This window comes from Pinisolibacter aquiterrae (genome assembly GCF_019160155.1).
Taxonomy (GTDB): Bacteria; Pseudomonadota; Alphaproteobacteria; order Rhizobiales; family Ancalomicrobiaceae; genus Pinisolibacter; species Pinisolibacter aquiterrae.
Genome location: NZ_JAFNIH010000058.1, coordinates 1 through 112,331, shown reverse-complemented (window position 1 = coordinate 112,331; position 112,331 = coordinate 1). Strand labels below are relative to the sequence as shown.

The window sequence follows — 112,331 nt, the reverse complement described above, 5'->3', positions numbered from 1 at the left end:
TCATGCCGGCCTCGTGCTCCCTCAACACGCCGATGATCTGCTCTTCACTGAAACGGCTGCGCCGCATGGTCCTGCTCCTGGTGAAGGACCAAACTTATCCGTGGCCGGAATGACGGGGAGCACGTCACTCCAATTGCGTCGCGGCTTCTCTTTCGGGATGGGCGGCCCTTTCAGTCGCTGTGCCGGGTTCGTCGTGAGGATCTGCTCGTCGTTGAGATAGCGGAACAACGAACTCAGCGTGTCGATATAGAGCTGCACGCTCTTCGGGCTCAGCAGCTTCACATCGTCTTTAGCCGTGGCGTCGACGACTTTCCGGAGCGGAACACCGGGATAGAGCTTGGCGGCGTTGGAGGGCGCTCGCATGAGAACGGCGAGGCCATCCCGCACGTCGTCACGCGTGATGTTCGCCACCTGCTTGTCCGGGCCGAGAAGATCGACCCAGGCGCCCAATCGGAACCCCCAAGCGGCTCTCGTCTTCTTGGCGACATCGGACTTGCTGGGATCGTCGACGTACCGCTTCACCGCTTCGGTGAGCGTCAGTCGAGGCTTCGGCGGGTGGTGTTTGTCGATGTCGCGGAAGCGCTCTTCGCTTCGTCTTTCGGGACGCCCGACCAGCCGATCATACTCGCGGCCATAGTGCTCGATGTGAGCCGCCTGGACGGCGCCGCAGAGGTCGACGAAGGCCTTCGAGCCCTTCTTCACCCGAACCTTCGCCCATTCGGCGAACTCGGTTGCAACCTGTTGCACGGTCTGTTGATCGTCCCAGTCGCCGATCGCCGCGAGATCCGACGCCGTGATGGCAGCGAGTTCGGCCCGCTCGTGTGGATCGAACGGAACCTGCGACGCCTGTTTCTCCAGACGAAAGAAGAAGGCTCGAGCGAGGTGGTAGAGCTCACTTTCGGAGAGCTCCTCGACGGGCGCCGTGCGCAGGAAGGCCTCGGCTTCGTCGAACCGGCGATCGGCCTCCAGGCGTTCGATGCGCGCGAGCCTCGCCGCCTCCGCGTGTGAAACGGCACCGAGCGACTTGACGATCTCGCCCTTACCGATGGTCTTGCGCAGCTTGTCGGGGACGCGAACGCGAAACTGCCAGACGTTTCCACGCCGAGAAAGTCCGGGCACTCTGGCCATCTGCTCGTCGCCTTGTGTAGCGCCGTTGTGTAGCAGAGCCGCTTCGTAACCCTTTGATTTCCGGGGTTTCCTAGCCATTTCAATAGCATGGTAGGAGGATGGCGGAGAGGGAGGGATTCGAACCCTCGGAACGCTTGCACGTTCAACGGTTTTCGAGACCGCCCCGATCGACCACTCCGGCACCTCTCCGCGAAAGACAGCACTCGGGTCGACGAGCGACCGTCCCTATACACAGGCCGAACAGCCGAGACAAGGCCCTCGGGGAAATTCTCCCCGAGGATCGCGCACCGTCTCGGGCCCGGCGGCGACGGCCGCTCGAGGCGCATGTTGGCGCACGAGGCGTTCTCTGCCAGAGTGCCGCGCCGATCGGGCGCTCCCCGTGCCCTCACAGAGCCTCGCCTTGGAAACCGACCTCTATCTCCCGATCAAGCGCCACCTGGAAAACCTCGGTCTGGAGGTGAAGGGGGAAGTGTGCGGCTGCGATCTCGTCGCGCTCTCCGAGGGCTCGGCGGAGACCGTGGTGATCGGCGAATTGAAGCAGAGTTTCACGCTCGAGCTGGTGCTCCAGGCGGTCGATCGCACCCCCGCCTGCGACGCCGTCTGGCTCGCCGTCGCCGCCTCCAAGCGGGGGCGCGGGCGCGAGTCCGATCCGCGTGTCAAGAAGCTCTGCCGCTTCCTCGGCTTCGGTCTTCTCGTCGTTCTGGCCGGCGGCCGAGTCGAGGTGGTGGTCGAACCCGTGCCCTGGACGCCCCGGCGCGACGGCAAGCGGCGCTCGCGGATCGTCGAGGAGCATCGCCGCCGCCGGGGCGACCCCGTCACCGGCGGCTCGACGCGTCTGCCGCAACTGACCGCCTATCGCCAACAGGCCCTCGCCGTCGCCGCCGCGCTCGGATCGGCGCCGGGCCGGCCGCGCGATCTCAAGGCGCGCGCGCCCGACGCCGCCAAAATCCTTCAGGGCGACGTCTACGGTTGGTTCGAGCGGATCGAGCGCGGCCTCTACGGGCTGACGGAGGCCGGCCGCCGCGCCCTCGTCACCTGGGCCGACGCCCTTCCGCCGGCGGACGAGACGACGCCGGACGGCTGAGCGGCCCTTCGGCCCCGCCGCGCCGTCGCCGCATGGCACGGAGGCCTCAGAGCCGCACTCGGAGGTCGACGGCGGTGCCGGCGGCCTCGCCCGTCGTGCCCTCGCCGAGCTCGGCCAAGGGCAGCAGGCGGGTGAAATCCGCGACGGGCAGCGCCGGGGCGAAGAGATGGCCCTGCGCGTAGCCGCAGCCGGCGCGGGTCAGGATCTCCGCCTGGCTCACCGTCTCCACCCCCTCGCCGATGACGTCGAGGCCGAGCGCGCCGGCCATCGCGACGATGCTGTCGACGATCATCCGGTCGCGGGAATCGCTCTCGAGGGTCTGCACGAAGGATCGATCGATCTTGAGAATATCGACCGGCAGCCGCTTCAGATAGGACAGGCTCGAATAGCCGGTGCCGAAGTCGTCGATGGCGATCCGGAAGCCGAAGTCGCGCAGGCGCACGAGCACGGTGATCGCCGCCTCGGGATCTCTGATGAGCATGTTCTCGGTCACCTCGAGGGTGATCGAGCGCGGATCCACCTCGAAGCGGCGCGCGGCGGAGGTGATGTCGCCGACCAGAGCCTCGTGCGCCAGCTGGCGCGGCGACAGATTGAGACCGATCGGCAGCGATGCGCCGGTCAGCGCGCGCCAGGTCCGCGACTGCCGGAACGCGCGCTCCACGACCTCCCGGCCGACGTCGATGATCTGTCCGGTCTGTTCGGCCACATGGATGAAGTCGCTCGGCATCACCAGCCCGCGTTCGGGGTGGCGCCAGCGGGCCAGGGCCTCGGCACCGTGGAGCCGGCGGTCGGCGAGGGTGACGATCGGCTGGAAGAAGACCTCCAACTCGCCGTGGGCGAGCGCCCGGCGCAGGTCGGTCTCCGCCTCGAGGCGGCGCACGGCGGCGGTGGCGAGACTGTCGTCGAAGACGCAGCAGACGTTCTTGCCGCGCGACTTGGCGTGATACATCGCGACGTCGGCCCGGCGCAGCAGTTCCTCGGCGCTGTCGCGGCCCGGTTCGCCGAGCGCAATGCCGAAGCTGCCGCCGACGGTGACGTCGCGGTCGCCGATCGCCACGGGCTGGCCGACCACCGCGAGAAGCCGCATCGCGACGTGCCGGGCCGTCTCCAGGCTCGCGTCGGTGTCGATCAGCACGGTGAACTCGTCGCCGCCCAGACGCGCGCCGAGATCGCCGCGCCGCAGCACGGTCCGCATCCGCGCGGCGACCGCCTGGAGGATGCGGTCGCCGGCCTCGTGACCGAGGCTGTCGTTGACCACCTTGAAGTCGTCGAGGTCGAAGAAGATCACCGCGATCGAGCGGCCGGGCTCGCCGGCCTCCGCCAACACCCGCTTCAACCGATCCTGGAAGGCGGCGCGATTGGCGAGGCCGGTCAGGGGATCGCGGAAGGCCAGGACCTCGAGCTGCCGTTCGTGGCTCTTGCGCTCGGTGACGTCATGAAAGGTGACGACGACGCCGCCGATCGCCGGCTCGTGGAGGAGATTGGTGAGAACCACGTCGTAGTCGTGGCGGTCGTGATCCCCATGGTAGAGGGCGACGGCGCAGGTCCGGGTCGCGCCCGGCTGGTCCAGGAGGCGGGTGAAGATCTCACGGAATTCGCCGATGTGGCGCGGGCAGATCCGCGACCAGAAGACGCCGTCGGAGTCGCGGATCGCCGTCTCGCCCCAGACCGCCGTCGCGGCCGGGTTGGTGAAGTGGATCGCGCCGTCGGGGCCGAGCACGACGATCAGGTCGTGAACGCTGCGGATCAGCGCGGCCTGACGTTCCTCGCTCGCCTTGAGGGCCGCCTCGGCCCGCTTGCGGTCGTTCAGCTCGGTGCTGACGGCCCGGTAGAGGCGCGCGTTCTCGATCGCCGCCGCCGACTGTCCGGCGAAGAGCATGGCGATCGGCAGGATGTCGGGATCGAACGGGGTCGCCGTGGTGCGCAGCGCCAGGAGCAGGCCGTCGAGGCGCTCGTGCCCGACCGGCAGCGCCAGCAGCGCCCGGCCCGAGGAGCGCGAGCGACCCGTCGCCGCGCCGTCGGGATCGGGGCGGAAGACGGTCGAATGGGCCTCGAAGGCGGAGAGGCGCGTGGTCGCGAGCAGGTGGCGGACGAGGTCGCCGAGCGCCTCGTCGCAGAGCGCCGGGATGCCGCCGTCGGTCCGGTGGAGGATGCGGCCGTCGTCGTCGAGCAGCACCAGCACGGCGCCGTCGGCGCCGACCAGTTCGGGGAACATCGCCACCGCCTTGGCGGCGACGCCGATCTCCTCGAGATCGAAGCCGATCTCGCGCTCGGAATGGACGATGCGCTCGAGCTGCGCCCGCCGCTGGGCCTGTTCGACCGCGAGGCCGATCCGGTAGGCCATCGCCGTCAACAGGCCGACCTCGGCATAGTCGAAGGCCCGACGCAGGCAGCGCGCCAGGATCAGGACGCCACGGGCGCCATGGCTCGCGGCGACCGGCAGATAGATCACCGTCTCGACGTCGAGTTCGGCGAGCTGCGGCTCGACCGAGCCCTCGGCGCGGACGTCCTGCAACAACAGCGGGCCGCCCTCGCGCATGGTGCGGGCGATGTTGCCGTCGGGATCGTCGGAGAACACCGAAATGGCCGCGTCGTCCGGCAGGCCGACCGAGGCCAGGGGCGCGTAGGATCCGGTGCCGGCGGGGTCGAGCAGGATCACGACCTCGGCGGCGAAGAGTTCCGACAGGGTCGAGAGCGCGCGCTCGAGCAGGGCGTCGAGCGTGCCGGAATCGTTCAGAACCGTCAGGAGCCGGGTCAGGCGGGTCGCGTCCCGCACGGCTTCGCGCGCCGCGGTGAGGGCGGAATCCTTGGTCATTCGGAGTCTACGCCGGTCCTCCCCCTCATTGGTGATCGAGTGGGCGCCGCGTCCTTCGAAGGCGCTGGTGTCCATGGGATCCCTACAGGGCGAGGGCGGTCAGAGTGCAGTTGTGCGTGCCGAGAACGCCGACGGTCCGGGCGAATTCGCCACAGCAGTAGATGCCGAAGCTCGGGACGTCGCCGGCGGCCCGCTGCAGGCGAACCGGCTCGTCGCCGATCCGCTCGCCGAGCAACATCGCCCGCGCCGCGCAGCTGAAGGAGATCAGAGCGCCCGGCTCCGAGCGGTGCCGGGCGATGGCGCCGACCTCGTCGGCCACCGCGAGGAGCTTGTCGCCGGTGCTCGCCATCACCTGGACGGCACTGCCGGCCGGGGGAACGCAGCCCTGGATCCGGAGCCATCCCGAGGGCGACTTGGCGCGCGCGACGCGGATGATGAAGGAGCCGTCGCTCTGCATCAGGCCGAGCGGATGGTGCACCGAGGTACCCCAGAAGGTGTCGAGGCCGAGACGGCCGGGCTCGAGGCCGAGCTGTTCCTCATAGACCGTGGCGGCGGGGCGGCCGTCGAGTTCCATGATGTCGACACCCTCGGCGCGGGTCACCAAGAGCGGCACGCCGATCGGCTCCCAGCCGTGGCGGGTGATGACCTCGAAGGGCTCGTCGCCGGCGATCCACAGCGCGACGGCGCCCTGCTCGACCACGTCTCCGTCGTGGAAGACCAGCGTGCGGACGAATTTCAACTCGTCGCCGGCGGCGCCTCCGACGATCGGCACGCGCGGGCCGGTGACCCGATAGACGCCGTGGAACAGTTGCTGGAGATCGCCGGAGAGCGCGTCGGCGAGCAGGATCACCGCCGCGTGCGGACTGCGGCCGGCGGCGTCACGGGCGCGGCGGGCGATCGACTGGCCGACCTCGCCGAGGCGGCCGCGAATGTTCGATTCCGAAGCGATCCCATACCGATAGGGCCCGGTCGACAGGACCATCACGCCGACCCCGGCGCCGAAGCCCATGTAGGTCGCGCCCATGATCTCGCCCGAGCCCGTCGCCCCGACGAGGAGCGCGTCGCCGGTGACGGCGCGGATCCCGGCGAGGAGGCTCGGCAGATCGTAGCGCGGCGTCGTGAAGACGACGACCAGGGCGGGCGCCTCGCCCGCGAGCTGCGCGACGGCGGCGGCGGCGGCCTCGCTGCCGGCCGCGAAAGCCTCCACGGCTCCACTCGACCCGGTCCCGGCGAGCACTTTCATGGCCTCCTCCTACGTAATAATTTCAAATACTTACATATATCTCTCCGAGATCGTCTCATAGCGCTCGAGCGTAAAGATTCCTTCTACGTGTGGCCCTCTTCCGTATGCATCCCGCAACCGAAGTCGATTTTGCGGCTTTCGGATATCGACGAGAGGTTCCCTCGTGCGGTCGCCCCGGTGGCGGCCGAGGGGGCGCCTCGGCCGGATGATCCATTGACCTCCATCGGCGGATGGCATCCGATCGCGCGCGGAGGTGATCCATGCGGATCCGGGATGTCGTCGCGGGATTGTCGGTCGCCGGCCTGCTGCTGCCGGAAGCGGTCGCCTATGCGGGGATCGCCGGCCTGCCGCCGCATCGCGCGCTGGCGGCGGCGGTCATCGGGTGCCTCGCCTATGCGGCGGTGGGGCGGAGCCGTTTCGCGATCGTCTCGCCGACCTCCTCGTCGGCCGCCGTCCTGGCGGCGGTGCTCGCGAGCCTTCCGGGCGACGCGGGCGAGCGGGCGGGGCTCGCGACGGTGGTGATCGCCGTCACCGGCGTGATCTTTCTCCTCGCCTGGGTCGCCCGGCTCGGTCTCCTCACCGGCTTCATCGCTCGCCCGGTCCTGCGCGGGTTCGCGGTCGGGCTGGCGGCGACGATCATCCTTCATCAGGTGCCGGCGATGACCGGCGTGCCGGTCGCGGGCGAGACCTTCCTCGGCTTTCTCGTCGCGCTCGTCGCCGGCGTGCCCGGGTGGGATCCGCTCGGCCTCGGCGTCGGCGCGGTCGCGCTCGTGCTGCTGACGGTCGCGCGACGCTTTCCCACCGTCCCCGGCGCGTTCCTGGTGATCCTGGGCGGGGCGGGCCTCTCGCTGATCCTCGATCTTCCCGAGCGCGGGCTCGCCGCCGTCGGGCCGATCGCCTTCGAGCCGACCTGGCCGGTCCTGCCCGAGCCGTCGTGGCCGACCCTGTCGCGCGTGGTCCAATTGACGCTGCCGCTGGTCCTGATCCTCTTCGCGGAGAGTTGGGGCACGATGCGCTCGCTGGCGCTGCGGCACGGCGACGAGATCGCGCCCGATCGCGAGATGGCGGCGCTCGGGGTCGCCAATCTCGCCTCGGCGCTGGTCCAGGGGCTTCCCGTCGGCGCCGGCTTCTCGGCCGGGTCGGCGGCGGAGAGCGCGGGCGCGGCGAGCCGATGGGTGGGCGTCGTCGCCGCCGTCGGACTGGTCGTGTCGCTGCTCGTCGCGGAGCCGTTGATCGCGCATCTGCCGCAGGCGGTGCTCGCCGCCGTGGTGATCTCGGCGCTCACCCATGCGCTCGACCCGCGTCCGATCCGGCGCTTGTGGCGGATCGACCGCGATCAATGGGTCGCGGTCGGGGCGGCGGCGGGCGTGATCCTCCTCGGCGTGGTCGACGGCATGCTGTTGGCGGTCGCCTTCTCGATCGGCGCCTTGTTGCGGCGGCTGGCGCTGCCGCAGGTGGCGCGGCTCGGGCGGCTGCCGGGCACCCGCGACTTCGTCGACGTCGCCCGCCACCCCGAGGCGATCGCGGTCGAGGCGGTCGGCATCTGGCGTCCCTCGGAGGCGCTCTTCTTCGCCAATGCCGAGCGCACCCTGGCGACGATCGCGCGGGCGGCGCAGACGGCCGGCGTCGGGGCCGTCGTGCTCAGTCTCGAGGAGACGTTCGATCTCGACAGCACCGCGCTCGAGGCCCTGATCGAGACGGCGGCGCGGCTCGACGCGGCCGGGACGCCGCTGCTGCTCGCCCGGGCGCGCGATCCCTTGCGCGATCTCCTGCGCGCCGCCGGCGCCACCGGGCTCGTGGCGCGGGCCTATTACAGTGTCGACGACGCGGTCGGCGCCGCGTCCCTCGTGCCGGGGGGCGCGGCGGATCCGTGAACCGTCGGCCGTAGACCGGGCGGGCTCAGCAGCCGCCGGCCATCTTGCAGGCGAGAACGCCGCCGCCGATCGCCAGCGCCGCGCCGCCGAGGAACTTGGCGGCCTCGTTGAAGCCGTCGTCCTTGCCCTTCGCGGTGCGTCCGGTGTGCTCCTGATCGCTCTGGCGGCGCGTGGTGCGCTTGGCCGAGCGGGTCTCCTCCGACGAGGAGGTGACGACCTTGCTCGGCTGGTAGTCGGCGGCGGTCTCGGAGCGGAGGACCGCCAACTGGCCGGAGGTCAGGTAGCTGGTGTCGGGCAGACCCCGGCTCTTCTGCCAGCCGGCGATGGCGCGGCGGCTCTTCTCGCCGAAGATCCCGCCGCGACCGCCGGTGTCGTAACCGAGCAGGCCGAGACGATCCTGGATCTCCACCCGCGTCTTCTGGCCGAGCGCCAGACCGTCCTCGGTCGACTTGGTGCCGGGGAGGGTCTTCACGTCGTCCGGGATCTCGACGACGGCACGGGCGCCGTTGGAGGGCGCGGGCGCCGCCTCGAGAGCGCGGATGTTGATCGACGCCATGGTGGCGAAGGCGCCGTTCGGATAGGCGGCGAGATAGGCGCGATAATGCTCGACGGTGTTGCGCTTGGCCGCCTCGTCCCAGAGGCGCTGCTCGACACCGGCCGTCATCGCCGCGCCCGCCGCCGGCGGGATCGCCGTCGCGGTCGCCGGAGCGGCGGCGGCCGCGCCGCCGCGCGGGCCGACGAACACTTCCCGGCCGAGCGAGGCGTTGTGCCAGGGCTTCTGGCGGCCGTCGGTGGCGGTCGCGACGTCGCCGCGCACGCGGGTGAGCGCCGTCTGGATCTCCACGCCCGGGCTCGCCAGATGGCGGATCAGGGCGGTCGTATAGGGGCTGTTGGCGGTGCCGTCGCCGTCGAGGGCGACCGCGCCGGGATCGGTCGCGTAGGCGATGAGGACGCCGCCGGTGCCGGCGCCGGAGGTCGAGGTCTGGATCGGCGCCAGACCCGAGGAGACGCCGACCGAGCGGCTCGCCGGCAGACGCGCGGCGAGCGACCGGGCGAGCGGATTGTCGCGGCAGGCGTCGAGAATGATCACGCCGACCGCCGGATCGGCGGGAAGCGCGGTGAGCACGTCGTCGATCGAGACGGCGCGCGTCTTCAGATGGGCCGGCGAGGTCAGTTCCGCGTCGACCGGCACGAGATAGTTCCGGCCTTCGACCTGCATGCCGTGGCCGGCGTAGTAGAAGACCGCGAGATCGGCGCCATAGGCCTTCTCGGTGAAGAGATCGATGTCCTTCGACATCGTCACCTTGTCGGCATCGAGGGCCTCGGTCACGTCGAAGCCGGTGTTGCGCAATACCTCCGCCATCGCCCGCGCGTCGTTGGTCGGGTTGGGCAGCGGATTGGCGTTGCGATAATGGCCGTTGCCGATGACCAGGGCGACGCGCTTGTCGGCCAGGGCCGGCGATCCCGCGAGGATCAGGACGGCCGCCCCCGCGACCATCAGGTCGCGCCAGCGGCGCCACATCGTAGACTTCTGCGTCATCACACTCCCCCTCTCCTCGTCACCGCCCGAGATTGCGGATTTCGACCCGCCGGTTCGCCTCCGACGTCGGATTGGACGGGTCGACCGGATTGCGTTGGCCCTCGCCGCGCGTGGCGATCCGGCTGGGGTCGATCCCGAAGTCGGTCCACAGGCGGTTGCGCACCTCGTCGGCGCGCCGCATCGACAGGCGCAGGTTCGAGTCGGGCTGTCCCAGCGCATCGGTGTGGCCGACGATCTCGATCGGCAGGCCGGCCAGCTGCGGCGCCTTCAGCGCGGCGGCGAGGCCGGTCAGCTGCCGCAGTCCCTCGGCGTCGATCTCCGACGATCCGCTGCGGAAGGTGATGGCGAGATCGATGCGCCGACGCTCGGCCGGTGCCTCGGGGACCGCGCCCGACGGCGCCGTGGCGGTCGCGGCGGCGGCGCTCGGCCGCGACCCGACCCGGGCGCCGCCGGCGGGGCCGGCCTGTTCGTTGACGTCGATCGACCGCGTCCGCGGCACGAAGCTGCGGGTGGCGGTGGGGGAGGCGGCGGGGTCGCCGGCCAGGGCGCGCACGATGTCGGCCGCCGAAAGCTCGGCCGCCGACGCGGCGCCGACCCCCACGAACATCCCCATCACGGCGAGCGCCGAGAGAACTGGTCTCACGTCTACCTCCTCATGAGCGTCGAAAAGAGCAGATACCCGCCGGCGGCCCCGGGGTGGGTGCGGAGCACCTCGCGGAGGCGATCGGCGAAATCGTCGGCCGACATCGACCTGGGCTCGAGCAACGCGCCGGCATCGCCGGGGATGCGCAGCGCGACGAGCATCTCGGGGCCGACCGGCTCCTTGACGTAATAGTCGCCCGCGCCCGGCCGGCCGTCGCCGAAGCGCCGCGTCACCGGCCCGCCCGACCCGGCGATCGCCTCGCCGTAGAGACCGACCACGGTTCCCTCCGCCGAGACGAAGCCGACGTAGAGCGTCTCGCCGCGAAAGACCCCGCGCACCTCGAAGATCAACGACTCGTCGACCTCGAGTTCGGTGCGCCCGTCGAGCATCGTCACCGAGACCTCGCGCGGCAGCGGCGCGATCAGATCGACGATCGCGCATTGATCCTTCGGCCGCGCCGCGGCGCAGGCGGCATTCGTCGCGCCGGCGTTCGTACTCGCCGACGCAATCGCGGCGAGGAGCACCAGCGCCGCGACGATCCCGGAGCCGACGCGGCCGAGAGTCGAAGGCAGCGCCGCCCGCGCCCGTCGCCGGGCCGGCGGGACGGTCGTGCCAATCTCGTCATCTCTTCCCGGGGCGCGGCCGACTGCCATGGTCGAAACTGTTTCGAAACGAGTGATGAAGACAATCTCAGTTTGTATATCCTATATCTATACCATCTCACGCTGCAAGACGATCGATCCATCTACGATCGTCTCGTGCGACGATTGATCGCCATGGTTTCATCTTCGACCACCCGCGACGAGTCGCCGGTGCAGCCGGCGCCGAGCGCCGGCCGGCGTCGGCGCCCTCGCCCCGGCACGTCTCACCGCACCACGAGCAGGCGGAACCCGATGTTGTCGAACCGCTCCGAGGGCCGCAGGCACTGGACGTAGGTGCGGTTGTCCTCGGAACCGACGCGGCCGACGACGAGGACGCCCTCGCCGTTGTTGCAGAGCTCGCGGGTCCATTCACGGTAGGGATCGGAGACGCCGTTCGGCAGTTCCGGGATCCGTTCCTGAACCCCCTTGGCGATGGTGGCGATCACCTGATCCAGGGTCGGCAGGATGTAGGTGCGGCCGTCGCGCTCCTTGAGCCAGGCGATGAACCCTTCCGCGTCGAGCTTGGAGACGTCGACGACCGGATCGGAGGGCTGCGCCGGGTTCTCCAGCCGGGCGCGCAGATGCTCGAAGGTCGGCGGATGTCGATCGCGCACATAGGCCTGATAGTCGCCCGCCGTCACCTGTTGCAGCATCACGCAGAACGGGGTGCCGATGGCGACGAAGGCGTTCGATCGCGGCGTCCGGGTGACCCGTTGCGCGTCCTCGGCGACACGGCCGGCGAGGGACATGGTTCCGGCCGGATAGGTCCCGGCGCGGACCAGACGCGAGCCGTGTTGGCCATGGGGATCGGGACAGGCGAGGATCGACTTGTCGTCGATCTCCTTGCGGATGACGTCGATCAGGCGGCGCGCCTCCACATAACCGGCGCGGGCGCCGACCCAGTCGCGGCCGTCATAGGCCTTGGCGCCGGTCTCGAAGGCGGCTTCCAGCGCGGCATAGGCGTTGCTCGCCTCGCCGCCGGCCTTGACGACCGCGTCGCGGCGTTCCGACTGCTCGGCGCGCAGGGCGTCGACCTCCGTCTTGACGGCGCCGAGCGAGGCGACCGCCGTTCCGAGCCGGGTCAGCGCCGTCTCGTAGGCGGCGCGGGTCTCGTCGGCGGCGAGCGCCGCCTGGTCCATCGGCCGCGCCAGCAGGGCCTCGGCCTCCTCGAGACGAGCATCGTCGAGGCCCGACAACGACTTCGACGTCTCCACCAGCCGGACGAGTTCCGCCTTCGCGGCGGCGACCCGCGCGGCGTTGTCGCGGGCCCGGGCGATCGCCGCCGTGAAGGCGCCCGCCGCCGCCTCGTAGGCCTCGGCGGCGGCGGGATGGCGGTTCGCCGCCAGGGCGGCGTCGCCCGCCTCGAGCGACTTCATGGCGCCGTCGAAGGCGGGAACGGCGACGGCGGGTACCGCCTCCGCCGTCTTGCGGGCCTCGCCGGCGGAACGACGCGCGGCTTCCGCGCGGGCGCGGGCGCGCTCGATCTCGGCGCGAACCTCGCCGTAGAGCTTTCCGGCCTCGGCGAGATCGGCGCGCGCGGCGGCGAAGCGGCGCTCCTCGATCGCCGCCGTCGCCGACTTGGCGCGTTCGTCCGCGGTCTTCGCCGAGGCGAGGTCGAGGATCCAGTCGCCGACCCGATCGAGCAGATCCTTGCGGGTCTGCGCCACGGCGGCGGCGGCTTCGCGCACCCGTTCGGCGTCGACGCGGGCGCGCTCGAGCATCGCCGCGACCTTCGGCGTCGCCGCGGTCAGCCGGCCCGTCACCTCGTCGAGGCGGCCGGCCTCGAAGAGCTGTTCGAGCGCGGTCCGCGCCTTGCGCGCCTCGGCGAGTTCGCCGTCGTCGGCGGGGAGACCACGACCGGCCTCCTCGACCCGCCCGGCGAAGGCGGCGAGCCGCGTCCGCGTCGCCTCGCGCAGATCGGCCAGGGCCTTGGCGGCGGCCTGATAGCGGCCGATCAGATCGCGATGCTCGGCGGTCCGGGCCGAGAGGGGACGTCCGTCCTGCCCATCCTGTCCGGCGAGACCGTCGGCGATCCGTTCCAGTTTCGCGATCTCAATCCGGATCGGGTTCTCCGCCGCCAGGGCCTGCGCCGCCGGCCCCAGCGTCTTGCGCGCGTCGGCCAGTTCGGCGGCGGCGGCGGCGAGATCGCGACGGCTGCCGGGCAGGCGCGTCGCGATCGCCTCGATCGCCCGGCGCTCCTCGTCGAGCGCCGCCTCGGCGGCATCGAGACGGCCCTCGTGCAGCGCCGCGGCGACCGCTTCGCCGGCCTTGGTGACGGTGGCGAAGTCGGGCTCCTTCTCGGCGCCGCCACGGCGCAGTTCGCCGACCCGCGCGGAGAGATCGGCAACGGCGCCGTTCACCCGGGCCGCGAGCGCGGCGAGGCCCTCGGCGATCGAGCGATAGTCGGCGGCGGCGGCGGTCAGAGCGGTCTGGGCGTCACTCCAGCGCCGTTCGTCGAAGGCCGCCTCGGCCGCCTTCGCCCGCTCCTCGACCCGGCGCAGACGCCGCGCGAGCGCATGATCGGGCGCGAGCCGGTCGATCGCGGCGCCGTCGAGCGCGGCGCGCGCCGTCTCGAACTCCTTGCGCGCCGCCGTCGCCGCCTGCATCGCCTCGCCGCCGGTGCCGGCGATCTCCTGCAGACGCGCCAGGGCCTGTTCGGCGAGGGCGATAGCGCGATCGTAGCGCTTCTCGGTCGCGGCCTTTTCGGCGAGCGCGCGCATCTGCGCCGCCTCGTGCAGGCTCGGCGCCCCTCGGGGCACCCGCGCGGCGGCGGCGACCTCGGCTTCCTCACAGGCGGTGGCGAGCGCGCCGTAGCGCCGGATCTGCGCTTCGATCTCCTCGGCCTTGGCGACGGCGAGGCGCTTCAGCTCCTCGAGCGGCGCACCGGCGAGATCGAGCGAACCCGCCTCGATCAACTGGCCGATCCGGGCCGTCCGCCGGCGGAAGTCGTCGACCCAGGGCGCATCGGCGACCGAGGCCTCCTCGACGAGGCGGACGCGTTCGGCGACGTCGCGCCGTTCGCTCGCAACCCCCTCGGCCAAGCCGCGGAGCCGCGTCGACAGGGCCTCGAGCCGGGTGGCGGCCTCGCCGTGACGGCCAGCCGCGTCGGTCCAACGCATCTCGCCCCGGTCGGTCTCGGCGCGCGCGATCACGGCGGCGACGTCGGTGAACTCGCGCCGCGGCTCGCCATCCCGATCGAGGGCCTCGATGCCGGCGCCGATCAGCGCGGCGCGGGCGGTCTCGACCCGCCGGCGCGCCGCGTCCGCCGCCGTCTTTTCCGCGAGCGCGGCGGCCGTCGCCTTGCGCAGACCCGGCAGGACCTCGGAGCCGCGCGCGACGACCGCGTCGATGCGTCCCTCGCCGAGGGCCTTGTGGACGTCTTCCAACAGGGTGGCGGCGGCGACCGTCGCCTCGGCGTTCGCCGGCAACAGGCGCGTGATTTCGGCGGCGAGGTCGCCGGCCTCCTTCTCGACGGCGCTCGCCTCGCGCCGGACCTCGCCGAACCGGGTCGCGGCGAGGTCGACCGCCGCCTTGGAGGCGGCGATCTCGGCGCCGGCGCGGCCGACGTCGACGAAGCTCGCCTTCATCTCCGCGTCGGCCTCGGCGAAGGCCCGTCCGGCGGCGGTGAAGGCGACGCGCGCCGGGTTCCCGTCGTTCAGCCGCTCGATCCCGTCCTCGGCGAGGCCGCGCGACAGACGGACCACCTCCTTCTGCCGCTCGCGAAGCTCGGCGATGCGCGCGGGATCGGGCGACGAGGTCCAGAAGAAGGCGACGAGCCCGACCGTCGCAAGGACGGAGGCGCCACCGGCGATCAGGAGCTTTCGATCGAAGCCCGTCCCCTTCTTTCCGTCCTCGACGATCACCTTGCCCGGCCCCACGACGACCTGTCCCGGGAACGGTCCGTCCTTCACGCGCTCGTCACGCTTCGCGACCGCCGCCTCGAGCGCGGCGACGGCATCGTGGGCATTGCGCGGACGCGACGTCTCGTCGAATTCGAGGCAGCCGCGAAGAAACGCGACGATCTCCGGCGAGACGCGGGTGTCGGCCTTGCCCGGGTCGATGAAGTTCTTGTGATCGTTGTGGGCGATGCTCCAGCGATTGGCGCGCGTCGCCTCCGGCTCGTCGAGGATCGACCCGAACTGCCGCGCATAGAGGGCGCGGCCGAGGATCATCCGGTAGAAGACCATGCCGACGACATAGACGTCGTCGGCCGCCGACCAGAGGCTCTTCTTGTTGGACGAGGGGGCGTTGAACTGCGGATCGAAGCCGAGGTTCACCGGCGCGGCCGGATCGTGGATCTTGTAGAGGCCGCCGAGCCGCAGGAGATCGCCGGTGCCGCTCGGCGAGACGCGGACCTGATCGAGGTCGAGCGAGCCATAGACGAGGCCGGCCTCGTGGATCGGCTCGAGCGCCTTGAACAGGCGCCGGATCAATGCGATCGCCGTGTCCTCGGAGAGATCCTCGGTCTCGAGGAGGCGCGAGAGCGGTTCGCCGTCGCGGGTCTCGACGATGTAGAGCGTGTCGTCGACACCGTCGGGCGGCACGATCTCGATCGTCTGGTGGAGGCCGCTGTCCTTGTTGAGGTTCGCCTTGCGGATGTTCTCGAGGATCCGCTCGACGAGACCGGGTTGGCGGCGGAGCTTCGGCTTGCCTTCGTAGACGAGATAGCGCCCGCTGCCGGTCCCCACGACTTCGTGGATGTGGAAGTTGTCGTCGGAGCGAACGACCGCATCCTCGGGAAACCGCACGCGGAGATCACGCCGGAGATGGGGCGGCGGCGCGCCGATCGGGTTCGGCGCCGGGGCGTCTTCGCTGATGGGATGGTCGGCGCTCATGGCGGATCTCCGGAAACGACGGCTATGGGGTTCGGGCGGCGAGGCGGGCGGCCGCCAATCGATGAACGGGGCAGCGCATGTCGGGGACGAGCGCCCGCACGGTCTGGAACGACCGGCCGGCCTCGGCCTTGTCGCCCCGCTTCTCGGCGCGCATCCCCGCGAGCAGATGACGGCGCAGGGTCGCCTGGAGCCCGGCGACCTCGGCGGGATCGCGCGGGGTGGCGCGCGCCAGTTTCCAATAGGCGCTGACGAAGTCGCCGTCGGCCGGCACCGGGCCGGGAGCCGGCGCGGCGGCGCGATCGAGGCAGGCGGGGAGTTCGGCCAAGGCGGCGGCGATCGTGGTGGGATCGGCGACCGTGAAGTCGATCTGGGCCGGCTCCCTGAAGATCAGAACGGCCGACATGACGGCGACCGAGAGCGCGCTCAGCACGCCGACGACCACGACGATGCCGAGATCGCTGCGCGTCTCGCCGGCCGGCGTCTCGGGGCGCAGACGCGATCGCCGCCGTTCCACCGCCTCGACCTCGGGGTCGACGAAGGTGAGCGCGAGCACGCCGTCGAGATCGATCCGATCGCGGCTGGCGAGCGTGCGGTCGCGCACCACCACGGCGTCGCCGACCGTGACGCGGTTGAGGCCGCGCACCACCAGGACCCAATCCGTGTCGCGCCGCTCGAGCACCACGTGTTCGGGCGCGATGCCACGCGCCTGGACGCGCAGATCCGCGTCTTCCGCCGAGCCGAGAAGAAAACGCGAGCCTCGAATCTTCGACTGCCGTGGCTTTCCGGCGACTTCATAGTCGAGGTAAGGAAGACGTTTCGCGAACAGAGACATGGCCCCCTCCCCTCAGTTGAACGTGAACATCTTGCCGAGACTGCCGGAGAGGATCATCATGAAGGCGCCCATGAACATGATCACCATCGGGATGGTCGACTTCGACTTCAGAGATTCCGCGGCGCGCTCGGCGGCCTCGGAACGGCGCGCGCGCTGACCGTTGGCGAGTTCGCGCAACATCTCGGTGCTGCGGGCGCCCATCTCCTCGGCGGCGACGATCGAGAGCGTCGTGGAGCGGACGAGATGCGAGGGGGCACGGTCGGCGAAGTCGCGCAGAGCGCCGGGCAGACCGCCCTTGCCGGCCTCGGCGGTCAGCACGTCGCCCATCGAGCGACCGACCTCGGTGCCGGGCGCGGAGGCGACGTAGAGCGTCAGCGACTGGCGCAGGGTCGCGCCGGCCTCCTTCACCATCACCAGGAAATCGAGAAAATAGGGGAACTCGCGGTCGAGCCGGCGGCGACGCCCCTCGTGTGCCGACCGCACCGAGAGGACGACATAGGCGATCAGGCCGGCCGGATAGAGCACCGTCAGGAACAGAGCCGTGCCGGCCGGCAGCCACAGAAAGGTCAGGGCCGCCAGCGGCACCGAGACGAGCGGCGCCACGATCCCCAGAGCCGCGATCCGGGCGGCGTCGCGCCGGCCGAAGGGCTGCCCGGCCTCGACGAGGAAACGGTCCAGACGCGCGCACGCATCGCCGGCGTGACGACGGATCGTCGGCGCCAGGGCGAGCGTCGCCGCCTCGACCCCCGGCACCTTGAACAGCGCCATCTCCTCGGAAGCACGCAGCGATTTCGTGAGGGCGTCGAGATCGATCGACATCACCGCCCAGCCCGCCGCCACGACGGTCGCCGCCACCAGAAGAACGATCGCGAACACCGTCATATCTCGACCTTCATCATCTGTCTCATGACGTAAAGCCCGGCAAGATATATCCCTATTCCCGCGAAGAACAGCAGAGTTCCGATCGGATTACTGAATATCTCTCCGAAACTCTCTTTTCTCGTGAAGCTTATGATGACGACGATCGCGAGTATTCCGAAATTCACGACGGAGATCGCGCTGCGCACGGCCTTGGTCGCGGATCTGATCTTCTGATCGAGGCGCCAGATCTCCTTGAAGGCGACGGACATGCGCTGCATCGGCTCGACCAGATTGCCGCCGTGATCGATGAACACGTTCAGGACCGAGAGGATCAGGGCGTAGTGCCGGCTGGCGTATTTCGCCCGCGCCGTCTCGATGGCGGCGGCCATGCCGCCCGCCCCCATCGTCGCGTCGGCCGCCAGTTCCATGATCGCCTCGCGGATCGGCGGCTCGAGATCGGGGCTGATGGTCTCCAACGCCTGGAGAAGCGGGGTGCTGCCGCGCACCGCCGACACCAGACGATCGGCGACGGTCGGCAATTGTTCCTCGAACTTCTCGGCCCGGCGCCGTGCCAGGATCGGCGCGAGCAGGCGCGGCGCGGCGGCGACGGCGGCGACGATCGCGACGAAGGACAGCCAGCCGACCGCCGGGAACCAGAAGAAGAGGAGGATCGGCACGAGGATCACCACCGCGATCACCAGCCAGAACGCCGCGAGCGGCGACAGGCCGAGGAAGGCGCCGATGGCGACGAAACGCCGGGAGGCGCGCAGCCGCGCGGCGAGATCGACGTCCTCGCCGGAGGTCGACATCAGCGCGCCGCCCGCCGCGACGAGGAAGAGAGCGAGCAGCACCGCGCTCGTGATCGCCGCCATGCTCATCGGACCGCTCCCGATTCGAAGACGTCGGCGAGGTCGACCAGGGAACCGGCGGCGGGGCCGCTCGGGATGCGTGGGCGGTTGCGCTCGATCTCCTCGACGAAACTCGGCAGATGGCCGGTGAAGACGTAGCGGCTGCGGCCCGGTTCGCGGGACGGGCGAAAGGCGAAGATCGGCTCGATCAGGATCTCCCCGGTGACGGGATGGATGTCGACCACCTCGACGATCTCGGTGATGCGCTTGTCGCCCTCGACCTTGTTCAACTGCACGATCAGATCGACCGCATCGACGATCTGGCGGCGGATCGCCGAGACCGGCAGGTTCGGCTCGCCCTGCAGCACCATCACCTCGAGGCGCGACAGCATCTCGGCCGGACCGTTGGCGTGGGCGGTGGTCATCGATCCGGCGTGGCCGGTGTTCAGCGCCTGCAGCATGTCGACGGCCTCGCCGCCGCGACACTCGCCGACGATGATGCGGTCGGGGCGCATGCGCAGGGCGTTCTTGACCAGACGGCGGATGTCGACCTCGTTGGCGCCCTCGGCGTTGGCCGGCCGCGACTGGAGCGTGACGACGTGGCGGTTGCGCAGCGACAGTTCGGCGGTGTCCTCGATGGTGATCACGCGCTGGCCCTCGGGGATGAAGGCGGAGAGGGCGTTGAGGAGCGTGGTCTTGCCCGAGCCGGTGCCGCCGGAGACGACGACGGAGCGGCGGGAGACGACGGCGGCCTGGAGGAACCAGGCCATGCCCCGGGTGAGCTTACCCTCCTCGACGAGGCGATCGAGCGTCCAGCGCATGTCCTTGCGATGGCGGCGGATGGTGACGTTGGGGCCGTTCACCGCCAGGGGCGGGATGATGGCGTTGACGCGCGAGCCGTCGCGCAGGCGAAAGTCGACGATCGCCTCGGATTCGGAGATGTTGCGCTTGGCATCGTTGACGACGCGCGTCAGCAGCGTCCTCAGGCGCTCCTCGGAGCTGAACGAATAGCCGTATTGCTCGAGCTTGCCGAAACGCTCGATGAAGATGCGGTCGTGGCCGACGATCATCACCTCGGTGACGATGTCGAGTTCCATGAGATCGGTGACGGGGCCGAATTCGTAGATGAAGTTCCAGACGTTCGCCGCGATGAAGCCGCCCGCCACCGCCTTGCGGTCGCCGAGCGGAATGTTCGGATAGAGCGTCTCGAACGCGATCTCGAAGCCGCGATCGACCCGGTCGGTGTCGCTTTCCACCGAATCGAGATCGAGCCGCAGATCCATGACGGTCGCCAGTTCGCGGGCGCGCTGGTCGAGCTGAGCGTGGCGGGGCGGACCGGAATGGACCCGGACCTGGCCCGGATCGGTCGAGACCGTGGCGATGAGCCGGTAGAGGGCGAGGCGCATCGCCGTCGCCACCGCCGACTTGACGGCGTCCGGCCCGGCGCGATCGAGCCCGGCGCGCACCTTCTGATCGAGAAGCCGGAGGACTCGGGCGCGCTGCTCGGGCGAATTCCGGTCCTCGTGCTTGCCGTGCCCCTCGTTCTGGAGCTCCTTCACCACCGCGTCGTGGATCTCGTCCTGGAGGCCGCGCCAATGGACGTAACTGTCGGCGCGGGCCACGCGCTGCTCGAGGCCGGTGTCGACACGCAGCTGGATGGTCGCGTCGGGAACGGTGATGGCGGCGTTGCCGAGGATCTCGGGCCGGTCGGCGCCCTCGAGATCGTCGATCTTGCGGGTGCCGAGAAAGGTGCTGGTCGTCCCCAGGGCCTCGATGAACCACTGGGTCGGCAGCGCGCCGGGGATCAGACGGAACTGGATCGGCGAGATGTTGCGGCCGCGCAGCGGCACCCGCCCCTTCTCGCCGTCGAAGGTCGCGAAGGCGGAACCGACGTCGTAGACGCGGTGCTCTAATTGGAACGCCTCGGCCGGCAGGCCCGAGGCGTAGGTGATCATGAGCGAAGCGACCTGCATGGCTCGTTCCTCCGCGCCGATCGGTTCGGCGACCCCGCGTTCACCGCCCCTTCGGGCCTTCGACCGGCAATTCGCCGTTGATGCCGTGATCGTCGGGCCGGCGCAGCGCCAGGGTGATCGGCGCGGTCACCCGGCGCAGCGCGGCGACGAGGCGATTGGCGTCGGCGGGCGAGACCTCGACGGTGATGGTGGTGTAGCCACCGGCGGAGGAGAGGCGCTGGTACTCGGCCCCGGAACGGGCGTTGCCGACCGCCAGGACCTTGACGTTCTCCTGGATGGTGCGGGTGATCAGGCTCGGTTCCGCCTCGCGCGCCGGCCCGAGGAAGGTGCCGATCAGATCGACCGTGCTGCCCGGGCGGACGAAATAGCCGACGGTCGTCTGGGCGGTGACCGGCAGGGTGATCGCGCGGGCGCCGGGGGTGAGCCGCGCGGCGAGGTCGCCGGCCTGATCGGGCGCGAAATACTGGAAGAGGAGCAGCGATCCGGCCGGGACGTCCTGGACCGCGCGCTGGCCGATCAGGGCCTTGCGATAGGTCTCGGGGCGGCCGGGGACGGCGAAGTCGGCGAGCGGACCGGCGAAGGTCTCCGGCAGTTCGACCACCTCGAGCATCTTTTCGGTGATCACGGTGCGGTCGCGCTCGAGCGCCTGATCGCCGCGCAGCTTCACGAAGGCCGCCGAGGTCTGGGCCGCCTCGAACTGCCGCATCCAGACGAGGGTCGAGGCGGCGGTGGCCACCGCCAGACCCACGACCAGTGCCCATTTCCAAGCCGTCTTCATCATCTGCCCCGCGTTGGAAGCTTCGGAAAGAGGTGCACGATCTCGAACGCGCCGCCGGCGGCGGCGACGATCTCGATCCACGCGTCGAAGTCGCCGGTCTCCACGCTCACCGCGACGGTGCCGTCGGGATGGGCGGCCGCGTTCGCGGGCCGGCCGGCGAGCGCCAGGGCCTGGAGCCGGCGGTCGACGATCGCGGCCGGGTCGAGGTCGCTGCGCCGGACCGCCAGGACCGCGCCGCTTTCGGGTTCGGTGTAGCTGAACTGCTCGATCTGGCCGTCGAGCAGCGCCAGACCCGGCTCGCGGATCGCCGGATCGCCGGGCCGGGCGAAATTGACGTCGACCCAGGTCGCCAGGAGGTCGGTGCCCGCGCCGGTGGCATGGGTGAGATAGACCCGGGCCGCCGCGGTCGGGGCGATCGTCGCGAGGTCGGCTCGCACCGCGAAGTCCGGCCGCTCGAGCGCCTCGGGCGCGCCGATGACGCCGAGGATCCGCCACCCTTCGCGATCGAGGCGGAACACCGACGGTCGCAGCGCCGACCCCTCGGAGAAGGCGGCCGGGCCGCGCGCGGCGTTCCAGGCGTCGACCTTGGCGCGGAGATCGCGCTCGAGCCGGTCGAGGACGCGGTCGCCGGGTCCGTCGACACGGCGAACCTCGACGCGGCCGGGGCGGCCGGCGGGCGCGGTCTCGGGGCGCGTCGGCCGGGACGCGGCCGCCCGAACCGGGCCGGACGCGACCATCGGCGCCGCCACCGCGCCGCCGGCGACGCCGGTGACGCCGCCGGGGGGAAACAGCACCGGCTCCAGCCGGATCGCCCCGGCGATCACGGCCACGGACAGGACGAGGCGCGGCAGCGTCGACATCACCGGCGGCTCCTCGGAAAGACGTTCGGGAAGAGGTCCATGAAGGCGCCGTGGGCGGAGAGCCGGTCGTGGAGAACCGGGTCGTAACCGCGCGCGATGGCCTCGTCGGCGACGGTGTAGGTGCGCCCCTCCATCGTCGTGGAACGATCGGTCATGGTGTAGGGCGCGAAGCCGAGCGCGGCGTGGAAGCGGACCGTCACCGAGCGGGTGGCGGTCACCTCGTCGGGGGCGCGGGCGCGCGCGACCGTGCCGGTCAGCGACTGCCCGCCGGCCGCGTCCATCGCCCGCCACTCCTCGGCCGCGCCGCTCCAGGGCCGGCGGTCGCAGGTGGGCGGGGCCCATTCGGTCTTGCGCGCCACCGCCTGCTGATCGACCTGCGGCGCGACGCAGAGGCCGTGGCGCGCCTCCATCCAGGCGGCGGTGCGGGTGGTGGCGACGAGCTGGAGCTTCGCCGCGCCGATCATCCCGAAATCCCAGGTCAGGATCGCCATCAACAGAAACAAGGGCGCCGACAGGGCGAACTCGACCGAGGTGACGATCCCGCGCCGATCGCGGTGGAGGCGGTCAATGGGTGTTGACACGGGCCCACTCTCCTTCGTCCGCCGCTTCGAGGATGCGCCGCAGGGGGGTGAAGCGATCGTCGCGGTCGCGCTCTCGCAGCGCGTCGACGATCGCGGCGGTCCGGTCCATCAGGCGCGCCGGCACCAGTTTCGCCTTCCAACGGGCGGTGTAGAGATCGAAGGAGACGGGGTTGTAGACCCGCGCCTGCGCATAGGCGAAGGAGGGGTCGCCGCGGTCGCGGAACGCCTCCGGCGCCATGCGCGGCCGGCGATCGCGCGCCGCCAGGGCCAGCACGTCGAGCTCTTCGGGGTGATCGAGCCCGAGCGCGCCGAGGTCCGGCGACAGGGCCGAGGCGGGCGACCGGCCCTTCAGCCAATAGGTCTCGGGCACGGTGAAGACGAAGGCCGGCAGCGCCGAGGCGAGGCCGCCGAAGCCGCACAGGATGCTCCAGTTGCGATCCATCCGCCGGGTGAAGTCGTTGGTCCTCGCGCTCTGGCTCTCGCGATAGCGCGGCGGCGTGCGGAAGCCGATCCACCAGTTCCAGCCTTCCAGCGTGCTCCGGCCGAAGAACCCCAGGAGATCGCCGATCCCGCTCACCGAATTCACGTGGTCGCGCAGATGCGGCTTCGGGTCGCCGCCGCCGGTATAGGGGCCGCGACCACGCGGGAAGCCGTGGGTCTCGTAATCGGTGCGATGGCGACCGTCGGACCCGCGCTCCATCCCCGTGCACAGCTCGAGATGGGCCGTCACCGTCTCGACACCACCGCGCCTCACCGGCAGATCGCCGCCCTCGCGACCGTCGCCACGGCACTCGCCGCCGCCGTCGCGCGCGCAGGGCGGATAGACGAAGATCGCCTCGGCGCCGTCGGCGCGGGCGACGGCGGCGGCGAGGTCGCCGGCGCGCTTCGGATGGGTGGCGACGAGATGCCGGTTCATGCGGTTGAAGGCGGCGAGGAGCTTCTGCGAGTCGGCGAAGCCGGCGGCCGGCCGATAGACGAGGGCGATGCGCGCGCCCCAGGCCTGAGCGACGATCACTTCGGCGCGGACGATTTCGTGGAGGCCGATGCAGAAGACTACCCACGGGTGCCATCCCCGGCATTTCCGGCTCTCGGAGCGGGAGATGTCGGCATGGGCCAGGAGCGCGCGGATCTCGACGTCGGCGAGGGTCTCGATCAGGGTGAAGGACACCGCGCCGATCGCCGTCAGCTGCGCCGAGGCGAGGTTGTTCATGGCCATGACGTTGAGGTCGCGGGCGGTCTCCTCGGCATGGGCGAGGATCGCCGCGTCGACCGCGTTCTGCGCCCGCGCCTTGTCGTAGACGACCTGTCCGGTGTTCAGCACCGTTCCGGCCGCCCAGGCGAAGAACAGCAGGACGAAGCCGATCAGCGGCGTGAGCGCCGCGGTCTCGTCGCGATCGAGCCGCCGGAGGAAGCGGGCGAAGAGCGTCACAGCAACGACACCTCCGCGGTCGACTCCCGATAGTAGTAGCCGTCGGCGCGGCGGACCCCGAGGGCACGCCCGACCCCGTAGACGACGTAGTGGCGGAAGGTGACCCGGGCGCGCACCGGCGGTTCGGCCCCCGGCGTCATCGCCAACCAGGCGAATTGTGGCACGAAGCCGACGTCGACCCGGACGTTGTCGGCGTCGAAGGCGTAGCGGGCCTGATCGCGCAGGGCGGCGAGGCGCGCGGCGTTGCCGGTGTTGCGGGCGATGGCGGAGAGCGCCGCCTCCGGCACCTCGCAGGCCCCCAGACAGGGAATGCCCCAGGGCGGCGACGCGCTCACCAGCGCCAGCCGCGCCGCCGCCTCGGCGCGGCCGCGATCGTCGGTGCAATCGCCCTCGCCACGGGCGCGCATCATCGAGAGGGCGAGCGATTCCGGCATCGGCGGGCACAGATGGACCCGGGCGCTGCGCGCGGCGGCATAGGCGGCGTAGTGGACGATCACCGTCTCGCGCATCAGCCACGCCGTCTGCAGGATGCCCAGCACGAAGAGGATGATCGGCAGGATCACCAGGGCGAAGTCCGAGGCGACGACGACCCCGCGACGGTCGGCGTGGAGCGCGCCCGGGGACGCCTCGCCGACGGGCCCGCAGGCGCGCCGCCACATGTAGAGGACGAGCGCCACCGGCGCGACGAAGGCGATCGCGACGAGCGGCGCCATCTGCGGCAGAAAGGTCGGCGACGTCGACAGGGCCCTGGCGAAGTCCGCCTCCGAGGTGATCAGACCGAGGACGACGCCGAGGAGGCTCATGCGAAGATCCCCACCGGAAGGCGCAGACCCGCGGGCGCGAAGGCCCAGACGACGCCGAGCCCGGCGGCGACGCCGAAACGTACGCCCGGTTCCGGCGGTCCCTCGGCCGCCGTCTCGCCGTCGGGGCCGGGCAGCAGGCCCAGGATGCGGCCGAGGCCGGGCAGACCCAGGATGCGGCCGAGGCCGCCGGGGAGAGCGAGGACGAAGCCGAAGAGACGCGTCGAGAGATCGACCGCCCGATCGCGCCAGACGATGCCGAGCACCGCCATCACGGCGCCGACCAGGAGCGCGTGCGCCAGAACCGACAGAGCCGTCGGCAGAGCCACCAGGGCACCGAGCGCCGCCATGATCTTGACGTCGCCGCCGCCGGCGCCACCCCGCAGAAAGGCGATCAGAAACAGGATCGAGGCGGCGACCAGACCGAGCGCCGAGGCGAGGAGACCGCTCGCCCCGCCGCCCCAGGCGCCGAGCAGCAGCCCGAGCGCGATCGCCGGATAGGTGAGGCGATTGGGGATCCGTCCGGTCGTGGCGTCGGAGACGGCGGCCGCGAGACCGACGACGATCGCGGCGCCCTGCGCCAATTCGCTCGCTCCCATGGGACGATTTCTCCTCGGCGGGCCGGCCGCGACCGCGTGACGATGCCCGTTTCCCGCGCCGGCGCGTCCGACGCGGCGGGTCAGTCGCCCGGCCGTAGCTGCTCGGCGTTGCGGTGGAGCATGTCGAGGATGTCTTGCGAGAAATGCCCGAGCGCGATGATCACGGGAATGACGACGAAGGCGAGGAGCAGGATCAGCGAGGGCACCTCCATCCCGCGCTCGTCCCGATGCAGCCTGCGAAGGCACGCCCCGAGGTTCGCCATCGTCGTCATGTCGCTCCCACCCTCACTCGCGGCGAGCCCCCTCGCCCCTCGACGACCTCGTTCGATCGAGCGGCGTCCCAGAAAGGACGCCACTCGTAAGTGGCTGCGTCAGTTGCCGCTGCTTCCCGGCCACTTGATTTCATTGCCGGTCGTCGCGGTGTTGTTCACTCCGCCGCTGAGACTGGTGAGGATCTGCTTGCTGAAGCCGCCGACGGCGATGATCACCGGAATGAGGACGAAGGCGGCGAGCATGATCATCTCCGGCACGGTGAGACCACGTTGATCGCGCCGAAGTCGATCGGCCGCAGAACGCACTCTTCTGGAAAATAATCTCATTTTCTCCTCCGAATCATTCTGAAATGACGCTCGATTTCCATCGTCACGAGGACTTCGACTGCGATACCACGTGCCGTTTTCGCTTCTCGACGGAAACACGTCGATGCAATTTTTGATTGTAATTTTCATCCGACCCTCGGACACTCTCTCACGCTAGCATGCCGTTATTTGTACAACAAGCGTCGGTTGCGCTCGAAAAAGACGTGTTCATCGAAATGGCGTCTTTTGCGAGAATATCAAATTTCATCATGTTGTTCAATGTGTTGATTCTTATCTTGGCGCTCGATTCGCCCACCATTCGACGCGTGTCCGCCGAGAATTGCATCTCGAGAGTGTGTCTTTTTCGTCTCACACGCATGTGATCGGGGTGCGTTGCGACCATGACGCGATTAGCGCCTTGATTGTCTTACCGATGCCCGACTATCGTTTCGGCGATCGTTCGACCGGACTGGGGTGGCCGGCATGACACGTATCCGGTATGGATTTTCAGTAGTTCTCTTCACTCTCACCACGTCGGCGAAGTTCTTTTTCCCACGTCCCGGGGGCTGGGCGGTGCTGCCCGTCGTCGCCGGCCTGTCGCTGACGGGCGTGGCGATGAGCGGCGCGCAGGCCCTGCCCGAAGCGCCGAGCGACGAGATCGGCCGCCTCATCGCGCAACAGCGCCGCAGCATCGACACCTCGACGATCCCGCTTCCGCGCGCCCCCGGGACGACGCGGCCGCATCCCGACGCCCCCGCGTCCGAGGCGGCGACGGGCGCACCCGGTCCTCGCGCGCGGGCCGGCAAGACGGGTTCACATGCGCCGATGAAGGCGGCGGAAGACACCGGCGGGCCGCCGCCGGCCGCGCCGCCGTCCCGGTCGCCCAAGACGAGCGCGCAGACGCCGATCGACTTCGGCCGGTGCGAGGCCGATCCGATCCCGGCCCCGAAGGGGGCGGTGCCGGGCGGCTTCTTCGTGCCGGTCAAGCCGGGGACGAGCCTCGGCGTCGGCATCCTCGCCCATGTCGGGCAGACCGAGACCACGCGCATCGTCAAATACCCGAAGAACGGGGTGTTGACCGATGCGGCGGTGATCGCCTGGGCCTACGAACCGCTGCTCTTCGTCGGCGACGACACCTTCGCCCTGATCACCGCGACGGGGGAGAACGGCGAGCCGGTGCTGCGTCCCCGCTGCGGCGCGCTCGATCTCGAGCGATCGGCGATCCAGAACCGGCTGACGGTCGACACAGAGCTGCAACCGAAGATGCAGGTGACGATCACGCAAGGGAAGAACTTCGTCTGGCAGACGCCCGAACGGGCCGGGGGGACGCCGGCGGCGCGCATGCGCCTGAAGGATCTCGTGGTGGCGCGGCGGCGGCCGGTCGAGGCCTGGGCGCTCGACGACGACCCCAAGAAGACCCGCCTGCCGAAGACCCTCGGCGAGCTGGTGCGGCCGCTCGACACGAACGCGGACGGCAAGGAGCCGCCGATCGCGGCGGCTTGGCTGTGCCGGCTCGATCCCGACACGAAATGCGCCGGCGAATCCGTGGTGGTTCAGCTGGAGACGGTGCGGATCCGCATGGCGGCGACGCTCGAGGTTCCCCCCGTCGCCGTGGAGGCGCCGCCGCCGAGCCGGCCGCCCGTGATCGAGGAGGTTCCCCTGCCGCCGAGCCGGGAGGCCCCGGTCGAGCCACCCGCGAAGGACGTCGCCGCGCCGCCGGCTCCTGCTCCCGCGCCGACGGCACCGGCCACCAAGGCCGACGCGGCCGATCACGGCGACCTCGGCGAACGGGACGGCGAGCGCGCGCCGCATCCCGCCGGTGACGAGGCGCTCGGCGCGGAGGCCGCGCGCGGCCCGGAGCGGGCGCCGGTGCTGCCGCCGGTTCCGGTCGAGGTGAAGATCGACGCGCCGGTGCCCGCCGGCACGCGGGTGCGGATCTTCGAGACGCCGGCCGCCTGCGAGGCGGCGTCGACGGCCAAGGGCGGTTTCGGCGAGAGCCGGGCCGTGGCGCAGCAGATCGTCATGGCGCCGACGGCGGCGGCGGTGCTGCTGTGGAACGACCGGCCGATCTCCGAGTGCACCACGCCCCGGCCCTTCTTCCGCGCCGGCGAGGGAACGTCGGCGCAACACCTGGACATCACCTTTCATCCCATGGTGGTCGTCGGCAAGCGGCGGATCCTCCTCTTCTCGCTGTCGCGAGACTTCGACGAGCGCAACCTGTCGATGCCGATCCGCAACGTCCTGCGCGAATGGGTGGGCCGGCTCGCGACGAGCCGCGCGCGACTGCCGATCACCATCGGCGCCATCGACGGCGACCGCAAGCTGCGCTCGGTGTTCCGCGCCGAGGACATCCTCCTGATGGAACGGATGAGCGAGAAGGATCGCGATCTCGCCATTCGCAACACGCTGCGCGCGGAGTTGACCTTCAGTTATCGCTCGATGCAGGCGGTCCCGGACACGCTGCAGATCTACGACGAATACAAGGATGCCGACATCGACACCCTCGTCTACGTGATCAGCGGCGCCAACGACCAGATCGTCCCGCGCTTCACCGGGCCGATCTACACGTGGCTGGCCCGTCAGAAGATCGCCCTGACGATCGTCGCCCTGAGCGGCTGCGCCGGCTGGACCGAGGAATTCGGCGCCTATCCCAACTTCTCCTGCCGGCAGGTGGGCAGTTCCGACCCCGACGCCCGGTTCCTGCGGGAGATTCTCGAGACATTGACCCGCAGGTGACGTCGTCCCCCACTCCGTCCGAGGTTCGTCATGCGTATCGACAACGGGATCTTCTCGGCACTGCTCGTCGCCTTCGGGCTGTTTCTCGCAAGCGCGGCGGCGGCGGAGGAAACGCCGGCGACAGGCTTCGCCGGTGACTGCAGCAAGACCAAGTTCTTCGAGATCTTCGGCTTCACCAGCAAGAACGCCGACGGCCGCACCGTCTTCGTCGCCCGTCACGAGGCGCCCGCCTTCAAGGAGCCGGTCGGAGGGGCGCCGGCGCGCACGGTGCCGTTCTCGACCGGGCTCGCCGTGGTGGAGGTCGACCCGAAGGGCGACAGTCCGAACGGACGCGTCGGGGTGATGTTTCCGCGCGAGGGGGCGGCGCTCTATTGGATGGATCGCGCCGATCTCCTCTGCAACCTCTCGCCGATGCGCGACGGCGCGACCCAGATCGAGCGGAAGGCGCTGATCCGCACCAAGACGGTCCAGCGGCAGAACGAGATCCAGAGCATCACGGCGTTCCGCGAGCCGTCGGCGACCCGCTTCGCCGCCGACGACCGCCATCTGACCCGGCTCGCGACCTATCTGATCTACGGTGAGTCGCCCCAGGCCTATCTCGTCGCCGACAAGTTCACCCTCGCCAGCGAGAGCGACCGGCTGGTCGGCTGGATCAAGAAGGACGAGGCGATCAACTGGAACTGGGCGATCGGCCTGCGGCCGCCGCACGACATCAAGAACCCCGACGGCAGCACCGGCCAGATCTGCGGCCACGAGGAACGCGACTTCAGCGGCGCCTGCATTCCGATCCTGGGCGGCCTCTCCTGGTTCACCAGCGCGCTGCGGCTGCCGGTGCTCGAGGTCACGCCCGACGCCTATCGGGTGGTGGTGTCGACCTCCGGCCTGGGCGGCGCCGAGATCGTCGACGGCAAGATCAAGCTGACCAAGGCGATGCTCGAAAGGCTCAAGGTCGATCCGGCGCAGACGCCCGGGATCAACGAGGAGGGAATCCGCGCCTTCAACAAGGTCGACGTGTTCTTCCTGATCGACGGGACCAAGAGCATGGCCCCCTACATCGACGCCGTGCGCGGCACCGGCACCCAGCCCGGGGTGGTCCAGAACATCCTGACGGCGATCGGCACCCGTTCCAAGGACGTCTCGGTGCGCGCCGGATTCCGCATCTACCGCGACAGCGACGCCAAGGGAAACGACGGCATCGGCGAGGGCGTCGCCCTCTCCGACAGCCGCTGCGACGCCAACACCGAGGAGGCACGGGCCCGCGACCGGCGGCGGTTCGACGAGCGGTTGGCGACGGTCGGCGTCACCACCGACGACCAGGACGACTACGAGGAGAACCTGCTCGGCGGTCTGGAAAAGGCGGCCTACGACATCCGCGGCTGCGCCGATCGCCAGAAGCTGCTCTTCGTGATCGGCGACGCCGGCTACGATCCCTTCGCTCAAGCCGAACGCAAACGCCCCGCCCTCACCCACGATCAGGTCTACGAGGCCCTGTCGGGGATCGACAAGCTCACCGTCTTCTTCATCCGGCCGCCGCACGCCGACACGTCCGCCAGCTCCAACCCGGGTGCCTACGACACCGCCTGGAAGACCTTCCGCACCGACGCGATGGAGATCCTGAGGAAGGTGGCGCAACGCGCCAATGCCGGCGCCGCCGACGCCGTGCGCGTCGACCCGGAGCGCTATTTCATCGACCTCGCCTCGGGCGGGCGGGCGACCCGCGACATGCTCGAGCGCATCACCGCCAGCGTCAAGGAGGTCGCCAATCCCGGCATCATCAACGACGTCCTGATCGATCTGCGCGGCGGCGCCCCGATCGAGAAGATCATCGAGCGGCTGCGCAACGAGAACAACGACGTCCCCGTGCTGTTCTGGAACATGCTGCGGCGCACCGCCTGCGCGGATTCGCCGGAGACCTGCAAACAGGCGATCTACGAGGGCGTGTTCGAGGTCCATGTGAAGCGCAACCAGCCGCACGTGCTGGAGGCGTGGCTGCTCGCCGACCAGCTGGCGCGATGGGCGAGCCTGACCAAGCCGATCGTCGACAGCGCCGACACGTCGCTGCCGGAACAGCGGCGCGCCTTCGGCAATCTGGTGCAACAGTCGCTGCAGTCGACGCTGCGGATGCCGTCGCCGGAGAACCTCAATCAACAGATCGGCGAGTTCGTGCAGCGGGCCGGCCGTCTGCCGGGGCCGATCAAGACGCCGCTGATGAACTACACGTTCAAGCAGCTCGAGGAGGCCGGCAGCATGCCGACCTGCGAGGTGGATCGGTTGCGCAACTGGCTGCGCAACAGTTCCTACATGCTCGAGCGCGTCCTCAACAGCGACCGCCTCAGCAACCGCCGCGAGGAGAAGGCGCCCGGCGAGTGCCCCGGCATGACCGAGGCCGGCGCCAAGATCCCGTGGATCCGCACGCCGATCGACGTACTGGTGCAGTGGCCGGACGACAAGAAATACTCCCTGAGCAAGGACGCCGGGATCGGCGAGCGCGTCTATTGGGTTCCCCATGATTATCTGCCCTGACCCCGATCCGGCCGGCGTCGCGATCGGGGCGGCGACCGCCACGCCGACGATCCGCCTCTCGCTCGACGGGCTCCACATCGGCTGGCAGGGCCGCGCGATCGTCGAGCCGGTCTCGCTCGAGCTCGACTTCACGGCCCTCGGGCGGCGCCTGCCGATCCTCGGGCGCACCGGCCTCGGCAAGAGCACCCTGCTCCTGGCGATCGCCGGCCAGAAACCGCCGATCGGGGGCCGCATCCGCTGGAGCTTTCCCGACGGCGACGTCTGCGACCTCGGGCCCGAGGATTGGCGCCGCGCCGACGAGTTGCGGCGGCGCCGGTTCGGCTTCGCCTTCCAGGAGGCGGCCCTGCTGCCCCACCTCACCGTGCTCGAAAATCTGGTGCTGACGCTCGAACTGTCGACGCGCGCCGACCGGCCGGCGAGCCGGGGGGCGCGCGTCGAGCGGGCGATGGAGAAGCTGCGCGAGGTGCTGATCGACGGCGAACGGGTCGAGGCGATCGGCCGGCGTTTCGCCGAGCAGCTCTCCGGCGGACAGAAGCAGCGCGTCGCCCTGTGTCAGGCGATGGCGACCGACCCGGACGTGCTCTTCGCCGACGAACCGACCGGCAATCTCGACCCCCACACCCGGCGGGAGATCGCCGCGGTGATGGACGGTTGGGTGCGGGCCGCGCCCGGCCGGGTGTTCGTCTGGGTCACCCATCACCACGACCGGGAGGAGTTCGAGGGCGCCGAGGTGGCGCTGCTGCTCGATCGGTTCGAGGGCGAGCGGCCGGACGCGCGACTGATCCCGGTGGAGGATCTGCTGCGGCGAAGCGCGGGCGGCCGAGGGCGGGCGGCGGCCGAGGAGGCGCGACGATGAAGCGGCTCGCGGTCGCCCTTCGGCTGGCATCGATCGAATTCCTGCGCGGCGGCGTGATGTTCTGGCGCCCGGCCCCGGCGGGGCGCGACTTCGGCGCGCTGACGGTGCTCTGCGCCGTGCTGATCGGCCTCACCACCCTGGCGACGAGTTCGGGCAGCGCGCTCCAGAGGAACCTGATCCAGGGCATGCTCGGCCATGTCGAGGGCGCGGGCACGCCGATCTGGCTGCTGGTGCATTCGAGCCGGCTCTTTCTCGGCCCCGAGCAATTGGCGGCGTTTCGCAACGGGGGCGGCTTCACCGCCGCGCACCGGCCGCGCGATCCGAACGGCCCCTTGGCGAAGCTCGACTTCCATCCGGTCGTCGAGGTGGAGCCGCTCGATCCCTACGTGCGGCTTCCCTGCGCGACCGCCGGTCCCGAGAGCCCGTGCGCCGCGGCGATCGTGTGGCGCGAACGGATGGGGCCGGGCGATCCGCCGATGGAGCTGCGCGGTTGGGGCATCGACCGCACCAATCCCTTGTGGTTCGCCTCGGGCGGGCCGGCCTCGGGCCGGACGCTCGTCGCCAATGCCGCGACCTTCCGCAAGCGCTTCGACTATGCCGCCTATCGCGCGGGTCTCGCCGGCGGGGTGCCGGCGCCCCTGCTCGAGGCGCTGCCCGAACGGATCGACGACGTCACCGATCTCCACCGGCTGATCCTCTCGGTGCGTCTGCACGGCAATCTCCGCCGTCTCCAGCTCTTCGACGTGACCTGGGTGGAGAGCCTGCCGGGCCTGCAGAAGGTCTCGCTGCTGGTGCCGCTCGACGTGATCGCGCCGGCGAAACTCGTCTACGAGAACGAGAACCTGACCAATCTCGGGCCGGAGGACGTCGACGACGAGGGGGGGTCCGGCGCGGTGTTGCGGCGGATCACGGTCTATGGCGCGACACGGGCCGAGGTGCGCCGGCGCCTCGAGGCCGGCGGCCGCGACGGGCTCGCCGAGGTCGCCGCCTGCCTCGGCCGGCGCAGCTTCGGCTCGAACGGGCCGTTCCGCTGGAGCGAGCGCGGCACCGACCGGGTGCTGGAGCTCGACGGCGAGGTGACCTGGGCGGTGGCGAGGGCGTGTCTGGCGCGATCCGGGCTCGCCCCCGACGCCGGTTTCGACGCGGTTCGGCCGGGGTTCGACTTCGTCGACGCGCCGCTCGCGGTCGCGGGGCGGACGGCGACGGCGCGCTGCGCGGCGGTTCGCCCCTCGCTGCTCGCGCAGGATACGCGCGGCGCCTGCGCCGACGGCGGCGCGGAGGCGGCCTTCACCTTCTCCGCCTTCCCGGACTTCCGGACCGGGATCGTCTTCGTGCCGGATGGGCTCGATCTCGCCGAGGCGATCGACGCGGTGACCGGCCAGACGCTCGGCGGCGAGCCGGTGGTGATCAGTTCGGAGAGCTATCGCGACGCGCTCGGCCGGATCTCCTATGCCCGCGCGGTCATCGCCCATCTCGGCTCGGCGCTGGCGCTCTTCGGTCTCGTCCTCGTCGGCGTGATCCTTCTCCTGCAGATCGCGCCGACGATCGAGCGGCGGCGGAAGAACTACGGCCTGCTGCTCGCGCGCGGCATGAGCCGGCGGGAGGTCACGGCCGGCATCCTCCTGCAGATGGGCCTCGCGGTGATCCTCGGCGCGGTCGTCGCGGCGGCGTTGACCGAGCTGACCAAGGCCGCCTTCGAAGGATGGTTCGCCGGATCGCAGGCGGCGCGGTTGGCGCAGAGCGAACTCGGCCTGCTCCACCCGCGCCTCATCCCCGACGTGAGCCTGATCGGCCGGCTGGCGCATCTCGGCGGGGCGACCGGGCTGGTGCTGATCGCGGCGATCGTCGCCGCCCTCTGGACGATCCGACGTCTGCCGCTGCGCCGCTCGACCGCTCCGATCGATCTCATGGTGACGCAGGCGCGCGTCGCCGAGGAGGCCTCATGACCGAAATCTCCACCTACACGATGATGTGCGCGTTGATCTCCGTCCCGGCCATCGCGGTCGTACCGGAGATGCGCGAGGCGCTCTTCGCCCTGTTCCGCCTGTCCTCGGCGATGATCGGGACGCCCTGGCCATGACCCGCCCCGAGACCGCGCCGGACGCCGCCCCCGTCCCCGACCCTTCCGCCGACGTCGTGGCCGGCGACGCGCGCACCCGGCTCTTCGCGGGCACGATCCGGCGCCTGTTGTCGCCGGTCGGCGAGTTCCTGAGCGATCCGGCGGTCAGCGAGATCATGATCAACGGGCCGAACGAGATCTGGGTCGAACGCCGGGAGACGATCCGTTTCGACGACGGGACGCGCAAGGATCGCGCCGTGCTGCGACGGGTCGAGGGGCGCGCCTTCGCCTCCGTCGACGATCTCGAGGCGGCGGCGCGGGCGATCGCGCAATTCTCCGGCAAGCACCTGTCGCGCGACGAACTCAGCGTCGAGGCGCGTCTCCACGACAAGTCGCGCGTCCACATCCTGATGCCGCCGGCGGCGCGCAACGGTCTGTGCATCGCCATCCGCCGCTTCGGCAAGGCGTCCCAGTCGATCCCGCAGCTGATCGCCAACGGATCGCTGCAACCCGACGTCGCCCTGTTCCTCCGCGTCTGCCTCGGGCTCAAGAAGAACGTCGTGGTCTCCGGCGGCACCAGCACCGGCAAGACCACGATTCTCAACGCGCTTTCGGAATTCATGGACGGCGACGACCGGGTGATCGTGATCGAGGACGTCAACGAACTCGAGATCAAACCGGCCCACACGCTCTATTTCGAGGCGCAGAAGCCGGACGCCTTCGGCCGTGGCGGCATCACCATCCGCGATCTCTTCAAGGCGTCGCTGCGCATGCGGCCCGACCGGATCGTCGTCGGCGAATGTCGCGGCGGCGAGGCGCTCGACATGATCCAGGCGATGACCTCGGGCCATTCCGGCAGCATGACCACGCTCCATGCCGACACCCCGCTCGACGCGCTCAATCGTCTGGAGACGATGGCGCTGATGAGCGGGCTCGAGCTGCCGCAGCGGGCGCTGCGCGCGCAGATCTGCTCCGCCGTCGACGTGATCGTCCAGCTGCAGCGGATCGGCGGACGGCGCGCCGTGGTCGAGGTGGCGGAGGTCGGCGATCTCGGTGCGAGCGGCCATTACGAGCTGCATTCGATCTTCGAGAGGACCGACGCCGTCTACGACCTCGACGGCGATGCGGCCTTCACGCGGCCGACCGGCGCGCGGGTGCGGTTCCACCGCGACGCCGCCGCCTGGGCGCGGGCGCACGGACTGGAGAGGGTCGCCGGGATCGATCCGTTCGACGGGGGGGAGGGGTGAATGACGACGATGGCGGAACGGTTCGGTCGATACCTGTCGCGATTGCGGACGTTCGTCGCGGCGACCCTGATCGCGGGCGCGGCCGCGCCGGCCCTGGCGGCGGCGGTTCCCGACGGCGAGCGGGAGGTGCTGCGCCTCCAGGAGGAGATCGTTCTCGGCCGAGGCGAGGGGAAGGCGGTGGAGACGGCCGTCTCCCTGACCGCCCACACCCGGCGCGATCGCGGCATCGAGGGGGTGGAGCACCGCGCCCGAGTCTTCTCGCTGGCGTTCCGCTCGTCGAGCCTCGGCTCGATCGAGACCCATCGCGGCGCGACCGGCGAGCCCGACGCGATCGCCCGCATGCTGGCGACGGGCGCGCTCGAGGTGGTGCGCCCGCGCGATTTTCCGATCGCGCTCGAGGACTTCAACCGCATCCTGACCGAACGCAACCCGACGCCGCTCTCGGCACCGTCCGAATGGCGCGACACGATCGCCGCCGCGAACGTCGGTGGGGCGGCGGCGATGACGATCGGGTTCCGGGTGATGCCGTTCGAGGACGGCGGACGGGCGCTCGCCCTGGTCGCCTTCGAGAGCGGCCCGGTCGACCAGACCTTCGGCGCGGCGCGCGTCACGACCCGGCTCGAGGGCATCGCGGTTCTGTCGCAGGACTATCGCACCACGCATCTGATGGCGACGCGCCACTCCGGCACCGTCGACCGGGGCGACGGCCGGGGCGCCGAGCCCTTCACCGTCGCCCGGGTGCTGACGCGGATCGACCCGAAGACCGAGGTCGCCGATCTCGACCCGGACCGGCTGCCGCAGGCGGCGACGTTCCGCGCGCTCGTCGATCTCGCCCCGTTCCGGCCGACGAGCGCGGCGCCGCCGCCACTCGGGCCCCCGGACCGGACCTTCGCGCTGTTGCGGACGTCGACGGCGGCGGTGGAACTCGCCGTCGACGTCCATGCCGAGCGGCGCGCCAACATTCTGCCGATCGTGATGATCGCCGTCGTCATCTCTCGGATCGACACCGTCGATTCGGTCACGGCCAACCTGGTCCGCGTGATCGGCACGGCGACCGGCAACGAGGCGATGGCGCACTATCCCGGGACCATGAATTGGGCGCTGGCACAGGTCGGATCCGCCCTCGGGCATCTCCCGGGCGTATCGGGCGACGCGGCGACGCGGGTGCTGCAGAAGACGTGGGAAGGGGTGACCATCGTCTCGGCCGCCGTCTCGACCGTCGCCGATCCGACGGCGATGGCCGCCACGGTGGCGACCGGCGGGGGGCGGCTCGCGAAGATCGGAAAGGTCGTCGAGACCTTTCTCGAGAAGAACGAAGAGGCCGTCGCCATCGGCATCCAGGTCGTGTCGATGGCCGACGGCTGCATCACGACCGTGCGCGAGGCGCGCGAGGGACAGACCTGGAAAGCCGCCGACACCGGGATCGAGGCCTGTGCCGACGTGATCGGAAATGCCGAATTGTGGGGTAAGATCAAGAAGTTCAAGAACCTCGAGCGGGCCGCCGAGGCCGTCGGCATCCTCTCGGACACGGTTCACTTCTTCCTCGACGGCGAGGACGCGGACGAGGTGACGGATCTGCCGAAGACCGAAACCTCCGGCGCGCCGTCGGCCGGCGGCATGGGCGCGGGCGCGAGCGCCGCGAGCCCGTCGGCCGAGGTGATCGCCGCTCAGGCGACCGCGAGCCGGGCACCGGGGGCGGGCGGCGACGCGAGCACGGGGGCGACGAGCGGAACCACGGGCACGTCGCCCGCGAAGGCCACCGAGCGGCCGCGCATGCCGGTGATCCGCTGGCCGCCGAACTGATCCGCCGGCCGAGGCCGCCCGCGCCTCAATGCCGGCGGCGCTGCGCTCTTCGCCGCTCGGTCGCGACCGGGGGCGAGGTCGTGTCCGTCATGGCGGCGTAATTGCCGATCGGCAGCGGGCGGCCGATCAGGAACCCTTGAATCTCGCCGCAGTCCTCCCGCTCGAGGAAGGCTCTCTGCTCCTCGTTCTCGACGCCCTCGGCGATCACGGGAAGATCGAGACCGCGACACAGGCCGATCACCGCCCGGATGATCGCCGTCGACTGCTCGTTGCGGCCGATGCTGGCGATGAAGCTGCGGTCGATCTTGATCTTGTCGAAGGGGAAGGACTGCAGATAGGACAGCGACGAATAGCCGGTACCGAAATCGTCCATCGCGATCTTGATGCCCATCGCCTTGAGGCGGCGCAGAAGCCCGACCACCCGGGAGAAGTCGCCGATCAGGACGCTCTCGGTGATCTCGAGTTCCAACCGGCCCGGTGAGAGGCCGGTCTCGAGCAGGATGGTCTGGACCAGGAGTGGCAGATCGCCGTGGCGGAACTGGACCGGAGAGAGATTGACCGAGACCTCCAGCGGCCGCTCCCACGAGGCGGCGACGCGGCACGCCTCGCGCAGCACCCATTCCGAGATCTCGACGATGAGGTTGCTCTCCTCGGCGAGCGGAATGAAGACGGCCGGCGGCACCGAGCCCCGGGTGGGGTGGTTCCAGCGCAACAAGGCCTCGAAACCGAAGATCTCGCCGTCGATCCGCGCCTGCGGCTGGAAGTGCAGGGACAACTCGTCGCGCCGCAGCGCCGTCGCGAGGTCGTTCTGCAGGCTGCGCCGATCGCGCAGGCGGCGATCCATCTCCGGTTCGAAGAAACGGACGGTGTCGCGGCCCTCGGCCTTCGAACGGTAGAGCGCAGCGTCGGCATTGGCGAGCAGGGTCTGGTGATCGCGCCCGTCGGTGGGATAGACGGCGATGCCGATGCTCATCCCTGAGCGCAGGCGATGGCCGTCGAGGACGAATTCCTCGGCCATCGTCGCCTTGAGGCGCGCGCCGAGCGTCTCCGAGGCCGCCGGCTGCCTGGTGTCGGGACACAGCAGCATGAACTCGTCGCCGCCGAGGCGGGCGACGAGCGAGCCCTCCGCCGCCGCCTCGAGGCGGCGGGCGACCTCGCGCAGCAGAAGATCGCCGACCGGGTGGCCGTAGAGATCGTTGACGGTCTTGAAGCGATCGAGATCGACGCTGAGGACGGAGAAGGCCGAGGCTGTCTTCTCGCAGTCGGCGAGATGCTCGCCGAGGCGCTGCATGAAGGCCGCCCGGTTGGGCAGGCCGGTCAGGGCGTCGTGATGGGCGAGGAAGGTGATCTTCTCCTCGGCGCGCCGCTTCTCGGTGATGTCCTCGGCGACGCCGAGGAGATATTGCGGCCGTCCGTTCTCGTCGCAGATCGCCATCCGATTGACCGACAGCATCCGCCGTCCGCCATGCGCCGTCTCGATCACCTCGAGGCTGGTGATCTCGCGGCGATCGCCTTCGAGCACCTCCGCCTCCCGGGCGAACGCCAATGCGGCTTCCTCCTCGTCGAACAGATCCGCGGCGGTTCGGCCGAGGACCTCGTCCCGCGACCGGCCGAAGAGCAGCTCGCCGGCGCGATTGAGCAGCACGTAGCGCCGCTCCTCGGGGTCCTTCACGAAGAGTGTCACGGGAATGGTCTCGACGATCGCGTGGAGGAACGCCCGCGTCTCCTCGAGGTCCTCGACCGCCTTCTTGCGCTCGGTCACGTCGATGGCGGCGACGAGGACGGCACAGCGCCCGTCGTGGGTCATGGGTTCGGGGAAGATGTCGACGACGATGAGCGTGCCGTCGGCCTGGCGATGGTGCCACAGGCGCGTCTCGGGCCCGTGGTCGTGACTGATGTCCTGCGTCGTGGCGACGGTCTCGAGCATCGCCTCGACTTCGTCCTCGACCACCAGATCGTGGACCGTCAGGCCGAGGAACCGTTCGCGGCCGTAACCGTAGTGGGAGGCCGCGCGATCGTTGACGGAGACGATCCTCAGGCTCTCCGCGTCGTAGACGAACATCGGGACGGGATTGCTCTCGTAGAGGAGGCGGAAGGAGGCCTCGCGCTGCTTCAGTTCGGTGATGTCGACGCGGATGCCGATACTGCCGCCGTCGCTGGTGCGACATTCCTCGATGCGGAGCCAGCGCCCGTCGCCGAGGGACTGCTCCTCCACGTTCGACGGGGCGGCGTGGCGCTCGAGGCGCTCGCGGAGCCAATCCTCCTCGCGACCGACGATCTCCTCGAAGGCGTGAGTGTCGACGACGTGACGCAGGGCGTCGACGTAGCGCACGCCGACGGCGAGGTGATCGCCGAGTTCGGGATACAATTCGGCATAGCGCCGATTCCAGAAGACGAATCGATCCTGCTCGTCGAAGAGCACCACACCTTCCTCGACCGCGTCGAAGGCGGCGCTCAGCCGGGTCCGCAGCCGGTTCATCTCCTCGGCCATCGCGGCGATCTCGCCCCGCGCCCGCCGACGCTCGGCGTCCGCCTCGTCGTAGGCCGTGCCGATCCGGTCGCCGAGGGCGGCGAGATCGATCGTTCCGTCGGGACGGCGGGCTTCGGCGAGTTGACGGGCAAAGAGCTCATGCATGTCGCGTCCCCACCTCCGCTCGGGAGGCGACGGGACCCGGCCGAGCCGGCCGACCCTTCCGCCACGTCAGACCAATCGCGAACATTCGCCACGACCTCGTCTCGAAACGGTCCGTCATGGACGTCTCGTCTCGAGCATTCTCGTCACGAAAACATTGCCGTCGTCTTAAAACCTCACGCAGCCCTCGACACGATCCGAGCCGAATACTCTCGGTATCCGCATTTCACGCAAAGGGAAGGTGCCGCGTCGACGTCTTCTCGCGAGCATGGCGGCGGGCCGGACGGCGAGGTCTTCGTCACGACTTCTCGCAACTGCGAAGAGACGGCCGTTCGACTTCCCCGCGACGCGACACGAACCGTCGATGCGACGATCGGAGATCGTCGCCGGCGACGGGACGAAAGACGGAAGGATGATGGAAGAAGAAGGGAGGTGGCGCGCCCGAAGAGATTCGAACTCCTGACCCTCAGATTCGTAGTCTGATGCTCTATCCAGCTGAGCTACGGGCGCCTGCCTCGATGCGAAGGGCGTGCCCCCCGCGTCGGAGGCGTTCTCTAAACGGTTCCGCCGATGCTTGCAAGCACTCAGGCGCCGATCATGACGGATTTTTCCCCAGCCCTGATTTCGGCGTCCCGCGACGGCGGCGCGCCGGAGGCGCCGGCGGGCCGACGTCCGCCTCCGGCGCGCAGGAGATCGGCGGTGAGCGGCCTCGCGCCGATCGGAGGGCCGTGTATAAGGGAGAACGCCGATGGGATCGCTCCCATCCGGCGTCTCGTCGTCCACACGCGGATCCTCGCCGGGGCCGGTTTCACGACCGGGGCGCGGGGGAGCCGTCGCGATCGGCGCTCCGCCGTTCGATCACCTCTCTCCCCTCCGCTCCCGCTCGTCGCCACGCCCCACGAGGTCCCGTGTCCGTCCTCCTCGGTCCCGCCTACAAGGTCGCCTCGACCCTCGCCTTCGCCGGAATGCTGGTGGGGGTGAAGATGCTCGCCCAGCGGGTTCCCTCCGGCGAGGTGGTGTTCTTCCGCTCCGCCTTCGCCCTGCTGCCGGTGATCGCCATGGTCGCCTGGCAGGGACAGTTGCGCGAGGGGCTGAAGACGTCGCGGCCCGGCGGCCATCTGATCCGTTCGGTGGTCGGGGTGACGGCGATGGTCCTGTGGTTCTCCGGCGTGCAGCGGGTGTCGCTCGCCGATTCGCTCGCCATCACCTATGCCGCGCCGCTCCTCACCGTGGCCCTCGCGGCGCTTCTCCTCGGCGAGACGGTCCGGGCCCATCGCTGGACGGCGGTCGGAATCGGTTTCGTCGGCGTGCTGATCGTGCTGTCGCCGCATCTCGGCGATCTCGGCCATCTCACCGAGGGCGGGGCGGCGACCGGCGCGCTGATGTGTTTCGCCTCGGCCTTCTTCATGGCCTTCGCCCAGATCCAGGTGCGCAACCTCACCTCGACCGAGAAGACCGGCGCGATCGTCGTCTATTTCTCGATCGGCAGCGCGCTGGTGGCGCTGCTCTCGGCGCCGTGGTGGGTGATCCCCGACGCCCACGACCTCGCCCTCCTGGTCCTCACCGGCATCTTCGGCGGGGTCGGCCAGATCTTCCTGACGCTGAGCTATCGCCACGCCGACGCCTCGGTGGTGGCGCCGCTCGAATATACGTCGATGCTGTGGGCGGTGGTGACCGGCTTCTGGTTCTTCGGGGAATGGCCGAGCACGAGCGTTCTGATCGGCTCCACCGTGATCATCGGCTCCGGCGTCGCCATCGTCTGGCGCGAGCGCGCGCTCGGGCTGCGGCGCCCGCCGGTCTGAGCCGGCACCCTCCGCCGATCACTCGAGCCGCACCTCGACACTCGCCGAAGCGCCGGTCGCGTCGATCACCGACAGGCGGGAGAAGCCGCGTCCGGTCGGCCACCACAGGCTCTGACGGCGACCGTCGGCGCGAGCGACCGGGCGGCCGTCGACCAGCCAGGTGAGCGGGGGAATGCCGCCGTGCGCCTCGAGCGCCACCGGCTCGGGGTCGGCGACGCCCTCGGTCAGGCCGAGGTCGAGCCGGGCACCGTCGGGCGGAAAGGTGATCTCGAGGCGCGGACGGGCGGCGGCGGCGAGCGTCTTCGGCACGTCGCGGCGCAGATGGCGCAAGGGCGGCGGCAGCGACGCGGAGGTCGCGCGCAAGACGCCGTGCGGCGTCGGGATCCCCTCCGGCTCGACGCCGAGGCGCTGCCAGGCCTCGAACAACAGGGGCGCCGCGACCAACCGGCCGATCAGCCCCGACACCGGGCGCCCGTCGGGACGGCCGACCCAGACGCCGACCGCGAAACGGCGGTCGAAGCCCAGCGCCCAGGCGTCGCGATAGCCCCAGGAGGTGCCGGTCTTGAAGGCCAGCCGGCCCTGCAGGGCATTGGGCGGTGGCGGCGCTCCGCGCAGGATGTCGGCGACGTACCATGCCGCGACCGGGTCGGTCAGACGCCGCCGCACGGGCGAGAAGCGGCGATCCTCGAGCCGGCGGACGACGGGAACCGTGGTGCCGCCGCGCGCGAGACCGGCATAGAGCCGGGTCAGATCCTCGAGCCGGATGCCGAGGCCGCCGAGGCCGACGGCGAGGCCGGTCGGCGCGCCCTTGGCGAGGACGAGATCGGCGCCGGCGGTCGCCAGCCGCGAGATCAGCGCCTGCGGGCCGATCGCCTCGAGCAGCTGCACCGCCGGCATGTTGAGCGACTGTTGCAGGGCGTGGCGGGCGGTGACGGTGCCCATGTAGCCCTGATCGAAATTCTCCGGCGCCCAGGCGCCCCAGCGGGCCGGGCGATCCTCCAGCACCGTCTCGGGATGGGCGACGCCGTCCTCGAAGGCGCGGGCGTAGATGAAGGGCTTCAGCGCCGAGCCGGGCGAGCGCACGGCGCGGGTGAGGTCGACCGAGCCGGCGCGCTCGGCCGAGAAATAGTCGGGGCCGCCGACCGAGGCGAGCAGTTCGCCGGTCGCCACGTCGAGGACGACGATCGCCGCCGACTGTTCCCTCGGCCAGGTCTCGGCGCGCTCGCGCAAGAGCCGCTCGAGGCCGGTCTGGAGCGTGCCGTCGACGGTGGTCCGGATCACCCGCGCGTCGGGAAATTGCGCGACGAGGTCCTCGGCGAGGTGGGGCGCGAGCGCGGGGAAGGGCTTGCGCGTGGTCGGGATCGGCTCGCGGCGGGCGTGTTCCGCGTCGGCCGGCTTCACCACCCCGGCGGCGACGGCGCGGGCGAGGACCCGGTCGCGGGCACGGGCGGCGGCGGCGGGGAAGCGGTCGGGACGGCGCGTCTCCGGCGACTGCGGCAGCGCGACGAGCAGCGCCTGTTCGGCGAGGGAGAGGCGCTTCGGCTCCTTGCCGAAATAAGCGAGAGAAGCGGCGCGCAGACCCTCGATGTTGCCGCCGTAGGGGGCGAGCGCCAGATAGAGCTCGAGGATTCCGCGCTTGTCGAGCCGGCGTTCGAGATCGAGGGCGCGCAGGGTCTGGGTGGTCTTGGCGGCGAGATCGCGGGTGTCGCGCGGCTCGAGCAGGCGCGCCACCTGCATCGTCAGCGTCGAGGCGCCCGAGACGATCCGGCCGCGCACGACGGCTTGAGCGGCGGCGCGGGCGACGGCGCGCGGGTCGATGCCGCCGTGCTCGTAGTAGCGGCGGTCCTCGTAGGCCATCAGCAGGGCGAGGAAGCGCGGATCGACCTCGTCGACGCCGACCGGCAGGCGCCAGCGGCCGTCCTCGGTGAGGAACGGGCGCAAGAGCCGGCCCTCGCGGTCGAGGACCACGGTGGAGCGGACCTCGGCGAGGTGGGGATCGAGCGGCGGCAGGCGATCGAGGGCGCCCCTGAGCGCGCCGAGGCTCCAGCCGACGACCGCCAGGGCGGTCGCCGCGCCGAAGAGGACGGCGAGCACGCGCCGCTCGGGCCGCGAACGGCCGCGCGCCTCACCCTCGGCCTCGCGGCGCGGGTCGGCCCCGCGCCTCGCCTCCTCCGTCATCGCGACCTTTCCCTTCGACGACGATCACCCTCGACGACGGGCCCCGAGGGGCACCCCCGAGCGGGGGCCCCTCGCGGACCTCACTTTCTCGGCGCCACGTCGATGGTGCCGAAGGCGGTACGGCCGAAGCGCTCGGGCCGGTACATGTCCTCCACCGTCGCCGGCGGCAGCACGTAGCGGCCCGGCGTGACGACGCGCACCGCATAGGCGACCTCGAAGGTCGCCCGCTGGTCGGGCGAACGATCGAAGGCGGCGACGAAGCGGTCGTCGCGGAACTCGGTCGTCTTCGCCTCGGGGGCCTCCGCCAGCCAGGCGAAGGCTTCCGTGTCGCCACCGGCCACCAGCTTCGGATCGGCGATCTCGAAACCGGCCGGCAGACGGTCGGTGACGACGATGCGCGCGGTCTCGGCCTTGGGCTCGACGATCTTCAGGACCACGACGAGACGGTCGGTCTGGCGGATCTTGGCGAGATCCGCCTTCTTGCCGTCGGGCGTGTAGAAGGTGCGGGTGACGGCATAGCCGCTGTCGGCGGCGCCCTCCTGCACCATCGGGTGACCCGAGGTGGTGACGACGGCGCGGGTCGGAACGGCGGCCTCGCCGGTGGTGGCGGCGGTGAGCTTGAAGCTCTTGGTCGCCAGTTCGTCGGCGCGGAAGGTGCGGAAGAACGGTCCCGTCGCCTTCTGCGTCGTCGATCCGTCGGCGACCGTCACCTCCTGGCCCTTGGCCTGATCGGCGACCGCCGAGGCGGCGAGCACCGACCATGCCTGTTCCTGGGTCGAGGTGCCGGGACGGACGTCGCGCAGACGCTCGATCGCCGCGGCGACCTCGGCCCATTGCGCCGGCGGACGCTTCGCCTCCGCCATCAGCGCGAGGGTGAGGGCGGCGTCGCGCAGGCCCGAGCCGTAGTCGGCGCGCCAGACGCGGGCACCCTCGCCGGCCCCGAGCCGGGCCACCGCCGCCTGGAAGATCGGCTCCGCCCGGCCGGTGTCGCCGAGAAGGGCGAGGCCGGCGGCGAGCTGCGAGCGCGCCGAGGCGGTGGCGAAGAGGTCGAGCTTCTGGTCGGAGAGGTAGCGCAGATCGCTCATCACCGGCCGGCCGTTGCGGGCCAGCACATAGAGCGCATAGGCGAGGTCGGGACCTTCCTTCTCGGTCGGTTCGGTGGTCGAGGAGACGTAATTCCGGAGCCGGTCGAGGGCGAGGTCGAAGGCCTTCTGCGGCACGGCGCGGCCGGCCTCGCGGGCGCGGGTCAGGAAGTCGGTCACATAGGCGTCGAGCCAGACGTCGTCGTCGCTCGACGAGGCACTCCAGAGACCGAAGCCGCCGGTCGAATTCTGCCGCGACAGAAGACGATCGATGGCGCCGTCGACGCGGCCGCGCGCCTCGTCGTCGAGCCCGAGCGCCGTGTCCGTCGCCAGCTTGTCGACGTAGAGGAGCGGCAGGGCGCGGCTGACCAGCTGTTCGGAACAGCCGTAGGGGTAGCGATCGAGCGCCTGGAGGAGACCGGGCACGTCGAGCGCCGACCACGGCGTGATCGCCACCGCGACGCTGCCGGTGCCCGGCAGATAATCGGCGGTCAGGGCCTGCGAGATCTCGACCGATCCGCCGGCGGCGAGCGGCTTCACGCTGCGGCGATAGACCTCGGTGGTCGGCGGCTGGACCGGGAAGGTCATCGTCTGGGTGGCGTCGATGCCGGGGCCGGTGAGGCGGAGCGCGACGGAGGCCGGGCCGAGACCGGCCGCCGTCACCGGCACGGTGAAGGCGGCGCGGCCCTTCTCGGCCAGTTTCACCTTGGTGGAGAGCGCGTCGACCGGAACGATCAGCGAGCCGCGCAGGTCCAGCTCGACCTTGTAGTCGCCGGCCGGACCTTCGACGTTGTCGAGGGCGAAGTGGAGTTGCGAGCGGTCGCCGAGCGCCAGGAAGCGCGGGGCGGTCGGCTGGATCACCACCGCGTCGCGGACCACCACCTCGCGGTCGGCATGGCCGGCCTTGTCGGCGGTCCAGGCCATCGCCATGACGCGGACGGCGCCGTTGAAGGCGGGCACGTCGAATTCCACCACGACCTTGCCATCGGCGTCGGTCTCGACGATGCCGGAGTAGCGCGCGAAGGGGGCCTCGCGCGGCGGGGCGGTGAGATCGCCGGCGCCGCCGTCGCCACCGGCGCGGATCTCGCCGCGGGTGCCCTGCATGCCGTCGATCAGGTAGCCGTAGAGATCGCGCATGTCGACCGGCAGCTGCTTCTGGCCGAAGAACCAGCCGTCGGGGTTCGGGGTCGCGAAGTGGGTCAGGTTGAGGATGCCGACGTCGACGGCGGCGACCACCACATGGGCGGGCTTGCCTTCGGCCCCGGTGACGGTCAGGGGAATGCGCAGCTTGCCGCGCGGGCGGATCATTGCCTCCGTCGCGACCTCGATGCCGAGCACGTGGGCCTCCGGCGCGACCGCGAACCACGCCACGCCGACGGCACGGCCGGGCTGGCGGCGGGCCTTGACGTCCATCGGGCGATGGGCGACGGCGATCACATGGGCGCCGGCGCCCCAGGCGGCATCGACCGGGAAGGTCACGGTGGCGCCGGCCGGATCGGCCTTCACCACCTTCATCGCCTCGACCTTGTCGGTCACCACCGCGACGGTGACGGTGCCGGCGAAGCGCGGCTTCAGATGGGCCGAGAGGGTCTCGCCCGCCCCGTAGGCGGTCTTGTCGAGGGCGACGTCGAGCACGTCGGGACTGTCGGCCTTGTCGGAGGCGGCCCAGCCGACCGAGAAGCCGATCGAGGTGTGGGTGCCGTCGGCCCCGCGCAGTTCGAGGCGGTAGGAGCCCCAATCGACCGGCACGGCGAGGCGGGCCGGATCGCCGGTGCCGAGGTCGATCGAACCGTCGGCGACGCGGCGATGGGTCTTGATGATCTGGCTCGACCAGCGACCCTCGCTGTTGAACCATTGCCAGCGGCGTTCCTCCGCCTGGAGCTCCCACTTCAGGCCCTTCGTCTCGCGGCGGGTGCCGTCGGGGAGCGCCGAAACCAGATCGAACTCGGCCCGGGACCCGGCGGCGAGCGCGCCGGGGGCGAAGCGCGGCTTGACGCCGATCACCGGACCGGCGGGCAGGATCGGGATGGTGACGACGCGCTCGACGGCGCGGCCACCGGCCTCCGCCACGGCCACGTCGATCTTGGCCTGGATCGGCCGGGTGACGGTGGTCGGCGGGATCGGCACGGTGATCGAGGCGAGGCCCTTCTCGTCGGTGGAGCCGAGGTTCTCGAGTTCCTGGGTGACCGTCTCGAAGCTCTCGTCATCGAGGCCGACCGTGTAACCGGAAAGGCCGGGCACGGTCGCGGTCGGGGCGAGTTCGACGGCGACGTCGCCGCGCAGCTCGAGATCGGCGCCGGGGGCCCCGTAGAGATGATCCGCGCGCACCTCGACCCTGGCCGGCTCGCCGGCGGCGAGCGCGGGCTTCGACGGCTTCAGCGCCACGTCGATGCGTTCGGGGACGTAATCGGCGACGAGGAAAGTGGTCTCGCCGATCGGCGGGCGCTTCGGATCGGCGAAGACGCGGATGCGCCAGGTGCCGGTCTGGAGGCCGGTGAGCAGCGGCAGCGACCAGGCGCGGCCGCCGTCGCCCTGGTCGGCGACCGCGACGCGGCGATATTCGACGCCGTCGGGGCGCTGGACGACGAGGGTCAGCGGCAGGTTCGCCACCGCCTTGCCGCGGGTGTCGCGCAGGAGCGTGGTGACGTTCACGGTCTCGCCGGTACGATAGACGCCGCGCTCGGTCGAGACGAAGGCGTCGAGCCCCTTGGGCGGGAGGCGTCCGGCGACGCCGCGATCGGTCAGATCGAAGGGTTCGCGGGCGAGATCGAGGAAGCCGTAGTCGCCCTTGCCGTCCTCGGCCACGACGAGGCCGGGCGCGAGGCCGCCGACACCGCGCGCCAGACCGGCGTCGAAATTCGCGCGGCCGTCGGCGTCGGTGGTGGCGGTCGCGAGCACGTCGTTGTTCTTGGCGACGAGACGGATCGCGAGGCCGGCGACAGGCTCGGCGGTGCCGAGCGAGCGGGCGAGCACGACGAGACCCTCGTCGCCGGAAAAGGCGGTGAGGCCGAGATCGGAGACGACGAACCACTGGGTCGCCCGGTTCTCCCAGGCCTCCGCCTCGTCGCCCTCCGAATCGGTCGCCTTCGGGCCGGGCAGCTTCGCGGTCATCACGTAGACGCCCGGCTCCATCGTGCCGACGGCCTGGGTGACCGGGAAGGCGGTGACGGTGTCCTTGTTGAGCTCGGACTTGACCGCGAGCGAGCCGGTCCACACCAGCCGGCCCTTCTCCTCGGTCAACTTGCGGGTCTGATAGCCGTCGAGCGACCCGAGGAAGGTCTCCTCGCGCACGGTCGCGCCGAGCGAGCGATCGCCGATGCGATGGACCGCGACCTGGACCGAGGGCGTGTTGACGGTGACGACCGGCAGGCCCTCCTGGCCGGTCGAGGGCAGGACGTAGTTGCGGCCGGTGAAGCGGACCTGAGGCGAGCGATCGCGGACGTAGATGTCGTAGTCGATCGCCGTCGGCAGATCCTCGCCGACGGTCGAGGGCAGGCCGGCGCGCAGAACGATGCCGTAGCGCTTGCCGTGCTCGAGGCCGTCGACGCAGAGCTGGCGGGTCTCCACCGAGATCGCCGGCGCGGCGAGGCCGGAGACGGCGACGAAGGGCGTGTAGTCGACCTTGCCGCCGGTCTTCAGATCCTCGGTGAAGGTGAAGCAGGCGCGCGGCGAGGCGGCGTCGTTGTCGACCTTGTACTCGTCGACCTTGAAGCCGAACTCCGGCCGCAGCCGGTCGTAGAGGGCGACCGCCTCGGGCACCTGGGCGATCTTCACCGCCGCGCGGATCACGCCGATGGCGATGCGGGGATCCTCGGAGGAGACGTAGGTCTCGGCGAGGGTGGTCAGCGCGACCGCCTCCTCGCGCGGCGAGGGCGCCAGACGATAGGCCTGATAGGCGGCGGCGTGGGCGTCGCGGCGGGTGTTGAACCGGACCTGCCAATCGGCCGGCTTCAGGGCGGAGAGCGCGACCGCGTAGCGGTTCCAGGCGAGCCAGTCCTTCGGGGTGACGACCACCTGCCGGCCGACGACCGCCTCGAGGGCGACGAAGTTGCGGGCGGCGAAGGCGGCGTCGGCCTCGCGCTTCAATTGCGCGGCGTCGCCGGGACGGACGGGACGGGACTTCAGCGTCGCCTCGAGGCGGATCGCGTCGCTCGCCAGTTCCTCGCGAGTGAAACTCTTCTCCGCCGCGGCCGGCAGGGTCGCGAAGACCAGAACGCTCGCGGTGATCAGTGCACGCAGGACGCCTCGCATGTCGTCTCCTCCCGGCCCGCCTGCGACGCCGCGTCGCGACGGACTTCCCAGCCGTTGAGATCGCCGTCGAGAACACCGAGACGATCCGGACACGCGGCGATGATAACACCGTCGCGCGCCGAGAGGACGTCTGAAACCACGACGGTGGGATTACGATGGTCGCAATCTCACGAGGACCCTCGACGGACCCTCTCGGCTCTGAGAAAATCGGACCGAAGCGAAAGTCGAGCGACGAGGCGCGCCATGACGGGACGACACAGGACGGGGCGGTGGGCTCCTCTCGGCGCGGGGCTCGCGCTGTGCCTCGCCGTGGCGACCCCGGTCTGGGCGCAATCGAGCCTCTCCTCGGTCAAGGGCGGCGGCACCTTCGTTCCCGTCGGCGAGCCGGCCGACATCGACGGCGCCCGCGCCGCCTGGGACGCGCGCGACGAGGCGACGCGGCGGCGGATCCAGACCGGGCTGGTGTGGAGCGGCGACTATACCGGCGCCATCGACGGCACCTTCGGCCGCATGACCTTCGAGGCGATCCGCGCCTTCCAGACCCGCCAGAAATTCGCCGCCGACGGCATCCCGACCGAGGAGGCCGAGGCGGTTCTCGCCAACGTCGCCGAGGAGAAGCAGAAGGCGGTCGGCTTCACCCTGGTCGACGACGAGCGGACCGGCGTCCGGATCGGCCTGCCCGTCAAGCTCCTCGGCAAGGCGGCCAAGACCGACGGCGGCACCCGCTGGGTCTCCAAGGACGGCCGCATCGACTACCGTGTCTATGCCGTGCCGGGCCAGGATCTCGTCGGCCTCTACGAGAAGCTGAAGCAGGAGGGACCGGGCCACAAGGTCGGCTACGCGGTGCTCCGCGCCGACTGGTTCGTGATCGCCGACACGGTCGGCACCAAGCGTGGCTACCAGCGTTTCGAGCGAGTCGGCGACGGGGTGCGCGGCTTCATCGTCTATTCCGACCCGGCGGTCGGTCCGACCTTCGACCGGGTGGTGATCGCCTCCGCCGGCACTTTCGAGGCCGAGCCGGGCAAGGCGCCGAGCGCCGAGACCCTGCCCCCGCAAAAGCCGCTCGCCGATGCGGGCGGGCCCCTCACCGAGCCGCAGAAGAAGCCGGCGCCGGCCGAGACGCCGGTCGCCACGGGACCGATCGCGACCGGGCTCCTGGTCGCGCCCGGCCGGGCGGTGGTCGCCGCCGCCGCCGTCGACGGGTGCCGCTCGATCTCCGTCGCCGGCAAGGCGGCGACGGTCGCCGGGCTCGACGACGGCAAGACCGTGGCGCTCCTCTCCTGGGCCGACACGGTCGCGGTCGCCGCCCTGCGCCTCGCCGAGACGCCGCCGAAACCGGGCGAGGCGATCGCGGTGGTCGCCAAGGCGGACGAGGGGGCGGCGGTCTCCTCCGGCGACGTGGTCGATCTCGGCGGGACCACCGGGGTCCGTGCGGCGCTCCAGCGCGGCGGTTTCTCGGCGCCGGTGATCGATTCCGCCGGCCGGCTGATCGGCCTCGTCGGAAAGGCGCCGGACGAGGCGCGGCGCATCGCCGGGGTGATCCCGGCGGCGACCTATCCGGTGATCCCGGCGGCGACGATCGCCGCCTTCGTCGGCAAGGCCGGCGGCGGCATCGAACCGGCGGGATCGGCGACGTCGCTGACCTCGGCCGGCGCGGTCGCGGTTCTCGGCGACCGGGTGGTCGCCGTCGGTTGCGAGAAGTGACGCGCGGCCGAGCGGCCGCGACGCAGGAGGTCCGATGCCCGAACTGCCCGAAGTGGAAACCGTGCGCCGAGGTCTCGCGCCGGTGATGGAAGGGGCGCGGATCGTTCGGGTCGAGCAGCGGCGGGCGAACCTGCGCACGCCATTCCCCGAAGGGTTCGTCGCCCGGCTCGAGGGCGCCACCGTCACCGCCCTGTCGCGCCGGGCGAAATATCTCCTGGCCGATCTCTCCACCGGCGCGGTGCTGATCGCCCATCTCGGCATGTCCGGCTCGTTCCGGGTGCGCGGCGGGGCGGGCGAGGAGACGCCGGGCGTCTTCCACCACGGCCGCGACAAGGCGGCGACCCACGATCACGTCGTGTTCCATCTCGACGGCCCCCATCTGCCGGGCGGCGCCACCGTCACCTACAACGACCCGCGCCGCTTCGGTTTCATGGATCTGGTCGAGCGGGCCGATCTTCCCGCCCATCCCTCGATCGCCGGCCTCGGGGTCGAGCCGCTCGGCAACGCACTAGACGCGGATCTGCTGGCGCGGCTCTTCTCGGAGCGGTCGACGCCGTTGAAGAGCGCGCTGCTCGACCAGCGACTGATCGCCGGGCTCGGCAACATCTACGTCTGCGAGGCGCTGTGGCGGGCCGGGCTCGACCCGCGCGCGGCGGCGGGCACGACGGTGACGACGGCGGGGGCGCCGAGCGCCGGGCTGGTCCGGCTCGCCGCGGCGATCCGCGCCGTGCTCGAGGAGGCGATCGCGGCGGGCGGCTCGTCCTTGCGCGATCATCGTCAGGCCAACGGCGAACTCGGTTACTTCCAGCACGCCTTCTCGGTCTACGACCGCGAGGGGAGCCCTTGCCCGCGACCGACCTGCGACGGGGTGATCGAGCGCGTGGTGCAGTCGGGCCGCTCGACCTTCTTCTGCCCGCGCTGCCAGCGAAGGGGCGGCCGAGGGCGCTGACGCGCCCACGCGTATTTCCGCAGAGGGGGCGTGCGAAAGAGGGCGTTGCCCGTCGCCGCCCGCTCGGTTAGCCCTTGGAACGACGGGGCGGCCGCGACGCGCCGCCCGATGGGAAAGGACGCCCCATGGCCTACGAGAACATCCTGGTGGAGACGCGCGGCCGCGTCGGCCTGATCACGCTCAATCGTCCGAAGGCGCTCAACGCGCTCAATTCCGCCCTGATGGCGGAGGTGAGCGCGGCGCTCGACGCCTTCGAGGCCGACGCCGGCATCGGCGCGATCGTGATCACCGGCTCGGAGAAGGCCTTCGCCGCCGGCGCCGACATCAAGGAGATGCAGCCGCTCACCTATCCGTCGACCTATCTCGACGACTTCATCACCTCCTGGGATCGAGTGGCGCGGGCGCGCAAGCCGGTGATCGCCGGCGTCGCCGGCTTCGCGCTCGGCGGCGGCTGCGAGCTCGCCATGATGTGCGACATGATCCTGGCGGCGGAAACCGCCAAGTTCGGCCAGCCCGAGATCAAGCTCGGCGTCATGCCCGGCGCCGGCGGCACCCAGCGCCTGACCCGCGCGCTCGGCAAGGCCAAGGCGATGGATCTCTGCCTGACCGGACGGATGATGGACGCGGTCGAGGCGGAGCGCTCGGGCCTCGTCGCCCGGATCCTGCCGGCGGAGGGCTTCGTCGACGCGGTGGTGGCGGTGGCGACGGACGTCGCCGGCATGTCGCTCAACGCGGCGATGATGACCAAGGAGACCGTCAATCGCGCCTTCGAGGGCTCGCTCGCGGAGGGCTTGCGCTTCGAGCGGCGGCTGTTCCAGTCGATGTTCGCGACCGCCGACCAGAAGGAGGGCATGGCCGCCTTCGTCGAAAAGCGCAAGCCGACCTTCCAGAACCGCTGAGACGCGCGAAAAGGGGCGGGCGCCGGGGCCCACGCCCGTTGACGGGCGCGGGAGCTGCGGTTATAAGCTCGCCCCACTCGGTGGCGGCTCGTTTCGCCGCCGCATCGTCACATTCGTATCGGCCCCGTCCGGCCGGTCTCCGTGAGGCTCTCGGGCCGCGGGGCACGGTCGACGGCTCGAGGTCGAGCGCAGTCGAGATCCAGGAGAGGCTCGTCCATGGCCAATACGCCGTCCGCCAAGAAGGCGGCCCGCAAGATCGCGCGCCGCACCGCGGTCAACAAGTCCCGTCGTTCGCGCGTGCGCACCTTCCTGCGCAAGGTCGAGGAGGCGATCGCCTCCGGCGATCCGGCCGTCGCCGCCGCCGCGCTCAAGGCCGCTCAGCCGGAGCTGCAGCGCGCCGCCTCGAAGGGCGTCGTCCATCGCAACACCGCCTCGCGCAAGATCTCCCGGCTGGCCAGCCGCGTGAAGGGTCTCGGCGCCTGATCGGGCCTCGACGCGCATCGTTTCGGGAAAACCCGGGCTCTTCGAGCTCGGGTTTTTTCATGGTCGCGGGCCGTCGCGACGGCCGTGAAATACCCTAGGTAAAATTACTACGACGTCTCTATCCGAGTGATTCCGGCGTTTCACCGCCTGTCATGAAAATTCGTTCATGATCAATGATTTACCTGCAAGTGGTGAAATGTCGCAGGATCGGGCGCGACAACGCCGGGGCGAGATCGCCACATGACGTCACGTCGCAGAAAAATCGTCGAGACGATCCGACCGGGCGGCGCGTCCGGGAACTTCATGGAGTCGGAAGGACTTGCCCGAGCGACTCGGGCAATGGGGTGTGTCGTGCATGCGACGAAGCGCCGTCGCGACGTTTTCGAGCGTTGCGCCGACCCCGGGGGGTGTGTACATATTGGCCATCGGGGACGGCGTCCCCAACTTTCTTCAGACGAGCCGAGGTTGTATTTTCAGAACGTCAGTTGTTCTGTCGCCGACATCAGAAACGGTAAAGAACAAGTGTCGGTGAAAACCACATCTTCGTTTTCAGAGAATGAAAGACGCGGATCCATGGGGTGGATGGTCTCGGCCACCGTGGATCGCACTCAAAGATAGACCAGGGATTAATTGGGGTGGCGCGGATTTCGTTCGCGCCTTGGGGGACTTCGTCATGTCGATCTCGGAAACGGGGGGCTACGCCGGTGACGTGGCGCCCGCGGAGGCCTGGGCGTCGCTCGCCGAGGATCCGCGCGCGGTGCTCATCGATGTCCGAACACGGGCGGAATGGTCCTTCGTGGGCCTGCCGTCCCTCGCCGAGATCGGCAAGAACCCGATCACGCTCGAATGGCAGATCTTCCCGTCGATGACGGTCAACGCCGAGTTCGTCGAGATCCTCGACGGCGCCCTGACCAAGGCCGGCATCCCGCACGACGCCCCCCTCTATTTCCTGTGCCGGTCCGGCGCCCGCAGCCGCAGCGCCGCGATCGCCATGACCGCGGCCGGGTGGAGCCGATGCCTCAACATCGGTCCCGGCTTCGAGGGCCCGCTCGACCCCGGTGGACACCGGGGACGAGTCGCGGGCTGGAAGGCCGACGGCCTGCCCTGGACTCAATCCTGACGACGTGACGTCCGACCCCGGTCGGACCGGATCCCGTGACCTCGAGGGCGACCTCGGGGAGAGACTCGTCGTCGCCGAATTCTCGGCGCGGCGCGGTGAAACCAGACGGCGCAGACGCGATCGGGCGGATCGCTCTCGGCGGATAGGAGAGGCGGAAGACGATGGAGGCACGTGCGATGACCCGTAGCCCGGACGGCCGCGACGAGTGGGAGCGCATCAAGGCGCGCCTGCGTGTCGAATTGGGCGAGGACGTCTTCACCAGTTGGTTCGCACGGGTCGAATTCGAGACCCTGGTCGACGAGACCGTCCATCTTTCGGTGCCCACCCGGTTCCTGAAGAACTGGCTGCAGAGCCGCTATCGCGATCGTCTGCTCGTCCTGTTCCGCGAGAGCTTCGGCACCATCGCCCAGATCGAGTTCTCGGTCCGCTCGGCGATGCGTCCGGTTCCGGGAGCGCGTGAGGCCAACGAGGCGGCGCGGCGCCCGACGCCCGTGCTGGTCGCCTCCAACGCCGAGCCGAGCCGGGCCGGAACCGCACCGCGCGCCGCCGCCACGGCCGGCCGCGACGACGAATTCGCCGGCAGCCCGCTCGATGCCCGCCATTCCTTCGAGACCTTCGTCGAGGGCCGTTCCAACGGTCTGGCGCTCGCCGCCGCGCGCCGGGTCGCCGAGAGCCGCCCGGGCGAGCCGGTCGCCTTCAATCCGCTCTACCTCCACGCCTCGGTCGGGCTCGGCAAGACCCATCTCCTGCAGGCGATCGCCCACGCCGCCAAGGCCGAGGGCCGCAAGGTGCTCTACCTCACGGCCGAGCACTTCATGTACCGTTTCGTCCAGGCGCTGATGGCGCAGTCGGCGATCGCCTTCAAGGAGGCGCTGCGCGGCATCGACCTGCTGCTGATCGACGACATGCAGTTCCTCCAGGGCAAGCAGGTGCAGCAGGAGTTCTGCCATACGCTCAACTCGCTGATCGACGGGGCGCGTCAGGTGGTGGTCGCCGCCGATCGCCCGCCGGCGGATCTCGAGATGCTCGACGAGCGCATGCGCTCGCGTCTGGCCGGCGGCCTGCTGGTCGACATCGGCGCGCCCGACCTCGATCTGCGCCGCCGCATCGTCGCCCACCGGGTCGAGGCGACCCGCAAGACGACGCCGGGCCTGATGCTGTCGGCCGCCGTGATCGAGTGGGTGGCGGAGAACGTGATCTCCTCGGCCCGCGATCTCGATGGGGCGGTCAACCGCCTGGTCGCCCACAACCAGTTGACCGGCCGACCGATCGACCTGGAGATGGCGGAAGCGGCGCTGCGCGATCTCCTGCGCACCCGCGAGCCCAAGAAGGTCAAGATCGAGGACATTCAGCGGGTCGTCTCCAAGCACTTCAACGTGACCAAGGCCGACCTCCTGTCGGCCCGGCGCACCCGCACGGTGGTGCGTCCGCGCCAGATCGCGATGTATCTCGCCAAGGCGCTGACGCCGCGCTCGCTGCCGGAGATCGGCCGCCGCTTCGGCAATCGCGATCACACCACGGTGCTGCACGCCGTGCGCAAGATCGAGGAGATGGCGACCGCCGATCGTGGCTTCGCCGACGAGATCGAGATGCTGAAGCGCATGCTGGACGCCTGAGAGGGCGGCCCCTCGCATCGCCGGACGGGGTCGTGGGTCACCACGGCCCCGTCCGCGTTTCGCGACCTCGGCTCGCAGGCCCCGGTCCATGCATCCGCAGGGTCGCTGATCGACCGTCGTCGCGCTTGCGCCGGACGGAGCGCTGATATAGCCCAAGACCCAGGAAACGACGGTGTCCGCGCGGGGCGCGGGCCGACGCGCGCGGGAGTGAGTTCAGATGGCGGACATGCGTCTCGTCGTGGTCGGCGCGTCCGGCCGCATGGGCCGAGCCCTGATCCGGGCGGTGACCGAGACCGAGGGGACGATCCTCGTCGGCGCGGTGGAACGGGCCGGGTCGCACGACCTCGGCCGCGACGCCGGCGATCTCGCCGGGATCGACAAGCTCGGCGTCTCCCTGACCGACGACGCGCTGACCGCCTTCGCCCATGCCGACGGCGTGCTCGACTTCACCGCCCCGGCCGCCACCGTCCATTACGCCGAACTCGCCGCTCAGGCGCGGATCGTCCACGTGATCGGCACCACCGGCTGCGGTCCGGCCGACGAGGCCAAGCTCGCCGCCGCCGCCCGTCACGCGGTCTTGGTGAAGTCCGGCAACATGAGCCTCGGAGTCAATCTGCTGGCGCAGCTGGTGCGCGAGGCGGCGCGGGCGCTCGGGCCGGAATACGACGTCGAGATCATCGAGATGCACCATCGCATGAAGGTCGACGCGCCCTCGGGCACGGCCCTTCTCCTGGGGCAAGCGGCGGCCGAGGGGCGCCGGGTCGATCTCGCCGCCCATTCGGTGCGCTCGCGCGACGGCCACACCGGCCCGCGCGGTCTCGGCGACATCGGTTTCGCGACGCTGCGCGGCGGCACCGTGGTCGGCGAGCACACGGTGGTCCTCGCCGGTCCCCACGAGCGGCTGGAACTGACCCACCGCGCCGAGGATCGCTCGATCTTCGCGCGCGGCGCCGTCCGCGCCGCCCTGTGGGGGATGAGCCGCAAGCCCGGTCTCTATTCGATGGCCGACGTGCTCGGTCTCGCCTCACGCCCCTGACGTTTCAACTGGGAGTAATGCACGATGGATCGTCTTCTGGTGCTCTGCCGTCACGGCGAGAGCGAGTGGAACAAGCTCAACCTCTTCACCGGCTGGAAGGATCCCGACCTGACCGAGAAGGGCGTGGCGGAGGCGATCCGCGCCGGTGAGAAGCTCAAGGCCAAGGGCCTCGTCTTCGACGCCGCCTATACCTCGGCACTGACCCGCGCCCAGCACACGCTCGACCTGATCCTGACCCAGCTCGGCCAGACCGATCTCCCGATCACCCGCGATCAGGCCCTCAACGAGCGCGACTACGGCGATCTCTCCGGCCTCAACAAGGACGAGGCGCGGGTGAAGTGGGGCGAGGAACAGGTCCACATCTGGCGCCGCTCCTACGACGTTCCCCCGCCCGGCGGCGAGAGCCTGAAGGACACCGCCGCGCGCGTTCTGCCCTATTGGGACGCCCACATCCTGCCCGACCTCAAGGCCGGCAAGCGCATCATCGTCGCCGCCCACGGCAATTCGCTGCGGGCTCTGATCATGAAGCTCGAGAAGCTCACCCCGGAACAGATCCTCAAGCGCGAGCTCGCCACCGGCGCGCCGATCGTCTACCGCCTCGACGCCGAGGGCGAAGTGATCGGCCACGAGGATCTCGCCGGCTGAGGCCGCGAGAGCCGCGATCCCACGGAAGAAGGGCGCGCGATCCGGCCGGATCGCGCGCCCTTCTTCGTGAGGTGAGGTCGACGTCGCTCGGGCCGGAACCCGGTCGCCGGGTCGCGGCGCGGCTCAGCCGACGCGCGCCGACGAACCGCGCGCCACCAGACGGCCGGAGAGCACCACCTTGCGCGGCGCCATGTCCGGCCGATTGAGGCGCTCGAACAGGAGATCCATGGCGGTGCGGCCGATGTCGGCGACCGGCTGCTCGATGACGGTGAGGCCGGAACCGACCAGCTCGGTCCAGGTCTCGTTGTCGAAGCCGGTGAGGGCGAGGTCGCGCGGCGTCTCCAGCCCGGCCGCCCGCATCGCCCGGTAGGCGCCGAGCAACATCAGCCCGTTGGAGACGACGACCGCGTCGGGGCGCTCGCCGCTCGCCAGCCGCTCAGTGAGGGCTTCGGCGGCGGCGCGATCGTGGGGGGCGACGAAGCGAGCGTCGGGCTCGAGCCCACGCATGATCATCGCCGAGCGATAACCGTCGTGGCGCTCGATCGCGGTCGAGGAGGTATTGCCGAACAGGCCGAAGATGCGAGAATGGCCGTGGTCGTGGAGGTGGCCGACCAATTGACCGGCGGCGCCGGCATTGTCGATCACCACCGCGTCATGGACGCCGTTCGGCCCGGTGCGGTCGACCAGGACGACGGGGAAGTCGAAGTTCCTCTCGTCGAGAGAGGCGGCGGTGGTGCGGGTCGGCGCGTAGATCAGGCCGGTGATCCGCTCCTCCTGCATCAGACGCAGATACATCGCCTCGCGATCGGGGTTCTCGTCGGTGTTGCACAACACCACCCGCATCTCCGCGCGATAGGCGGCATCCTCGACCGAGCGGCTGAGCGTCGTGAAGAAGGGATTGCGGATGTCGGAGACGATCAGACCGATGGTGCGCGAGTGCTGCGAACGCAGACGGCGCGCCGACAGATTCGGCCGGTAGCCGGTGGCCCGGATCGCCGCCTCGACCTTCTCGCGCAGGTCGGCGCTGACCGGCCCGTTGCCGAGAACGCGCGACACCGTCGCCGCCGACACGCCGGCCGCCTTGGCCACATCCTTGATGCCCGTAGTCATGTTTGAAAACGATCCCAAAGCCTTGCACCGATTCTCCGCTACATATGGTGCGATGCAAAAAGCATATTGCCAGAATAATTATTGAAATGCAACAGGATGAGGGGTTGACGTATCGTCTGAAAACGTTTTCAATCCGCCTTCAGAAAAACCCGGGAGGAAGGGTTCGGTCATGTCCCACACGCCGTCACTCTTGTCGATCGAACTGGTGCGCGTCGGCGCGACGCCCGCGACCAAGGAGGCCGCCATCCGCGAGGCGGCGCAGATGTTGGTCGCCGCCGGACGCATCGACGTCGGCTACGTCGAGAGCATGATGCGCCGCGAGACGGTCGCGAACACCTTCCTCGGACACGGTGTCGCGATCCCGCACGGGATGATCGAGGATCGCTCGATGATCCGCGACAACGGCCTCGCGGTACTGCAGATCCCCGGCGGCGTCACCTGGAACGAGGGGCAGACCGTCCGCCTCGTCGTCGCCATCGCGGCCCAGTCCGACGCCCATATCGCGCTGCTGCGCCGCCTCACCCGTCTGATCCAGGACGAGGCCGCGCTGGAGCGGCTGGCGACCACGACCGACGCGAACGCCATTCTCGCCGCCCTCTCCGACGACGCGCCCGTCGCGCCGCCGTCGGGCGAGGCGGCGATCGATTTCGCCGAACGCTTCGACTGGGTCGTCGACTATCCCAACGGGCTCCATGCCCGCCCGGCCGCCCATTGGGTCGACACCGCGCGGCGCTCGTCGGCGCGGCTCCGGATCCGGGCCGGCGAGCGCGTCGCCGATCCGAAGAATCTGATCTCGCTGCTGCAATTGGGTCTGGTCGCGGGCGAGTCCGTGGTGGTCTCGGCCGAAGGCGGCGACGCCGCCGACGCGCTCGCCCGCATGAAGGCGGCGATCACCGGCCTGACGATTCAGGAGAAGGCCGACGCCGCCAAGGCGGCGATCAAGGCCGCCGCCCCGCGCGGCTGGACGCCCCCCTCCGCCCTCCCCTCGATCCCCGGCATCGGCGCCTCGCCCGGCCTCGCCGTCGGCCGCGTCCACGTGTTGCGCACGGTCGCGCGCGCGGTTCCCGACGTTCCCGTGCCGCTGGTCGAAGGCGGCGCCGCGCTCGACGCGGCGATCGTCGAGACGAAGCAGCAGCTCCAGGTGCTCGCCGACGACACCGGCCGGCGGCTCGGCGCGGCCGAGGCCAAGATCTTCGAGGCGCAGGCGGAATTCCTCGCCGACACCGATCTCGTCACCCTCGCCTGTCAGCTGATGGTCGAAGGTCACGGCCCGGCCTGGGCCTGGAACGAGGCGGTGGAGCGGTCCGCCCGCAGCCTCTCGGCGATGGGCAATCCGCTGCTCGCCGCCCGCGCCGTCGATCTGCGCGACGCCGGTCACCGGGTCCTGCTGCGTCTGGCGCCCGAACTCGCCGAGGCGGGCCCGAACCTGCCGGAGGGACAGTGCATCCTGGTCGCCGAGGATCTGACGCCCTCCGACACCGCCGGCCTCGACACCTCCCGCGTGATCGGCCTCGCCACCGTGCTCGGCGGTCCGACCTCGCACACCGCCATTCTCGCCCGCACCCTCGGTCTGCCGGCGATGGTGGCCGGCGGCGCGGCCCTGCGCGACCTCGAGGAGGGCGCCGAAGTGGTGCTCGACGGCGAGGCCGGGCGGCTGTGGCTCGCCCCCGACGACGCGGCCAAGGCCTCGGTCTACGCCCGCCGCAGCGAGGATCTCGCCCACCGCGCCCGCGAGGCGGAGGAGCGCGCCTCCCCGGCGGTGACGCTGGACGGGCGCCGCATCGAGATCGGCGCCAATGCCAACACGCCCGATCAGGTGGCGCTGGCGCTCGACCTCGGCGCCGAAGGCGTCGGGCTGATGCGCACCGAATTCCTGTTCCTGGAGCGTTCGGCGAGCCCGAGCGAGGACGAACAGGCCGCGATCTACACCGAGATGGCCGCCGCCCTCGACGGGCGTCCGCTGATCGTGCGTCTGCTCGACATCGGCGGCGACAAGCAGGTGGCGCATCTGAAGCTGCCGCACGAGGAGAACCCGTTCCTCGGCGTGCGCGGCGCGCGCCTCCTCCTGCGCCGACCGGACCTTCTCGAACCCCAGCTCCGGGCGATCTATCGCGCCGCAAAGGCGGGCGGTCGCCTGTCGATCATGGCGCCGATGATCACCTCGCTCTCGGAAGTGCTGGCGCTGCGCGCCGTCTGCGACCGGATCCGCGCCGAGATCGGCGCGCCCGAGGTTCCGATCGGCATCATGGTCGAGGTGCCCGCCGCCGCGGCGATGGCCGACCGTTTCGCCCCGCACGTCGACTTCTTCTCGATCGGCACCAACGACCTCACCCAATACACCCTGGCGATCGACCGGCAGCATCCCGATCTCGCGATCGAGGCGGACGCGCTGCATCCGGCCGTGCTGCGGCTGGTCGCCGAGACGGTCCGGGGCGCGGCCACCTGCGGGCGCTGGGTCGGCGTCTGCGGCGGCATCGCCGGCGATCCCTTCGGCGCCTCGATCCTCGCCGGCCTCGGCGTCGCGGAACTGTCGATGACGCCGCGCGACGTCCCGGCCGTCAAGGCGCGGCTGCGCTCGGCCGGCTTCTCCGACCTCGAGGCGCTGGCGAAACGCGCCCTCGACTGCGACGGCGCCGATCAGGTTCGCGCGCTCGAAGGAGGTCGGTCATGACCGACGTCGTCACCCTCACCCTCAACCCGGCGATCGATCTCACCGTCACCGTCGACCGGCTCACCATCGGCGAGGTGCAGCGCGCCCGCTCGGCGCAGTCGAACGTCGGCGGCAAGGGCATCAACGTCGCCGGCTGCCTCGCCGACTGGGACGTGAAGGTCGCCGCCGGCGGTGTGCTCGGGCGGTTCAACGACGACGCCTTCGTCGGGTTCTTCCACGACAAGGCGATCCTCGACCGCTGCGTCCGCGCGCCCGGCGAGACCCGCACCAACATCAAGATCGCCGATCTCGCGACCGGATCGACCACCGACGTCAACCTGCCCGGCCTCGCCGTCGACGCCGGTCTGGTCGACGCGGTGTGGGCGGCGGCGCTGAAGGATCTCGAACCGGGCACGCCGGTGGTTCTGGCCGGATCGCTGCCCGAAGGGCTGCCGGCCGAGACCTGGGCACGCATGGTCGCCGATCTCGCCGCCGAGGGCGCGCGGGTGGTGCTCGACACGTCGGGGGCGCCGCTTGCCGCCGCGCTCGGACCCGAGGCGACCCGGCTCCCCCATGCGATCAAGCCCAATCGCGCCGAGCTCGAGGCGCTCCTCGGGCGCGACCTGCCGGAGACCCGCGACCTCGTCGTCGCCGCGCGCGAACTGGTCGCACGCGGCGTGGCGTTGGTGGTGGTATCGCTCGGGGCGGAGGGCGCGCTCTTCGTCGACGCCGAGACCGCGCTCGCGGCGCGCCTCGCCCCGAAGGCGGTGCTCTCCACCGTCGGCGCCGGCGACGCGATGGTCGCCGGCATGGTCGCGGCCCTGCTCGAACACGCGAGCCTCGATCGGCTCGCGCGCCTTTCGGTCGCCTTCGCGACCGCCAAACTCGACCGTATCGGACCCCATCTCGGCCCGAAGGCGAACGTGGAAGACCTCGCCGCCCGGGTGGAGACCCGCCGGCTCGACTGACCCCGGACATCGGAAGAACGAGCGGGGGAACCCCGCCAGGAGGAAGGCATGACCAAGCTGATCGCAGTCGTTGCGGCCGATGGCCGTGGCACCCAGAGCCTGCTGGCGGCGGAAGCGCTGCGCAAGGCCGCCGCAGCCGCCGGCGCGAGCCTGACGGTGGAGAGCCGCACGGGCGGCACCAGCTCCGCCCCGCTCGCCGAGGCGGCGATCGCGGAGGCCGACGCCGTCCTGATCGTCGGCGACGGCGATGCCGGCGTCGCTCGTTTCGCCGGCAAAGCCAGCGCCACCGTCTCGCTCGAGGCGGCGCTCGCCGACCCCGCCGGCGCGATCACCGGCCTCCTCGGCAAGCCGGCCGCCGCCCCGGCTCCGGCCGCCCCGAGCGCGGCCAGGCGCATCGTCGCGGTGACCTCCTGCCCGACCGGCATCGCCCACACGTTCATGGCGGCGGAAGGCATCGAGAACGCCGCCAAGGCGCTCGGCCATGCGGTCCGTGTCGAGACACAGGGCTCGGTCGGCGCGCAGAACGCGCTGACGGCGGCGGAGATCGCGGCGGCCGATCTGGTCGTGATCGCCGCCGACACCAACGTCGATCTCTCGCGTTTCGCCGGCAAGGCGGTCTATTCGACCTCCACCAAGGCGGCGATCAACGACGGCAAGGCGCTGATCGCCAAGGCCTTCGCCGAGGCGACCGTGCAGCGCGCGGCGGCGGGCGAGCTGATCGACCGGGTCGCGGCGGAGAAGGCGGCGCGCGCCACCGAACGCACCGGCCCCTACAAACATCTGATGACCGGCGTCTCCTACATGCTGCCCTTCGTGGTGGCGGGCGGCCTCCTGATCGCCATCGCCTTCGCGCTCGGCGGCATCTACGCAGGCAACAAGGAGAACGCGGGTACACTCGCCCACGCACTGATGCAGATCGGCGGCGGCTCCGGTGCCTTTGGGTTGATGGTTCCAGTCCTCGCCGGCTTCATCGCCTATTCGATCGCCGACCGACCCGGCATCGCGCCGGGCATGATCGGCGGCATGCTCGCCGGCACCATCGGCGCGGGCTTCCTCGGCGGCATCGTCGCCGGCTTCCTCGCCGGTTACACCGTCAAGTTCCTCAACGACAACATCCATCTCGGCCGCAATCTCGACGGCCTGAAGCCGGTTCTGATCCTGCCGTTGCTCGGCACTGCCATCGTCGGCCTCTTGATGGTCTACGTCATCGGAACGCCCGTCGCCGCCGCCCTCTCCGCTCTGACCGGCTGGCTCAAGGGCATGCAGACCGCCAACGCCGTGGTTCTCGGCGCGATCATCGGCGCAATGATGGCCTTCGACATGGGTGGCCCGGTCAACAAGGCGGCCTATGCCTTCTCCACCGGCCTGATCGCCTCCGCCGACAACGCGGTCTACGGGCCGATGGCCGCCGCCATGGTCGCCGGCATGACCCCGCCGCTGGCGCTGGCGCTCGCCACCAAGCTCTTCGCCGACCGCTTCACCCACGACGAGCGGGAAGCCGGCAACGCCGCCTTCGTGCTCGGCATCTCCTTCATCACCGAGGGTGCCATTCCCTTCGCGGCCAAGGATCCGTTCCGTGTGATCCCGGCGCTGATGGTCGGTTCGGCGATCGCCGGCATGATCTCGATGGGCGTCGGCGCCGAGCTGAAGGTTCCCCACGGCGGCATCTTCGTCCTGCCGATCCCCAACGCGGTCACCCATCTCGGCGGTTATCTCGTCGCCATGGTCGCCGGCACGATCGTCAGCGCGGTGCTGCTGCGCATCCTGAAGCCGAAGGTGGTGGAAGCCTGATCCCGGGCGGGCCCGCCGTCGACACGGCCCTGTCGACGGCGCCTTGCTCGCACACGACGAACCGCTCCGGGCAACCGGAGCGGTTCGTTCGCGTTTCCCGGCTCGCTTCGCCCCCGCCACCCCTTGCGGGTCGCGCGCCGCCGTCGCATGGAAGAGGCGCGGACGGCGCGGGCCGACGAGGGGACATCGGGGCGAACGAGCGATGCGCTACAGGAACGACATCGATGGGCTGCGCGCCGTCGCGGTGATCCCGATCGTGCTCTATCACGCCGGGGTCTCGCGGATCTCGGGCGGGTTCATCGGCGTCGACGTGTTCTTCGTCATCTCCGGCTACCTGATCACCTCGATCATGATCGCCGACATGGAGGCGGGCCGCTTCTCGATCCTCGACTTCTATCGCCGCCGCACGGTGCGGATCTTCCCGGCGCTCTTCACCATGCTGATCGTGGTCCTCGCCGTCGGCATGGCCACGCTGTTTCCGGGCGATCTGCGCTCGCTCGCCGCGAGCGCCGCCGCCGCCGCCGGCTTCGTCTCCAACATCTGGTTCGAACTCACCACCGGCTATTTCGGGCAGGCGGCCGAGACGAAACCGCTGCTGCACACCTGGTCGCTCGGGGTGGAGGAGCAGTTCTATCTCGTCCATCCGCTGCTGCTCGTCCTGGTGCGCCGGTTCGCGCCCGCCCGGCTGAAGCTGGTGCTCGGCCTGACGGCCCTCGCCTCCTTCGTCCTCGGCCTCGTCCTGGTGCTGCCGCTGCATCTGGCGACCGATGCCTTCTACGCGCTGCCGGGCCGGATCTGGGAACTGGGGCTCGGGGCGCTCGTCGCCGTCGGCGCGGCGCCCCGGGTGACGAGCGGCCGGGCGCGTGACGCGCTGGCGCTCGCGGGTCTCGGCCTGATCGGGCTCGGCTACGCGGTGATCCGGCCGGACAGTCTCTTTCCGGTCCCGTGGGCGCTGTTGCCGGCGCTCGGCACGGCGCTCCTCGTCGCCTATGGCGCCGGCGCGGTGACGGAACGGTTGCTGTCGGCGACGCCGCTGCGGTGGGTCGGCGCGATCTCCTATTCGCTCTATCTCTGGCACTGGCCGATCATCACCTTCTGGCGCCTGCGCCACGACATGGAGCTGACGCCGAGCGACACGGCGATCGTGGTGGCGCTCTCCTTCGCCGCGGCGACGGCCTCGCACGTGCTGATCGAAAAGCCGTTCCTGCGGCGCTTCCGCCAGGGGCGGTCGGGGCCGATCGTGGCGGTCGGCGCGGGTGGGCTCGTGGCCATGCTGGGGCTCGCCTTCGTCGCCCATCAGGGCGCGGCGACGTGGCGGACCTATCCGCCGGAGGTGCGGAAGGTCGCCGCCTACGTCGACTATCCCTCGACCGCCGACCACAGGGCGCAGTTCCTCGACGGGACCTGTTTCGTCAGTCTCGGCGAGGTCTACCAGCGCGACGCCTGCCTGAGGCTCTCGACGACCAAGCCCAACATGCTGGTCTTCGGCGACAGCCACGCGGCGCAATATTGGAAGGCGATCACCGAGCGTTTTCCCACCTGGAACGTGATGCAGGCGACGGGGGCGGCCTGTCGCGGCCTGTGGAACGTCCGCGCCGAGAGCCATTGCCTCGGCTTCATGCCGTGGATCCTCGACGAGTGGCTGGTCGAGAACCGCATCGACGCGATCGTCCTCGCCGGGCGCTGGCTCGGCGGCGAGGACGGCCTCGTGAAGGACACGGTCTCGCGGCTCGTCGCGCGAGGGATCCACGTCACGGTGATCGGGCCGGTGGTGGAATACGACGGCGAGATGCCGGCGATCCTGGCGGACGCGATGATGCGCGGCGATCCGGAGCTGGCCGCGCGCAAGCGGCTGACGGAGCGGCGGGCGCGCGACCGGACGATGGCGCCGATCGTCGCGGCGACCGGGGCGACCTGGGTCTCGGCCTGGGACGCGGAATGCCCCGACGACCACTGCCGCCTCTTCGACGGCGACGACGGGCCGATGCATTTCGACTACGGCCACGTCACGCTCTCGGGCGCGCGGATCCTGATGAAGGCCCTGCCGGAACCGCCGGTTCGGGGGAAGTGACGAGGCGCCTCAGTGTGCCTCGTCCCAGTTCATCGCCGCGCGGGCGTCGACCACGAGCGGAACGCGCAGGCGCACCGCCGGCTCGGCCGCGCCCTCCATCACGCGTTTGACCACCGGGATGGTCGCCTCGACTTGCGCTTCGGGCACCTCGAAGATCAGCTCGTCGTGGACCTGGAGCAACATGCGCGCGGCGAGGCCGGCGTCGGCGAGCGCGTCGTCCATGCGGATCATGGCGCGGCGGATGACGTCGGCGGCGGAGCCTTGGATCGGCGCGTTGATCGCGGCGCGTTCGTTGAAGGCGCGCATGGCGGCGTTCTTGTCGGCGATGCCGGGATAATGCGCCCGGCGACCGAAGAGCGTCGTCACATAGCCCTTGTCGCGCGCCTCGCGCTTGGTGGCCTCCATGTAGTCGCGGATGCCGGGGAAGCGCTCGAAATATTTCTCGATATAGGCCGCCGCCTCGCCCCGGCCGATGCCGAGCTGGTTGGCGAGGCCGAAGGCGGAGATGCCGTAGATGATGCCGAAGTTGATCGCCTTGGCGCGGCGGCGGATCATCGGGTCCATGCCCTGGACCGGCACCCCGAACATCTCCGAGGCGGTCATCGCATGGATGTCGATGCCGTCGGCGAAGGCCTGCCGCAGGGTCGGTACCTCGGCGATATGGGCGAGCACGCGCAGTTCGATCTGGCTGTAGTCGGCCGAGATCAGCCGGTTGCCCGGGGTCGCGACGAAGGCGCGGCGGATCTTGCGACCCTCCTCGGTGCGCACCGGGATGTTCTGGACGTTGGGCTCCGACGACGAGAGACGCCCGGTCGTCGTGGCGGCGAGCGCGAAGGAGGTGTGGACGCGCTTCGTCTCGGGGTTCTCGAAGCCCGGCAGCGCGTCGGTATAGGTCGACTTGAGCTTGGCGATCTGGCGCCAGTCGAGGACCTTCCTCGGAAGTTCGTGGCCCTGGGCGGCGAGGTCTTCCAGCACGTCGGCGCCGGTGGCGAAGGCGCCGGTGGCGGTCTTCTTCGGGGCGGGCAGGCCGAGCTTGCCGAACAGGATCTCGCCCAATTGCTTCGGTGAGCCGACGTTGAAGGGTTCGCCGGCGAGTTCCTCGATCTCGGCCTCGAGCCGGGCCATGCCCTGCGCAAAGTCTCCGGAGAGGCGCGACAGCATCTGCCGATCGATGGCGATGCCGCGCTTCTCCATCTCGGCGATCACCGGCACCAAGGGGCGCTCCAGCGTCTCGTAGACGGTGGTGAGCCCCTCCGCCGCCAGACGCGGCTTCAGGAGGCGCCACAGGCGTAAGGTGACGTCGGCGTCCTCGGCGGCATAGGCGGTCGCCTTGTCGATGGCGACGCGGTCGAAGGTCACCGCCGCCTTGCCGGTGCCGGTCACCTCCTTGTAGGCGATCGGGGTGTGGCCGAGCCACTTCTTCGACAGTTCGTCCATTCCGTGACCACCGCGCCCGGCGTCGAGCGCGTAGGAGATCAGCATCGTATCGTCGAAATTCGCGATGGTCAGTCCGTGACGGGCGACGATGAGCGCGTCGTATTTGAGGTTCTGGCCGATCTTCAGCACGGACGGATCGGCGAGGAGCGGCCCGAGGGCGGCGAGCGCGTCGCGGACGGGGATCTGGCCCTCGGTCAATCCGTCGTCGAAGAGACCGCCGCCGCCGGAACGGTGCGCCAGGGGCACGTAGCAGGCGCGGCCGGGCGCGGTGGCGAGGCTGAAGCCGACGATCTCGGCCTGGAGCGCGTCGAGCGAAGTGGTTTCGGTGTCGAAGGCGACGAGGCCGGCGGCGCGCGCCTCCTCGATCCATTCCTGAAGACGTTCGAGGGTCGAGACGGTCTCGTAGGCGCTGGTGTCGATCGGGGCGCGGGCCTCGGCGGCGCGCGCGGCGGCGAGGGCCGTGGGCGTGCCGACGACTGTGGCCGCGCCGGCCGGATCGCCCGACGCGGGGCGCGGGGCGGCGGTCGCGGCAGTCGGCTTCGCGGCCTCGGTGACGGCGGTCGCGGGAGCGGGATCTCCGCCCACCTCGGGCGCGGGCGTGGACGCCTCTCCCCCGGCGCTCGCGGGCGGCCAATGGGTGACCGGCACGGTCGCCGGATCGATCGCCTCGGCCACCGCGCCGGTCGCCTCGGCGACGCGGCGGGTGAGCGAGCCGAATTCCATCGCCTTGAGGAAGGCGACGAGGCGCGGACCGTCGATCTCGGCGACGGCGAGATCCTCGACCGGGGTCTCGACCGGCACGGCGCGATCGAGCGTGACCAGCTTCAGGGAGATCCGCGCGGCGTCGGCGTGATCGATCAGCGACTGGCGCCGCTTCGGCTGCTTGATCTCGGTGGCGCGGGAGAGAAGCGTCTCGACGTCGCCGAACTCGTTGATCAACTGCGCCGCCGTCTTCACGCCGATGCCGGGGATGCCGGGGACGTTGTCGACGGGATCGCCGGCGAGCGCCTGGACGTCGACCACCTTGGTGGGCACGACGCCGAACTTCTCGAGCACCTCGGCCTCGCCGATGCGCTTGTCCTTCATCGTGTCGAGCATCACGACGCCCGGCTCGATCAGCTGCATCAGATCCTTGTCGGAGGCGACGATGGTGACGTCGGCGCCGGCGGCGCGGGCCTGGGTCACATAGGTGGCGATGAGGTCGTCGGCCTCGTAGCCGATCTGCTCGACGCAGGCGACGTTGAAGGCGCGGGTCGCCTCGCGGATCAGGCCGAACTGGGGCCTCAGATCCTCCGGCGCCTCCGGGCGATGGGCCTTGTAGAGATCATAGATCTCGTTGCGGAAGGTCACGCCGGAGGCGTCGAAGATCACCGCGAGATGGGTCGGCTCGACCCCGGCGCCGGTCTTCTTGGCCTCCTTCAACAGGCGGAACAGCATGTTGCAGAAGCCGGAGACGGCGCCGACCGGCACGCCGTCGGACTTGCGCGTCAGCGGCGGCAAGGCGTGATAGGCGCGGAAGATGTAGGACGATCCGTCGACCAGGAAGAGATGGTCGCCGGCTCGGATCGGACGCGCCTGGGCGCCGTTGGGGAGGCTCGTGTTCATGGGGCGGCATCGTAGCGGCCCCGGGCGGCGGGACAAGCACGGATCGCGCTCCTCCCCGGGGAATGCGCGTCGGGCGGCGCAGGCGATCGTCATCGAGCCATCGGAGCACCCCTCGAACCCCTCCCCTCGGGGGAGGGGCAGGGGTGGGGTGAAGCGATGACGGTCTGAACGCCCACCATCGACGACGAGCAGGACACCGCCCGCCTCGCACTTCGACGGCGGGACGATCGCACGGGGCGCGCGTGGTCATGGACCGGGCTCCACTCCGGATGCGCGATACCGTGTCCGTCGACGGGTTGAACCCCACCCCCGACCCCTCCCCTCAGGGGAGGGGGGACGCGCGGCTCGTTCAGGCGCCGCCGCATCCGGATCTCGCGTGCGGTCGCGATCGCCGTGGCCTCGATACGCGAAACGGCGCCCATGGCGCCGTTTCGGACTCTCAGGGACGGATCGATCTCAGCTCCGCAGCGTCGCGCCGGTCGCCTTGGCCACGGCCGCGACGATCTTGGCGGCGACCGCCTCGAGATCCTTGTCGGTCAGCGTCGCCTGGACCGGCTGCAGCGTCACCGCCACCGCCACCGACTTCCGGCCCTCGCCGACCGAGGCGCCCCGGAACACGTCGAAGACGCTCGCGCCGGTGATCAGCGCCTTGTCGGCACCGCGAACCGCCTTGAGGATCTTCTCCGCCTCGACCTTCTCCTCGACCACGAAGGCAAAGTCGCGGGTGAGCGGCATCAGCTCGGGCAGGACCAGCGCGCCCTTGGACTTGGTGGGCTTGGCCTTGGGCTCGGGGATCGCGTCGAGATAGACCTGGAAGCCGACCAGCGGCGCGGAGACGTCCATCGCCTCGAGCGTCGCCGGGTGGATCTCGCCGAAATGGGCGAGCACGTTCTGCGGCCCCATCTGGAGCGTGCCGGAGCGGCCGGGGTGATACCAGGCGGGCGCGGTGCGCGCGATCTGGAGCCGATCGACGGCGACGCCGAGGGCCTCGAGAACCGCGAGCGCGTCGGCCTTGGCGACGGTCCAGCCGACCGGGCCGGCGGCGCCGAGCCAGTGCCGGCCGGATCCGGCGGACTGGGCGGTGCCGTGGCGCAGACCCACCACTTCCTGGCGCTGATCCTCGGGGCGATCGCCCTTGAAGACCTGACCGACCTCGAACAGGGCGACGTCGGCCATGCCGCGCTTGAGATTGCGACCGACGGCGGCCATCAGTCCGGGCATCAGCGACGGGCGCATGTCGGAGAGGTCGGAGGCGATCGGGTTGGCGAGCGCCAGTTCGGCCGCGCCGCCGCCGAAGTGCTCGGCCTCGCGCTTCGAGACGAAGGACCAGGTGACCGCCTCGAGCATCGTCCGGGTGGCGAGCACGCGGCGCGCCTTGGAGCGGCGGATCTGGAGCGGCGTCAGTACCTTGGCGCCGACGGTGCCGGTCGCCTCGAGCGGTGTGGAGACGACGTTGCCGAGCCCGTGGATGCGCATCACCTCCTCGACGAGGTCCGCCTTCTGGGTGACGTCGGCGCGCCAGGAGGGAACCGCGACGCGGAACACGCCCTCCTCGGGCGCGACCACGAAGAAGCCGAGCTTCTCCAGGATCTCGCGGATCTCGGCGCGGTGGAGGTCGAGGCCGGTCAGGCGCTTCACCTCCGAAAGCGGGAATTCGATCACCGTGTCGGCGATCGGCGCCTCGCCGACGGCGACCACGTGCGAGGGCTCGCCGCCGCACAGATCGAGCACCAGCTGGGTGGCGTAGTCCATGCCGTTCTCGAGGGCGGCGGGATCGACGCCGCGCTCGAAGCGATAGCGCGCGTCCGAGACGATGCCGGTGCGGCGGCCGGTCTCGGCGGTCTTGGCCGGGTCGAACCAGGCGCATTCGATGAAGACGTCGGTGGTCTCCTCCGAGCAGCCGGAGGGCTCACCGCCCATGATGCCGCCGAGGCCGAGCGGGCCGGCGTCGTCGGCGATGACGCACATGCGCTCGTCGAGGGCATAGGTCTTGCCGTCGAGGGCCTCGAGACTCTCGCCGGTCTTGCCGTAACGGGCGTGGATGTTCCCGGTCAGCTTCTTCGCGTCGAAGACGTGGAGCGGACGGCCGCGATCGATCGAGACGTAGTTGGTCATGTCGACCAGGGCCGAGATCGGACGCAGGCCGATCGCCAGGAGGCGGCGCTGCATCCACTCCGGCGACGGGCCGTTCTTCACGCCACGGACGTAGCGGCCGTGGAAGGCCGGGCAGGCGACGAGTTCATCGTCCGCGAAATCGAGCGAGACCGAGATCGGCGAGGCGTAGCGGCCGGGGGTCTTGCGGACGACGTCGGGCTTCATCGTGCCGAGGCCGGCGGCGGCGAGATCGCGGGCGATGCCGCGCACGCCGGTGCAGTCGGCCCGGTTCGGGGTCAGCGAGACGTCGATCACGGGATCGTCGAGGTCGGCGAAGTCGACGTAAGCCGCGCCGACCGGGGCGTCCGTGGCCAGTTCGATGATGCCGTCGTGATCCTCGGAGATCTCGAGCTCGGCGGCCGAGCACATCATGCCGTGGCTCTCGACGCCACGGATCTGGCCGACACCGAGCGTAATGTCCTTGCCGGGAATATAGGTCCCGGCGGGGGCGAACACGGTCTTGAGGCCGGCGCGCGCGTTGGGGGCGCCGCAGACCACCTGGATCGGCGCGGGACCGCCGACGTCGACCATGCAGACCCGCAGCCGATCGGCATTGGGGTGCTGCACGGCGGAGATCACATGGGCGACCACGAAGGGCCGGAGCGCCGCGCCCTTGTTCTCGACGCCGTCGACCTCGAGACCGACGCGGGTCAGCGTCTCGACGATCTCGTCGAGCGAGGCCTCGGTTTCGAGGTGATCCTTGAGCCAGGAGAGGGTGAACTTCATGGGATCGGTCCGGATCTCCGGCCGCAGCGCGAGGCGCGCGGCCACGGTGAAAGCGAGGGTCGAGAAATCAGGCGCTGAGGCCACCGAACAGCGTCGGCAGGTCGAGCGGGCGGAAGCCGTAGTGCTTCAGCCAGCGCACGTCGGCGTCGAAGAAGGCGCGCAGGTCCGGCATGCCGTATTTCAGCATGGCGATGCGGTCGATGCCCATGCCGAAGGCGAAACCCTGATACTCGTCCGGATCGAGGCCGCAGTTCCGAAGCACGTTCGGATGAACCATGCCGCAGCCGAGGATCTCCAGCCAGTCGTCGCCCTCGCCGAACTTGATCTCCGGGCCGGACCGATCGCAGCGGATGTCGACCTCCATCGACGGCTCGGTGAAGGGGAAGAACGACGGGCGGAAGCGCATCTCGACGCTCTCGACCTCGAAGAAGCTCTTGCAGAACTCCTCGAGCACCCATTTCAGCGTGCCGATGGTCGAGGTCTTGTCGATGACGAGACCCTCGACCTGGTGGAACATCGGCGTGTGGGTCTGATCCGAGTCGCAGCGATAGGTGCGGCCGGGCGCGATGATGCGGATCGGCGGCTTCTGGCTCAGCATGGTGCGGACCTGCACCGGCGAGGTGTGGGTGCGGAGCAGCCGGCGGGTGCCGTCGGCCTTGGGCTGGAAGAAGAACGTGTCGTGCATCTCGCGGGCGGGATGGCCCTCGGGGAAGTTCAAGGCGGTGAAGTTGTAGAAATCGCTCTCGACGTCCGGCCCTTCCGCAACGGCGAAGCCCATGTCGGCGAAGATCGCGGTCAGTTCGTCGGTCACTTGAGAGATCGGGTGGACGCGGCCCTCGTTGGCGGGCGACGACCACAAGGGCAGCGTCACGTCGACGGTCTCGGCGGCGAGCCGGGCGGTGAGGGCGGCGGCCTTCAGCACGGCCTTGCGGGCGGTCAGCGCCTCGCCGACGCGGTCCTTGAGGCCGTTGATCTCGGCGCCGCGGGTCTTGCGGTCCTCGGGGCTCATGGCGCCGAGCGACTTCAGCAGTTCGGAGACCGACCCCTTCTTGCCGAGCGCGCCGACGCGGACGGCCTCGAGGGCGGCCTCGTCGGTGGCGGCCGCGATGGCGGCGCTCAGGGAGAGTTCGAGATCGTCGATGTCGCTCATGGGATCCGGCTTCCGAGATGCGTCGAGGGAAAATCGACCGCACTTCTAGCCAGATTTCGCCGGTTGGGAAAGGTGTGCGTCGCCCGCGCGGCGAAGAGGAGCCCCGCGCGATCGCTCGCGCGGGGGCGTTTTCCTCACATGTCGAAGAACACCGTCTCGGCATCGCCCTGGAGGCGGATGTCGAAGCGATAGGTCGGAACGCCGTTCTTGCGGGTACGCTCGGCGACCAGGGTGGCGCGGCGGCCGACCTGTTCGATCGAGCGCAGCACCGGATCCTCGGCGTTGGCGGCGCTCTCGTCGGCGAAATACATCCGCGTGTGCAGATGGATGTTGATGCCGCGCGCGAAGATCAGGATCGAGACGTGGGGCGCCTGGGGGCGACCGTCGCGCCAGGGCAGCGAGCCGGGCTTGACCGTCTCGAAGGACCATTCGCCGGTGGCGAAGTCGGCGGCGGCGCGGCCGAAGCCGGAGAAGCCCTCGGCGTGATGCGAGCCGGTGGAATCGGCCTGCCAGAGCTCGACCAGGGCGTCCTTGACCGGATGGCCGGAGCCGTCCCAGACGACGCCCTCGATGCGGATGCGCTCACCCGGCGTGGTGGCGCCGGCGAGAACGGAGAGGGTCTCCTGGCTGCGGACGGGAAGTCCCGCCACCGCCGGCATGGTTCCGATGTGGACGTAGGGACCCCCGGTCTGGGAGGGGGTTTCCTTCAGATATTCGACGGGCATGATCTCCCCTCCCCTCACAGATTTTCGAAGAAGGTCTGGCGGCGACCGCGCAGCACGATGTCGAAGCGATAGGCGAGCGCGTCGAAGGGCATCTGCTGGGCGAGGTCGAGGCGGGCGATCAGCGCCTCGCGCGCGGCCGGATCGGGAATCGTGTTGACGATCGGGCACTTGGCGATGAGCGGGTCGCCCTCGAAATAGAACTGCGAGATCAGCCGCTGGACGAAGGCCTCGCCGAAGAGCGAGAAGTGGATGTGGGCCGGGCGCCAGTCGGAGCCGTTGTTGCGCCAGGGATAGGGGCCGGGACGGATGGTGCGGAAGAAATAGCGCCCCTCGTCGTCGGTCATGCAGCGGCCCGAGCCGCCGAAATTGGGGTCGAGCGGGGCGAGATAGCCGTCGTTCTTGTGACGATAGCGACCGCCGGCATTGGCCTGCCAGACCTCGATCAGAGTGTTGCGGACCGGACGGCCGCATTCGTCGAGCACACGCCCGTGAACCACGATGCGTTCGCCGATCGCCTCGCCGCCGGTCCCGAAATTGCGGATCAGGTCGTTGTCGAGCGGCGCCAGCATCGAGCGCGGGAACACCGGCCCGGCCTTCTCGCCGGGGCCCTGTTCCAAGGACACCAGCGCGCATTTGGGCGAGCGCAGCACGCTCGTCTTGTAACCGGGCGTGAAGGCCGGCGGATGCCGTCCCCGATCCCGGCGGATGAAGTCACCCGTCTCGGTCATGTCGTTCTCCCTGACGTTTCTTCAGTCTTCGGTTCCGCCTTCGGCGTAGACGGCCTTGGCGATCTTGATGGCGCGGTTGGCGGCGGGGACCCCGGCGTAGACCGCGACATGGAGCAGGGCCTCGGCGACGTCCTCGGCCGTGGCGCCGGTGTTCTTGGTGGCGCGCACGTGCATCGCCACCTCCTCGTCGTGGCCGAGGGCGGCGAGCAGGGCGATGGTGATCATCGAGCGCTCGCGCTTCGTCAGGCCCGGACGCGACCACACCGACCCCCAGGCGCCCTCGGTGATGAAGGTCTGGAACCCCTCGTCGAAAGGCGTCGTGCGGGCGACCGCGCGGTCGACATAGGCCTCGCCGAGCACCGAGCGGCGAGTGGCCATGCCGGTCGTCCAGCGCTCGGTGTGGTTCTCGTCAGACAAGGGCGCTCTCCTCGGTGAAACGCAGGATGTGGGCGCCGAGGACGTCGGGCGCCTCGACGCAGGGGATGTGGCCGACGCCGTCGATCACGGCGAATTCGGCGTTCGGGATGAGGTCGGCGAGGCTCCGCACCAGATCGGGCGGGGTGGCGCCGTCGACCGAACCGACCACGCACAGCGTCGGCACGCGGAAGCCCCGCGCCGCCGCCTCGAGATCGCCGTCGCGCAGGGCGGCGCAGGTGCCGGCGTAGCCGCGCGGGTCCTGGCGCACGACCATGGTCCGCCACGCCGCCGTCTCCGCCGGCTTCTCGGTGCGGAAGGGTTCGGAGAACCACCGCACCATGACCGGGTCGCCGAGCGCCTCGAGACCGTCGCGCTCGATGATGGCGATGCGCTCGGCCCAGAAGGCGGCGCCGCCGATGCGATGGGCGGTGTCGCAGAGGATCAGGCCGGAGACGCGCTCGGGATGGGCCTCGGCAAACGTCATCGCGATCATGCCGCCGACCGAGAGGCCGCAGACGATCGCCTTCTCGATCCCGTAGTGGTCGAGCAGGGCGCGCAGATCCTCGGCCATCACCGCGAGATCGTAGGGCGGCTCGCCGAGGCCGGAGAGGCCGTGGCCGCGCTCGTCGAAGCGCAGGATCGAGAAGCGACGGCCGAGATGGGCGGTGACGCGATCCCAGATGCGGAAGTCGGTTCCGAGCGAATTGACGAAGACCAGCGCCGGACGACCGGCGACCGGGCGCCAGTCGGCATGGAGAACGATCCCGTTCGCTTGCACGAAGTCCATGAGGTGGTTCCTCCCGAGGATGCGGACAGGGCCGGCCCTTCTCGTCGTTCCGATGGTTCCATGTCGTAATCGACATGGGAAATGATATCTTCCGATCGATCCATGTCGATTTCGATATGATCGAGGAGGGCCCATGATCGATGGTCGGATCAAATTGCGCCACATCGCCTGTTTCTTGGAAGTGGCCGCGCGCGGCGGCTTCGGGCGCGCGGCGGAGGCGCTGCATCTGACCCAGCCGGCGGTGTCGCGGGCGATCGGCGAACTCGAGGAGACGCTCGGCGTCACGCTGTTCGAGCGCGGGCGCTCCGGGGCGGTGCTCACGCCGCAGGGCGAGACGTTCCGCGCGCATGCGGGGGCGGCGCGGGCGGCGCTCCGGCGCGGGCTCGATCTGGTGGCGCAGGCGCGGTCGGGGGCCGGCACGGTGGTGGCGGTCGGAGTGCTGCCGACCGTCTCGACCGGGTTGATGCCGCGCGCGGTGGCCGGGGCCAAGGCGGACGGGCTCGCCGCGACGGTCCGGGTGGAGTCCGGGCCGAACGACTGGCTGCTCGGGCGGCTGCGCGAGGGCCGGCTCGATCTGGTGGTCGGGCGGCTCGCCGCCGCCGAGGCGATGCGCGGCCTCGCCTTCGAGCATCTCTACTCCGAGGAGATCGTCGCGGTGGCGCGGCCCGGCCACCCGCTGGCGACGGGGCGGACCATCGGCCTCGCCGAACTCGCCCCCTTCACCCTCATCCTGCCGACGGCCGGATCGATCATCCGCCCGGAGGTCGACCGGCTGTTCCTCGCCGAGGGCGTGGCACGCGACGGCGACGTGATCGAGACGGTCGCGCCTTCGTTCGGCCGCGCCTACACGCGCGGCAGCGACGCGGTCTGGATCATCTCGCGCGGCGTGGTGGCCGAGGATCTCGGCGAGGAGACGCTGGTGCGGCTGCCCCTTTCCGGGCTCTTGCCGGGCGGGCCGGTCGGCCTCACCACGCGCGCGGGGAGCCCGGTCGCCGGGGCGGTCGAGGCGCTGGCGCGGGCGATCCGCCGGGTCGCCGACGGCTGACACCGCCGCACGACGTTCCGACCCGGTCCGACCTTCGCGGGCGGCGAACCCGAAGGGACGTGGCCCGGTCGATCCGGCACGAGACGCGACGGCGTCCCTCGCTCGCGGCCGTTCCTTCCATCGACACGCCCCACGTTTCGCTGGGCGAACAAATCTCGTTCCACCGAACCCATGCCGGGGCCCGGCTTGACAGGCCTCAATTGTTATAGAAAATAACTATTACAAGAACGAACAGTGGGAGGACCGAGATGCCGAAGACCGCATCCGCCGAGGCCGGGCCGGCCGTGCACGCATCGCCGCTCGTCGTGGAGCGGCGCGGCGACGTCCTCGTCGTCGGGCTCGACCGACCGGCCAAGCGCAACGCCATCAACGACGAGACGATCGAGGCGCTCGACGAGGTCTTCTCGACGATTCCCGCCGAGGTGCGGGCGGTGGTGATCCACGGGATCGGCCCGAACTTCTCCGCCGGTCTCGACCTTTCGGAGATCTCCGAGCGCGACGTGACCGAGGGCGTGTTCCATTCGCGCAATTGGCATCGCTGCTTCGAGAAGATCGAATTCGGCCGGGTGCCGGTGGTCGCGGTGCTGAAGGGCGCGGTGATCGGCGGGGGGTTGGAACTCGCCTGCGCCGCCCATGTGCGCGTCGCCGAGGCGAGCGCCTTCTACGCGCTGCCCGAGGGCCAGCGCGGCATCTTCGTCGGCGGCGGCGGCTCGGTCCGCCTGCCCAAACTGATCGGCGTCGCGCGGATGGCCGACATGATGCTGACCGGGCGTACCTATTCGGCCGCCGAGGGAGTTCCGCTCGGCTTCTCGCAATATCTGGTCGACGAGGGCGCGGGCTTCGACAAGGGGCTCGAACTGGCGACCAAGATGTGCGGCAATGCGCCGCTCACCAATTTCGCGGTGATCCAGGCGCTGCCGCGCATCGCCGACGCCGATCCGCGCGTCGGCTATCTCATGGAGAGCCTCGTCTCCGCCGTCGCCCAGGGCGACGCCGAAGCCAAGAACCGCGTCCGCGACTTCCTGCAGAAGCGCGCCGCCAAGGTCACGCGTCCGGACTGAGTTCGGGCGCATCATTCGAGACGAGCCGGGCGAACCGGCCGCCGAGCGTCCCCGTCGCGGGACGAGGAAACGAGGGTCGACCCGCGAAATCGGCGGGCGACCCGGGGAGGGAGATCATGCACGCCACCATTCCGGCGACCGCGCCGCTGCGCCTCTTCGGCAAACTCGATCCGGTGGTCGAGAGCCGCCCCGACGGCGTCATCGTCGTGCGCTCGGCGAAGCCCTTGCCACATTATTCGGCCTCGCTGGTCGACCGGCTCGAGCATTGGGCCAAGGTCACCCCGAACCGGGTGTTCCTGGCGGAGCGGACCAAGACGGGCGCCTGGCGCGAGCTGACCTACGGCGCCGCCTTCGAGCAGATCCTGCACATCGGCGCGGCGCTCCTCGCCCGCGATCTCTCGGAAGAAGAGCCGGTGCTGATCCTCTCCGGCAACGGCATCGATCACGCGCTGATGTCGCTCGCCGGCATGGCCGTCGGGGTTCCGACCTGCCCGATGTCGACCGCCTATTCGACCATCTCGCAGGATCTCGGCAAGCTCACCTATGCGCTCGATCTCTTGACGCCGCGTCTCGTCTTCGCCGCCGACGGCAAGACCTTCGGCCGGGCGCTGAAGAAGGTGAAGGAACGCGGCATCGAGATCTGCGTCTCCGACGACACCGCCGCCGAACTCGGCGCGACGCCGTTCCAGAGCCTGCTCGACCGGCCGATCTCCTCCGCCGTGGTCTCGGCCCGCTCGATCGTCGGCCCCGACACGATCGCCAAGTTCCTGTTGACCTCGGGCTCGACCGGCTATCCCAAGGCCGTCACCAACACCCAGCGGATGATCTGCGCCAATCAGGCCCAGCTCGCCGAGGCGCTCGCCTTCCTCAAGGACGAGCCGCCGGTGCTGGTCGACTGGCTGCCGTGGGCGCACACCTTCGGCTCCAATCACAATTTCGGCATCGCCCTCTACAACGGCGGCACCCTCTACATCGACGAGGGCAAGCCGGTGCCGGCGGGCATCGCCCAGACCATCGCCAATCTGCGCGAGATCGCCCCGACGATCTATTTCAACGTCCCCAAGGGCTTCGAGGCGCTGCTGCCGCATCTCCAGGCCGACGAGGATCTGCGCCGGCAGTTCTTCTCGCGGCTGAAGCTCCTCTTCTACGCGGGCGCCGGCCTCTCCAAGCCGATCTGGGACGCCTATCGCCAGCTCTCGATCGAGACGATCGGCCGGCCGATCGCCTTCACCACCTCGCTCGGCTCGACCGAGACCGCGCCGGGCGCCCTCATCGGCGTGCGCGATGCCGATCGTCCCGGCATCGTCGGCGTGCCGCACAAGGGCGTCGAGCTGAAGCTCGTCCCCAACGCCGGCAAGCTCGAGGCGCGCCTGCGCGGCCCCAACATCACGCCCGGCTACTGGCGCCGGCCCGATCTCACCCAGGGCGTCTTCGACGACGAGGGCTTCTATCTGATGGGCGACGCGCTGCGGCTCGCCGAGCCCAACAATTTCGCCGCCGGCTTCGAGTTCGACGGCCGCGTGGCGGAAGACTTCAAGCTCGCCACCGGCACCTGGGTCAGCGTCGGACCGCTCCGGACCGAGTTCGTCGGCGCCTTCGATCCCCTGATCAAGGACGCCGCCGTCACCGGGCACGACCGCGACGACGTGGGCATGCTGGTGTTCCCGGACGAGGAGGCGACGCGCCGGCTGGCGCCGCATCTTCCCCCCGAGACGCCGTTCGAGGAGGTGGTCTGCGACCAGACGGTCAAGGACGCCTTCCAGGAACGGCTGGCGGCGGTGGCGCGGACCGCGACGGGGTCGTCGGCCCGGGTCGCCCGCATCGCGCTCCTGGCGACGCCGCCGTCGATCGACCTCGGCGAGGCGACCGACAAGGGCTCGCTCAACCAGCGCGCCGTCCTCGCCAATCGGGCCCCCGACATCGAGGCACTCTATGCGCCCGACGCCGGCCCCCACGTCGTCCGCCTCTGAGGAGACTTCCCCATGACGCATGTTCCCGGCGCCGTGGCGCTCACCTTCGACGACGTCTTCCTGGTCGACGGCGCCCGCACCCCCTTCTGCGACTACAACGGCGCGCTCTCGACCGTGTCGCCGACCGATCTCGGCATCAAGGCGGGACGTACGGCGATCGCCCGCGCCGGCGTCGATCCGAAGACGATCGGCACGGTGGTCGCCGGCAACATGGCGCAAGCCAGTTTCGACGCCTATTTCCTGCCGCGCCACGTCGGCCTCTATTGCGGCGTGCCGGTCGAGGTGCCCGCCCATCTGGTGCAGCGGATCTGCGGTACCGGCGTCGAGGTGATCTCTCAGGCGGCGGATGCGATCGCGCTCGGCCGGGCGGAGGTGGCGCTGGCGGTCGGGGCGGAATCGATGAGCCGCAACCCGGTCGCGGCCTATACCCATCGCTCCGGCTTCCGCCTGGGCCAGATCGAGTTCAAGGACTTCCTTTGGGAGAGCCTGCTCGACACGTCCTGCTCGACCACCATGGGCGGCACGGCGGAGAACCTGGCGAAGAAGTACGGCATCAGCCGCGAGGAGGTCGACGCCTTCGCCGCGCGGTCGTTCGAGCGCGCGCTCGCCGCCCGCGCCGACGGGTTCTTCGACGAGGAGATCGTGGCCGTCTCGGACGAGACCTTCGAGCTCGAGGGCTACAATACCCGCGCGATCAAGCTGCCGAAGAAGGGCGACGTGGTGCGCGAGGACAGCCATGTGCGCCCCTCGCCGATCGAGGCGCTCGCCAAGATCCGCCCGGCCTTCGGCGGGGTGCAGACGGGCGGCAACTCGTCCGCCGTGGTCGACGGCGCCGCCGCCGTGGTGCTCGCTTCCCGAGCCTGGGTGACGGCGAACGCCAAGACCCCGCTCGCCCGGATCGTCGCCTGCGCCTCGGTCGGCGTGCCGCCGGAGTTCATGGGCATCGGCCCGGTGCCGGCGATCCGCGCGGTCTGCGAGAAGGCCGGCATCGCCGTCGCCGACGTCGACCGGATCGAGATCAACGAGGCCTTCGGCGCCCAGATCATGGCGTGCGCCCGCGAGCTCGGCCTCGACGAGGAAAAGCTCGACGTCAACGGCGGCGCCATCGCCATCGGCCATCCGCTCGGGGCTACGGGCGTGCGGCTCACGCTCACCGTCTCGCGCGAATTGAAGCGGCGGGGCCTCAGGTACGGCATCGCCTCGGCCTGCATCGGCGGCGGTCAGGGCATCGCCATGCTGGTCGAAAACCCGCAAGCCGTCCGAGGAGGCGTCGCATGAAGATCGAAGGCGTGACGGCGATCGTCACCGGGGGTGGTTCGGGGCTCGGCCGGGCGACGGCGGAGGCCTTGGCGGCCAAGGGCGCGAGAGTCGCCGTGGTCGATCGCAACGAAGCGTCCTCCGGCGAAGTGGCGGCGGCGATCGGCGGTCTCGCGGTGGCGCTCGACGTCGCCGACGCGGGCGCGGCGGAAGCCGCCTTCGCCCGGATCGAGAGCGAGATCGGCGCGGCGCGGATCCTGGTCAACTGCGCCGGAATCGGCATCGCCAAGCGGGTTCTCGGCAAGGAGGGGCCGCAGGCGCTCGCCGACTTCGAGACGGTGATCCGGGTCAATCTCCTCGGCTCGTTCAACATGCTGCGGCTCGCGACCGCGGCGATGGCGAAGCTCGAGCCGCTCGACGGCGGCGAGCGCGGGGTGGTGATCAACACCGCCTCGATCGCCGCTTACGAGGGGCAGATCGGGCAGGCCGCCTATTCCGCCTCCAAGGGCGGCATCGTCGCGATGACCCTGCCGATCGCGCGCGAGATGGCGCAGTTCGGCATTCGCGTCAACGCGATCGCGCCGGGCCTCTTCCTGACGCCGCTGCTGCTCGGTCTGCCGGAGGAGGCGCGGATCTCTCTGGGCAAGTCGATCCCCTTCCCGGCCCGGCTCGGGAACCCGTCCGAATTCGCCGGCCTCGCGGTCCACATGACCGAGAACGCCTTCCTCAACGGCGAGGTGGTCCGTCTCGACGGCGCCCTTCGCATGCAGCCGCGCTGAGGCCCCCATGCTCGTCAATCGCCGCACCGTCCGGATCGAATGGGCCGACTGCGATGCCGCCGGCATCGTCTTCTACCCGAACTATTTCGCGATCTTCGACAGTTCCACCCATCACCTCTTCGAGGCCGCCGGGTGGAAGAAGCGCGATCTGATCGCCGAATTCGACATCGTCGGCTATCCGATGGTCGACACCGGGGCGAAATTCCTGGTGCCCTCGACCTTCGGCGACGACATCGTCGTGGAGACGCAGGTCTCCGAATTCAGCCGGTCGAGCTTCAAGATCGCCCACCGCGTCCTCAAGCCCGGCCCGGACGGCGGCGAGATCGTCGCGATCGAGGCGCACGAGGTGCGCGTCTGGGTCGGCCGTCATCCCGACGATCCGAAGAAGATGAAATCGAAGCCGATCCCCGACGAGGTGATCCGGCGACTGTCGGCCGCCTGAGGCGGTGCTTCGAAACCCTCCGACCGTCCGAAGCGACGGTCGGGGCGGCGACCCGCGCGAGAGATGCGGGCGCCACCGAGGAAGCCCACGAGAGGAGAGCAATCCCATGTCGCAATTCACCCGGCGTGCCCTGATGGGCGCGGTCTTCGCCGTCGGCCTGGCGCAAGGGTCGGCCTTCGCCGAGGAACCCACCATCAAGATCGGCGTCTCGATCTCCACCACCGGCCAGGGCGCGGCCCTCGGCATTCCCGAGAAGAACACGCTCGACATCGTCCCGAAGGAGATCGGCGGCGCCAAGCTCGAGGTGATCCAGCTCGACGACGCCGGCGATCCGACCAACGCCACCACCAATGCCCGCCGCCTCGCCACCCAGGACAAGGTCGACATCCTGATCGGCTCGGCGGTGACGCCGGCGACCATGGCGGTCGCCAACGTCGCCTTCGAGGCCGCCGTGCCGCATTTCGCGCTGTCGCCGATGCCGTTCCAGCCCGGCCGCGAGAAGTGGACCTTCGTGATGCCGCAGCCGGTGCCGCTGATGGCCAAGGGTCTCTTCGAGAACATGAAGGCCAAGGGCGTCAAGACCGTCGGCATCATCGGCTTCTCCGACAGCTGGGGCGATCTCTGGGTCAAGGAATTCAAGGCCTCGGCCGAGCCGATGGGCCTCAAGATGGTGGCCGACGAACGCTACGCTCGCGCCGACACCTCCGTCGCCGGTCAGGTGCTGAAGCTGGTGGCGGCGCGTCCCGACGCGGTGCTGGTCGGCGCCTCGGGCACCGCCGCCGCGCTGCCGGTGATCGCGCTGCGCGAGCGCGGCTGGACCGGGCCGATCTACCAGACCCACGGCGCCGTCACCCACGCCTTCATCGGCATCGCCGGCAAGGCGGCCGAGGGCGTGATCTTCACCTCCGGCCCGGTGGTCGCCGCCGCCGCCCAGGACGACCACCAGCTCACCAAGAAGCCGGGCGTCGCCTACACCACCGCCTACGAGGCCAAGTTCGGCGCCGGAACCGTCACCCAGTTCGGCGCGCACATGTACGACACGTTCGAGATCCTGAAGCGGATCGTGCCCGTCGCGTTGAAGTCCGCCAAGCCCGGCACCCAGGAGTTCCGCGAGGCGCTGCGCCTCGCCGCCGAGAGCGAGAAGGAACTGGCCGCGTCTCAGGCGGTCTACAACTGGTCGGCCTCGAACCACTACGGCGTCGACGATCGCGGCCGCATCCTGATCACCGTCAAGAACGGCGATTGGGCGATCGTGAAGTGACCCCCTCCCGCCGCTCCTCGGAGCGGCGGACCCTCCCGAAAGACCACCTCGATCTCCCCGCGTCGGCGCGTCCGGCGCGGGGTTTTTCGTCGCGCCCCACCGCGACGGAATGCGAAAGGCCCGGCGCGAGCGCCGGGCCTCGGAAGCAAGACACGATCACGAGCGGCCATCAGCCGAGACCGGCGAGCGCCCGATAATCGTCGAGATCGCGATTCCCCGACGTGATCTGCGCGAGCAGGCTCTCCGCCTCGACCGCCAGATCCTCGGCGAAGACTCGGGCGAGGCGCGACCAGCGGGACTCGGCGTTCCCGGCCCGCGCCGCGCCACGGGCGAGCAGAGCACCGCCGAGCGTGAGGCCGAAGAGGCGCAGGTGGGTCGAGGCGACGAGGAGGCGCGCGGCCTCGCCGGTCGCGGGCGCGAGGAGATGGGTGTTCGCGATTTCGAGTGCGTCGATCGCGGCGTCGAGACGGACGGCCGACGGGCCGAGAATGGCACGGGCGGTCTCGACGTCGGCGCGGCATTCCGCGATCAGACGGGCGACATCGGCGCCGCCGTCGCGGCCGATCTTGCGGGTGACGAGATCGATCGCCTGGATCGCGTTGGTGCCCTCGTAGATCGGGGCGATGCGGATGTCCCGGAAGAGCTGGGCGGCGCCGGTCTCCTCGACGAAACCCATGCCGCCGTGGATCTGCACGCCGAGCGAGGCGACCTCGCAGCCGACGTCGGTGGAGAAGGCCTTGACGATCGGGGTCAGAAGGCCCGCGCGCAGTTCGGCGGCGGCGCGGATCTCGGCGCTTTCGCCGGTCTCGGCGGTGTCGATCGCCGAGGCGGCGGCGTAGGCGATGGCGCGGGCGGCGGCGGTCAGCGCCCGCATGCGGGAAAGCGTCCGGGCGACGTCCGGGTGGGCGGCGATCGGCGCCGGCGCGGGAAAGCCCTCGGCGCGGCCCTGGCGGCGCTCGAGCGCGTAGGCGACCGCCTTCTGCGTCGCCTTTTCGGCGATCGCCACACCCTGAAGGCCGGTGGCGAGGCGGGCCTTGTTCATCATGGTGAACATGCAGGCGAGGCCCTTGTTCTCCTCGCCGACCAGCCAGCCGATCGCCCCGCCCTGATCGCCATAGACCATGGTGCAGGTGGGCGAACCCTTGATGCCGAGCTTGTGCTCGATCGAGGCGCAGACGACGTCGTTGGGTTCACCGAGCGAGCCGTCGTCGGCGACGAAGAACTTCGGCACCAGGAAGAGCGAGATGCCCTTGACGCCCGCTGGCGCGTCGGGAAGCCGCGCGAGCACCAGATGGATGATGTTCTCGGCCAGATCGTGCTCGCCGAAGGTGATGAAGATCTTCGAGCCGGTGATCCGATAGGTGCCGTCGCCGACGGGCACCGCCCTGGTGCGCAGGAGGCCGACGTCGGAGCCGGCGTGCGGCTCGGTCAGATTCATCGTCCCGGTCCATTCGCCCGAGACGAGTTTTTCGAGGTATTTCGCCTTCAAGGCCTCGGAGGCGTGGGCGTGGATCGCGTCGGCCGCGCCTTGAGAGAGCACCGGCAGGGTCGAGAGCGCCATGCAGGCCGACGTCAGCATCTCCATCGAGGCGGTGCCGACCGCCGTCGGCAGGCCGGAGCCGCCGAAGGCTTCCGGCTGCGAGACGGCGTTCCAGCCGGCCGCCGCCCAATCGGCATAGGCCTCGCGGAAGCCGGGCGGACAGGTGACGATGCCATCGGCCCAGGCGGCGCCGACGGTGTCGGAGGTGCGGTCGAGCGGATCGACGCGTTCCTCACAGAATTTGCCCGCCTCATCGAGGATCGCGACGAGGTCGTCGCGCTCCATCGGCGGGGCGCCGCCGGGGGGGACGGCGATCTCGGTCAGGGTGAAGAGGATATCGTCGATCGGCGGGCGGTAAGACATGGCGGTCCTCCCCGGCTCAGTGGAAGCCGAGATAGCTGCGGATGATGCGGTCGTCGCGGGCGAGCTCGGCGGCGGGGCCGGAGACGATCGCCTCGCCGAGTTCCATGACGTGGGCGTGGTCGGCGGCCGCCAACGCGGCGCGGGCATTCTGCTCGACCAGGAGGATCGAGACGCCGCTCGCGCGCAGGTCGGCGACGATGCGGAAGATGTCGGCGACGATGCGCGGGGCGAGGCCGAGGCTCGGCTCGTCGAGCATCAGGAGCTTCGGCCGGCTCATCAGGGCGCGGCCCATGGCGAGCATCTGGCGTTCGCCGCCGGACATGGTGCCGGCGAGCTGGTCGCGGCGCTCCTTGAGGCGCGGGAAGCGGTCGTAGACCTCCGCCATCGTGTCGCGGGCGACGGCGCGCGGCACGCGGAAGCCGCCGAGCACCAGATTGTCCTCGACCGTCATGGTGGAGAAGAGCTCGCGCCGTTCGGGCACCAGGCAGAGGCCGAGGGCGACACGCTCCTCGACACCGAGGCGGCCGACGTCGTGGCCTGCGAAGCGGATCGCACCCTCGGCCAAGGGCAACGCGCCCATGGTGGCGTTGAGCAGCGTCGACTTGCCGGCGCCGTTGGCGCCGATCACGGTGACGATCTCGCCGCCGCCGACGCTCAGGGAGACGCCGCGCACCGCGCGCACCTTGCCGTAGGCGACGGCGACGGAGGCGATTTCGAGAAGGGGTTCGCTCATGCCGCACCTCCGAGATAGGCTTCCAGCACCGCCGGGTGGGTCTTGATGGTCTCGGGCGGGCCCTCCGCGATCTTGGTGCCGAAGTCGAGCACCACGATGTGGTCGGTGATGCCCATCACGAAGCCCATGTCGTGTTCGACCAGGAGCACGCTCATGCCCTCGGCGCGCAGCCGCTTCAGGAGATCGGCGAGCGCCTCCTTCTCGAAGTGGCGCAGACCCGCCGCCGGCTCGTCGAGGAGCAAGAGCTCGGGATCCATCGCGAGCGCCCGGGCGATCTCGACGACGCGCTGCTGACCCAGCGCCAGCGAGCCGGCCGGTTTGGTCATGTGCTCGGTCAGGCCGACGCGCTCGATCTGGGTGGCGGCCTCCTTGAGGATCCGGCCTTCGTCGCGACGGTCGAGGCGCAGCATCGAGGCGAGGACGCCGGAGCGGCCGCGCAGATGGGCGCCCATGGCGACGTTCTCGAGCACGGTCATCTCGGGTTCGAGCTTGACGTGCTGGAAGGTGCGGGCGACGCCGCGACCGGCGATCACCTGGGGGCTGGTGCCGGAGATCACGGCGCCGTCGAACTTGACGGTGCCCGAGGTCAGCGAGGCGACGCCGGTGATCAGGTTGAAGGTCGTGCTCTTGCCGGCGCCGTTGGGGCCGATCAACGCGACGATCTCGCCGCGACCGACCTTGAAGGACACGTCGTTGACGGCGATCAGGCCGCCGAACTGCTTGCGTGCCGCCTCGAGCACCAGGAGCGGACGGGAGGTGTCGCCGGCGCCGAGCATGCGGCGGGCGAGCGGAGCGGCCTCGGCCGGGGCGGTGCGCGGGCGGCCGGGGACGAAGCGGGCGAGATGGGGCCAGAGGCCCTCGCGCGCGACCTGGAGCAGCGCCACCAGCACGATGCCGAAGACCACGCCCTCGAGCTGCATCGCATTGCCGAAGAGGGCCGGGACGATGCGCTGGAGCGCCTCCTTCATCAGCGTCACGAGGCCGGCGCCGACGATCGCCCCCCAGATCTGACCGGAACCGCCGACCACCGCCATGAACAGATATTCGATGCCGGCATTGAGCCCGAAGGGGGCCGGGGTGACGGTGCGCTGGACATGGGCGTAGAGCCAGCCGGAGAGGCCGGCGAGAAGCGCCGCCCAGACGAAGACGATCAGTTTGGTGCGGGCGGCGTCGATGCCGAAGGCCTCGGCGGCGATCTGGCCCTTGCGCAACGCCCGGATCGCCCGGCCGATGCGGCTGTCGAGGAGATGGGTGGTGAGCACGCCGGCGGCGATCACGGCGATCCAGATCACGTAGTGGACGGCGCGCGGATCGGTCAGGGCGTGGCCGGCGATCTCGAGCGGCGGGATGCCGGAGAGACCGTCGTGACGGCCGAGCAGGTCGAGCTTGCCGAAGAGGTAATAGAGCGAGAGGCCCCAGGCCATGGTGCCGAGCGGCAGGAAATGGCCGGAGAGCCGCACCGTGATGAGCCCCAGCACCACCGCCGCGCCGCCGGAGACGGCGAGCGAGACCGGCAGCGCCGCCCAGGGCGACCAGCCCCAGGCCGTGGTGAGGACCGCCGTGGCATAGGCGCCGAAGCCGCAGAAGGCGGCCTGGCCGAAGGAGGTCATGCCGCCGACGCCGGTGAGCAGCACCAGACCCATGGCGACCAGGGCGGCGAGGCCGACGTTGCCGAGCAGCGTGATCCAGAAGATCGGCACCCCGGGCACCAGCGGCACCAGCACGAGGACGACGACGAGAAGGAGAAAAGCGCGACGCGGATTCATCGGATCAATCCTCTTCCTCGACGTGGGTGTGCTTCAGCGAGCGCCACAGCAGAACCGGGATGATCAGCATGAAGACGATGATCTCCTTCATGTCCGAAGCGAAGAAGGAGGCGAGCGCCTCGACGATGCCGACGCCGAGCGCCGCCAGCGCGGTCAGGGGATAGCTCGCCAGCCCCGCGATGATCGCGGCGACGAAGCCCTTGAGGCCGATCAGGAACCCGGTGTCGTAGTAGATCGTGGTCATCGGCGCGATCAGCACGCCGGAGAGCGCGGCGACCAGGGCGGCGAGCGCGAAGGCGAGCGAGCCGGCGAAGCCGGTGCGGATGCCGACCAGACGGGCGCCGAGCCGGTTGACGGCGGTGGCGCGCAGCGCCTTGCCCCAGAGCGCGCGGTCGAAGAAGAGCCACAGGGCGACGATCGCCACCGTCGCCACCGCATAGACCGCGAGGCTCTGGCCGGTGACCAGCATCGGGCCGATCGTCACCATCAGATCCGACACGGCCGGCGCGCGCAGACCCTCCGCGCCGAAGAACACCAGCCCGAGGCCGACCAGCGCCAGATGGACGCCGACCGCGGTGATCATCAGTGTGAGGATCGATGCGCCGGCGATCGGTTGGAAGGCGACCCGGTAGAGCAGCGGCCCGAGCGGGGTGATGAGCGCGAGCGTCAGGGCGAAATGGGCGCCGGAGCCGAGTTCGCGTCCGGCGACCGCCAGGGTCGCGGCGACGAGCGCGCCGGGGATCGCCAGATCGATCAGCACCGCCTTGGCAAGACGCCGGGCGAGCGCCCTCTCGCGCGCGGCCGCGACCACGTCGAAGACGAAGGCGAGGAGCCCGAAACCGGCCAGGAGCCAGACCGTGCCGGGCACCTTTCCGGCCTCGAGCAAGGCATAGGTGAGGGCCCCGAAGGCCACGAGTTCACCCTGGGGGATGAAGATCACCCGGGTGACGGCGAACACCAGGACCAAGGCGATCCCGAGTAGGGCATAGATCGCCCCGTTCGTGATACCGTCCTGGAGCAGAAAGAGCAGAATCGTGCCGTCCACGGTCGTCGCCCCTCTCGTGGTCTCCTCGCACGGGATCGCGATCGCCCGAGGTGGGCGGCGCGACGAATTCGAAGATTTCAGGGGACGTGACGCCCCTCCCGGCATTTTGGTTTTATTTGATATATGTCATAACAATTATCGGATATAAGAGCAAGCTGCGATCACGGTGGTGGGACCGGGCGATCCGTCCGAGGGGCGAACAATGGATGTGGGTGACGACGTCGAGGATGCGATCGAGACCAGGGCGGAGCCGCGCCGGGGGCGGCGTCCGGCGCGACGGCGGACGATCGACGAAATCGAGGAAGCCGGCGAGAGCGGCGGCGCGCTCGATCTCTCGGGTCTGACCGGCGTCGTCGGCTATACGCTGCGGCGGGCGCAGATGATGGTGTTCGAGGACTTCATCCGCCGTTTCGCGCCCTTCGACCTCAAGCCGGCGCAATATTCCGTGCTCCTGGTGATCGGCGACAATCCCGGCCGCAAACAGTCGGAAATCGCGGCGGCGCTCGGCATTCAGCGTCCCAATTTCGTCGCCATGCTCGACGAGCTCGAGCGGCGGGGGCTCGCCGAGCGCACCCGCTCGACCACCGATCGGCGCAGCCATGCGGTCATGTTGACCGAGGCCGGGCGGCGGCTCCTCGACGCGGCCAAGGCCGAACAGGCCCGCCAAGAAGCCGATCTCGGCGCGATTCTCGGCCCCGGCGGACGCGAGGCGCTGGTCGCGCTGGCGAAGCGCCTGACCGCCGCCGGGTGAGACGTCATCTTTCGACGAACATTGGAAATTCGGTCGTTGTTCGAATAATGAACATGGGACCCGTGACGCGCGGTTCATCGATCGGAGACACTGACGATCCGATCGTCTCAGCATCGAACGAACGGCCGACAAGAACAGGCCGACAGGGAAAGGAACGCAACGACCATGGCTCTCGCGAACATCGTCGTCCATCTCGATACCGGAGCGCGCACGGCGGCGCGTCTGGCGATCGCCGTCCGTCTCGCCGCCCGTGACGGCGCCCGTCTGACCGGGCTCTTCGCCGAAACGTCCAGTGCCCATCGGGTCGGCGTGGTGGCGAGCTGGCCCTCGGCGGAGCATGTCGCGGCGGTCGCCGCGGCGCGCGCCGTCTTCGAGGCCGCGACCCGGGATCTCGGCGAACGCGCCGTCTTCGTCGACGTCAATCGCGGCGGCGAGCAGGAGATTCTCGCCCGCACCACCGATTACGTCCGCACCTTCGATCTGGTGATCCTCGGCCAGACCGAGGAGGGCAGCCGGGTTCCGCCGGATCTCCTCGAGCAGATCATCCAGGAGAGCGGCCGGCCGGTGCTGGTCGTTCCCTATGCCGGCACCTACGAGGACCTCGGCCGGCGTCCGCTGTTCGCCTGGCACCGTTCGCGGGGCGCGGCGCGCGCGATGCACGACGCCCTGCCGCTGGTGGCGGCGGGCGCCGAGGCGCTGGTGGTGGAGGCCGGACGGCCGGGCGAGGCGATCGACGAATTCGCCGATCTCGTGCTCGCCGATCTCGCCACCCACGGCATCGCCGCGCGCTTCCAGTCGGTGGTGGTCGAGGACGTCAAGCTGATGGACACGCTGCTCAATCAGGCGGCCGACCATTCCGCCGACCTGATGGCGATCGGGGCCTTCGACGGGGCCGGTTTCGCCTTCCTCGGACGCGGCTCGGGCACCCGCTACATCCTGCGCCACATGACGCTGCCGGTGCTGTTCTCGCACTGAGCGCGGACGACAGCCGAATCGAAAGGGCCGGATCTCTCGCGAGATCCGGCCCTTCTTCGTTTCTCGGGCGTCGGGGCGGCGGGCGCCCCCGGGAGAGGGACGCCTCAGCCGCGCCGCAGCGCCGCCTGGAACATCGGCCCGCCGAGACGCGGCGGCCAGCCGTAACCGTTGACGAACACGAGATCGATGTCGGAGGCGCGCGCGGCGATGCCTTCGGCCAGGATCGCCTCGCCTTCCCGTCCCATCACGGCGACGAGCCGATCGACGATCTCGCTGGGCGAGAACGGCCGGCGGGCGATGCCCTTCTTCGCCGATTCCTCCTCGACGATCGCGATCACCTGCCGATCGACGGTCTTCTTGCCGTCGGGATAGGCGTACCAGCCGGCGCCGGTCTTGCGGCCGAAGCGGCCCATCTCGCAGAGCCGGTCGGCGATGGCGACGTAGCGCTCGTTCGGATCGCGGGTCGCGGCCTTGCGCTTGCGAAGGCTCCAGGCGATGTCGAGGCCGGAGAGATCGAACACCGCGAAGGGGCCCATGGCGAGGCCGAAGCTCTCCATCGCCGCATCGATCTCGTGGGGGAGCGCCCCGTCCTCCAGCATGAACTCGCATTCGCGGCGGAACACCGCCCAGATGCGATTGCCGACGAAACCCTCGCAGACCCCGGTCACCACCGCGAGCTTCCTCAGCTTCTTCGTCACGGCGAGCGCGGTGGCGAGCGTCTCGGGGCTGGTCGCGGCGCAGTCGACCACCTCGACCAGACGCATGACGTTGGCGGGCGAGAAGAAGTGCAGCCCGACGAAGCGGCCGGGGTTCACGACGACCGTCGCGAGATCGTTCGGATCGAGGTAGCTGGTGTTGGTGGCGAGCACGCAATCGGGGCCGACCACCGCCGAGAGCCGGGCGAAGAGACCGCGCTTCACCTCCGCGTCATCGAAGACCGCCTCGACCACCAGATCGGCGTCGGCGAGGACGCCGAGGTCGGTGGAGAAGCGGATACCGTCGAGCCGCGCCGCCTTGTCGGCCTCGCCGAGGCGTCCCGAGGCGACCGAGCGGGCCCAGGTTCCGTCGATGCGGCCGCGTCCGGCGTCGAGCGCGGCGTCGGTGGTCTCGATCACGGTGACGGCGTATCCGGCCTCGACGAAGGCGACGGCGATGCCGGCGCCCATGGTCCCGGCCCCGACGACACCGACGCGGGAAATCGGCCGCGCCGCGACGCCCTCGGTCTTCGCCACCTTGGCGACCTCGCGCTCGGCGAAGAAGACGTGGCGCAGCGCCGCCGCCTGATCGGAGGCGACGAGGCGCAGGAAGACCTCGCGTTCGGCCGCCTGACCCTCCATGAAGGGCAGATCGGCGGCCTTCAGCGTCATCCGCGCCGCCTCGCCGGGCGAGATCTGACCCCGCGCGCGTCTCTCGACGCCCGCGATCGCGGCCTCGGCGTCGGCGCGGTCGAAGGCGGGGATGGCGACGTCGCGAGTCTTGCGCGGCGGGAGGCCGGCGAGACCGCGGGCATGGCGGGCGGCGGCCGCGACGAGATCGCCGTCGGCGAGGCTGTCGACGAGACCGAGGCCGGCGGCCTCGACCGCGCCGATCGGCTTGCCGGTGGCGTTCATCTCGATCGCCCGGAGCATGCCGACGAGGCGCGGCAGGCGCTGGGTGCCGCCGCCGCCGGGGACGATGCCGAGGTTCACTTCCGGCTGACCGAACTTCGCGTCCTTCGCGGCGACGCGGGCATGGGCGGCGAGCGCGAGTTCGCAGCCGCCCCCGAGCGCCGTGCCGTGGACGGCGGCGACCACGGGCTTCGGACAGTCCTCGATCGCCAGACACACCTCGAACAGGATCGGGCTCGCCGGGGGCTTGCCGAATTCGCGGATGTCGGCGCCGGCGACGAAGGTGCGGCCGTGGCCGAAGATCACCACCGCGTCGACGGCGGGATCGCCGCCGGCGCGCTCGATCGCGGCGAGGAGCCCGGCGCGCACGGCCTGCGAGGCGGCGTTGACGGGGGGGTGGTCGATGCCGATCAGGGCGACCCGATCACGGATCTCCCAGGTGACCACGGGGGAGGCTTCGCTCATGACGGACTCTCGGGACTTTCGGCGTCAGACGCCGAGCCAACGGTGGACGAGGTCCGGTTCGGCGGTCAGATCCGCCGTCGTGCCCTCGAAGACGATCTCGCCCTTGGCGAGGATGAAGTGACGGTCGGCGAGTTCGAACAGATCCTCGAGGTTCTTGTCGACGACGACGATCGCCATCCCGGTCTCGGCGACGACGCGCAGCGTCCGCCAGATCTCGTCGCGGACCTTCGGCGCGAGGCCCTCGGTCGCCTCGTCGAGCATCAGAAGCTCGGGGTTGGTCATCAGCGCGCGGCCGATCGACAGCATCTGCTGTTCGCCACCGGAGAGCTGATCGCCCCAATTGGTGCGCCGTTCGGCGAGGCGGGGGAAGAGGTCGAAGATGCGGTCCAGCGTCCAGTCGCGCTTGCCCGAGGGGCCGGCGCGCTCGGGCAGGATCAGGTTCTCGAGCACGGTCAGATTGGGGAAGATGCCGCGTCCTTCCGGCACCAGAGCGATGCCGGCGCGCGAGATCGCCGCCGGTTTCGCCCCGGCGAGGTCCTTGCCGCGAAAGCGGATCGAGGCGGTCGGGCCGCCGGAGAGGAGGCCGGTCAGCGTTCGGAGCAGCGTCGTCTTGCCCATGCCGTTGCGGCCGAGGAGACCGATGGTCTCGCCGGGACGCACGGTGAAGGCGACGTCGCGCAGGCAGGGCACGCGGCCGTGCGCGGTGGCGAGGCCGGTGGCGGCGAGAAGCGGTTCGACGGAGGCGTCGGCCGCCTGGGTGCGGGGCGCGAGGGCGAGGCTCATGCGGCGTCCTCCAGTCCGGCGAAGCGGCCGAGATAGGCCTCGCGCACGGCGGCGTCGCGGCGGATGTCGTCGGGCGTGCCGTGGGCGAGAAGCCGCCCGCCGACCAGCACCGAGACTGTGTCGGCGCAGGCGAAGACGGCGTCCATGTCGTGTTCGATCAGGAGAATGGTGTGGTCGCGGGCGAGGTCCCTGAGCAGCGCGGTCACCCGCGCCGTCTCCTCCGGGCCGGTGCCGGCGAGGGGTTCGTCGAGGATCAGGAGCTCGGCGCCGGAGGCGATCAGCATGGCGATCTCGAGTTGGCGCTGCTCGCCGTGACTGAGGCTCGTGGCGGGGCGATCGGCGCGATCGACCAGACCCGTCGAGGTGAGCGCCTCGGTGACGGCGCGCGCCTCCTCCGCCGGGCTCGCGCCGGCGAGGCCACGGGCCTGGGCCGCCACCGCGCAGTTCTCGGCGACGGTGAAGGCGGGCAGCACGTTGGTGCGCTGGAACGAGCGGCCGATGCCGCGCCGCGCCTTGGCATGCGCCGAGAGCGCGGTGATGTCGACGCCGTCGAGACGGATGGTGCCGCCCGAGACCGGGAGCGCGCCGGTCAGGAGGTTGGTGAAGGTGGTCTTGCCGGCGCCGTTGGGGCCGATCACCGCATGGATGCGGCCCGGTTCGAAGGCGACGGTGACGCCGTCGACGGCGGTGAGGCCGCCGAAGGTGCGGCGCAGACCCTCGACCTCGAGGCGCGGCGGCGGCGAGGCGCGGCGGGTCTCGACGGCCGCGCCGGTCTCCGCGGCGGGCGCCCACGGCTTCGCCGGGCGCAACGGCAGCCAGCCGGCGAGGCCCTTGGGCGCGCCGAGCACGGCGGCGATCAGAAACAGGCCCATGGCGATCGGCCAATGTTCGGAGACGGTGGCGCCGACCAGATCGGCGCTCTTCAGCATCTCCTCGGCGAGGGCATAGACCAGCGCGCCGACGATCGCACCCCACAGCGAGCCGACACCACCGAGCACCACCATCATGATGGCGAGGCCGCTCTCGCGCCAACCGAGGATCTCCGGCGGCACGAAACCGTCGATCGAGGCGAAGAGCGCGCCGCCGAAGCCGGCGACCATGGCGGCGATCACGAAGCTCGCCCATTTGTAACGGGCGCCGTCGAAGCCGAGCGCGTTCATGCGGGTCTCGTTGGCCTTGATCCCCTGCAGGACGCGACCGAAGCGCGACCGGGCGAGGGTGAGGACCGCGCCGTAGAGGACGACGAGGGCGGCGAGCGAGAACCACAGCAGCGTGTTGCGAGCGGAGAAATCGAGGATCGTCGCGCCGCCGATCTCCAGGATCGGCTTCACGTCGATCGAGGCGCCGTCGGAGCCACCGGCGATGCGCGTGTCGTGGAAGAGGGCGAAGATCATCTGCGACGCCGCCAGCGTCACCATGATGAAATAGAAGGCCCGCGTCCGGACCGCGAAGAGGCCGACCACCGCCGCCACCGCGCCGGAGAGCGCCACCGCCGCGCCGAGGGCGACGAGGAGATTGCCGGCCTCGTAGTCTGGCGGGGTGACGAACCAGACCGCATAGGCACCGAGGCCGAACCACGCGGCATGGCCGAAGGAGACGAGGCCGGTGACGCCGATCAGGAGATCGAGGCCGAGCACGAAGATCGCGGTCGCCAACACGCGGGTCGCGAACTTAACCTCGTAGGGGCCGGCGACGAAGGGCACGACCGCGAAGGCGACGGCGATCAGGCCGAGCAACACCAACACCGGGAGCGAAGGCAGACGGATCATCGGATCACCCTCCCGAAGAGACCACCGGGACGGACGACCAGGACCGACGCCATCAGCGCATAGACGACGACGCCGGCGAGCGAGGGCAGGAACACCTTGCCGAGGGCATCGGCGATGCCGATCGCCAGCGCGCCGAGGAAGGCGCCCTTGATCGAGCCGATGCCGCCGATGACGACCACCACGAAGGAGATGATCAGGATCCGCTCGCCGATGCCGGGATAGACGCTCTCCACCGGCGCGGCGAGCATGCCGGCGAGCGCGGCGAGCGCCGTGCCGGTGGCGAAGACGAGGGCGTAGAGACGCGAGGAATCGAAGCCGAGCAGCTCGGTCATCTCGCGGTTCGATTCGCCCGCCCGGATCAGCCGGCCGACCCTCGTCTTCTGGATGACGAAGAACATGGCCCCGGCGAGCGCGGCGCAGATCGCCGTCAGCGCCAGACGATAGACCGGATAGGCGAGCTGATCGGTCAGCCGGATCGAGCCGGAGAGATAGGAGGGCGCGGGCACGCCGTGCGGGTAGGAGCCCCACAGGATGCGCTGCACCTCGTTGAAGATCAGGATCAGCGCGAAGGTCAGCAGCACCTGCTGGAGGTGATCGCGCTTGTAGAGATGGCGCACGAAGGCGCGTTCGATCAGCCAGCCGAAGACGACGGCCAGGGGCACGCCGAGCAGGCAGGCGAGGAAGACGTCGCCGGTCACTTCCGTGAGCGTCAGGGCGAGATAGGCCCCGAGCATGTAGAACGAACCATGGGCGAGATTGATCACCCCGAGAATGCCGAAGACCAGGGTGAGACCACTGGCGGCCAGGAAGATCAGGAATCCGTATTGGATCCCGTTGAAGATCTGGACGAGGACGAGGTCCATGAGGTGAGGCCTTCTCGAGACGAGCGGGGGACGACGCGCGGGGAGAACCCGCCGCGCGCCGCCGATTTCCCGGGACGAGGGGGACCGATCAGGCCTTGCAGCCCTTGCCGGCGTCGGCGAGACCCTCGGCCGCGACGCCGAGAAGGTGGTTCTTGCCGCCCTTCAACTCACGCAGATAGAAGGTCTGCTTGGGGTTGCGGTTGGCGGAGAACTCGAAGGGGCCGCGGGGGCTCGCGAATTTCGCCTTGGCCATGGCGGCGTGCATGGCGTCCTTCTTGGCGACGTCGCCGCCGACGGCGGTGAGGCCGATGTCGAGGACGTGCATGGCGTCATATCCCTGCACCGCATAGACGTCGGGGGCGACGCCGTAGGCGGCCTCGAAGGCCTTGCGGAAGGCGGCGTCTTCCGGATTGGTCAGGCCCTCGGCGTAGTGGAGCACCGTCTTGACGCCGTCACCGGCGGCGCCGACCGCCGCCTCGACGCCGTCGGTGAGGAAGCCCGGACCCCAGAGCTGGACCGAGCCGGACAGGCCCGCCGCCGAGAAGTCCTTGATGAACTTGGCGGCACCACCGCCGGCGAAGAAGGAATAGACCGCCTGCGGCTTCAGCGAGGCGATCTCGGCCAGCGCCGACTGGAACTCGACGTCGGGGAAGGGCAGCGCGATCTTCTTGACGACCTTGCCGCCGCCGGCCTCGAAGGCCTTCTCGAAACCGGCGACCATCTCGTCGCCCGCGGCGTAGCGCCAGGTGCAGCTGACCGCCTCCTTGATGCCGGCGGCGATCATCGCCTTGCCGGTCGCCTCGCCGATCTGGCCGTTGGAGAAGGAGGTGCGGAAGATGTTGGGGGCGCACAGGCCGCCGGTGATGGCGTCGGCGCCGGCATTGGGGTCGAGCGTGGTGACGCCGGCCTCGCGGGCGATCTTGACCATGGCGGCGGCGACGCCGGAATGGACGGTGCCGACGAGGACGTCGACCTTCTCGCCGTAGACCAGCTTGTTGGTGAGTTCGGCCGCCTTGGGCGGGGCGGATTCGTCGTCGAGGGCGGTGAATTCGACGGCCCGGCCGGCGAGCGCGCCGCCCCTTTCCTTCACGTAGAGTTCGGCGCCGCGGCGGATCGCCTCGCCGAGCGGGGCATAGGTGCCGGAAGCCGGCAGGAGAAGGCCGATCTTCAGGCTGCCGGCGGCCGAGGCCGGACGTACGAAGGGGGCCACGCCGCCCAGAAGACCGCTGAGACCGACGGCGCCGGCCATGGTGAAAAATTCGCGTCTCGACGACGACATGAGGCACTCCTCCCGAGGATGACGTTTCGGCGTGCCTTCTTCTCGAGGTGGGCTCATGGCCCGGGGCACGCCTCTCCCTGCGAGAGGAACTTTATTTCATAAACGTTCCAGGTCAAGCCGATCATGCAATATTGTTCATTTTATCTCGGCTGCGACGATCAGTCCCGGGTGGCCGGCGGGGCGCAGGCGGACCATCGCCGGGCGTGGCCAGTCGACGACGAGGCGGCCGACGCAGTCGTCGAGGCCGGCGAGATCGATCGCATCATAGAACACCGGACGGCGCGAGCGAGCGACGAATTGATGGAAGAGATCGGCGACGTCGTAGTCGTAGACGATGTCGCCCGGGACGATGCCGGGGCGGCGGGCGAAGAAGCGGCGCAGCCCGGTGAAGCGGGCGCGACCGCCGGGTTCGCCGACGAAGCACAGGATCGCCCGGCCCGAGCCGAGCGCGATCCCCTCCTGCATGCGGGCATAGGCGCGTTCGTGGCCGGTGGCGAGGAGATCGGCGGTGACGCGATGATCGTCGGTGACGTCGCGCGGGTCGAGCGTCGTGCGCAGAGCGAACAAAGCTTCGCCCGGCAGCAGCGCGCGGGCGGCGACTAGGCGCGACAGCGGGTGCCCCGCGTGGGCGGCGACGTCGTCGGGCGTCGCGCTCACCCCTTGGTGCCGCGATTGCGCGACTGCCACGGGCACCCGACCGCGCAATAGGACTGGATCATGCCGTAGAGCCGGGCCGCGCTCGCCTCGACCGCGACGCCGGAGGTGTCGAGTTGGGTTCGGGCGCGGGCATAGAGCGGCTCGCGGCTCGACAGGATGGTGATCAACTCCGACATCGCCGCCTTGTCGTTGGCCATCGGCCTGAGATCGCCCTGTTGGCGGACGCGGCTCATGTGCTCGGCCGGCGAGGTCTTCACCCAGATGGTGAAGAAGGAGGCGAGCAGCAACTCGAAGGTGACCGGCTCACCGACGATACCACCGCCGGTGGCGAGCAGCATCGGGCCGGGCTGCTCGATCAGGCGCTGCAGCGTGATCCGCTCCAGGCGGCGATAGCCGTCCTGGCCGTAGAGGGCGAGGATCTCGTTGATCGAAAAGCCGTGTTCGGCCTCGATCTCCTTGTTGAGCTCGACGAAGGGCCAGCCGAGACGTTCCGCCGCGAGGCGCCCGAGGGTCGATTTCCCGGCGCCGCGCAAGCCGATCAGGGCGACCCGGTCGACCGCGATGTGGGCCTCGCCGACGGCGCGCGGCCCCGACGGCAGTTTCTCGCCGGAGAGCAGCGCCTTGACCTCGGCGACGGTGGCGGGCGGGGCGCCGCGCAACAGATCGCGGATCAGGCGCCAGTCGGGCGTCTCGGCGGTCTCGCCGCCGACCAGATCCTCGAGCGGGGCGCCGGTCGCCTCGGCGACCCGGCGCAGCAGCATGATCGAGACGTTGCCCTGACCGCCCTCGAGCTGGGCGATGTAGCGCTCGGAGATGCCGGAGACCTTGGCGAGCACCTTGCGCGACATGCCGCGCAGCGCCCGCATCCGCCGCACCCGCTGGCCCAACTCGACCAGAAAGGCCTCGTCGGCGTCTTCCCGCGCGGTGGCGCGGGAGGCGCGGCCGGACCCCTCCGCGCTCGACGGATCGGTCGCGGCGACGGTCTCGGCGGGCAGGGTATCGGCGCTGTCTTCGGGTTCGGTCATGGCGCGGCTCGGTTTGGAATGGATGAAAAATAGTACAGCGCCCCCTTGACGGCAACCCGGCGGACGCGGCATGAAAATATGAACTATATTTCCACTCACGCGCAGCCGCGAAGGGTGGAGCGAACCGGAGGCAACACCCATGTCCACCACCGACACCCCGGCGCATCGCGCCTTTGTCGCCGAGATCGGCGCCATCGCCGCCGCGATCGGCGACCGTCCGCTCGACGCCGACCTCGCAAAATGGCTCGATGCCACCTATCCCGCCGGCGGCCCGACCTTCCGCGCCATCGCCGAGGCGATCGAGACCGGCGACGCGGAGGGCTGGATCTGCCCGCGCGAGAACGACGGGATCCGTTGGGGCCGGGTGATCAAGGCGGGCGCCGAGGCCGGACGCTTCTCGGTCGACGTCGTCCACATGGAGAGCTGCCGGGGGCCGCACCACGTCCACCCCAAGGGCGAGATCGGGATGGTCATGCCGGTCGTGGCCGAGCCGAATTTCGACGGCTTTCCCGAGGGTTGGTACGTCTACGGACCGGGCAGCGCCCATCATCCGACCGTGAACGACGGCTCGGCCTACGTGCTCTATCTGCTGCCCGACGGCGCGATCGAGTTCACCGGCCGCTGAAGCCCCCGCCCTCTCGTCACGGAACCGATCCCATGTCCGCAACCGCCTATACGAGCGCCGTCTACAACGCCGCCGACGATCTCGTCGATCGCAACATCCGCGAGGGACGCGGCGCCAAGCTCGCCTTCGTCGACCCCGAGCGCTCGCTCACCTATGACGCGCTCGCTTCGGAGACGCGGCGGTTCGCCGATCTCCTCGGCCGGCTCGGCCTCGTCCGCGAGGACCGGGTGGCGATGATCCTCCTCGACACGGTCGATTGGCCGATCGTCTTCCTCGGCGCGATCCGGGCCGGCATCGTGCCGATCCCGCTCAACACGCTGCTCGCCGCCGATCAATACGCCTATATGCTCGCCGACAGCCGGGCGAAGGTGCTGGTCGTCTCCGGCGCGCTGCTGCCGACCGTCGCGCCGATCCTGGCGGAGATCCCGACGCTGAAGCACGTGCTCGTCTCCGGCGGCGAAGCGAAGGCGCCGCATCGTTCGCTCGCGGCCGAGCTCGCCACCGCCTCCGACGTCTTCACCACCGCCGAGACCCATCCGGACGAGACCTGCTTCTGGCTCTATTCGTCGGGGTCGACCGGCGCGCCGAAGGGCACGCGTCACGTCCATTCGTCGCTGATGGCGACGGCGAAGCTCTACGGCCAGGGCGTTCTCGGCATCCGCGAGGACGACGTCGGCTTCTCGGCGGCGAAGCTCTTCTTCGCCTATGGGCTCGGCAATTCGCTGACCTTCCCGCTTTCGGTCGGGGCGACGGCGGTGCTCAACCCGGGACGGCCGACGCCGGCGACGGCCTTCGGCTTCTTCGAGACCTACCAGCCGACCATCTTCTTCGGCGTGCCGACGCTCTATGCGGCGATGCTGCACGATCCGGCGCATGCCGGCTCGACCGGCTCGGGCCGGCTCCGGATCTGCACCTCGGCCGGCGAGGCCCTGCCGGAACACATCGGCGAGACCTGGAAGAAGCGCTTCGGCGTCGACATTCTCGACGGCGTCGGCTCGACGGAGATGCTGCACATCTTCCTCTCCAACGCGCCCGGCGCGATCGTCTACGGCACCTCCGGCGTCGCCGTGCCGGGCTACGACCTCGAGCTGCGCGACGAACTCGGCCGGACCGTCGACGACGGCGAGATCGGCGAACTCTACGTGCGTGGTCCCTCGGCCGCCGACGGCTATTGGAACCAGCGCGCCAAGAGTCGTTCGACCTTCCAGGGCGAATGGACCCGGACCGGCGACAAGTACATTCGCGACGCGAAGGGCCGGCACACCTACTGCGGGCGCGCCGACGACATGTTCAAGGTCTCGGGCATCTGGGTGTCGCCGTTCGAGATCGAGGCGGCGCTCGGGTCCCACGAGGACGTGCTCGAGGCCGCCGTGGTCGCCCATGCCGACGAGGAAGGGCTCCTGAAGCCCAAGGCCTTCGTGGTGCTGAAGGACAGCGCCTCGGGCGAGGATCTCGAGGCGCGGCTCAAGGAGCACGTCAAGAAGACCGTGGGCATGTGGAAATACCCGCGGTGGATCGAGGTGGTGGAGGCTCTGCCCAAGACCGCCACCGGCAAGATCCAGCGCTTCAAGCTGCGCGAGGAAGCGTGATGCCGCTCGAGCGCGAGGGTTTCGTCACCGTCGCGGGGCGACGGCTCGAATACCGCCATCTCGGGCCGCAGCCGAGCGAGGCGCCGACCCTGGTGCTGCTGCACGAGGGGCTGGGTTCGGTCGGGCTGTGGCTCGATTTTCCGGAAAGGCTGCAGGCGGCGACCGGCTGCGGCGTCTTCGTCTACAGCCGCGCCGGCTATGGCGCGTCCGACCCGGTCGAGCTGCCGCGCCCGCTCGACTACATGCAGCGCGAGGCGGAGGAGGTGCTTCCGCCCCTCCTCGACGCCATCGGCTTCGAGCGCGGCGTGCTCGTCGGCCATTCCGACGGCGCCTCGATCGCGGCCCATCATCTCGGCCGGGTGCGCGACGGGCGCGTCGAGGCGGCGGTGCTGATCGCGCCGCATTTTCTGGTCGAGGACATGTGCGTCGCGGCGATCGCGGAAGCGAAGATCGCCTGGGAGACCACCGATCTCCGGGCGAAGCTCGGCCGGTGGCACGCGAACCCGGACGTCGCCTTCCTCGGCTGGAACGGCGCCTGGCTCGACCCCGAGTTCAAATTCTGGGACATCCGCGCCTCGCTCGAGACGATCGCCAAGCCGATGCTGGTGATCCAGGGGGCCGACGATCAGTACGGCACGATGGTCCAGCCCGACACCGCCGTGGCGCTCTCGCCCGCGCCGGTCCTCGTCGAGATCCTGGCCGGCGTGAAGCACTCGCCCCACCGCGAGGGGCGCGACGCCACGGTGGCGGCGATCGGCCGGTTCTTCTCCGCCTTTCCCGACCTTTCGGTCGCCCGCACATGCGAGGCCCACACATGATCCGCCTTCAGAGCTACGTCGCCGATCGCTTCGTCGACGGCACCGCCGCCGGACGTTCCTTCGTCGATCCGACCACCGGAGCGGTGCTGGGCACGATCGATTCCACCGGCGTCGACTGCGCCGACGCGCTCCATCATGCCCGCACCGTCGGCGGACCGGCGCTCGCGGCGATGAGCTTCGCCGCGCGCGGGGCGCTCCTCGGCGCGATCGCCGACGCGCTCCAGGCGCGCCGCGACGACTGGATGGAGATCGCCCGCAAGAATTCCGGCAATACGACCCGCGACGCCTCGGTCGACGTCGACGGCGGCATCGCCACGCTCAAATATTACGCCCGCCTCGCCAAGGGGCTGGGCGACACGCGGATGCTGATCGAACCGGGCGCCGACAGGCTCGCCAAGGGCCCGTTCGAGGCGCGCCACGTCTGGACGACGCGGCCGGGCGCGGCGATCTTCATCAACGCCTTCAACTTCCCCTCCTGGGGTCTCTGGGAGAAGGTCGCCGTGGCGATCGTCGCGGGCATGCCGATCGTCGCCAAGCCGGCCTCGGGCACGGCGTGGCTGGCGGAGGCGATGGTGCGCGCCGTGGTCGCGGCGGGGGTGCTGCCGGCCGGCGTGTTGTCGCTGGTGTGCGGCTCGGCCGAGGGCCTCCTCGACGCGGTCGAGCCGTTCGACTGCATCGCCTTCACCGGATCGGCGGAGACGGGCCGGATGATCCGCGCCCATCCGGCCGTGCTCGCGGCCAATCCGCGCCTCGGCATCGAGGCCGACAGCGTCAACACGGCGCTGCTCGCCCCCTCGGCCACGCCGGAAGCGGCAGCCTTCGAACGGCTCGTCGAACAGGCGCTCGCCGCCGTCTCGGTCAAGGCCGGGCAGCTCTGCACCAACATCCGCCGCATCCTGGTGCCGGCGGGCGTCGAGGACGCCTTCGTCGCGACGCTCGCGACCCGCATCGACGATCTGGTGGTCGGCGATCCGGCGCTCGCGGAAGTCACCGTCGGGCCGCTGGTCGACGAGAAACAGCTGCGCGCCGCCTTCGCCGGTCTCGCCGCGCTGGCGCCGGAGACGCGCACGGTGCGCGGCGGCGGCATTCCCGCCACCGTGGTCGGGGCGGACACCGCGCAGGGCGCGTTCCTGGCGCCGACGCTGCTCGTCGCCGACACCGGGGCGGTGCTCTCCGCCGTCCACGACGTCGAGGTGTTCGGGCCGGTCGTGACCGTGATCCCCTACGCCACGCTCGACGAGGCGGTCGATCTCGCCGCGCGGGGCGAAGGGTCGCTCGCCGCCTCGATCTATGCCGACGGCGCCGAGGAGGCCGCGACGATCGCCGCCCGACTCGCGCCCCTACATGGGCGGGTGCTGGTGGTCGACGCCGAGGTCGGGCGGGGCCACACCGGCCATTCGATCGTGATGCCGCAATGCGTCCACGGCGGCCCCGGCCGGGCCGGCGGCGGCGAGGAACTGGGCGGGCTCAGGGGCCTGCGCTTCTTCATGCAGCGCACCGCGATCCAGGGATCGCCGACCATGCTGGCGGATCTCGCGGCGAAGGCGACCGAGACGTCGCTCTGAAGCGCGGCCCGGGCGCCTTCGGGCGTCCGGGGCTTCGGGAGAGTCGCGCCGGCCATCATGAAAAAAAATGCATGATTTGACCCACGACTCTCTAGACAGCCTCAAAAATGGAAATATAGTGCATTTCACCAAATCAACACCGAGGGCGGAAACATGGCCGACGAGGCACGCAAATTGGCGCGAGGCGCCACCCGAATCGACTTCCTGACCGATCCGTCGCGGTATCGTCATTGGAAGCTCTCGTTCGACGGCCCGGTGGCGACGCTCGCCATGGACGTCGACGAGAACGGCGGCCTCTACGAGGGCTACCAGCTCAAGCTCAATTCCTACGACCTCGGCGTCGACATCGAGCTCGCCGACGCGCTGCAGCGCCTGCGCTTCGAGCATCCGGAAGTGAAGGTGGTGCTGCTGCGTTCCGCGAAGCCCAAGGTCTTCTGCGCCGGCGCCAACATCCGCATGCTCGCCGGCTCCGAGCACGCCCACAAGGTCAACTTCTGCAAGTTCACCAACGAGACCCGCAACGGCATCGAGGACTCCTCCGAGTTCTCCGGCCTCAAGACCATCTGCGTGGCGAGCGGCTCGACTGCCGGCGGCGGCTACGAGATGGCGCTCGCCTCCGACCACATCATGCTGGTCGACGACGGCACCTCGGCGGTGTCGCTGCCGGAGGTGCCGCTGCTCGCGGTTCTGCCCGGCACCGGCGGCCTCACCCGCGTCGTCGACAAGCGCAAGGTGCGCCGCGACCATGCCGACGTGTTCTGCACCATCGAGGAAGGCATCAAGGGCAAGCGCGCCGTCGATTGGCGCCTGGTCGACGAGATCGTGCCGCTCTCCCGGCTCGAGGAGACGGTCGCCGAGCGCGCCGCCGAATTCGCCGCCCGCTCGCCGCGCGGCACCGGCACCGGCATCGCCCTGAAGCCGCTCGACCGCACCTTCCGCGCCGACGGCATCGACTATTCGCTGGTGACCGTCGACGTCGATGCCGCCGCCCGTGTCGCCACCATCACCCTCGAGGGTCCGCAGGACCTGCCGCCGGCCTCGGCCGAGGCGCTCGCCGCGCTCGGCTCCGACAGCTGGATCCTGACGCTCGCCCGCGAGTTCGACGACGCCATCCTCGATCTCCGCAACAACGCCTATGAGATCGGCACCTTCGTCTTCAAGTCGAAGGGTGACGGCGCGAAGGTCGCCGCCTGGGACGCCTTCCTCGAGGCCAACAAGGGCGACTGGCTGGTCAACGAGATCCGTCAGTACTGGAAGCGCGTGCTGAAGCGCGTCGACGTCACCTCGCGCACGCTCGTCACCCTGGTCGAGCCGGGCTCCTGCTTCACCGGGCTCTTGGCCGAACTCGTCCTCGCCGCCGACCGCTCCTACATGCTGATCGGTTCCTTCGAGGGCGACAACCGTCCGGCGCCGACCCTGGCGCTGACCTCGGCCAACTTCGGTCCCTATCCGATGAGCCACGGCCTCACCCGGCTCGAGAACCGCTTCCTCGCCACGCCCGAACACGTCGGCGAACTCGAGGCCGCGGCCGGCACGGCGATGGACGCGGAAGCGGCGGAGAAGGCCGGTCTCGTCACCTTCGCCTGCGACGACATCGACTGGGCCGACGAGGTCCGCGTCTATCTCGAGGAGCGCGCGTCCTATTCGCCGGACGCGTTGACCGGCCTCGAGGCGAACCTGCGCTTCGCCGGGCCCGAGACCATGGAATCGAAGATCTTCGCGCGCCTCACCGCTTGGCAGAACTGGATCTTCCAGCGCCCCAACGCGGTCGGCGAGGAGGGCGCGCTGCGCCGCTACGGCACCGGGCTGCGGCCGACCTACGACATGCGTCGCGTCTGAACCCCGCCGCCCGGGGGCGACCCCGGGCGCGACCACCGAACATCAGAACACATGGAAACGCCGGGGGTCTCATTCCCCCCAGGGAGGACGACATGGCCGATACGATGAACGTCGATTATTCGACGAAGGTCCCCAACAACGTCGATCTCGCGGGCGACCGTCAGGTTCTGCGCGCGCTCGAGAGCTGGCAGCCGAACTACATCGACTGGTGGAAGGACATGGGGCCGGAAGGCTTCCAGAACTCGCTCGTCTATCTGCGCACCGCCGTCTCGGTCGATCCGCAGGGCTGGGCCAAGTTCGACTACGTCAAGATGCCCGACTATCGCTGGGGCGTCCTGCTCGCCCCGAAGGAAGAGGGCCGCAAGGTCAACTTCGGCAAGCACAAGGGCGAGCCGGCGTTCCAGGACGTCCCCGGCGAATATCGCGCCATGCTGCGCCGCCTGATCGTCATCCAAGGCGACACCGAGCCGGCCTCGGTCGAGCAGCAGCGTCATCTCGGCTCGACCGCGCCGTCGCTCTACGACCTCCGGAACCTGTTCCAGGTCAACGTCGAGGAGGGCCGTCACCTCTGGGCGATGGTCTATCTGCTGCACAAGTACTTCGGCCGCGACGGCCGCGAGGAGGCGGACGAGCTGCTGCGTCGCCGTTCCGGCTCCAAGGAGACGCCGCGCATGCTCGGCGCCTTCAACGAGGAGACCCCGGACTGGCTGTCGTTCTTCATGTTCACCTTCTTCACCGATCGTGACGGCAAGATGCAACTCGAGAGCCTCGCTCAGTCCGGCTTCGATCCGCTGTCGCGCACCTGCCGCTTCATGCTGACCGAGGAAGCCCATCACATGTTCGTCGGCGAGACCGGCGTCGGGCGCACCATCGAGCGGACCTGTCAGGCGATGAAGGCGGCCGGGATCACCGACCCCTACGACGTCGCCGCGGTGCGCAAGCTCGGCGTGATCGACCTGCCGCTGATCCAGAAGAAGCTGCACATGCACTATCCGCTGACGCTGGACCTGTTCGGCGCGGAGATTTCGACCAACTCTGCCAACTACTACAACGCCGGCCTCAAGGGTCGCTTCGGCGAGACCAAGATCGACGACGATCACCAGCTCACCAACGACACCTATCCGGTGGCGAAGTTCGTCGACGGCCAGATCGTCATCGAGCACGTGCCGGCGCTGACCGCGCTCAACATGCGCCTGCGCGACGACTATTCCGCCGACTGCGCCAAGGGCGTCGAGCGTTGGAACAAGATCATGCAGAAGGAAGGCATCGACTTCCGGCTCGAGCTGCCGCATCAGGCCTTCAACCGGCAGATCGGCGAGTTCGCGCCGATGCAGGCGACGCCGAAGGGCGTGATCCTGTCGGAAGCCGACTGGGCCGCCAAGAAGGACGAGTACCTGCCCTCGCGCGACGACCTCGCCTATCTCGACAGCCTGATGAAGGCCGAGGTCGAGCCGGGCCGGTACGCCGGCTGGATCAACCCGCCCAAGGTCGGCATCGACAACAAGCCGGGCGACTTCGAATACGTGAAGATCGCCGCCTGAGGAAAGAGGGGTGCGGTGTCCGACCCGGCGCCGCACCCCACCCCTCCGCCCGAGGGGAGAGACGACGCCGTCGTCCGCGATCGACCGTCGACAATAATCGATTGAACTCCCTCCGGAGCCGCCCATGAACGCCCCCACGAGCCCCGCCGTCGTCAAGCAACATCTGATCGATCCGGAGATCTGCATCCGCTGCAACACCTGCGAGGAGATGTGCCCGATCGACGCCATCACCCATGGTGACGACAACTATGTGGTCGATGCCTCGATCTGCAATTTCTGCATGGATTGCATCGCCCCCTGCCCGACCGGCGCGATCGACAACTGGCGCATGGTGACCGAGACCTGGAGCCTCGACGATCAGCATTCCTGGTCGGACCTGCCCCCTCAGCCCGACCTCGGCGGGGCGGCGATGGGCGCGGTCGAGGCGATCGACGACGAGGTCGACGCGATCATCGCCTCGGCGCACGGCGGCGCCGGCGGCAAGTCGGTGGCGCCGAAGTCGGCCTCCAAGCCCTCGATCAATCTCTTCAACCGCTCCAAGCCGGCGGTGGCGACCGTCACCGGCATCTATCGGCTGACGGCGGAGGACGCCTCGACCGACATCCGCCACGTCATTCTCGACTTCGGCGACGTGCCGTTCCCGGTCCTCGAGGGTCAGTCGATCGGCATCGTCCCGCCGGGCGTCGACGCCAAGGGCGAGCCGCATCGCGTCCGCCTCTATTCGGTCGCCTCGCCCCGTCACGGCGAGCGGCCGAACCACAACAATCTGTCGCTGACGGTGAAGCGCGAACCGAACGGCGTCTGCTCCAACTACGTCTGCGATCTGAAGCGCGGCGACAAGGTCACGGTGACCGGACCGTTCGGCGCCACCTTCCTGATGCCCGACGATCCCGCCGCCAACATCGTGATGGTGTGCACCGGCACCGGCTCGGCGCCCTTCCGTGGCATGACCGAATGGCGCCGCCGCACCCAGCCCAACGCGCCGGGCAAGCTGATGCTGTTCTTCGGCGCCCGCCGGCCGGAGGAACTCCCCTATTTCGGCCCCTTGCAGAAGGTGCCGGAGAGCCTCCTCACCAAGTTCTTCGCGTGGTCGCGCGTGCCGAACGAACCCAAGGTCTATGTCCAGGACCTGATGCGGCGCGAGGCGGCGACGATGGTGGAGTTGCTGAAGTCGCCGGCGACCCATCTCTATCTGTGCGGTCTCAAGGACATGGAGCACGGCGTCGACGAGGCGCTCGCCGACGTCTGCCGCGGCGCCGGCATGAGCTGGGAGAGCCTTCGCAAGGAGATGCGCGACCAGGGCCGCTATCACGTCGAGACCTATTGAGAGGCGACGCCGACCCTCCGCGCCGAAGACACCGACGCCCCCTCGCGGGGCGCCGGCTCGATTCTGCCGCACTGCCGCGTGACGGATCGCCGTGTTCATGGCGACATGGCGGCGTTCGTTCCCGACGAGGATCCTCCTTCATGGTTCGCGCCACCCGTCTCGAAATCACCGCCTTCGGCCTCGACGGCCTCCGCCTCGCCACGCGCGAGGTCGGCGAGCCCGGTCCCGGCGAGGTTCGCCTCCGCTTGCAGGCGGCGAGCCTCAACCGGCGCGACCTGCTGCTGGTCGAGGGCATCTACAATCCGAAGCAGACACTGCCGGTCGTTCCCTGTTCCGACGGAGCGGGCATCGTCGAGGCGGTCGGTCCGGGCGTGACCCGGGTCGCGCCCGGCGACCGGGTGGCGCTCCACTTCTTCACCGGCTGGATCTCGGGCGAGCCGAACACCGAGAAGCTCGCGACCGCGCTCGGCGGTCCCGGCGGCGACGGCACGCTCGCCACCCACATGATCGTCTCGGCCGAGGCGGTGGTGAAGCTGCCGGAGGCGATCGACACCGCGACCGCCGCGACGCTGCCCTGCGCGGCGCTGACGGCATGGTCGGCGATCGTCGATCTGGGCCGGGTCAGGCCGGGCGACACGGTGTTGATCCAGGGCACCGGCGGCGTCTCTCTGTTCGCGCTGCAGTTCGCGGTGCGGGCGGGCGCGCGGGTGATCGGGCTCACCTCCTCGCCCGAACGCGCCGAGGTGATGCGCCGGCTCGGCGCGGCGGAGGTGGTGAATTACCGCGAGGTGCCGAAATGGGGTCCGGTCGCGCGCGATCTCGCCGGCGGCCGGCTCGATCTCGTCGTCGAGGTCGGCGGCGCGGAGACGCTCGACCAGTCGGTGCGTTTCGTGCGGCCGGGCGGCACGGTGGCGCTGATCGGCGTGCTCTCCGGCAATTTCGCGACCTTCAATCTGTCGCTCGCCGTGATGCGTCAGGTGCGGATGCAGGGCGTCACCTGCGGCGATCGCGAGGCCTTCGAGGCGATGCTGCGCTCGATCGCCGTCTCCGGCATCGATCCGGTGATCGACAGCCGCTTCGTCCTCACGGATGCCCGCGCCGCCTTCGAGCGGATGAAGGCCAACGGCCATGTCGGCAAGATCCTGATCGACCTCGAGGAAGCGTCATGAGCGAGACCCCGCTGGTTCTGAGCGAGCGGCACGACGGCTGGCGCCTCGTGCGGCTCAATCGCCCCGACAAGCTCAACGCCTTCACCGAGGATCTGCATCGCGCACTCATGGCCGCGCTCCTCGAGGCGGAGGCCGATCCCGAGTGCCGGGCACTGCTCCTCACCGGATCGGGCCGGGCCTTCTCCTCCGGCCAGGATCTCGGCGATCGGATCCGCGCGATCAAGCAAGGTCCGCTCGATCTCGGCGCCTCGCTCGAGACCTTCTACGAGCCGCTCATCGCGCGGATCCGGGCGCTCCCCTTCCCGGTCGTGGTGGCGATCAACGGCATCGCCTCGGGCGCCGGCCTCAACGTGGCGCTCCACGGCGACGTGGTGATCGCCGCCGAGGGCGCGAAACTCACCGAACCCTTCTCCCGGATCGGCCTGATCCCCGATGCGGGAGGGTCGTGGCTTCTGCCGCGTCTCGTCGGCCGGGCGCGCGCCAACGCGTTGGTGTTCCTGGCGGAGACGATCACCGGCGCGGAGGCGGCGGCGATCGGGCTCGTCGCCGAGGCGGTCGCCGACGAGGCGCTCATGGAGCGGGCGGAAGCGATCTGCGCCCGGCTCGCCAAGGGGCCGCGGGCGACGCTCGCCCGGCTCAAACGGCTGATGCAGGCCTCCGAGAGCAACGATCTCTCGGCGCAGCTGAAGCTCGAGCGCGAGATGCAACAAATCTCCGGCCGCGCCGCCGATTATGCCGAAGGCCTCGCCGCCTTCGCCGAAAAGCGGCCGCCGCGCTTCGACTGAGGCGGCGGACCGATCGACGATCGGCACCATCCTTCTCCTTTGGGCGCATACGAAAAAACCCGCAGGAACCATCGTTCCGGATATTGACAGTATACTGATGATCAGTATGGTGTCCTTCAATCGGTTCGATGGCGGGTCCCGCCCCCGTCGTGCCGGCCGAGCCCGAGGCTCGGTCCGAACGAAGAGAGCCGAAGGCTCCGTCCACGACACAGGGAGAGGGCATTCGTGACCATTCGTCGCCACACGATTCTCGCCGCTGCGCTGGCGGCCGGCACCGCGCTCGCCGGCACCGCCGCGCGCGCCGAGGATCCGATCAAGATCGGCTTCCTCTCCACCTTCTCCGGCCCCGGCGGCCAGCTCGGTCAGGAACTGCTCGACGGCTTCACGCTGGCGCTCGACAAGACCGGCAACACGCTCGGCGGCCGCGCCGTGGAGGTGATCCAGGGCGACGATCAGGCCAAGCCCGACGTCGGCCGTCAGGTCGCCGACAAGATGATCGAGCGCGACAAGGTCCAGATCCTCACCGGCGTCAACTTCTCCAACGTGATGCTGGCGGTGGCCAAGCCCGCCCTCGATGCCGGCGCCTTCGTGGTCTCGGTCAATGCCGGCCCGTCGCAATATGCCGGCGCGCAGTGCAATCCCCACTTCTTCGTCGGCTCGTTCCAGAACGACACCTCGCCGGAGGCGATGGGATTGGAGGCCACGAAGCGCGGCATCAAGAAGATGTATCTGATGGCGCCCAACTATCCCGCCGGAAAGGACTTCCTGGCGGGCTTCAAGCGCACCTACAAGGGCGAGGTCGTGGGCGAGGTCTACACCGCCTTCGGCCAGCTCGACTATGCCGCCGAGATCGCTCAGGTGCGCGCCACGGCGCCGGAGGGGGTGTTCTTCTTCTATCCGGGCGGCATGGGCATCAATTTCGTCAAGCAGTACGATCAGGCCGGCCTGAAGAAGACCACGCCGCTCTTCGGCCCGTCCTTCTCGCTCGACCAGACCGTGCTGCCGGCGATGGGCGACGCGGCGGTCGGCGCCTTCGCCGCCACCCATTGGGCCGAAGACGCCGACGACGCGGCCTCCAAGGCGTTCCGCGAGGCGTTCGAGGCGAAGTATCACCGCCTGCCCTCGCCCAATGCGGCCCAGGCCTATGACACCGTCATGATGCTCGACGCGGCGCTGAAGACCGTCTCGGGCAAGATCGAGGACGCGGCCGCCTTCCAGAAGGCCCTGGAGACCGTGAAGTTCGACAGTCTGCGCGGCCATTTCCGCTTCAACACCAATCACTACCCGGTCCAGGACTTCTGGCTCGCCGAAGTGGTCAAGGACGCCCAGGGGCGCCCCTTGATGGCCAAGCGCACGCTGATCGTCGCGGATCACCCCGACAGCTACGTCGCCAAGTGCAAGATGAAGTGAGGCGGAGCCTCTCCTTCTCCCGCAAGAAGAGAAAGGGTCCGAAGGGCGGATGAGGGGCTTCAGCCTTTCGTTCGCGCCTCGGGGCGAGGACGTGCTCCGCCCCGCCCCCCTCTCGTCTGTCCGCTTCGCGGCCGCCTTCTCCCGCGAGGGGCGGAGAAAGAGCGGGCTTCGCCCGCGACGACACCTCGCGCCACCGCATCGCCAGGAGATCCCGACCCCATGACCATCGAGCTCTTTGCGGAGCAGCTTCTCAACGGCGTCCAGTTCGGCGTGACGCTGTTTCTGATGGCGTCGGGGCTGACGCTGGTGTTCGGCATCATGAACTTCATCAATCTGGCGCACGGC

The 112,331-nt window shown here is 70.1% G+C and carries 82 protein-coding genes, 2 tRNA genes and 1 pseudogene; 42 read left to right on the top strand and 43 right to left on the bottom strand.

Annotation, left to right across the window (positions count from 1 at the left end; translation table 11 throughout):
• Positions 1 to 21: 21 nt before the first annotated feature.
• Positions 22 to 1,128 carry a DUF6538 domain-containing protein gene (locus tag J3S89_RS21395; protein ID WP_217931331.1) on the bottom strand — a complete coding sequence of 369 codons (1,107 nt, stop codon included), beginning with the start codon at positions 1,126 to 1,128 and terminating at the stop codon, positions 22 to 24.
• 99 nt (positions 1,129 to 1,227) lie between these two features.
• Positions 1,228 to 1,317: transfer RNA gene (locus tag J3S89_RS21390), tRNA-Ser, on the bottom strand.
• Between the two features lie 211 nt (positions 1,318 to 1,528).
• Between J3S89_RS21390 and J3S89_RS21385 the strand changes: the two genes are divergently transcribed.
• Positions 1,529 to 2,212, top strand: coding sequence for a DUF2161 family putative PD-(D/E)XK-type phosphodiesterase (locus J3S89_RS21385; RefSeq protein ID WP_217931330.1), 684 nt, complete (start codon positions 1,529 to 1,531; stop codon positions 2,210 to 2,212).
• A gap of 46 nt (positions 2,213 to 2,258) precedes the next feature.
• Here the strand turns inward: J3S89_RS21385 and J3S89_RS21380 are convergent, their stop codons facing one another.
• A complete protein-coding gene (locus J3S89_RS21380; protein ID WP_217931328.1) occupies positions 2,259 to 5,027 on the bottom strand; it encodes an EAL domain-containing protein in 2,769 nt (922 codons plus the stop codon).
• An 82-nt stretch (positions 5,028 to 5,109) separates the two neighbouring features.
• Complete coding sequence (locus J3S89_RS21375; RefSeq protein WP_217931326.1) at positions 5,110 to 6,270, bottom strand: FIST signal transduction protein; 1,161 nt, start codon at positions 6,268 to 6,270, stop codon at positions 5,110 to 5,112.
• Between the two features lie 260 nt (positions 6,271 to 6,530).
• Between J3S89_RS21375 and J3S89_RS21370 the strand changes: the two genes are divergently transcribed.
• Complete coding sequence (locus tag J3S89_RS21370) at positions 6,531 to 8,144, top strand: SulP family inorganic anion transporter (protein WP_217931324.1); 1,614 nt, start codon at positions 6,531 to 6,533, stop codon at positions 8,142 to 8,144.
• A 25-nt stretch (positions 8,145 to 8,169) separates the two neighbouring features.
• Here J3S89_RS21370 and J3S89_RS21365 read toward each other — a convergent pair whose 3' ends face one another.
• From J3S89_RS21365 to J3S89_RS21290, 16 genes are all read right to left on the bottom strand, one after another.
• Positions 8,170 to 9,684, bottom strand: a complete 1,515-nt coding sequence (locus tag J3S89_RS21365; RefSeq protein ID WP_217931322.1) for a caspase family protein — start codon at positions 9,682 to 9,684, stop codon at positions 8,170 to 8,172.
• A 19-nt stretch (positions 9,685 to 9,703) separates the two neighbouring features.
• Positions 9,704 to 10,327 carry an OmpA family protein gene (locus J3S89_RS21360; RefSeq protein WP_217931320.1) on the bottom strand — a complete coding sequence of 208 codons (624 nt, stop codon included), beginning with the start codon at positions 10,325 to 10,327 and terminating at the stop codon, positions 9,704 to 9,706.
• A gap of 2 nt (positions 10,328 to 10,329) precedes the next feature.
• Entirely contained in the window at positions 10,330 to 10,980 is a 651-nt protein-coding gene (locus tag J3S89_RS21355; RefSeq protein WP_217931318.1) for a hypothetical protein, read from the bottom strand.
• A gap of 212 nt (positions 10,981 to 11,192) precedes the next feature.
• Complete coding sequence (locus J3S89_RS21350; protein ID WP_217931316.1) at positions 11,193 to 15,803, bottom strand: protein kinase domain-containing protein; 4,611 nt, start codon at positions 15,801 to 15,803, stop codon at positions 11,193 to 11,195.
• Between the two features lie 22 nt (positions 15,804 to 15,825).
• The gene (locus tag J3S89_RS21345) at positions 15,826 to 16,635 is read right to left on the bottom strand and encodes an FHA domain-containing protein (protein ID WP_217931309.1); all 810 of its coding nucleotides are present in this window, start codon (positions 16,633 to 16,635) and stop codon (positions 15,826 to 15,828) included.
• A 12-nt stretch (positions 16,636 to 16,647) separates the two neighbouring features.
• Positions 16,648 to 17,511: a type II secretion system F family protein gene (locus J3S89_RS23440; RefSeq protein WP_217931308.1), complete on the bottom strand. Its 864-nt coding sequence runs from the start codon at positions 17,509 to 17,511 to the stop codon at positions 16,648 to 16,650.
• A 2-nt stretch (positions 17,512 to 17,513) separates the two neighbouring features.
• The gene (locus tag J3S89_RS21335; RefSeq protein WP_217931307.1) at positions 17,514 to 18,368 is read right to left on the bottom strand and encodes a type II secretion system F family protein; all 855 of its coding nucleotides are present in this window, start codon (positions 18,366 to 18,368) and stop codon (positions 17,514 to 17,516) included.
• A gap of 2 nt (positions 18,369 to 18,370) precedes the next feature.
• Positions 18,371 to 20,317, bottom strand: coding sequence for a TadA family conjugal transfer-associated ATPase (locus J3S89_RS21330; RefSeq protein ID WP_217931305.1), 1,947 nt, complete (start codon positions 20,315 to 20,317; stop codon positions 18,371 to 18,373).
• Positions 20,318 to 20,357: 40 nt separating this feature from the next.
• Positions 20,358 to 21,098, bottom strand: coding sequence for a Flp pilus assembly protein CpaB (cpaB, locus tag J3S89_RS21325; RefSeq protein WP_217931303.1), 741 nt, complete (start codon positions 21,096 to 21,098; stop codon positions 20,358 to 20,360).
• The gene (locus J3S89_RS21320) at positions 21,095 to 21,955 is read right to left on the bottom strand and encodes a hypothetical protein (RefSeq protein WP_217931301.1); all 861 of its coding nucleotides are present in this window, start codon (positions 21,953 to 21,955) and stop codon (positions 21,095 to 21,097) included. Before J3S89_RS21320 ends, cpaB begins: the two co-directional genes overlap by 4 nt.
• Positions 21,955 to 22,536, bottom strand: a complete 582-nt coding sequence (locus J3S89_RS21315; RefSeq protein ID WP_217931300.1) for a TadE/TadG family type IV pilus assembly protein — start codon at positions 22,534 to 22,536, stop codon at positions 21,955 to 21,957. Before J3S89_RS21315 ends, J3S89_RS21320 begins: the two co-directional genes overlap by 1 nt.
• The gene (locus tag J3S89_RS21310; RefSeq protein ID WP_217931298.1) at positions 22,520 to 23,965 is read right to left on the bottom strand and encodes a Tad domain-containing protein; all 1,446 of its coding nucleotides are present in this window, start codon (positions 23,963 to 23,965) and stop codon (positions 22,520 to 22,522) included. Before J3S89_RS21310 ends, J3S89_RS21315 begins: the two co-directional genes overlap by 17 nt.
• On the bottom strand, positions 23,962 to 24,768 hold the full coding sequence (locus tag J3S89_RS21305) for a TadE/TadG family type IV pilus assembly protein (RefSeq protein ID WP_217931296.1): 807 nt from the start codon (positions 24,766 to 24,768) through the stop codon (positions 23,962 to 23,964). Before J3S89_RS21305 ends, J3S89_RS21310 begins: the two co-directional genes overlap by 4 nt.
• A complete protein-coding gene (locus J3S89_RS21300) occupies positions 24,765 to 25,364 on the bottom strand; it encodes a prepilin peptidase (protein WP_217931294.1) in 600 nt (199 codons plus the stop codon). The genes J3S89_RS21305 and J3S89_RS21300 overlap by 4 nt, the downstream gene beginning before the upstream one ends.
• An 80-nt stretch (positions 25,365 to 25,444) precedes the next feature.
• Entirely contained in the window at positions 25,445 to 25,636 is a 192-nt protein-coding gene (locus J3S89_RS21295) for a hypothetical protein (RefSeq protein ID WP_217931292.1), read from the bottom strand.
• Between the two features lie 99 nt (positions 25,637 to 25,735).
• A complete protein-coding gene (locus J3S89_RS21290; RefSeq protein ID WP_217931290.1) occupies positions 25,736 to 25,879 on the bottom strand; it encodes a hypothetical protein in 144 nt (47 codons plus the stop codon).
• Positions 25,880 to 26,425: 546 nt separating this feature from the next.
• On the opposite strand from J3S89_RS21290, the gene J3S89_RS21285 reads away from it, so the two are divergent.
• From J3S89_RS21285 to J3S89_RS21255, 7 genes are read left to right on the top strand one after another with little or no spacing between them, the layout of a single operon-like run.
• Positions 26,426 to 28,678: a hypothetical protein gene (locus J3S89_RS21285; protein WP_217931288.1), complete on the top strand. Its 2,253-nt coding sequence runs from the start codon at positions 26,426 to 26,428 to the stop codon at positions 28,676 to 28,678.
• A 30-nt stretch (positions 28,679 to 28,708) separates the two neighbouring features.
• A complete protein-coding gene (locus tag J3S89_RS21280; protein WP_217931286.1) occupies positions 28,709 to 31,201 on the top strand; it encodes a response regulator in 2,493 nt (830 codons plus the stop codon).
• Positions 31,185 to 32,057 (top strand): ATP-binding cassette domain-containing protein, encoded by an 873-nt coding sequence (locus J3S89_RS21275; RefSeq protein WP_217931284.1) that lies wholly within the window; start codon positions 31,185 to 31,187, stop codon positions 32,055 to 32,057. Before J3S89_RS21280 ends, J3S89_RS21275 begins: the two co-directional genes overlap by 17 nt.
• A complete protein-coding gene (locus tag J3S89_RS21270) occupies positions 32,054 to 34,003 on the top strand; it encodes an ABC transporter permease (protein WP_217931282.1) in 1,950 nt (649 codons plus the stop codon). The genes J3S89_RS21275 and J3S89_RS21270 overlap by 4 nt, the downstream gene beginning before the upstream one ends.
• Positions 34,000 to 34,137, top strand: coding sequence for a hypothetical protein (locus J3S89_RS21265; protein ID WP_217931281.1), 138 nt, complete (start codon positions 34,000 to 34,002; stop codon positions 34,135 to 34,137). Before J3S89_RS21270 ends, J3S89_RS21265 begins: the two co-directional genes overlap by 4 nt.
• On the top strand, positions 34,134 to 35,363 hold the full coding sequence (locus tag J3S89_RS21260) for a TadA family conjugal transfer-associated ATPase (RefSeq protein WP_217931279.1): 1,230 nt from the start codon (positions 34,134 to 34,136) through the stop codon (positions 35,361 to 35,363). Before J3S89_RS21265 ends, J3S89_RS21260 begins: the two co-directional genes overlap by 4 nt.
• Positions 35,364 to 37,166 carry a hypothetical protein gene (locus J3S89_RS21255; RefSeq protein ID WP_217931271.1) on the top strand — a complete coding sequence of 601 codons (1,803 nt, stop codon included), beginning with the start codon at positions 35,364 to 35,366 and terminating at the stop codon, positions 37,164 to 37,166.
• Positions 37,167 to 37,191: 25 nt separating this feature from the next.
• Here the strand turns inward: J3S89_RS21255 and J3S89_RS21250 are convergent, their stop codons facing one another.
• Both J3S89_RS21250 and J3S89_RS21245 read right to left on the bottom strand, forming a co-directional pair.
• Entirely contained in the window at positions 37,192 to 39,801 is a 2,610-nt protein-coding gene (locus J3S89_RS21250; protein ID WP_217931269.1) for a sensor domain-containing protein, read from the bottom strand.
• Between the two features lie 430 nt (positions 39,802 to 40,231).
• Positions 40,232 to 40,308 (bottom strand) — tRNA-Arg (locus J3S89_RS21245).
• A gap of 398 nt (positions 40,309 to 40,706) precedes the next feature.
• Between J3S89_RS21245 and J3S89_RS23435 the strand changes: the two genes are divergently transcribed.
• Positions 40,707 to 41,600 (top strand): DMT family transporter, encoded by an 894-nt coding sequence (locus J3S89_RS23435; RefSeq protein WP_217931267.1) that lies wholly within the window; start codon positions 40,707 to 40,709, stop codon positions 41,598 to 41,600.
• 18 nt (positions 41,601 to 41,618) lie between these two features.
• Here J3S89_RS23435 and pbpC read toward each other — a convergent pair whose 3' ends face one another.
• Together pbpC and J3S89_RS21230 are read right to left on the bottom strand one after the other, a co-directional pair.
• Positions 41,619 to 43,778, bottom strand: coding sequence for a penicillin-binding protein 1C (gene pbpC / locus J3S89_RS21235; RefSeq protein ID WP_217931265.1), 2,160 nt, complete (start codon positions 43,776 to 43,778; stop codon positions 41,619 to 41,621).
• An 80-nt stretch (positions 43,779 to 43,858) separates the two neighbouring features.
• Positions 43,859 to 49,111, bottom strand: a complete 5,253-nt coding sequence (locus tag J3S89_RS21230) for an alpha-2-macroglobulin family protein (RefSeq protein ID WP_217931264.1) — start codon at positions 49,109 to 49,111, stop codon at positions 43,859 to 43,861.
• A 243-nt stretch (positions 49,112 to 49,354) separates the two neighbouring features.
• On the opposite strand from J3S89_RS21230, the gene J3S89_RS21225 reads away from it, so the two are divergent.
• From J3S89_RS21225 to J3S89_RS21190, 8 genes are all read left to right on the top strand, one after another.
• Positions 49,355 to 50,815, top strand: a complete 1,461-nt coding sequence (locus J3S89_RS21225; RefSeq protein ID WP_217931261.1) for a peptidoglycan-binding domain-containing protein — start codon at positions 49,355 to 49,357, stop codon at positions 50,813 to 50,815.
• A gap of 34 nt (positions 50,816 to 50,849) precedes the next feature.
• Entirely contained in the window at positions 50,850 to 51,764 is a 915-nt protein-coding gene (gene mutM / locus J3S89_RS21220; RefSeq protein WP_217931259.1) for a bifunctional DNA-formamidopyrimidine glycosylase/DNA-(apurinic or apyrimidinic site) lyase, read from the top strand.
• Between the two features lie 125 nt (positions 51,765 to 51,889).
• Positions 51,890 to 52,663 (top strand): enoyl-CoA hydratase, encoded by a 774-nt coding sequence (locus J3S89_RS21215; protein ID WP_217931257.1) that lies wholly within the window; start codon positions 51,890 to 51,892, stop codon positions 52,661 to 52,663.
• A 216-nt stretch (positions 52,664 to 52,879) separates the two neighbouring features.
• Positions 52,880 to 53,146, top strand: coding sequence for a 30S ribosomal protein S20 (gene rpsT, locus J3S89_RS21210; RefSeq protein ID WP_217931255.1), 267 nt, complete (start codon positions 52,880 to 52,882; stop codon positions 53,144 to 53,146).
• 673 nt (positions 53,147 to 53,819) lie between these two features.
• Complete coding sequence (locus J3S89_RS21205; protein ID WP_217931253.1) at positions 53,820 to 54,266, top strand: rhodanese-like domain-containing protein; 447 nt, start codon at positions 53,820 to 53,822, stop codon at positions 54,264 to 54,266.
• 176 nt (positions 54,267 to 54,442) lie between these two features.
• Positions 54,443 to 55,882 (top strand): chromosomal replication initiator protein DnaA, encoded by a 1,440-nt coding sequence (dnaA, locus tag J3S89_RS21200; RefSeq protein WP_217931244.1) that lies wholly within the window; start codon positions 54,443 to 54,445, stop codon positions 55,880 to 55,882.
• Positions 55,883 to 56,108: 226 nt separating this feature from the next.
• Positions 56,109 to 56,918: a 4-hydroxy-tetrahydrodipicolinate reductase gene (gene dapB / locus J3S89_RS21195; RefSeq protein ID WP_217931340.1), complete on the top strand. Its 810-nt coding sequence runs from the start codon at positions 56,109 to 56,111 to the stop codon at positions 56,916 to 56,918.
• Between the two features lie 24 nt (positions 56,919 to 56,942).
• A complete protein-coding gene (locus J3S89_RS21190) occupies positions 56,943 to 57,563 on the top strand; it encodes a 2,3-bisphosphoglycerate-dependent phosphoglycerate mutase (RefSeq protein WP_217931242.1) in 621 nt (206 codons plus the stop codon).
• Between the two features lie 123 nt (positions 57,564 to 57,686).
• Here the strand turns inward: J3S89_RS21190 and J3S89_RS21185 are convergent, their stop codons facing one another.
• A complete protein-coding gene (locus tag J3S89_RS21185) occupies positions 57,687 to 58,673 on the bottom strand; it encodes a LacI family DNA-binding transcriptional regulator (protein ID WP_217931240.1) in 987 nt (328 codons plus the stop codon).
• A 169-nt stretch (positions 58,674 to 58,842) separates the two neighbouring features.
• Between J3S89_RS21185 and ptsP the strand changes: the two genes are divergently transcribed.
• The 4 genes from ptsP (at position 58,843) to J3S89_RS21165 (ending at position 66,153) form a co-directional block, all read left to right on the top strand.
• Complete coding sequence (ptsP, locus tag J3S89_RS21180) at positions 58,843 to 61,344, top strand: phosphoenolpyruvate--protein phosphotransferase (RefSeq protein ID WP_217931239.1); 2,502 nt, start codon at positions 58,843 to 58,845, stop codon at positions 61,342 to 61,344.
• Positions 61,341 to 62,291: a 1-phosphofructokinase gene (gene pfkB, locus J3S89_RS21175; protein WP_217931237.1), complete on the top strand. Its 951-nt coding sequence runs from the start codon at positions 61,341 to 61,343 to the stop codon at positions 62,289 to 62,291. Before ptsP ends, pfkB begins: the two co-directional genes overlap by 4 nt.
• 48 nt (positions 62,292 to 62,339) lie before the next feature.
• Positions 62,340 to 64,082 (top strand): PTS fructose transporter subunit IIC, encoded by a 1,743-nt coding sequence (locus tag J3S89_RS23430; protein ID WP_217931235.1) that lies wholly within the window; start codon positions 62,340 to 62,342, stop codon positions 64,080 to 64,082.
• 202 nt (positions 64,083 to 64,284) lie between these two features.
• Positions 64,285 to 66,153, top strand: a complete 1,869-nt coding sequence (locus J3S89_RS21165; protein WP_217931233.1) for an acyltransferase family protein — start codon at positions 64,285 to 64,287, stop codon at positions 66,151 to 66,153.
• 9 nt (positions 66,154 to 66,162) lie between these two features.
• Here J3S89_RS21165 and polA read toward each other — a convergent pair whose 3' ends face one another.
• From polA to pcaD, 7 genes are all read right to left on the bottom strand, one after another.
• Positions 66,163 to 69,195 (bottom strand): DNA polymerase I, encoded by a 3,033-nt coding sequence (gene polA, locus J3S89_RS21160; protein ID WP_217931231.1) that lies wholly within the window; start codon positions 69,193 to 69,195, stop codon positions 66,163 to 66,165.
• A 456-nt stretch (positions 69,196 to 69,651) separates the two neighbouring features.
• On the bottom strand, positions 69,652 to 72,075 hold the full coding sequence (pheT, locus tag J3S89_RS21155) for a phenylalanine--tRNA ligase subunit beta (RefSeq protein ID WP_217931229.1): 2,424 nt from the start codon (positions 72,073 to 72,075) through the stop codon (positions 69,652 to 69,654).
• A gap of 67 nt (positions 72,076 to 72,142) precedes the next feature.
• Complete coding sequence (gene pheS / locus J3S89_RS21150; protein WP_217931227.1) at positions 72,143 to 73,225, bottom strand: phenylalanine--tRNA ligase subunit alpha; 1,083 nt, start codon at positions 73,223 to 73,225, stop codon at positions 72,143 to 72,145.
• Positions 73,226 to 73,359: 134 nt separating this feature from the next.
• The gene (gene pcaG / locus J3S89_RS21145; protein ID WP_217931225.1) at positions 73,360 to 73,950 is read right to left on the bottom strand and encodes a protocatechuate 3,4-dioxygenase subunit alpha; all 591 of its coding nucleotides are present in this window, start codon (positions 73,948 to 73,950) and stop codon (positions 73,360 to 73,362) included.
• A 14-nt stretch (positions 73,951 to 73,964) separates the two neighbouring features.
• Entirely contained in the window at positions 73,965 to 74,678 is a 714-nt protein-coding gene (pcaH, locus tag J3S89_RS21140) for a protocatechuate 3,4-dioxygenase subunit beta (protein WP_217931224.1), read from the bottom strand.
• 21 nt (positions 74,679 to 74,699) lie between these two features.
• Positions 74,700 to 75,095, bottom strand: a complete 396-nt coding sequence (pcaC, locus tag J3S89_RS21135) for a 4-carboxymuconolactone decarboxylase (protein ID WP_217931222.1) — start codon at positions 75,093 to 75,095, stop codon at positions 74,700 to 74,702.
• Complete coding sequence (gene pcaD / locus J3S89_RS21130; RefSeq protein ID WP_217931220.1) at positions 75,088 to 75,882, bottom strand: 3-oxoadipate enol-lactonase; 795 nt, start codon at positions 75,880 to 75,882, stop codon at positions 75,088 to 75,090. Before pcaD ends, pcaC begins: the two co-directional genes overlap by 8 nt.
• Positions 75,883 to 76,015: 133 nt before the next feature.
• On the opposite strand from pcaD, the gene pcaQ reads away from it, so the two are divergent.
• From pcaQ to J3S89_RS21095, 7 genes are all read left to right on the top strand, one after another.
• Positions 76,016 to 76,927, top strand: a complete 912-nt coding sequence (gene pcaQ, locus J3S89_RS21125) for a pca operon transcription factor PcaQ (protein WP_217931218.1) — start codon at positions 76,016 to 76,018, stop codon at positions 76,925 to 76,927.
• Between the two features lie 248 nt (positions 76,928 to 77,175).
• Positions 77,176 to 77,988 (top strand): crotonase/enoyl-CoA hydratase family protein, encoded by an 813-nt coding sequence (locus tag J3S89_RS21120; RefSeq protein WP_217931216.1) that lies wholly within the window; start codon positions 77,176 to 77,178, stop codon positions 77,986 to 77,988.
• Positions 77,989 to 78,104: 116 nt separating this feature from the next.
• Positions 78,105 to 79,958 (top strand): feruloyl-CoA synthase, encoded by a 1,854-nt coding sequence (locus tag J3S89_RS21115; protein ID WP_217931214.1) that lies wholly within the window; start codon positions 78,105 to 78,107, stop codon positions 79,956 to 79,958.
• A gap of 12 nt (positions 79,959 to 79,970) precedes the next feature.
• Positions 79,971 to 81,236 (top strand): thiolase family protein, encoded by a 1,266-nt coding sequence (locus tag J3S89_RS21110; RefSeq protein WP_217931212.1) that lies wholly within the window; start codon positions 79,971 to 79,973, stop codon positions 81,234 to 81,236.
• On the top strand, positions 81,233 to 81,994 hold the full coding sequence (locus J3S89_RS21105) for an SDR family NAD(P)-dependent oxidoreductase (protein ID WP_217931210.1): 762 nt from the start codon (positions 81,233 to 81,235) through the stop codon (positions 81,992 to 81,994). The genes J3S89_RS21110 and J3S89_RS21105 overlap by 4 nt, the downstream gene beginning before the upstream one ends.
• Positions 81,995 to 82,001: 7 nt before the next feature.
• Positions 82,002 to 82,436: an acyl-CoA thioesterase gene (locus tag J3S89_RS21100; protein ID WP_217931208.1), complete on the top strand. Its 435-nt coding sequence runs from the start codon at positions 82,002 to 82,004 to the stop codon at positions 82,434 to 82,436.
• A gap of 106 nt (positions 82,437 to 82,542) precedes the next feature.
• A complete protein-coding gene (locus J3S89_RS21095; protein WP_217931196.1) occupies positions 82,543 to 83,697 on the top strand; it encodes an ABC transporter substrate-binding protein in 1,155 nt (384 codons plus the stop codon).
• Positions 83,698 to 83,866: 169 nt separating this feature from the next.
• Here J3S89_RS21095 and J3S89_RS21090 read toward each other — a convergent pair whose 3' ends face one another.
• Genes J3S89_RS21090 through J3S89_RS21075 form a run of 4 tightly spaced genes read right to left on the bottom strand, consistent with a single transcriptional unit; the run spans position 83,867 to position 89,144 of the window.
• The gene (locus J3S89_RS21090; protein ID WP_217931188.1) at positions 83,867 to 85,600 is read right to left on the bottom strand and encodes an acyl-CoA dehydrogenase family protein; all 1,734 of its coding nucleotides are present in this window, start codon (positions 85,598 to 85,600) and stop codon (positions 83,867 to 83,869) included.
• Between the two features lie 16 nt (positions 85,601 to 85,616).
• Complete coding sequence (locus J3S89_RS21085) at positions 85,617 to 86,333, bottom strand: ABC transporter ATP-binding protein (protein WP_217931186.1); 717 nt, start codon at positions 86,331 to 86,333, stop codon at positions 85,617 to 85,619.
• Positions 86,330 to 88,099 carry a branched-chain amino acid ABC transporter ATP-binding protein/permease gene (locus tag J3S89_RS21080; protein ID WP_217931184.1) on the bottom strand — a complete coding sequence of 590 codons (1,770 nt, stop codon included), beginning with the start codon at positions 88,097 to 88,099 and terminating at the stop codon, positions 86,330 to 86,332. Before J3S89_RS21080 ends, J3S89_RS21085 begins: the two co-directional genes overlap by 4 nt.
• Positions 88,100 to 88,103: 4 nt before the next feature.
• On the bottom strand, positions 88,104 to 89,144 hold the full coding sequence (locus J3S89_RS21075) for a branched-chain amino acid ABC transporter permease (RefSeq protein ID WP_217931182.1): 1,041 nt from the start codon (positions 89,142 to 89,144) through the stop codon (positions 88,104 to 88,106).
• 202 nt (positions 89,145 to 89,346) lie between these two features.
• On the opposite strand from J3S89_RS21075, the gene J3S89_RS21070 reads away from it, so the two are divergent.
• Both J3S89_RS21070 and J3S89_RS21065 read left to right on the top strand, forming a co-directional pair.
• Positions 89,347 to 89,895, top strand: coding sequence for a MarR family winged helix-turn-helix transcriptional regulator (locus tag J3S89_RS21070; protein ID WP_217931181.1), 549 nt, complete (start codon positions 89,347 to 89,349; stop codon positions 89,893 to 89,895).
• A gap of 165 nt (positions 89,896 to 90,060) precedes the next feature.
• The gene (locus J3S89_RS21065; RefSeq protein ID WP_217931179.1) at positions 90,061 to 90,870 is read left to right on the top strand and encodes an adenine nucleotide alpha hydrolase family protein; all 810 of its coding nucleotides are present in this window, start codon (positions 90,061 to 90,063) and stop codon (positions 90,868 to 90,870) included.
• 104 nt (positions 90,871 to 90,974) lie between these two features.
• Here J3S89_RS21065 and J3S89_RS21060 read toward each other — a convergent pair whose 3' ends face one another.
• From J3S89_RS21060 to J3S89_RS21030, 7 genes are all read right to left on the bottom strand, one after another.
• Positions 90,975 to 92,942: a 3-hydroxyacyl-CoA dehydrogenase NAD-binding domain-containing protein gene (locus J3S89_RS21060; RefSeq protein ID WP_217931177.1), complete on the bottom strand. Its 1,968-nt coding sequence runs from the start codon at positions 92,940 to 92,942 to the stop codon at positions 90,975 to 90,977.
• Positions 92,943 to 92,966: 24 nt separating this feature from the next.
• Complete coding sequence (locus J3S89_RS21055; protein WP_217931175.1) at positions 92,967 to 93,725, bottom strand: ABC transporter ATP-binding protein; 759 nt, start codon at positions 93,723 to 93,725, stop codon at positions 92,967 to 92,969.
• Positions 93,722 to 95,494 carry a branched-chain amino acid ABC transporter ATP-binding protein/permease gene (locus J3S89_RS21050; protein ID WP_217931173.1) on the bottom strand — a complete coding sequence of 591 codons (1,773 nt, stop codon included), beginning with the start codon at positions 95,492 to 95,494 and terminating at the stop codon, positions 93,722 to 93,724. The genes J3S89_RS21055 and J3S89_RS21050 overlap by 4 nt, the downstream gene beginning before the upstream one ends.
• On the bottom strand, positions 95,491 to 96,357 hold the full coding sequence (locus J3S89_RS21045; protein ID WP_217931168.1) for a branched-chain amino acid ABC transporter permease: 867 nt from the start codon (positions 96,355 to 96,357) through the stop codon (positions 95,491 to 95,493). The genes J3S89_RS21050 and J3S89_RS21045 overlap by 4 nt, the downstream gene beginning before the upstream one ends.
• A gap of 88 nt (positions 96,358 to 96,445) precedes the next feature.
• The gene (locus J3S89_RS21040; RefSeq protein ID WP_230488987.1) at positions 96,446 to 97,636 is read right to left on the bottom strand and encodes an ABC transporter substrate-binding protein; all 1,191 of its coding nucleotides are present in this window, start codon (positions 97,634 to 97,636) and stop codon (positions 96,446 to 96,448) included.
• Between the two features lie 135 nt (positions 97,637 to 97,771).
• The gene (locus tag J3S89_RS21035) at positions 97,772 to 98,293 is read right to left on the bottom strand and encodes a hypothetical protein (protein ID WP_217931166.1); all 522 of its coding nucleotides are present in this window, start codon (positions 98,291 to 98,293) and stop codon (positions 97,772 to 97,774) included.
• Complete coding sequence (locus J3S89_RS21030; RefSeq protein WP_217931163.1) at positions 98,290 to 99,318, bottom strand: helix-turn-helix transcriptional regulator; 1,029 nt, start codon at positions 99,316 to 99,318, stop codon at positions 98,290 to 98,292. The genes J3S89_RS21035 and J3S89_RS21030 overlap by 4 nt, the downstream gene beginning before the upstream one ends.
• A 139-nt stretch (positions 99,319 to 99,457) precedes the next feature.
• Between J3S89_RS21030 and J3S89_RS21025 the strand changes: the two genes are divergently transcribed.
• From J3S89_RS21025 to J3S89_RS23255, 11 genes and pseudogenes are all read left to right on the top strand, one after another.
• Positions 99,458 to 99,943, top strand: a complete 486-nt coding sequence (locus tag J3S89_RS21025; RefSeq protein WP_217931161.1) for a 4-hydroxylaminobenzoate lyase — start codon at positions 99,458 to 99,460, stop codon at positions 99,941 to 99,943.
• Positions 99,944 to 99,975: 32 nt separating this feature from the next.
• The gene (locus tag J3S89_RS21020; protein WP_217931154.1) at positions 99,976 to 101,532 is read left to right on the top strand and encodes a benzoate-CoA ligase family protein; all 1,557 of its coding nucleotides are present in this window, start codon (positions 99,976 to 99,978) and stop codon (positions 101,530 to 101,532) included.
• Positions 101,532 to 102,350, top strand: coding sequence for an alpha/beta fold hydrolase (locus J3S89_RS21015; RefSeq protein ID WP_217931152.1), 819 nt, complete (start codon positions 101,532 to 101,534; stop codon positions 102,348 to 102,350). The genes J3S89_RS21020 and J3S89_RS21015 overlap by 1 nt, the downstream gene beginning before the upstream one ends.
• Positions 102,347 to 103,915, top strand: coding sequence for a 3,4-dehydroadipyl-CoA semialdehyde dehydrogenase (locus J3S89_RS21010; protein ID WP_230488988.1), 1,569 nt, complete (start codon positions 102,347 to 102,349; stop codon positions 103,913 to 103,915). The genes J3S89_RS21015 and J3S89_RS21010 overlap by 4 nt, the downstream gene beginning before the upstream one ends.
• Positions 103,916 to 104,068: 153 nt before the next feature.
• The gene (gene boxC / locus J3S89_RS21005) at positions 104,069 to 105,754 is read left to right on the top strand and encodes a 2,3-epoxybenzoyl-CoA dihydrolase (protein ID WP_217931150.1); all 1,686 of its coding nucleotides are present in this window, start codon (positions 104,069 to 104,071) and stop codon (positions 105,752 to 105,754) included.
• Positions 105,755 to 105,858: 104 nt separating this feature from the next.
• Positions 105,859 to 107,295: a benzoyl-CoA 2,3-epoxidase subunit BoxB gene (gene boxB / locus J3S89_RS21000; RefSeq protein WP_217931335.1), complete on the top strand. Its 1,437-nt coding sequence runs from the start codon at positions 105,859 to 105,861 to the stop codon at positions 107,293 to 107,295.
• A 124-nt stretch (positions 107,296 to 107,419) separates the two neighbouring features.
• The gene (boxA, locus tag J3S89_RS20995) at positions 107,420 to 108,622 is read left to right on the top strand and encodes a benzoyl-CoA 2,3-epoxidase subunit BoxA (protein ID WP_217931148.1); all 1,203 of its coding nucleotides are present in this window, start codon (positions 107,420 to 107,422) and stop codon (positions 108,620 to 108,622) included.
• 140 nt (positions 108,623 to 108,762) lie between these two features.
• Entirely contained in the window at positions 108,763 to 109,791 is a 1,029-nt protein-coding gene (locus J3S89_RS20990) for a zinc-dependent alcohol dehydrogenase family protein (protein WP_217931146.1), read from the top strand.
• Positions 109,788 to 110,576 (top strand): enoyl-CoA hydratase-related protein, encoded by a 789-nt coding sequence (locus J3S89_RS20985; RefSeq protein WP_217931144.1) that lies wholly within the window; start codon positions 109,788 to 109,790, stop codon positions 110,574 to 110,576. Before J3S89_RS20990 ends, J3S89_RS20985 begins: the two co-directional genes overlap by 4 nt.
• A 225-nt stretch (positions 110,577 to 110,801) precedes the next feature.
• Positions 110,802 to 111,986 carry an ABC transporter substrate-binding protein gene (locus J3S89_RS20980; protein WP_230488989.1) on the top strand — a complete coding sequence of 395 codons (1,185 nt, stop codon included), beginning with the start codon at positions 110,802 to 110,804 and terminating at the stop codon, positions 111,984 to 111,986.
• A 219-nt stretch (positions 111,987 to 112,205) separates the two neighbouring features.
• Positions 112,206 to 112,331 (top strand): annotated as a pseudogene (locus J3S89_RS23255) (branched-chain amino acid ABC transporter permease); the annotation flags it as partial.

What these genes read in the sequence shown, in the direction of transcription:
- J3S89_RS21395 (WP_217931331.1), bottom strand. Translation starts at nt 1,128, where the DNA reads ATGGCCAGAGTGCCCGGACTTTCTCGGCGTGGAAACGTCTGGCAGTTT.
- J3S89_RS21380 (WP_217931328.1), bottom strand. Translation starts at nt 5,027, where the DNA reads ATGACCAAGGATTCCGCCCTCACCGCGGCGCGCGAAGCCGTGCGGGAC.
- J3S89_RS21375 (WP_217931326.1), bottom strand. Translation starts at nt 6,270, where the DNA reads ATGAAAGTGCTCGCCGGGACCGGGTCGAGTGGAGCCGTGGAGGCTTTC.
- J3S89_RS21370 (WP_217931324.1), top strand. Translation starts at nt 6,531, where the DNA reads ATGCGGATCCGGGATGTCGTCGCGGGATTGTCGGTCGCCGGCCTGCTG.
- J3S89_RS21365 (WP_217931322.1), bottom strand. Translation starts at nt 9,684, where the DNA reads ATGACGCAGAAGTCTACGATGTGGCGCCGCTGGCGCGACCTGATGGTC.
- J3S89_RS21355 (WP_217931318.1), bottom strand. Translation starts at nt 10,980, where the DNA reads ATGGCAGTCGGCCGCGCCCCGGGAAGAGATGACGAGATTGGCACGACC.
- J3S89_RS21350 (WP_217931316.1), bottom strand. Translation starts at nt 15,803, where the DNA reads ATGAGCGCCGACCATCCCATCAGCGAAGACGCCCCGGCGCCGAACCCG.
- J3S89_RS21345 (WP_217931309.1), bottom strand. Translation starts at nt 16,635, where the DNA reads ATGTCTCTGTTCGCGAAACGTCTTCCTTACCTCGACTATGAAGTCGCC.
- J3S89_RS21335 (WP_217931307.1), bottom strand. Translation starts at nt 18,368, where the DNA reads ATGGCGGCGATCACGAGCGCGGTGCTGCTCGCTCTCTTCCTCGTCGCG.
- J3S89_RS21330 (WP_217931305.1), bottom strand. Translation starts at nt 20,317, where the DNA reads ATGCAGGTCGCTTCGCTCATGATCACCTACGCCTCGGGCCTGCCGGCC.
- cpaB (WP_217931303.1), bottom strand. Translation starts at nt 21,098, where the DNA reads ATGATGAAGACGGCTTGGAAATGGGCACTGGTCGTGGGTCTGGCGGTG.
- J3S89_RS21320 (WP_217931301.1), bottom strand. Translation starts at nt 21,955, where the DNA reads ATGTCGACGCTGCCGCGCCTCGTCCTGTCCGTGGCCGTGATCGCCGGG.
- J3S89_RS21305 (WP_217931296.1), bottom strand. Translation starts at nt 24,768, where the DNA reads ATGAGCCTCCTCGGCGTCGTCCTCGGTCTGATCACCTCGGAGGCGGAC.
- J3S89_RS21300 (WP_217931294.1), bottom strand. Translation starts at nt 25,364, where the DNA reads ATGGGAGCGAGCGAATTGGCGCAGGGCGCCGCGATCGTCGTCGGTCTC.
- J3S89_RS21295 (WP_217931292.1), bottom strand. Translation starts at nt 25,636, where the DNA reads ATGACGACGATGGCGAACCTCGGGGCGTGCCTTCGCAGGCTGCATCGG.
- J3S89_RS21290 (WP_217931290.1), bottom strand. Translation starts at nt 25,879, where the DNA reads ATGCTCGCCGCCTTCGTCCTCATTCCGGTGATCATCGCCGTCGGCGGC.
- J3S89_RS21285 (WP_217931288.1), top strand. Translation starts at nt 26,426, where the DNA reads ATGACACGTATCCGGTATGGATTTTCAGTAGTTCTCTTCACTCTCACC.
- J3S89_RS21280 (WP_217931286.1), top strand. Translation starts at nt 28,709, where the DNA reads ATGCGTATCGACAACGGGATCTTCTCGGCACTGCTCGTCGCCTTCGGG.
- J3S89_RS21275 (WP_217931284.1), top strand. Translation starts at nt 31,185, where the DNA reads ATGATTATCTGCCCTGACCCCGATCCGGCCGGCGTCGCGATCGGGGCG.
- J3S89_RS21270 (WP_217931282.1), top strand. Translation starts at nt 32,054, where the DNA reads ATGAAGCGGCTCGCGGTCGCCCTTCGGCTGGCATCGATCGAATTCCTG.
- J3S89_RS21265 (WP_217931281.1), top strand. Translation starts at nt 34,000, where the DNA reads ATGACCGAAATCTCCACCTACACGATGATGTGCGCGTTGATCTCCGTC.
- J3S89_RS21260 (WP_217931279.1), top strand. Translation starts at nt 34,134, where the DNA reads ATGACCCGCCCCGAGACCGCGCCGGACGCCGCCCCCGTCCCCGACCCT.
- J3S89_RS21255 (WP_217931271.1), top strand. Translation starts at nt 35,364, where the DNA reads ATGACGACGATGGCGGAACGGTTCGGTCGATACCTGTCGCGATTGCGG.
- J3S89_RS21250 (WP_217931269.1), bottom strand. Translation starts at nt 39,801, where the DNA reads ATGCATGAGCTCTTTGCCCGTCAACTCGCCGAAGCCCGCCGTCCCGAC.
- pbpC (WP_217931265.1), bottom strand. Translation starts at nt 43,778, where the DNA reads ATGACGGAGGAGGCGAGGCGCGGGGCCGACCCGCGCCGCGAGGCCGAG.
- J3S89_RS21230 (WP_217931264.1), bottom strand. Translation starts at nt 49,111, where the DNA reads ATGCGAGGCGTCCTGCGTGCACTGATCACCGCGAGCGTTCTGGTCTTC.
- J3S89_RS21225 (WP_217931261.1), top strand. Translation starts at nt 49,355, where the DNA reads ATGACGGGACGACACAGGACGGGGCGGTGGGCTCCTCTCGGCGCGGGG.
- mutM (WP_217931259.1), top strand. Translation starts at nt 50,850, where the DNA reads ATGCCCGAACTGCCCGAAGTGGAAACCGTGCGCCGAGGTCTCGCGCCG.
- J3S89_RS21215 (WP_217931257.1), top strand. Translation starts at nt 51,890, where the DNA reads ATGGCCTACGAGAACATCCTGGTGGAGACGCGCGGCCGCGTCGGCCTG.
- rpsT (WP_217931255.1), top strand. Translation starts at nt 52,880, where the DNA reads ATGGCCAATACGCCGTCCGCCAAGAAGGCGGCCCGCAAGATCGCGCGC.
- J3S89_RS21205 (WP_217931253.1), top strand. Translation starts at nt 53,820, where the DNA reads ATGTCGATCTCGGAAACGGGGGGCTACGCCGGTGACGTGGCGCCCGCG.
- dnaA (WP_217931244.1), top strand. Translation starts at nt 54,443, where the DNA reads ATGACCCGTAGCCCGGACGGCCGCGACGAGTGGGAGCGCATCAAGGCG.
- dapB (WP_217931340.1), top strand. Translation starts at nt 56,109, where the DNA reads ATGCGTCTCGTCGTGGTCGGCGCGTCCGGCCGCATGGGCCGAGCCCTG.
- J3S89_RS21190 (WP_217931242.1), top strand. Translation starts at nt 56,943, where the DNA reads ATGGATCGTCTTCTGGTGCTCTGCCGTCACGGCGAGAGCGAGTGGAAC.
- J3S89_RS21185 (WP_217931240.1), bottom strand. Translation starts at nt 58,673, where the DNA reads ATGACTACGGGCATCAAGGATGTGGCCAAGGCGGCCGGCGTGTCGGCG.
- ptsP (WP_217931239.1), top strand. Translation starts at nt 58,843, where the DNA reads ATGTCCCACACGCCGTCACTCTTGTCGATCGAACTGGTGCGCGTCGGC.
- pfkB (WP_217931237.1), top strand. Translation starts at nt 61,341, where the DNA reads ATGACCGACGTCGTCACCCTCACCCTCAACCCGGCGATCGATCTCACC.
- J3S89_RS23430 (WP_217931235.1), top strand. Translation starts at nt 62,340, where the DNA reads ATGACCAAGCTGATCGCAGTCGTTGCGGCCGATGGCCGTGGCACCCAG.
- J3S89_RS21165 (WP_217931233.1), top strand. Translation starts at nt 64,285, where the DNA reads ATGCGCTACAGGAACGACATCGATGGGCTGCGCGCCGTCGCGGTGATC.
- polA (WP_217931231.1), bottom strand. Translation starts at nt 69,195, where the DNA reads ATGAACACGAGCCTCCCCAACGGCGCCCAGGCGCGTCCGATCCGAGCC.
- pheT (WP_217931229.1), bottom strand. Translation starts at nt 72,075, where the DNA reads ATGAAGTTCACCCTCTCCTGGCTCAAGGATCACCTCGAAACCGAGGCC.
- pheS (WP_217931227.1), bottom strand. Translation starts at nt 73,225, where the DNA reads ATGAGCGACATCGACGATCTCGAACTCTCCCTGAGCGCCGCCATCGCG.
- pcaG (WP_217931225.1), bottom strand. Translation starts at nt 73,950, where the DNA reads ATGCCCGTCGAATATCTGAAGGAAACCCCCTCCCAGACCGGGGGTCCC.
- pcaH (WP_217931224.1), bottom strand. Translation starts at nt 74,678, where the DNA reads ATGACCGAGACGGGTGACTTCATCCGCCGGGATCGGGGACGGCATCCG.
- pcaD (WP_217931220.1), bottom strand. Translation starts at nt 75,882, where the DNA reads ATGGACTTCGTGCAAGCGAACGGGATCGTTCTCCATGCCGACTGGCGC.
- pcaQ (WP_217931218.1), top strand. Translation starts at nt 76,016, where the DNA reads ATGATCGATGGTCGGATCAAATTGCGCCACATCGCCTGTTTCTTGGAA.
- J3S89_RS21120 (WP_217931216.1), top strand. Translation starts at nt 77,176, where the DNA reads ATGCCGAAGACCGCATCCGCCGAGGCCGGGCCGGCCGTGCACGCATCG.
- J3S89_RS21115 (WP_217931214.1), top strand. Translation starts at nt 78,105, where the DNA reads ATGCACGCCACCATTCCGGCGACCGCGCCGCTGCGCCTCTTCGGCAAA.
- J3S89_RS21110 (WP_217931212.1), top strand. Translation starts at nt 79,971, where the DNA reads ATGACGCATGTTCCCGGCGCCGTGGCGCTCACCTTCGACGACGTCTTC.
- J3S89_RS21105 (WP_217931210.1), top strand. Translation starts at nt 81,233, where the DNA reads ATGAAGATCGAAGGCGTGACGGCGATCGTCACCGGGGGTGGTTCGGGG.
- J3S89_RS21100 (WP_217931208.1), top strand. Translation starts at nt 82,002, where the DNA reads ATGCTCGTCAATCGCCGCACCGTCCGGATCGAATGGGCCGACTGCGAT.
- J3S89_RS21095 (WP_217931196.1), top strand. Translation starts at nt 82,543, where the DNA reads ATGTCGCAATTCACCCGGCGTGCCCTGATGGGCGCGGTCTTCGCCGTC.
- J3S89_RS21090 (WP_217931188.1), bottom strand. Translation starts at nt 85,600, where the DNA reads ATGTCTTACCGCCCGCCGATCGACGATATCCTCTTCACCCTGACCGAG.
- J3S89_RS21085 (WP_217931186.1), bottom strand. Translation starts at nt 86,333, where the DNA reads ATGAGCGAACCCCTTCTCGAAATCGCCTCCGTCGCCGTCGCCTACGGC.
- J3S89_RS21080 (WP_217931184.1), bottom strand. Translation starts at nt 88,099, where the DNA reads ATGAATCCGCGTCGCGCTTTTCTCCTTCTCGTCGTCGTCCTCGTGCTG.
- J3S89_RS21070 (WP_217931181.1), top strand. Translation starts at nt 89,347, where the DNA reads ATGGATGTGGGTGACGACGTCGAGGATGCGATCGAGACCAGGGCGGAG.
- J3S89_RS21065 (WP_217931179.1), top strand. Translation starts at nt 90,061, where the DNA reads ATGGCTCTCGCGAACATCGTCGTCCATCTCGATACCGGAGCGCGCACG.
- J3S89_RS21060 (WP_217931177.1), bottom strand. Translation starts at nt 92,942, where the DNA reads ATGAGCGAAGCCTCCCCCGTGGTCACCTGGGAGATCCGTGATCGGGTC.
- J3S89_RS21055 (WP_217931175.1), bottom strand. Translation starts at nt 93,725, where the DNA reads ATGAGCCTCGCCCTCGCGCCCCGCACCCAGGCGGCCGACGCCTCCGTC.
- J3S89_RS21050 (WP_217931173.1), bottom strand. Translation starts at nt 95,494, where the DNA reads ATGATCCGTCTGCCTTCGCTCCCGGTGTTGGTGTTGCTCGGCCTGATC.
- J3S89_RS21045 (WP_217931168.1), bottom strand. Translation starts at nt 96,357, where the DNA reads ATGGACCTCGTCCTCGTCCAGATCTTCAACGGGATCCAATACGGATTC.
- J3S89_RS21040 (WP_230488987.1), bottom strand. Translation starts at nt 97,636, where the DNA reads ATGTCGTCGTCGAGACGCGAATTTTTCACCATGGCCGGCGCCGTCGGT.
- J3S89_RS21030 (WP_217931163.1), bottom strand. Translation starts at nt 99,318, where the DNA reads ATGACCGAACCCGAAGACAGCGCCGATACCCTGCCCGCCGAGACCGTC.
- J3S89_RS21025 (WP_217931161.1), top strand. Translation starts at nt 99,458, where the DNA reads ATGTCCACCACCGACACCCCGGCGCATCGCGCCTTTGTCGCCGAGATC.
- J3S89_RS21020 (WP_217931154.1), top strand. Translation starts at nt 99,976, where the DNA reads ATGTCCGCAACCGCCTATACGAGCGCCGTCTACAACGCCGCCGACGAT.
- J3S89_RS21015 (WP_217931152.1), top strand. Translation starts at nt 101,532, where the DNA reads ATGCCGCTCGAGCGCGAGGGTTTCGTCACCGTCGCGGGGCGACGGCTC.
- J3S89_RS21010 (WP_230488988.1), top strand. Translation starts at nt 102,347, where the DNA reads ATGATCCGCCTTCAGAGCTACGTCGCCGATCGCTTCGTCGACGGCACC.
- boxC (WP_217931150.1), top strand. Translation starts at nt 104,069, where the DNA reads ATGGCCGACGAGGCACGCAAATTGGCGCGAGGCGCCACCCGAATCGAC.
- boxB (WP_217931335.1), top strand. Translation starts at nt 105,859, where the DNA reads ATGAACGTCGATTATTCGACGAAGGTCCCCAACAACGTCGATCTCGCG.
- boxA (WP_217931148.1), top strand. Translation starts at nt 107,420, where the DNA reads ATGAACGCCCCCACGAGCCCCGCCGTCGTCAAGCAACATCTGATCGAT.
- J3S89_RS20990 (WP_217931146.1), top strand. Translation starts at nt 108,763, where the DNA reads ATGGTTCGCGCCACCCGTCTCGAAATCACCGCCTTCGGCCTCGACGGC.
- J3S89_RS20985 (WP_217931144.1), top strand. Translation starts at nt 109,788, where the DNA reads ATGAGCGAGACCCCGCTGGTTCTGAGCGAGCGGCACGACGGCTGGCGC.